Genomic DNA, 113,302 nt, shown 5'->3' with positions numbered 1-113,302 from the left:
TGTACGCGCCCGGCCGTACCGGCCACCACGTCGTCTACACCATCTGGCAGGCCAGCCACTCCGACCAGTCCTACTACTTCTGCAGTGACGTCAACTTCACCGGCGGCACGAACCCCACCCCGACTCCGACCCCGACCCCCACGCCGACTCCGACTCCCACACCGACTCCCACCTCGCCCCCGGCCGGTGGCTGCTCGGCCACCTACCGCACCGTCTCCCAGTGGTCCGGTGGCTTCCAGGCCGAGGTACGCGTGACCGCCGGCTCCGGCGCGATCACCGGCTGGACGGTGAACTGGACCTTCACCGGCGGTGAGCAGGTCAGCTCGGCGTGGAGTGCGACCGTGACCGCCAACGGGTCCGCGGTCAGCGCCCGCAACGCCGCCTACAACGGCTCACTGGGCGCCGGCACCGCCACCACCTTCGGGTTCATCGGCTCCGGCACCAGCGGCACACCCACCCTCACCTGCACCGCGACCTGATCCCCGCCTACTGAACACATGCGTGCCGGCCCGCCGCCTTCCGGGCTGCGGGCCGGTTCCGCCGTCCTACGCCGGGATGAGCAGGGTGGTCAGCAGGTCGTCCAGGCTGACCAGCCCGGCCAGGGAGCCGTTCGCGGTCCGGACGAGCGCCAGCTGGCTGCGCGCGGCACGAAGTTCGGCGACCGCCTGGGAGATCGAGGTCTCCTCGACGAGCTCGGGCAGCCGGTAGGCGATGTCCCGGGCGCGGATCCGGATGCCGCGCCTGCGGGCCAGGTAGGCGTCCCGAACGTGGACCACCCCTGCTGGGCGATCACCGTCCCACACCACCAGGCGGGTACGGCGCGTCCGAGCCGAGGCACCGACGATCTCTTGAGCCGAGGCGTCGAGCGGCACTCCGGCGATGTCGCTCACCGGGACGGTGAGCGAGGCGATCGACGCGTTCGGGGCGTGCAGGGCCTGGGTGAGCACCGCGTGGTCGTCGGTCTCGATGAGCCCCAGGCGGCGCGACTCCTCCACCAGGTGCTGCAACTGCTCGGGGGTGCGAGGGTTGGCCGTCTCACCGCGGGGTTGCACCCGGAACATGCGCAGCAGCAGGTTACTGACGCCGTTGAGCGCGGTCAGGATCGGCCGGACGGCCACGGTGAAGCCGCGAAAGGGCAGCGCCAGGGCCGTCGCCGAACGCTCGGGGTGGGCGATGGCCCATGACTTGGGGGCCATCTCGCCGATCACCATGTGCAGGAACGTCACGATGGCCAGCGCGATCACGAAGGCGACCGCGTGCGCGGCGGCCTCGGGCAGGCCAAGGGTGTCGAAGAGCGGTGTCAGGCTGCCGGCGATCAGCGGTTCGGACACCACGCCCAGGCCCAGAGAGCACAGGGTGATGCCGAGCTGGGCACCGGCGAGCATCAGCGACAGCTCCCGGATGCCCTTCACGGCCGCTGCGGCGGCGCGGCTGCCGTGCGCGGCCTCCTTCTCCAGGCGGTGCCGTTTGGCCGCGACGAGGGCGAACTCGGAGGCGACGAAGAAGCCGTTGCCGATCAGAAGGAGTACGGTCAGCAGAATGCCGGTGGGCAGGTTCACTTCTCCTCCTCGCCTTCCTGGATCGCCTCGGTGTTCCGGAAGGGGCGCAGCCGGACCCGCTCGGGTACGTGCCGGTCGAGGGTCAGCACCTCGATCTCCGCGTGCGTGGGCGCCTGATCCGCCATGGAGGGGACCAGGTCGACGGTGACCACGTCACCGACCGCGGCGAAGCGTGCCAGACGCTGCAGGATGAGCCCGCCGACGGTGTCGTAGTCGTCCTCGTCGGGCAGCTCCAGTCCGGTGGCCAGGGAGACCTCGTCGATGCGCAGGCTCGCGTCGATTTCCCAGCCGTCGCCGGTGGCGACCACGGTGGGGATGTCGAGGTCGTTCTCATCGGCGATCTCCCCGACGAGTTCCTCGGCGACGTCCTCCCAGGTGACCAGCCCGGCCAGGCCGCCGTGCTCGTCCAGGACGCAGGCGACCTCCTCGTCGCGTGCGTGCATCTGGGCGACCAGGTCGGGCAGCGAGATGGAGAAGGGCACCATCAGGACCTCGCGGGCGACGTCGGCCACCGGTGTGTCCGCGGCCTTGTCGGCCGGGACCGCCACCAGCTCGCGCAGGCCCACGATGCCGATCACGTCGTCCAGGCGGTCGCCGAGCACCGGATAGTGGGTGTGCCCGTAGCGGGAGATCAGCTCGTCCAGCTCGGGGATCAAAGCCGAACCGGCGATGCCGACGACGTCGGCGTGCGGGACCATGACCTCCTCGGCGGTGTGCTCGGAGAAGGCCAGCGCCCGCTCCAACAGGTCGGCCTGGTCGCCGGGCAGGTGCCCGTAGGCCTCGGACTCGCCGATGATGTGCCCGAGCTCCTCCAGCGTCGCGCCGTGGTGCAGCTCCTCGACCGGCTCGATGCCGACCGCGCGCAGCAGCCTGTTGGCCGCGGAGTCGAACAGCCGGATGATCGGCCCGGCGATCGTCAGGTAGGCCAGGGTGGAGGAGGCCAGCGCGCGGGCCAGCGGTTCGGGCCTGGCCAGCGCGAGGTTCTTGGGGGCGAGCTCGCCCAGCACCATCTGGATCACGGTGGCGACGATGAAGCCGAGCACCAGGGCGATACCGCCGGTCGCGCCCTCGGGTACGCCGAGTGCGGCCAGCCCGGGGGCGATCAGCTCGGCCAGCGCGGGTTTGGCGATGAAGCCGACGACCAGGGCGGTGACGGTGATGCCGAGCTGGGCGCCCGACAACATGAACGACAGCCGCTCCATGACCTTGATCGCGCGGGCGGCCTTCTTGTCGCCTTCGGCGGCCTGCTGGGACAGAGCCAGGCGATCGGCGGTGACATAGGCGAACTCCTGGGCGACGAAGTAGCCGGTGGCCAGGGTCAGCAGCAGAACGGCCAGCAGGCCGAGGGCGATGCTCACCTCGGTCGCCTGTCCCGTGATCGGCGGTCTCTGACGTGGCCTCTGTTATGGCCGGAGTCCGACGACACGGACACCACCACCTTGCCCTTTCATCCGGCCCTCGTGGCCGGCTCATGTCCTCCCGGATCGTCGACGCGGGAGGATCTCCGTGTCCGCAACGCTAGCCGATCTTCTGGGGCCGGCCCGCTCCGGGGTCTTTCACCGAGGTCAACGCTCCGCAAACCGGCGGGGTTCCTTTTATGGCATATGTCATACATTCAGCGGTTTTCAGGGGCGACCTGGGTGGGCTTACGATGATCGGCATTTGCCCCCTTCCCCTCCGGGAGCTGACCTCTTGCCAGGGCGAGAACGCATTCGTTCCTTCCTTGAAACCCGGCTCTTCCAGCGGGTTGTCATAGCCGTCATCGTGATCAACGCGATCACGATCGGCTGTGAGACCTCCTCCTATCTGACGGACCGGATCGGCGGGTTCCTGCACGCCGTCGACCGGATCGCCCTGGCGATCTTCACCGTCGAACTCGCCGCCCGCCTCTACGCCTACCGGGGCACGTTCTTCAAGGACCCGTGGAACTGGTTCGACGCGACCATCGTGACCATCGCGCTGATCCCGGCGTCCGGCCCGACCTCCGTGCTGCGGGCCCTGCGAATCATGCGGGCGCTGCGCCTGGTCTCGGTGGTCCCCAGCATGAGCAAGGTCGTCGGTGCGCTGTTCGCGGCCATGCCCGGGATGGCGGCGATCGTCGGGCTGCTCCTCCTGGTCATGTACGTCTCGGCGGTCCTCGCGACCCAACTGTTCGGCGGAATCGCCCCCGAGCACTTCGACGAACTGCCGACGTCGCTGTTCACCCTGTTCCAGGTCATGACCGGCGAGGCCTGGCCGGACATCGCCCAGACGGTCATGGCGGAGAAGCCATGGGCCTGGGTCTTCTTCGTCGGCTACATCCTGATGTCCTCCTACGTGGTGCTCAACCTGTTCATCGCCGTCGTGGTCAACGCCATGGACGACCAGAACACCTCCGCCGAGGAACAGCGGACCGAGGACCAGCTCACCACCATCCTGAACGAGCTCGCCCGCCTGCACGCCAGGATCGACGCGATACAGGGTGCCCCCCGAGTGGCTCAGCCCGTCAAGGCGCCGCGCAGGAACGCCGCCCGCCGCTCCCGATGACCGGCCCGTAGAAGATCGGCCCATCCGGGATCTCCCGGGGGCCTTTGGGGACCACCCCCTCCAAATGCTCACCGAACGTCGACGTCTCGTATCAGAATGACATGACGCCAGGTGGTGGCCGACTTCTGCGAGGGTGGTATGGACAACGTCATGCGGCTGGTCGACGCTGCGGCACTCGATCCGAGGATCACCCCCGAGCAGTTGAGCGCCCGCTATGGCCAGGACGACCACGTCTTCAGTCTGCTGGCCGTCGCGGAGGCGATCCTCAACCGGGTTCCCGCCGGCGTCACCCAGTGGCTGTCGGCTCCGGGCACGCGCACGATGTGGGAGGAAGTGCTCACCGTCCAGGAGGGCAACCACCAGCTTTCGTGGTGGAGCAAAATGATCACTTTCGGGATCGAGCACCCCGACACCCTGCGCGCGGACCGGCGGCTGGCCAGGATCCGCCAGCGTCGCCGAGAGGCGCAGTTCGTCGTGACCACATCGGTGGACCGGCTGGTGGACGGCCATGTGCGGGACACCGCGCTGCGGCGGCTCAAGGACGCCCATCCCCAGGAGGCCGATTCGATGCTCGGCGAGCTGCGCCGCCTGAGTGGCATCGCCGGTGACGAATGCCCCACCCCCGGGGCCGAACGGCTTCTGTGTCTGAGCGATGAGCGGTTTCGCAACCTGGTCGCCCAGGATGTCCAAGGGCGCGCGGGCGTCGACGAGCTAAGGCATCCCGCTGTACTGGCCCGCTGGTATGACGCCCTGGTCGAGCTGGGCTCGCAGACCTTCGAGCAGATCGGCCTCGAAACCGGGGAGCGCCACGTCCGGGCCTGGTTCGCCGTTCCCGACCGGTACCTGCTCGATACCCGGCACCACGCGTCCGTCGAGGACTGGGCACCCAAGCTCACCTTCCTCACCCACCTGCGCGCTCGCCTGATGGAACGCGGCAGGCTCCGCCGCGCACACGACGTACGGCTGTTCCAGCAGGTGCACAGTCCCCTGGAGCAGAGGCTGAGGGCGGCCTACCCCGACGAGTACGCCCGCTACCGGCAAGAAGAACCCCCACCTGCCGCCGCGCCGCAGGCGGGCGAACCTCGTCCGCCCCATCCCGCCGCGTTCTCCGGGTACGCGGAGGTGCTGCACAGGCACGCGTGGGAGGTGAAATGGATCTACGACGGGCACCGGGTGTGGCTGGACGCCTGGCGCGGAGACGACTGGCGTAGGGACGGCCGCATCGTCGTCACCGCCGCACGGAGCAGAAACGCCGGTAAGTCGTCATGGAGCAAGCCCAACTTCGTGTTCCACAACCGTCGTTCCCGCCGCTACACCCTCCTGTCGAGTGCGGAGGCCCTGGTGACGCTCGCCGCGGAGAACCCCGCCGTCACCCCGACCCGATACCTCAAGGCCGTGGTGCCGCAGGTACGTGAGCATCTTGAGGCGCTCATACCCCCGGACGGCTTCCGCTGGCGGCACCCGTACCCGCCCCCATGCGGCTCGGCTCCGGACAGGCCGCAGGAGTTTCACGAACCGCCTCAGCCGTGCGGGCTTGCAGGCGGGGATCTATCCGGGTTCGCGCAGCGCCGAGGCTAGGCCCGCGGCCGTGGGGTGTTCCCACAGCAGGCGGGCCGCCACCGGCCTGCGCAGGCCGTCACGGAGGCGGTCCAGCAGTGTCACCGCGAGCCGCGAGTCACCGCCAGCCTCGAAGAAGGCGTCGTGCGGGCCGATCCGGCGGTCGCCCAGCACCCGTCGGAAGGCTTCCAGCACCTGCAGTTCCAGCCGGTCACGTGGCTCGTCCGTGCGTTTCCCGGCGCGGGCGGCCGAGGAGGCCAGCCGGCGACGGTCGATCTTGCCCGCGCTCGTCAGCGGCAGCTCGTCCAGCACGTGCACGGTCCCCGGCACCATGTAGCCGGGCAGCCGCCCGGCCGCCCATGCCCTGGCCTCCTTCGCCGTCACCGGCCCGGAGGCGGCGGCGCGGGCGGAGGCGGGCACGGGGACGGACACGTAGGCCACCAGCTGGTCGTCCTCCAGCGTCACCGCCGCGTCGTCCACACCGGGACAGGCGCGTAGCGTCTGCTCGATCTCGCCGAGCTCGATCCGGTAGCCACGGTGCTTGACCTGGTGGTCCACCCGGCCGATGAAGTCGAGGCGGCCGTCGGGGCGCTGCCGCACCAGGTCGCCGGTCCGGTAGAGCCGCCCGCCGGGCGCCGGAGGCCGGCCCGGTGCGGGGGGAGGCGGCGCGGCGAGGGGCACGAAGCGTTCGGCGGTCAGCGCGGGTCGCCGGTGGTAGCCGCGGGCCACGCCCACGCCGCCGACGTGCAGCTCGCCGGGCACGCCCCGGGGCGCCACCCGGCCCGCGGCGTCCAGCACCAGCGCGTACGTTCCCGCCATGGGCAGCCCGATCGGGGGTGCGCCCTCGCCGGGCGAGCAGTCGGCCAGGGTCGCGATGACGGTCGCCTCGGTCGGCCCATAGGCGTTGACCATGCGCCGGCCGGTGCCCCAGCGCTCGACCAGTTCGGGGGGGCACGCCTCGCCACCGGTCACCAGCACCCGAAGGTCGGGCAGCAGGTCGTCACCGGGCAGCGTCGCGATCACCGAGGGGGGCAGCAGCACTGCGTTCACCGCGCGCCCGGACAGGCACCTGCTCAGTGCCCGGCCCACGAGGATGTTCCCGGCCTCCGGTACGCACAGGGTGCCGCCGGAGGTCAGCGTGGTGAACACCTCCCAGACCCAGGCGTCGAAGGTCGGCGGCGCGAACTGCAGCAGCCGCGTGCCAGGACCGATGCCCAGCTCGGAGGCGAGGGCGGTGACCAGGTTGCACGCGCCAAAGTGCTCAAGCAGCACCCCCTTGGGCAGGCCGGTCGAGCCCGAGGTGTAGATCATGTACGCGAGGTCGCGCGGCCCGGCGGGCCTGACCGGGGCGGTCAGGCCCGCCGGGCCGCTCCGATCGAGGTCGAGGTCGAGGTCGAGGTCGAGGTGGCGCCCCCCGCTCCGCGGCAGTTCGCGGAGGATCTTCCCGGTGCTCACCAGGACGGCCGCCGCCGCGTCGGACAGCAGGTACTCCAGCCTGGCGGCAGGCTGGGCCGGGTCGAGCGCCAGGAACGCGCCGCCCGCGTACAGCACCCCGGCCACGACCGTGACCAGGCGGGCCGAGCGGGGCAGGCAGATCGCGGTCACCGTGCCCGGGCCCACCCCCTCGGCGGCCAGCCGACCGGCCAGCTCCCGGGCGCGCTCGTCCAGCTCGCGGTAGGTGAGCCGCCCGTCGTCGCCGTCCACCGCCGTCGCGTCGGGGGTGCGCCCGGCCTGTGCGGCGATCAGTACGGCCAGGGTGGCGTCCGGGGCAGCGGCCACCGGTGGGCCGGGAAGAGGACCGGAGCACTCCTCCAGCGGCAGGTCGAGCACCGGCCGGGTGGGGAAGCGGGACATCTCACCGAGCAACCGGACCAGGCGGGCGGCCATCAGCTGGATCGTGGTGTGGTCGAAGACGTCGACGGCGTAGGTGAGGGTCGCCCGCAGCCGCTCGTCGCCGCTCCCGGGGAGGGGAGTGCGCGGCCGGTCGCCGCCGTCCCCGCCCTCGCGGCCCCTGCCCGATACCTCCGCAGTGAGGCGCAGGTCCAGGTCGTGGGCCGTCCACGGGGTGACGGCGTCCGGGGCGTCGAGCGGTTCCAGGCGCAGGCCCGCAGCCTGGTGCGTGACGGGATGGGGCACGACGCCGTACGTCACGTCGAACAGCGCGCCCCGGCTGGGGGTGCGGGGCGGGGCGACGGCGGCGGCCACGTCCTGCAGTGGCAGCCGATGCCGCCAGGCGTCGCCGACGGCTCGTTCCAGGCGGGCGGAGAGGGCGGTGGGGCCGGGGTCGCCGGACAGGTCCACGCGCACCGGGAGGAGGTCGTCCAGCGGCCCCACCGTCCCGGAGAACTCGTTCGGCTCCCCGCCGAGCGGCCCCGAGACGCGGCCGGGGGAGTGCACGCCGATCGGGAAGCGCTCCTGGCCCGAGCAGCGCGACAGCAGCGCGGTGAACGCGGTGAGCACCGCCAGCGGAGGGTCGCCCAGCCCGGCCGGTACGGCCACCTCGAAGTGGTGTGCCCCGCCCGCGCCGGAACGGCGCCCGGGGCGGGGACGGTCGGTGGCCACCTCCAGCGGTGGCATCTCCCGAAGTTCCGCACGCCAGAACCTTCCACTGTCGGCGTCCGCGTCCCCCTCGGCAGGGACGAAGGGCGGCTCGGGCAGGCGCGGGGAGTCATCCTCGACCCTTGCCCGGTACAGCTCGGCCAGGTCGGCGGCCAGTACGGCGGCCGAGCCCTCGTCGGCGACGCACGGGTGCGCGCGCAGCACCAGCACGTGCTCCGCCGGGCCGAGCGCCAGCAGCGAGACGCGGGCCAGTGGCCCGGTCACCAGGTCGAACGGCCGGGAGTCCAGCTCGGCCAGCGTCGTGCCGAGCTTCTCGCGCTCGACCGGAACCGCCCGCGGGGCGGGCAGGACCCCGGCCGAGACCACCGGGCGCGGCCCATCGCCCCGGGTGGGCAGGGACCAGCGCAGCACCTCGTGCCGCGCGGCCAGGTCGCCGAGCGCCGCGCCCAGTGCCGCCTCGTCGAGGGGACCGGTCAGCCGCAGCCGCAGGGAGATCCCGCCGGGCATGGCATCGCCGAGCAGATGTTCCAGCCAGGCCCGCTCCTGGACGGGCGAGAAGAGCCTCACCGCTGGCTCCCGGGCAGGTTCAGCCGGAGCCAGTCCAGCTCCTGTTCGATCATGTTCTGGAAGTTCGCGGGCGAGACCATCGAGTACGGCATGTGTGCCTCGCCCCAGTAACTGACCAGCCGCACCTTCTTGGCCTGCCTGGCCAGCGCCGTGTACATCTCCTCGGAGCCGGTGTGGGTCAGGTAGTCACGCTCGCCGTGCAGCATGAGCACCGGAGTCTTGATCTTGCCCGCGTGCAGCAGCGGGCTGTTGCGCACGTATCGCTGCGGGTCCTCCCACGGGGGCTTGCCCAGCCCGAACTCGAAGGCCGGGTCCTCGATGTAGGCCGGCGCGAACCATTCCTGCGCGCGCGGCGTGTAGCGGAAGCGGGAGTCGAACACGCCGTAGCTGCTGATCACGTCGGAGAAGCCGGAGATCGCGATCGCCGCCTCGAACCGGTCGGTCCGGGTGACGAGGCTGTGCACGTTGTAGGAGCCGAAGGAGTGCCCCATCACCGCCAGCCGCTTGGCGTCGGCCACCCCCGCGTCGATCGCGGCGTCCACCGCGTTCATGATCGGCTTGGTCGGCCAGGTCATCGGTTCGGCCGCCGCCTTGCCCTCGGGGCGGGGGATCGACGGGACGAGCACGGCGTAACCGCCTGCGGCCAGGAACTGCAGGGTCAGGTAGCTCGGGTTGTTGACCTGGAACTCCGGCACGTCCTCCAGGGTCGAGACGATCCGGGTGCCGTACACGTTGACCACGAGCGGGTGACGCTGACCGTCGCGGTGGCCCGGTGGCAGCAGCAGCGCGCCGGTCAGCTTCTCCCCGTCCGCGCCCTTGTAGGTGATGAGCCTGCGCTGAGGGGGGAGCACCTGGGCGAGGTGGCCGTTCAGCGAGATCCGCTGGGTGTGGCGGCCGGCGTGTGTGGTCCACAGCGCGGTGCCCTGGTCGCCGCCCGCGCCGAAGACCGCGGTGCGGCTGGCGGGGGAGTACCCGGCGACGCCCGCTTCGGGGTGCGGCGCCGGAAGCGGGGTCAGCACCGGTGCGGCGCCGGGCGCCAGCTCGTACAGGCCGCCCTTGGTGTCACGCGCCAGCACCAGGGGGAAGTCGCGGTCGAGCCGGGGGTTGGCCGGTTCGGCACCGCCCCGGTCGGTGGGACGTACGCCGTTGCGCCTGACACCGTCGTCCAGCGGCCAGGCCAGCTCCGCCAGCGGGGCGGCGCCGGTGGCCTTCAGGTCGCGGGCCTGCCCGGTACGCGGGTCGATCAGCCAGGCGCGCCCGTCGGTCACGCCCAGCACGCCGCCGGCCACCGGCACCAGCTCCAGCGGGGGGACCTTGAACCGCGAGGTCAGGTCGCGCGGCTTGGCGGTGGGATCGGCCGGGTCGAACGCCCACCAGTCCTGGCGGGCCGCCGGATCGGCGGCATCGGCGACCCGCGTACCGCGTACCAGCGGGGTGCCCGCGCCCCAGAGCAGGCCGGTGGCCACCAGCCGGTCGGCGGCCAGCGGCGTGGCCTTCCCGCCGGCGGCGGGCACCAGGTAGGCGGTGAACGGGTCGGGCGTCTTCGGTGTGGCCTTGCCGACGACCAGCAGGTTGGCGCCGTCGGCGGCCCAGCGGGGCTGCACGGTGACCGAGGGACTCGGCACCTCGGTCACCACGCGTGGCTGCTCGCCGGAGGCTGAGGCGATCGCCAGCCGGGTACGCCGTTCCAGCACACGCTTGAGCTGCCCGGCGCGTGCGGGGGTGGGGCCGAGGTCGTCCACCCGGGCGATGCGCCGCCCGGTCGGGTCGGCGACCAGGTTGCCCGCCGTGTAGGTACGGGCCGGCCCCGCTGAGGTGATCTTGCCGGTGACGGCGTCGATGACGGCGATCTCCTCGTCCAGCGCGTCCGCATCGCCGGCGGTGGAGCTGTCGAGCACGGAGGCGGTGTCCTCCTTGCCGCGCTCGACCTTGGCCCACTCCTTCGGGGCGGCACGCTGGGCCTCCAGCCACTGCCCGTACTCCAGCGACCAGCGGCCGGGGTTCACCATCGGCGCGATCACCCGCCGGGAGTCCAGCCACTGGATCAGGTAGCCGGAGGCGTTCGTCATCGTCTGCACCCCGCGCGGGGTCAGTTTGCGAATCTCGCCGCTCTCGCGGTCCCACACGTGCAGGAACACGTCGTCGCCGCCCCGGGTGGAGGCGAAGGCCAGCATGCGCCCGTCGGGCGACCAGACCGGGTTGTAGTGACCGGTGCCGTCCTTCGCCCCGTGCGTCACGTCACGGGCCGGTCCCGCGCCGTCCGCTATCCAGATGTCGGCGCGCTCGTTTCCATCGACAAATGATGCGCCATATCTGCTCGACTCGCTCGGGCCGCGTTTTACGACCGCCGCCACTGATTTACCGTCGGGGGACGGGACGACCTGACCGAGTTTCTTCGTGGTCAGGAAGTCCCGCATCGTGAACGGCCCGGGGGCCCGCACCGCGACAGGCTGCTCCACCGGTGGGGAAGCGCCTCCGACCAGGGCGGTTGCTGTGAGCAATGACAGGACGAGCTTGACACGTAGCACCATGGGAGGACGATAACCACGTCATCGGAAACGCGGAAAAACGCCCGAGCGGTCCTCCTGCGGGAGGCTTATAATCCCGCCTTCGCCTTAATCCGACCAGCCCGCCGGCTAAATCAGTGCCATCCCGCCGGCGAGATGACAGCTGCCGGAAATTTCTCCGAGGAATGGAAGGTTCGTAAATGACCGATGTCGATCTGTCCGACGCCGATCTGCACGTCGGAGACAGACCCCACGAGGTCTTCCGCCACCTGCGCGACCATGACCCGCTGTACTGGAACCCAGAGGGCAGGGAACCGGGCTTCTGGTCGGTCACCCGCTACGAGGACTGCGTGAAGGTGCAGAAGGACCCTCGGACCTTCAGTTCCAACCAGACCAACACCCTTGGCCCGCACCGCAACACCGGTGACCAGGGATCCGGAAAGATGATCAACACGACCGATCCGCCCCGCCACACCGAGCTGCGCAAGCTGGTCAACAAGTGCTTCACGCCCCGGGCCATCGCCGCCCTGGAGCCGTACCTGCGATCGGTCGTCAGGGACGTGTTCGCCGACGCGCTGGAGCGGGGTGAGTGCGACTTCGCCGAGGTCGTGGCGGCACTGCCGGTCGCGGGCATCTCCGCGCTGCTGGACGTGCCGCGCCAGGACTGGGACCTGATGCTCAACCTCACCTCCACCGCGTTCGGCTCGCACGACAGCGAGTACCAGCTGACCTCCGACGTGCGTGCCAACGCCGCCCAGGCGCACGGCCGGCTCCTGCTCTACTGCCAGGGCCTGGTGGAGCGGCGGCGCGCCTCGCCCGGCGACGACATCGTCAGCCTGCTGGCCCACTCCCAGGACGCGGGAGTGCTCAGCGAGGAGGAGTGCCTGCTCTTCTTCGACGTGCTGATGCTCGGCGGCAACGAGACCACCCGGCACGCCGCCGTCGGAGGGCTGCTGGCCCTCGTGGAGCACCCCGACCAGTGGGAGCGGCTGCGCAAGGAGCCCGAGCTGGTGCCAGGCGCGGTCGGCGAGCTGCTGCGCTGGACCTCGCCCAGCCGCCACGTGCTGCGCCGCGCCGCCCGCGAGACCGAGCTGCACGGCAAGACCATCCATCCGGGCCAGGACGTCGTCATCTGGCACACCTCCGCCAACCGCGACGAGCGGGTGTTCGACGCGCCGGAGGTGTTCGACGTCGGACGACCCCGCAGCTCACGCAACGGGCACGTGGCGTTCGGCTCCGGGCCGCACTTCTGCCTGGGCGCCGCCCTCGCCGAACTGGAGCTCACCGTCTTCCTGGACGAGCTCGCGGCCTCGGTGTCGGCGGCCGAACTGCTCGGACCACCCGACTATCTGCGCTCCCCGGTCATCAACGGCGTCAAGCACGTCCAGGTTCGGCTCCATCCGACGGGGTAGAGGCATCCACCATGAATTCGCTCACCTGGGATCAGGTCCACGCGCGGCGGCTGGCCCGCCACCATCTCGCGAAACCCGTCTCCGGCGACCTGCGGAAACCCGTGCGTGACGTGTGCGGGGTGCAGGCACAGGTCGCCGCCGCGGCCGAGCTGGCCATCGGGTCACGGGTGAGGGACGCCACCCGAGAGCAGGTCCGCGCGGAACTGTACGACGACAAGCGCCTCGTCAAGACGTACAGCCTGCGCGGCACCCTGCACGTGCACGCCGCCGACGAGCTGGCCCTGTGGCTGGCGGCCATGCGCTGGAAGCCCTACTGGCGTGCCAAGGGCAGCTGGCACGCCCACCACGGGCTGACAGCGAAACAGGGCGAGTCGTTCGTCGACGCGGTCCGCGAGGCACTGGACGGCGAGTGCCTGACCCGCGAGGAACTGGCCGGGGAGGTGTCGGGCCGGGTCGGCGCCTGGGCCAAGGACAAGCTCACCTCCAACTGGGGCGAGCTGCTGCGTCCGGTGGCCTACCTCGGCGTGCTCTGCTTCGGGCCGGTACGGGGGGCCAAGGTCACCTACGTCAGGCCCGACCGGTGGGCGGGACTGAAGGTCGAGCTCGGCGAACAGCCCGACCCCGAGGAGTCGGCGATGGAGATCATCCGCCGCTACCTGCGCGCCTACGGTCCCGCCACCCACCAGGACCTGGCCCGCTGGTTCGCGCTCAGGCCGCCTGAGGCGCGCGAGGCGCTGGAGTCGCTCGGCGACGAGATCGTCCAGGTCGAGGTCGAGGGCCGCAGGGCGTACGTCCTCGCCGACGACGAGAGCCGCTGGCCGTCACCGGCGAGCTGCCTGCGACTGCTGCCGCAGTACGAGGCGTACGTCCTGGGCAGCGGTCCCAAGGAGGTCGTCGTGCCCAAGGACACCGCCGGACGCGTCTTCGAGCACGGCCGGGGCAGATACGAGGGCGCGGTCGCCCACCAGATCATGCTCGTCGACGGGGTCGTGTCCGGCATGTGGGAGCGCAAAGAGAAGGGCGGCAAGGTCGAGATCAAGGTCGAGTCGTTCGTCGAACTCGATTCCGGCCGGAGCGAGGAGCTGGAGCGGGAGGCCGAGCGGGTCGGCCGCTTCTACGGCGCCGAGGCCACCCTGTCCATGGGCAGGCTCACCGGCAGGAAACGCTGAGTCCGCCACACGGGCCCCGCGGCCGGTTCGGTTCGTGACCTTCGCTCACCGGCAGGCGCCGAGGTCCTCCCGGATCACACCCAGCACCGACCGGCGCTGGGTGTGGATGAAGAAGTGCCCGCCAGGCAGCAACCGGAGCCGGAACGCCGACCCCGTCTGCGCGCTCCACGCGCCCAGCCCGGCGGCCGTCGTCGTCGGGTCCCCGATCCCGCCGAACACCGAGATCGGGCAGGCCAGCGGCGGCTCGTCCTGGTGGACGTAGGACTCCGCCACGTCCAGGTCGGCACGGAGCACCGGCATGACGAGGCTCATCAGCTCCGCGTTGCCGATCACCTCCGGGGGGATGCCGTCCAGCCGGTGCAGCACCCGCATCAGGTCCTCGTCGCAGAGCCGCCCGAGCCGTGGCATGCCGTCGCGGATCTGGGGGGCGTTCCAGCCGGAGACGAACAGCCGCCTGGGGCCCGGCAGCCCGCGCGAGCGCAGCCGCCGCGCCGTGGTGAACGACACCAGCGCGCCCATGCTGTGCCCGAACAGCGCGAACGGCAGCGGGGCCAGGCGCGACAGTTCGTCGATCACCGGATCGACGATCATCGACAGCCGGTGCGGCGGCTTCTCCCCGATGCGGGTCTCCCGGCCGGGAGAGCGCACCGCCCACAGTTCCACGTCGTCGGCCGACAGGTCGGCCCAGCCGCGAAACGTGGTGGCGCCGCCTCCCGCGTTGGGCACGCAGACCAGCCGGACGCGCGGCCGTTCCGGCCGCCGCAGCGGTACCAGCCAGCTCGCGGTGGTCAGGCGAGCGGTCACCACGAGACCTCCAGGGTTCGTGCGGAGTCCCGGACCCGCTCGCAGGTGGCGACCAGGTCCGCCAGGGATTCGGGGGGGAGCATGTGAGCCGCGTCGCCGGGGCGATACAGCCGCTCGGGCTTCGTACACGACTCGATGAGCAGCCCGTCCGCGCCGTACGCCGAGGCCGCCAGCGCGGCCGGGGCCACCAGCGCGGCCGAGCGGGTGCTGTGGCTGGGGTCGAAGATCACGGGCAGCTCGGTACGGGCGCGCAGCGCGGTGATCGCCCCGAAGCCGGGCTGCTGCGGTGTCCCGGTGGCGCCCGCGCAGAGCACCACGGCACTGTTACCCCGGGTGAAGACGAACTCCGCGGCCCGCAGCCAGTCGTCCAGGCTCGCCCGTGGCCCCCGCATCAGCAGCACAGGGCGCCGCTGGGCACCCAGCTCGGCCAGGAGCGGCCGGTTGTCCAGCTGCCGACCGTCCACCTGCAGGCAGTCGGCCACCTCGGCGACGGCCGCCACCTCGCGCGGGTCACAGACCTCGGTGATCACCGGGATGGCCGCCGTCCGCCGGATCTCCGCCAACGCCTCCAGGCCTCGCAGGCCTCTGCCGGGAAAGTGGTAGGGACTGCTGCGCGTCTTGGACAGCCCGGCCCGCAGCGCGTGCGCCCCCTGCGCTCTGACCGCCAGGGCCGTCTCGACCGCGTCCTCGGTCGACTCCAGCGCGCACGGTCCCGCCGCCCACCACAGCCTCGGCCCCCCGACCACTCCGACCTCCCGGGGAGCCCCCGGCGGGCCGGACGGCGGTGGGCCGCCGATCGTCACCTCGCGCGGGGCCACGCCGCTGTCGCGCCGTACCAGCCAGTGGCCGTCGGGGGTGGGGCGGCGGGCCAGCACGGCGGGCGAGGCGGGTACGTGGGCCAGGGATTCGTCGCCGCTCACCACGACGAACACCCTTCCGGCCAGGCGCACCGGCCAGGCGGTGACGTTCTCGTGCGCCCCGGCCCGCGCCGCCACCTGCTCGGCGACCTCGGCGGAGGTGCCGGGCCGCAGTTCGATCAGCATGCCGGGACCCCCGCGCCGATCTCCTTCCGCCAGGTCGCGATGCTCGCCTCCAGCGCGGCGACGTCAGGGCCGTGCCGCAGCACCCCGGTGGTGACCGGCAGCACGGCCCGCCCCGGCGCGCGGGCGGCGACGGCGACGAGGTCGCGGGTGTCGCGTCCGGCCCGGCCCAGGCCAGGCAGTTCCACGACCGCGGACGGCATGCGGGCCACCAGGTCGCGGGCTTCCTCGGGAGCGGCTCCGACCACGGCCGCCGCCGCCACGCCGTGCTCGTCGTTCCACTCCCGCACCTCGTCGGCGGTGCGCTGGGCGACGGTGCGCGAGCCGGTCATGGCGCACTGCACCCCGCCGGCCGCGTGGTTGGAGGTGCGTACGAGCACCATGACCAGGGTTCCACTGTCCCGGGCCCGGCGCAGCAGCGGGCCGAGGGAGCCGAAGCCCATGAACGGGTTCGCCGTCACCGCGTCCCCGCGCAGCACGCTGCCGGGCCCCAGGTAGAGGTCGGCATAGGAGTCCATCGTGTCGTCAGCATCGCACACCTTCGCGTCCAGCACCGCCAGCGAGCCCCGCTCGTGCACGCCGTCGACGACGTCACGCAGCAGGGCGGTGCCCGCGGTGCCGAATCGGGTGAAGAACGGCACCTGGATCCGGTAGACGGCCACCTGCTCGCCCGCGGCCTCCAGCGCCGTCGCGCACATTCGCCGGGCCCCGCCCACGTCGTCGGGCATCCGCCACGCCTCCAGCCACTTGGGGGAGGGGGCGAGTCCCAGGCAGAGCGCGGATCGGGTCTGCAGCAGGTCGGTCCATATCGGTACAGCAGCCATGGGGCCATTGCACACAACCGGGCCCGTGTCCGCACGGCGTCCACTCGCCGCCGGGGTTCCGGCGAGTAGAATCCCCGCTCCTCACCGTGCCCGCGGTGAGGAGCGGGGATTTCACCGCTTCTTGATCTACACTGTAAAGGGGTCGGCTCGGTGAGAACCCGCACGCGCGGCGCACGGACCCGCGATCACCGACCGGGCTCGGACGCGCCGCTGTCTGCCGCTCAGCGGTTGGTCCACAGGTGCCAGAACCAGTCGCCCTCGGAGCAGGTGTAGTGCTCCCAGTGGCCTCGGTCGATTCCCCCCTGGCCGGCCGCCACGCAGTTGGAGTGGCTTGAGAACCAGTCTCGGTACACATCGTCACCGGCGGGTACCCGGCTGACCGTGCCGGCCTGTGTGCCGGCCTGCGCGGCGACCGTGCGTGCCCCGGTCCCGTAGGCGGCGGCCGAAGCCGCGAAGGCGGGGGTGCCCGTCGCCAGCAGGGCCATGCCGACGATCGCGCCGACCGCCGGCAGCGCGCGGACGCGGAACGCCCTTGCGGGGCCGCCGTGCTCGCCCAGGGGGGCGGAGATGTCGTTCATCTTCACTCCTCGTGTTCGTGGCGTGAGATGCCGATCACCGCACGCCTGCTGTCCGCGGAGACCGTGACGTGGGGTCCGCGGTCCGGGGTCGGCCCGGGCCGCCGCTCTTCCGGAGGATTCCGCCGAGGTCGCCTTGCTCAACTCCGCCGTCACCGGCATGATCGTTCGGGTCCCCGTGTCGACCGTCTCCTGACTTCCGTGATGGCCGACATACGGGACGCCACCGTTTCGGTCACCATGTGACTACGTAGTGTAATGGTGTCCGATTGGCAAAGGACGGGTTTTCAACACGAGGAGGAGCGAGCATGCGGGCGAGGCCGCCGGAGGAGCCCTCGTGATCTCGCACGGGCTCGTTGACGGGCCACATGGGCCGATCATGTCGCGCGTTCCCGGCGACACCGGGTCGCTGGCCGAGCTGGTACGCGATCACTACACCGGTGAGCGGCGGCTTCGGGAGGTCCGCGACCTGGCCGCGCTGCTGGCCGAGTCCCGGCGGGTCCACCACCTGCTGCCGCTGTTCGGGTGTGCGCCCGCCGAACCGGACACCTGGGCGGAGCTGATCGCCTGCCTGGCGCAGGAGCTGGTGGTGCGCCGGGTCAACCTGACCCGGGTGCCGGCGGCGGTGCGGTGCGCCGCCGCCCTGCGCGAGCTGGGGCATCCTCTCGCGGGGCTGCCACTGAGGCTCGGCAGGGGGGAGCGCTGGATCCGCGCGCCCTACTTCCAGTCGGGCTGGCTTCCCCGGCGTGAGCACCACGTCCCCGAGCATCCGGAGGTCGCACGGATCCTCGGGGACGGTCGCACGCTCGCACGGGTTCCCGGTGGGGAGCCCACGATCGTGAGCACCCGGCAGGAGGAGCGGCTCATCACCGCGGCGGTGGAGCACTGGAGTTCACCGGGATGGGCCAAGATCTTCGAACTTCCCGGGGCTGTCGGTTTTGAGGAGCTGGTGCCGCTGGGGGTGAACGCGTTCCTGCCGGACGCCTTCGTGGCGGAGACCGGGTTGAACGGGCAGCGAGGCAGCCTGGGGGCGGTGGTGGGCGAGCTGTTCACCTCCGCCTACTGCGACGCCGCTCACTCCTTTGGGCTTCGCGGCGGGTACGGCAGGCTGGCGACGTGGCGGTCGGTCGCCGGTCTGGTGCGCGCCCCCGCCGACGCGTCCGTCCACCGGGTCAACGAGCTGGCGGCCCGGTGGCGGTGGCTGGCGTTCGGGATCACCAGGCGCACGCCGTACTGGACGGACCAGGAGCTCGCGGTCGGTGCGCTCGGCCCGCGGGGGAAGGTGCTGAGCCTGCTGGTCTCCCACGACACCGACTGACCGGCCCTTGGCCGGTCAACGCCCGGCGGCCTGGGGCGTTCCCGGGGCGGGAGAGGAGTCAGGCCGGAGGCTGAGAGCTCCGACCGGGCAGATCCGCACCGCGTGGCGGAGGCCGTCGGCGTCGGCCTCGGTGACCTCGCCGATCACGACGACGAGTCCCTCGTCGTCGGAGTCGAAGATCTCCGGCAGGACGAGCGAGCACTGCCCGGCGCCGACACAGCGCAGGCGGTCAGCGATGATTCTCATGGTCACCAGGCCACCGGGAGCGCGTGCAGGCCGAAGATCACGCCGTCGTACTTGAACGGCAGTTCGTCGTCGTCGCCCACGACGCGCAGACCGGGAATCCGCTCGAAGAGCGTGCGGTAGGCGATCTCCAGTTCGGCACGGGCGAGGTTCTGCCCGAGGCACTGGTGCACGCCGTACCCGAACGCCACGTGGTTACGGGCGCCACGCCGCAGGTCGAGCTCGTCGGGACGTTCGAAGGCCCGGGGGTCCCGGTTGGCCGAGGCTCCGAGCACGAAGATGCCCTCTCCCCGGCGCACGTTCTGGCCGCCGATCTCCATGTCCTCGGTCGCGACCCGGTCGAAGGCCACCCAGTCGACGATGGAGTGGTAACGCAGCAGCTCCTCCACGGCCGGTGCCCAGCCGTCGGGAGCGGCACGTAGCTCGGCGAGCCGGGCGGGATGGCGCAGCAGCGTGAGGACGCCCAGCGAGATCATGTTGGCTGTGGTCTCGTGCCCGGCCAGGAGCAGCAGGAACGTCATGCCGACCAGTGCGTCGTGGGAGAGTTCTCCGGTCGCTTGCCGGGTGGTCACGAGCCGTCCGATGAGGTCGTCGCCGGGGTTGCGCCCGGCCTCGGTGACGAGGCCGTCGAGGTAGTCCCAGATCTCCATGGCCGCGGCCATGGCATCCCGCTGGGATCTGCCGGCGGCGCCGACCATCCGGCGGGTCCTGGACTGGAAGAAGTCGTGTTCGGAGTACGGTACGCCGAGAAGCCGGCAGATCACCATTGAGGGGACGGCGAGCCCGAACGCCTCGACCAGGTCGGCGGAGGAGCCCTGTTCGAGCATGTCGTCGATGAGCCGGTCGGTGACGTGCTGGATGTCAGGGCGCATCTCCCTGACGCGCCGGACGCTGAACTCGGGGATCAGCATCCGCCGGTGAACGTCGTGTTCGGGGGGATCCATGTCGATGAACTGTCCCGCGCGAAACCGTGCGCCCGCCTCTCGTTCCTCGGCCGAGGGTGGCTTCGCCGACAGGGCGGACATCGGGTGGCCGGGTGTGGCGGGGTCGGTGCTGATCCTGGGGTCGGAGAGCACCTGCTGGGCCTCGGCGTGCCGGGTGACCAGCCAGACCCGCCCGCCGGGAAGCTCCGCCCCGACCAGTGGTGCCTCCTCGCGGAGGCGTTCGTACTCGGGCGGGGGCGCGAACGGGCAGTTACGAGGTAAGGGGAAACCCTGAGCCATAATCTTCTCCTCACAGGCCAGGTCCGAGTTTGCTTACTTACATGAAAGTAAGTAAATCCGGAGCGGCCGTCAAGGCATGGCGCGAAGAGGAGTGGCGGACCGGCGATGAATGCCCGACGCAGCGACACCAAGGAACGGATCCAGCAGGTCGCGCTGGAGCTGTTCGCCGAGCAGGGATACGACAAGACCTCGCTGCGGGAGGTGGCGGAGCGGCTGGAGATCACAAGACCCGCGCTCTATTACCACTTCAAGGCCAAGGAGGACATCCTCACCAGCGTCATCGACGACCTGAACGGCTCGATCGACGAACTCGTGGAGTGGGCTCGCGCCCAGCCGCACACCGAGGAGGCCAGAGGGGAGATCCTGCGCAGGATCGCGGCTCTCCTCAACGATCACTGGCGGCCGCTCATCCGGTTCGCCCAGGTCAATCAGGCCGTCATGTCCGAGCTGCCGGCCGGTGAGCAGATGCAGCGGCGCATGATGACGATGATCTCGGTGTTGAGCGCGCCGGAGGACGGGCTGGTCCGGCAGTTCGAGGCCCGACTGGCGGTGATCGCACTCATCATGGGCAGCGTTCCCTTCCTGCTCGACATGGAGGTGCCCGAGGAGGAACGGAGCGCGGTCGCGCTGACCGTCGCCGCGAAACTCGTCGCCGGAGACTAGATGATCGATTCCAAGGGGTTCAGTGGTCGTAGGCGGTCAGGGCGCGCAGGACTGGCTGGTCGGTGTGGTCGTTGTTCCAGATTGCGGCAGTGAGGGTGAGGATGCGTTGCAGGACGCGGACGGCCACTCCGCCAGGAGCGCGGCCGCGGTGCCGTTCGAGGTCGAGTTGGCCCTTGAAGGTTTCGTTGATCGATTCGATGACCTGTCGCAGCGGCTTGAACAGCTGCGACCCGGACCGCTCGGCCTCGCCTTTGCGTGCCGGCCGCAGCAGCCGGACACCCAGCTCGGCCAGCCGTTGTTCGAACTCGTGGCCGAAGTAGTTCTTATCGCCGATCAGCGTCTGGCCAGGGCGCTCTGTGGTGAGCTGGGACTCGGCGTCGAGCAGGTCCAGCAGGGTCTCGCGTTCGTTGGCCTTGGCTCCGGTCAGTGCGAAGGCGACGGGCAGGCCGTGCAGTGTGCAGACCAGGTGCAGCCGTAGTCCCCAGAAGTAACGTGTGTGACTGGCGCAGTACCCGTACTGGGCCCATCCGGCCAGGTCGGAGCGCTTGACGGTCTCACGGGAATGGCCGCACTCAACCGGCGTGGAGTCCGCGACCCATACGTCGTCGCTCCACAGCGTGGTGTCCCGGGCCAGTATGCGGATCACGTGGCGTACGAGGTCTGCGGACTTGCGCAGGCGCTTGTTGTAGCCGGGCTGCTTGGGTAGGTAGGGGAACAGGTACCGCAGGTGGGCATGAGCGTGCCGCAGCCACCGCGCCTCGGAGGTGAAGCCGAGCATGGCCTGCATCATCGCCAGGGTCACCAGCTCGGCATCGCTGAGCTGCGGCGCAATGCCCACGGCCGGCCGCCATGGCCCGAACTGCGGCGAACCCTTCAGCAGATCATCGGTCTTTACGTAGAGCGCGGTCGTGAGGGAGTCCAACTCTGTCTTCACGCACCGACATTGGACTCCCTCGCCTCGACTGCGCAGGGGATCGTGGCAATCCCGGCGTGGATACCTTCGACTACGGTGTCAGCACGATCCTGCCGAAGACCTCGCCCGCGTCCATCTTCTGGTGCGCCAGCACGGCTTTGTCCAGTGGCAGCAGGTCGTGCACCACTGTTTCGATCTCGCCGCGACTGGCTGCGGCGAACTGCTCGCTGCGCACGGCACGCAGGTCGGCTTGGGTGACGGTGGCTGCGCTGAAAGTGGCGAAGGACATCGACTTCTGGAACGCCGCCATGATCTTCGTGCCGAAGTCCGCAGGCGGCTGACCTGCGACAGCACCCACGGCCACCATGCGACCGTTCGGGTTGAGCCTGTCGAAGAACGACGGCATGTCCTTGCCGGCCACAATGTCGATGATGACGTCATAGCCCGCTGGAGCCTCTTCCCCTCCGTCGCCGGAGCGGTCCAGCACGTGGGTCGCGCCGAGACGGCGCAGCCGCTCGCCGCGCTCGGCCGACGATGTCGTGACCGCCACCGCGGCACCGCCACCGCGAGCCGCGAGCTGCACTGCCATGATCCCGATGCTGCCGGCCGCGCCACGCACCAGGACCGTCTCCCCGGGAGCGAAATGGGCGTGGCGAAGCCCGAAGTGGGCCACCGCACCGGAACTGCCGAGCGTCACCGCGTCGACGGCGGACAGGCTACTGGGCAGGGGAAGGATCTGCTCGACCGGCGCGACGGCCTGTTCGACATAGCCTCCGCCGGTGCCGGTGAAGGCCCACACCCGCCGGCCGATCCACGACGCGTCGACGCCGTCACCGACCGTGGTCACGGTGCCCGCCACCTCGCTGCCCGGGATGAAGCCCTCCTTGAATCCGTAGGCGGCCAAAGCCCCGCTTCGGATCACGGTGTCGACACCACCGACGCCCACCGCCTCGGTGGCGATCAGCACCTGCCTGGCAGCAGGTGTGGGTACCGGCAGGTCGACAACAGCCAGACCTTCAGGACCTCCGTACGTCTGAATCGCGATTGCCTTCAATGTCGTCTCCACCTTCTTGGACCGCTCAAGCACGATCCTGCTCCATACCCGCCACCGATCGCCGCCCGGCGGTAAGGGGCTTCACACCGCGGCCGAGGATCGGTCCCGGTGCTGCGCGCCCCGATGATCTCGGCGAGCTTCTACGTCTCGAACGGTAACGGACGCCCCCGTCCGCTTAGGTAAAGTGAGAGTGGTGACCGACCATTTGCCTCATACGCTGCGTTCCGACGCGCTGGACAACCGCGAACGCATCCTCGACGCGGCCCGAGCGCTGTTCTCCGCCGACGGCCTGGATGTGCCGATGCGGGAGATCGCGAGGCGCGCCGGGGTGGGACCTGCCACCTTGTACCGTCACTTCCCGACCAAGCAGATGCTGGTCGCCGAAGCCTTCGCGGACCAGTTGCACGCATGTCGCGCCATTGTCGACGAGGGGTGCGCGGATCCTGATCCGTGGCGTGGCCTGTGCCTGGTGATCGAGAAGATCTGTGAGCTGCACGCACGCGATCGGGGCTTCACCGAAGCCTTCCTGTCAACGCTCCCGGGGGCGCCGGATGTCGCGGGACGCGAGTACACGGTGAAAACAGTCGCCGGACTGGCCCAGCGAGCCAAGGACGCAGGGCACCTGAGGCCCGACTTCGTCCTGGACGACCTCATTCTCGTACTCATGGCCAACAAGGGGATCCACGCCACATCTACCGCCACCCAGGTCATGGCCTCCCGACGCTTCGCAGGGCTGGCGATCCAGGCGTTCGAAGCCTGCCCTCACCACGCACCGCTACCACCAGCAGCACGACTGGCATCCGCAGCACCGGCCAGCGCCTGACCGTGGGTGAGCGGTATCCACGCTCGACACGCGAACCACTGAACCCCTTGGAATAGATCGTCTAGCGCCGCGGTCCTTCAGGTGGATACGCAGATTGGCGGCCGAACGACGGACTCATGCGTCGTACCGATGGTCGCCGGGGTTCGGCCGTCGGGTTTCGCGCCAGTATTCGGGAACGCTCAGCGGCCAGATGAGCGAGACGCGACCCGACTCGCTCTGGTACCAGTTGTTCACCCAGCTCACCCCCCAGGCCATCTGGCGGTTCTTCTCGTCGATGATGCGGTTGAAGGCGTCGAACGCCTCTTGAGTCGGTTCGATGGTGCGACGACCAGTGGTGAGGAGTTGTCGCAACGCCTCAAGAACGTAACGGATTCCGGCCTCCGCGAAGACCGAGATGCTCCCATTGGTGACCCCACCCGTGTTGGGACCCATGATCATGAAGAAATTGGGGAAATCGGGGACGGAGATGCCGTAGTAGCCGCAGGGCTCCCCGGCCCAGTAGTCGTGTAGTTCTCTGCCCTCTCGCCCGTGGACTTCCCAGCCGGGAAGGGTCTGGTTGGTGTCGAATCCGGTCGCGAAGACGATGACGTCGACGGAATGCTCGACGCCGTCGTTGTCGACGACGGCGTCGGCGGTGATCGAGTCGATCCCGCTGGTGACGAGGTTCACATTGTCGCGCTGGAGCGCATACGGCCCCCGACGACTCGACCGCCGAGTCGATCCGGGGCAGGGCGCCGGAGATCCGACCCGTCGTGGCATGAGGCGGTCCCCTCACGGGGAAACGGTCCGTATGTCGCAGCCCGGACGGCGCCGCGAATGATCTTATGTCGCCACCGCCGGCGGGTCAGGGGCCCTGGGGGCCTCGGTAGGGCAGGGTCTGGCTGTAGACGAGGTTGGTGGTGGTGCTGCCGAACTGGGCCAGTTCGTCGACGAGCTGTTCGAGGTGGGCCATGGAGGTCGCGGCCATCTTCAGCACGTAGCAGTCGTCGCCGGTGGTCCGCAGGCACTCCAGGATCTCGGGGCGCTCGTCGAGCAGCCGGTGCAGGGGCTGGTGCCGACTGCCCGGATACTTCAGGCGTACCACGGCGAGCACGGCGAAGCCGACCTTCGCCAGGTCGACGTGGGCGTGGTAGCCGGTGATGACGCCCGCCGCCTCCAGGCGCCTGATCCGCTCGGTCGTGGCGGAGGCGCTGAGGTTCACCCGCCGCCCCAGCTCGGTCAGCGGGATGCGGCCGTCGCGCTGGACCTCGGCCAGGATCGACCAGTCGGTGGCATCGAGGCTCTCGGTCATCTGGTAAAGGTAGCGGCATATTCACGGCATATCGCCTGTTACGCCGGGGAAACTCTCTTCCGCCGGAAAACAACAGCTGGATAGCCTGAACTGGTGCAAATAGGCGTTAATGTCCCGAATTTTGGTCCAGGCACCGACCCCGGCGTGCTGCGCGACTGGGCGCAGACGGTGGAGGGCCTGGGTTTCGACCTGCTCATGGTCTCCGACCACATCGCGATAACACCCGACGTCGCCGAACAGTACCCGGCGCCGTTCTACGAACCCTTCACCACCCTCGCCTGGCTGGCCGGCGTCACCGGCAGGGTCAGGCTCGGGACCACGGTGCTCATCGTGCCGTACCGGCACCCGCTGCTCGTCGCCCGCATGGCCGCCAACCTCAACCAGCTCAGCGGGGGACGGCTCGTCCTCGGCGTGGGCGTCGGCTGGGCGCGGCAGGAGTTCGACGCGCTCGGAGTCCCGTTCCAGCGGCGCGGGGCGCTGACCGACGATCACCTCCGGGCGATCCGCGCCGCCTGGGACGATGACAAGGACTACCGTGCCGGGCGGATACCGATCTGGGTCGGCGGCAACAGCGACGCCGGCCTGCGCCGGGCGGTACACCTCGGCGAGGCGTGGCATCCACTGCGGGTCACCCTGCCCTGGCTGCGCGAGGCGCTGGGGCGGTTGAAGACCATCGCCGAGGAGTCCGGACGGCCGGTGCCTGCCCTGACCCCCCGGATCGCCCTGCGGCTCACCGAGGCACCGATCACCGACCCCGGGCGGCTCGCCGGGGAGGGCACGATCGACCAGGTGCTCGACGACCTTGAACAGCTGCGCCTGCTGGGCTCCGACACCGTCGTGCTCGATCCGTTCAACGGCGACCCGGACGAGACGCTCCATCCGCGGGTGGCGTGGCAGGCGCTCGCCACCGTGGCCGCCCGCTGGTCTCCGGGTACGCATCACTCAGGAACGAGGTGACCATGACGCACGACGACGAACACCTGCTGCGCAGGGCCATCGAGCTCGCCGCCGAGGCGCGGGCGGCCGGTGACCCGCCGTTCGGGTCACTGCTGGTGGGCCCGGACGGCACCGTGCTCGCCGAGGACCGCAACACGGTTCTCAGCGACGCCGACGTCACCGCCCACCCCGAGCTCAAGCTGGCCAGGTGGGCGGCCCGCGAGCTCGACCCCGCCGCCGCGGCCGCCACGACCATGTACACGAGCTGCCAGCCCTGCCCCATGTGCACGGGCGCGATCGAACGGTCCGGCCTTGGCCGAGTGGTGTTCGCGCTCTCCGCCGAACAGCTCGCGAGCCTCAAGCCGGAGGTGGCCGGCACCGGCGCCCGCCAGGAGGGTCCCGCCCTGTTCGAGGAGGCGCGCGTCCCGGTCGAGGGTTACTATCACTGATTTGGTTCGATGGTTTCCACGGTCGTCTCAAGGATCTCGGCGGCGCCGGAGCGGGATCACATCATCTCGCCGCGGGCCGTCAGGCCGTCTTCGGCATGCCCTGCTAGGGTGCGATGTCTAATCAATCGTTCGATTGAGAGACGTCGTGTCAAACCTCGATCAGATCCAGCGGGCCGCGGTGGGGCTCTTCGCGGAACGGGGCTTCGCGGCCACGGGCATCCGCGAGATCGGCCGCGCGGCCGGGCTGAACTCGGCCACGCTGTACCACTACGCGGGCGGCAAGGAAGAGCTGCTGGCCGGGATCATGCGCGCGGGCCTGGGCGAGCTGCTGCGCGCCGGGCGCGAGGCCCTGGAGCCCAGCGCGGACCCGGCCGTCCAGCTCGCCAGGCTGGTGCTCGCCCAGGTCGCGACGGAGGCGGTCAACCCGCTCACCTGCCAGGTCACCGACCGCGAGGTGCGGGCACTGACCGGGAACAACCACGCGGAGATCGTCGCCATGCGTGACGACTACGAGTCCATGTTCCAGCGCGTGCTGGAACGGGGGGTACGCACAGGGGAGTTCCAGATCACCGACCTGCGGGTGGCCAGGCTGGCGCTGCTAGAGATGTGCAACGGGGTCGCCTTCTGGTACCGCCCCGACGGCCGACTGTCGGTCGCCCAGCTGCAGGACCGCTTCGTCGAGCTGGCCTGCAGGCTGGTCGGCTCCCGGCTGGTCGGCCGTCAGGAGTACGGGCCCGAGATCGTCACCGTGTCGCTCAGCTCCGAGCCCCGTGACGGGAACGTCGGCGTCGAGGCGTCGGCGTGAGCGCCTGAGCCGCGGCTCTCGGTATCCCGAAGACGGCATCGATTCATCATCGAAAGGCGGGAAGCCGGCATCCTCCCCTTCCCGAGGGAGGAGACTCCCCATCTCCCTTCCCGCCCGAAGGCGGGGTTTCCAAATTGGAGGATCTGATGAAGGCGGTCGTTTACCGGCGCTACGGGGGGCCGGAGGTCCTGGAGATGGGGGAGGTCCCCGAGCCGAAACTCGGCCCGGAGTCCGTTCTCGTCGACGTCAGGACGGTGTCGGTCAACCCGGTCGACTGGCAGATAGCCGCCGGGCATCTGGACAGCCGTTTCGACGTGCATTTTCCCGTTGTCCCTGGCTGGGACGTCGCAGGGGTGATCGCGAAGGTCGGCCCGACGGTCACCGGCTTCGCGGTGGGGGACGAGGTGATCGGGTACGTGCGCGAGGATTCCATCGGGAGGGGAACCTACGCCGAGCGGGTGGCCGCGCCGGTACGCACCATCGCCCGCAAGCCGGTCAATCTGAGCTGGGAGCAGGCGGCGGCCGTCCCCATCGCCGGCCTCACCGCCTACCAGTCGCTCGTCCACGCGCTGCGGGTGGGGGCCGGTGACACCGTGCTGGTGCAGGCCGCGGCGGGCGGTGTCGGGTCGTTCGCCGTACAGATCGCCGCCGCCCTGGGAGCGCGTGTCATCGGCACCGCCTCGGCCCGCAACCACGACTACCTGCGGGGCCTCGGAGCCGAGCCCGTCACCTACGGCCCCGGGCTCGGCGAGCGGGTCCGGGCGCTCGCGCCGGCCGGAGTCAGCGCGATCGTGGACATGTACGGCGGCGAGGCACTGGTCTCCTCCCTCGACCTGCTGCGCGAGGACGCGCGGGGGCGGGTCGTCTCGCTGACCAACGACGGCGTGCTGGAGCACGGCGGCGTCTTCGTGTTCGCCAGGCCGAGCACGGCGGACCTCGACGAGCTGCGACAGATGATCGAGAACGGTCTGGTCGTCCCGGAGATCGCGACGGTGCTGGATCTGTCGGAGGCCGCCGAGGCCTTCCGGCTGAGCCGGAGCGGGCACGTGCGAGGCAAGATTGTCCTTCGGGTCTCGGCGGGCTGAGGCGGGGCGGGTCGGGGCATCCGCGCGGGTCGTCCGGCCTTTTTTCGTCTCGTGCGGAGAGCGTGAGGTTCTGGACTGACCGGACGGCGCGGCGGTGTGGCACGCGCCGCGGCCGTCGACGCGGACAGGGCGCCCGAGGTGTCGAACACCACCTGCAGGCGTGGCCAAGCCGGTGAGGGGAATGCCTGGTGCAGGCAGCCGCAGAGGTCGGCGACGGCCGGCGGGGCCGGCTCGGTGTCGCCGGGGCACGCGAGCGGGAGCCGGGGATACGGGCCCTGTGCCCGACTGTCAAAGGAGGTTCTGGCGATGGCCGGACGCGTGGTGGTGGTCACGGGGGCCAGTGGGGGAATCGGCCGTGCGACCGCGCGGGCCTTCGGTGCCCAGGGGGCGAAAGTGGCCCTGCTGGCACGGGGGGAGGCCGGGTTGCGGGGGGCGGCGGAGGATGTGACGGCGGCCGGCGGCCAGGCGCTCGTGCTCCCGACGGACGTGGCCGACTACGGCGCGGTCCGGGAGGCGGGGCGGCGCGCGGAAAGGGAGCTCGGCCCGGTCGACGTGTGGGTGAACGTGGCGTTCAGCTCGGTGTTCGCCGAGTTCGTCGACATCGAGCCGGAGGAGTTCAAACGGGTCACGGAGGTGACCTATCTGGGGGTCGTCCACGGTACGAGGGTGGCGCTGGACCTGATGCTGCCGCGTGACCGCGGCGTGATCGTGCAGACCGGATCGGCACTGGCCAAACGCGGCATTCCCCTACAGTCCGCCTACTGTGGGGCGAAACATGCCATCCAGGGGTTTCATGAGTCGCTGCGCACGGAACTGTTGCACCACGGCAGCGGGGTGCGGGTCACGATCGTGCACATGCCCGCGGTGAACACGCCGCAGTTCGGCTGGGTCCTGTCACGCCTGCCGAGGCAGGCGCAGCCGGTCCCGCCCATCTACCAGCCGGAGGTCGCGGCCCGGGCGCTGCTGTACGCCGCCGATCACCCGGAGCGCCGGGAGTACTGGGTCGGTGGTAGCACCGTCGCCACCCTGCTGGCCAACAAGGTCGTTCCCGGGCTGCTGGACCACTACCTGGCGAGGACGGGTTTTGAGTCCCAGCAGACGGATCAGTACCGTGACCCTGACCAGCCCGCCAACCTGTGGCGGCCCGCCGACGGCGAGGACGGCAGGGACTACGGTGCGCACGGAATCTTCGACAGCCGCTCCCACCGGCGCAGCTACCAGCTGTGGGGGGCGGAGCATCGCGCGGTGCTGGCGGTGGGGGGAGCCGCACTGGGACTGGCCGGGCTGCGCCTGCTGCGCCGGATGCGCCGCTGAGCGTCAGCGGGCCAGCCGGGTCGCGCTCTCCAGCAGCATGGCGTGGGCGAACGCCTGCGGCAGGTTGGCGCGGAGCCGGCGCTGGACCACGTCGTACTCCTCGGTGAACAGGCCGGTGGTGCCGCAGCTGGACCGGATCCGTTCGAAGCAGCCGAGTGCCCGGGCGGTGTTCCCCTGCTGGTGTTCGGCCAGGGCGAGCAGGAAACCGCAGAGGGTGAACGCCCCCTCGGCCTGGCCGAGGGGGCGTTCGTCGATCCGGTAGCGGTAGACGAACCCCTCCTGGACGAGCGTGTCGCGGACCGCCGCCAACGTCGCGACGGTGCGCGGGTCATCGCCGGACAGCGCGCCGCGCAGCGGTGGCAGGAGGAGGGACGCGTCGATGCGGTCGTCGTCGGGGGCGCGCCGCCAGCGGCCCGTGACGTGCAGACTGGATTTGGTGGTGGCGGCCAGGATCGTCTCGGCGAGCGAGAGCCATCCGGCCGTCTCGGCGGTGTCCCGGACGAGGGCCGAGAAGGCCCGCAGCCCGGCCACACAGGTCAGCCGGGAGTGCGTCCACCGCCGGTCGTCGATCTCCCAGATGCCGGCCTCCGGCTCCTGCCAGCGCTTGGCGATCGCCGCCACGGCGGTGCGTGCCGCGCGGACGGCCTCGGGAGGCAGTCGATCCGCCCGCTGAGCCGCGGCGAACAGCAACAGCGCCTCGCCGAAGACGTCCAGCTGGAACTGGCCGGTGACGCGGTTACCGACGATCATGTTCCCCCCGGGATAACCGGGCAGCGGCGCCGGTGCCTCCGATGGCACCGGGTGGCCGGTCACCGTGTAGGCGGGTCTCAGCCGCTCGCGGGCGGTGAGGATCCGTTCGGCGACGAAGGCCACCGAGGTGTCGAGCAGTTCGAGCCGGCCGCCGTGGGCCGCCACCGCCTGGCCGGCGTAGCACTGATCACGAATCCAGGCATACCGGTAGTCATAGTTGCGCTGCCCGCCGCTCCGCTCCGGCAGCGACGTCGTCACCGCCGCGACCATCCCGCCGGTACGGCTGGTCAAGCCGGTCAGCACCGCGTACGCGAGCTGGGCGTCCCGCGGCGCGATCGTGTCGTCGCAGGCCGGCACGCTTGCCCGCCAGTCGTTCTCGGTCGCCGCCCACAGGGCGTCCGCGGCCAGCGGGTCGGTATGATCTCCGGCTGACAGTTCGAGAACGAGATCGTGTGCCTGGCCCGGTCCGAGGTCCAGGCACATGGCCAGGCCCCCGTCCACCGGTTCCGCGTGGGCGGCGCCCGCCCAGCGGATGCGGACCTCGCCACTGCGTCCGGTCCACAGCTGCCCCGAGCGGCGCAGCGAGGTCATCGTGTGACGGCTGAAATCAGCTCTCATGTTCAGTTCGACGCGGATCCGTGCGGGACCGCGGATCGCCTCGACCCGGCGGAGCAGGATCGCCCGGTCGCTGTCTGCCGGACGGCCCAGCGCCTCCCGGCACTCCACCACTCCGTCGCCGGTCACCCAGCGGCTCCGCCAGATCAGGCTGCGCTCCTCGTAGTAGCCGCCCCACACCCGCCACTCGTCCTCGGGCCGTACCCAGTAGCCTCCCGCGCCGCCGACCAGCGTGCTGAAGACGGCCGGTGAGTCCCACGAGGGGAAGCACATCCACGCGCAGCCCCCGTCCGGGTCGATGAGCGCGGCGCGTTCGCCGTCGGCGATCACCGCGTACTCGCGCAGCGAGTGGATGCCGCCTTTGAACACTGTCATCCCCTCTATTTGCCCCCGGTTCGTCAAACGCAACGGTAGAGCGACGGGTCGGCGGGTAGGCGAGGTCAAGGGGGACGTCCTGGGGGAGGGCTGTCGCCTGATCCTTGGGGGGAATGACCGATGGCGTCGACGACCGTTGCCGACCATGTGCTGGAACGCCTGCGAGAATGGGGGGTCGAGAGGGTCTTCGGCTATCCGGGCGACGGCATCAACGGCCTGCTCGCCGCCTGGGGACGGGCCGGTGACCGGCCGAGGTTCGTCCAGGCCCGGCACGAGGAGATGAGCGCGTTCGAGGCGGTCGGCTACGCCAAGTTCGCCGGACGCCTCGGTGTCTGCGTGGCGACCTCGGGACCGGGCGCGATCCACCTGCTCAACGGGCTCTACGACGCCAAGCTCGACCACGTCCCGGTGGTCGCGATCGTCGGCCAGACCGACCGCAGCGCGATGGGCGGCTCCTATCAGCAGGAGGTCGACCTGCTGTCGCTGTACAAGGACGTGGCGGGCGACTATCTGCAGATGGTCACCGTGCCGGAACAGTTGCCGAATGTGCTGGACCGGGCGATTCGGGTGGCACTGGCCGAGCGGGCGCCGACCGCGGTCATCCTGCCCGCCGACGTGCAGGAGCTGGAGTACTCCGCGCCGGGCCACGCGTTCAAGATGGTGCCCTCCAGCCTGGGCGTCGACTGGCCGGAGATCTCTCCCGACGGCACCGCGCTCCGCCACGCCGCGGACCTGCTGAACGCCGGTGAGAGGGTCGCGATCCTGGCCGGTGCGGGTGCCCGCGGGGCCCGTGAGGAGCTCCAGCGGGTCGCCGAGCTGCTGGGGGCGGGCGTGGCCAAGGCGCTGCTGGGCAAGGACGTGCTGTCGGACGAACTGCCGTATGTGACCGGCTCGATCGGGCTGCTGGGCACCCGGCCGAGCTACGAGATGATGAACGGCTGCGACACGTTGCTCACCGTCGGCTCCAGCTTCCCCTACACCCAGTTCATGCCGGGGTTCGACCAGGCGCGGGCCGTGCAGATCGACATCGATCCCAAGCGGATCGGCATGCGCTACCCCTACGAGGTGAACCTGGTCGGAGACGCCGCGATCACCCTGCGGGCGCTCATCCCGCTGCTGGAACCCAAACAGGACCGCTCCTGGCGCAAGCGCATCGAGTCCGATGTCGAGCGGTGGTGGGAGACCGTGCGGATGGAGGCGATGGTCGAGGCCAAGCCGATCAACCCGATGCGCCTGTTCCACGAGCTGTCCGTACGGCTGCCCGACAACGCGATCGTCACCGCCGACTCCGGTTCGGCCGCCAACTGGTACGCCCGTAACCTGCGCTTCCGCGGCGACGTACGCGGCTCGCTGTCGGGCACGCTGGCCACCATGGGGCCGGGCGTGCCGTACGGGATCGGCGCCAAGTTCGGCTGTCCGGACCGTCCGGTGATCGTGTTCGCCGGTGACGGCGCGATGCAGATGAACGGCCTGGCCGAGCTCATCACCGTCAAGCGCTACTGGCGGGACTGGTCCGATCCACGGCTGGTCGTCGCGGTGCTGCACAACAACGACCTCAACCAGGTGACCTGGGAGATGCGCGCCATGCAGGGCGCGCCCAAGTTCCCGCAGTCGCAGACCCTGCCCGACGTGGACTACGCCGGCTTCGCCGCCTCTCTCGGCCTGGGCGCCGTCACCGTCGACCGGCCCGATCAGATCGGGCCGGCCTGGGAGCAGGCGCTGAGTGCCGACCGGCCCGTGCTCCTGGACGTGCACGTCGATCCGGACGTGCCGCCGATCCCGCCGCATGTCAGCTTCGAGCAGATGAAGGACACCGCCGAGGCGCTCCTGCGGGGCGACGAGGACCGCTGGGGGGTCATCATGGAAGGCATCAAGACCAAGGTCCAGGAGTTCCTGCCGCACTGTGACAACGGCGACGGCAGGTGATCGACCCGCCGATCGAGTCGGTCGAGGCGAGCGTCTACACCGTCCCGACCGACTCACCCGAGGCCGACGGGACGCTGGCGTGGGATTCGACCACGATCGTGCTGGCGCGGGTGCGGGCGGCCGGGGGCACCGGCCTCGGCTGGACGTACGGGCCCGCCGCCTGTGCTGCCGTCATCGGCGATCGGCTCGCCCCGGTGCTGCTCGGCCGCGCCGCGCTGGACATCTCCGGAGCCTGGCGGGCGATGGTCCGCGCCGTCCGTAACGACGGGAGGCCGGGGACGGTCGGATACGCGATCTCCGCCGTGGACGTGGCGCTGTGGGATCTGAAGGCCCGCCTGCTCGAACTGCCGTTGCACCGGCTGATCGGCGCGGTGCACGAGGAGGTCCCGGTCTACGGCAGCGGCGGTTTCACCACCTACGACGACCGGCGGCTGACCCGGCAGCTCGTCCACTGGACCCAGGAGCGGCGGATTCCCAGGGTGAAGATCAAGATCGGTGAGTCGTGGGGCGCCGCTCCCGGCCGGGATCTGGACCGGATGCGCCTGACCAGGGAGGTCGTCGGCGACGAGGTCGGGCTGTTCGTCGATGCCAACGGTGCCTACACCGTCAAGCAGGCCGTTCGGGTGATGGACGAGGCGGCCGACCTGGACGTGCGCTGGTTGGAGGAGCCGGTCTCCTCCGACGACCTGCACGGGTTGCGTGAGGTCCGTGACGCGGTCCTGCCCGAGGTCACGGCCGGAGAGTACGGGTACGACCTCACGTATTTCCGGCGGATGTGCCAGGCGGGGGCGGTGGACTGTCTGCAGGCCGACGTGTCCCGCTGCGGGGGCATCAGTGAATGGCTCCGTGTCGCCGCCGTCGCGGCCTCGTACGGTCTGCAGATCTCCGGCCACTGCGCGCCGCACCTGCACGCGCACGCCGCCGCGGCCACCCTCAACCTGCGCCACCTGGAATGGTTCCACGACCACGTGCGCATCGAGTCGATGTTCTTCGACGGCGTCCTCGACCCGACCGGCGGCAGCGTCCGGCCACGCCCCGACGCCCCCGGCCACGGCCTCACCCTGCGCCGTGCCGACGCGGAGCCGTACCTGGTCGGCTGATCGCGTCCGGCTCCCGGCAAGGTCTGATTCATGCCGGAGCGTTGCCATTTCCTTGGCGATATGCCGGGTATGTGGATAAACATGTCGCTTTATCGCGATCTTAGTGCGCGGGTGGACGGAGAGGTGCGGTGCGACGAGGGGTCGCTGGCCGCCTACGCCCACGACTCCTCGAACTACCGGCAGACGCCGTCCGTGGTCGTGCTGCCCCGTACCGTTGACGCCGCGGTCCAGGCGATAGGCGTCTGCCACGAGTACGGGGTGCCGGTGCACTCCCGTGGCGGCGGCACCAGCCTGGCCGGGCAGTGCTGCAACGAGGGCGTGGTGATCGACTGGTCGAAGTACTGCACGCGGTTGCTGTCGGTGGATGGGGAGCGGGCGCTGGTCGAGCCGGGCGTCTGCCTGGACGACCTCAACGCCGAGCTCGCGGACCGCCGGCTGATGGTCGGCCCGAAGCCGGCCACTCACGACACCTGCACGATTGGCGGGATGATCGGCAACAACTCGTGCGGGGCCTCGGCGCAGGCGTACGGGAAGATGGTCGACTCGGTGATCCGCCTGGAGGTGCTCACCTACGACGGTCTGCGCATGTGGGTCGGCGAGACCTCCGACGAGGAGTACGGGCGGATCCTCGGGCAGGGCGGCCGGAGGGCGGAGATCTACCGGGCGATGCGGGAGCTGCGCGACGAGAATCTCGCGCTGATCCGCACCCGCTATCCGGACATTCCTCGTCGGGTCTCGGGCTACAACCTGGACTCGCTGCTGCCCGAGAAGGGTTTCAACGTGGCCCAGGTGCTGGTGGGCAGCGAGTCGACGCTGGTCACGGTACTGCGGGCGGAGATCAGGCTGTTCGAGGTGCCGCCGTTCCAGTCGCTGGTGGTGCTGGGTTACCCGGACCTCGCCACGGCCGGCGACATGGTGCCGGAGATCGTGACGCACCGGCCGCTGGCCCTGGAAGGGCTCGACCATGAGTTGATGGACCTGGCCAGGATGGAGCGGGTCGCCGGCGAGGACGTGCTGAACAAGCTGCCCGAGGGGTCGGGCTGGCTGATGGTGCGGTTCGGCGGCGCCACCCGGCAGGAGGCCGACGACCGTGCCCGGAGGCTGGCCGAGAGCGCCGGGCGCGCGCACACCTCCTACTTCGACGATCCGGCCGATGAGGAGCGGATGTGGAAGATCCGTGAGGCCGGGCTGGGCGTGACCGCCTACCCGCCGGACAACCCGGACACCCATGAAGGGTGGGAGGACGCGGCGGTCCCGCCGGACCGGCTCGGCGACTATCTGCGTGACTTCCAGGAACTCCTGCGCAGGTTCGGCTACCACAGAAGTTCTCTTTACGGGCATTTCGGGCAAGGGTGCGTGCACACCCGCACGCCGTTCGATCTGGACGATCCCGAGGGGGTGGCGAAGTACCGCCGCTTCGTGGAGGAGGCCGCGCACCTCGTCGCCTCCTACGGAGGTTCGCTGTCCGGTGAACACGGCGACGGGCAGTCCCGCGGCGAGCTGCTGCCGATCATGTTCGGCCATGAGATCGTCCGGTTGTTCGGCGACCTCAAGCGGATCTGGGATCCCACCTGGCGGATGAATCCCGGCAAGATCGTCAAACCGTACCGGCTGGACGAGAACCTCGATCACCTCGACTACCACCCGAAGGAGCCGAGGACGCACTTCGACTACCCGGCGGATCACCACCGGTTCACCCACGCCGCCGCCCGCTGCGTCGGCATCGGCAAATGCCGTTCCAGCTCCGGCGGGGTGATGTGCCCCAGCTACCGGGTCACCCGGGAGGAGAAGCACAGCACCCGCGGCCGGGCCCGCATCCTGATGGAGATGATGCGCGGCGAGACCATCACCGGCGGCTGGCGTTCCGAGGAGGTACACGAGGCGCTCGACCTGTGCCTGGCCTGCAAGGGATGCAGGGGCGAATGCCCGGTCCACGTGGACATGGCCACCTACAAGGCCGAGTTCCTCTCCCACCACTACCGCAGGCGGCCGCGGCCGGCCGCGCACTACTCGATGGGCTGGCTGCCGCTGTGGGCGAGGCTCGCCTCGGCCGCGCCCGGGGTGGTCAACGCGCTCACCCACGCACCCGGCCTGGGCCGGATCGTCAAGCTCGCCGGTGGCGTGGATCGGCGCCGCGAGCTGCCGAGGTTCGCCGCCCAGCGCTTCACCGACTGGTCCAGGGGCCGGCCCATGGCCGAGGGGGACCAGATCGTGCTGTGGCCGGACACCTTCACCGACAACTTCAATCCCGGCGCGGCCAAGGCGGCGGTGCGCCTGCTGGAAGCATACGGATACCGGGTCGAGGTGCCGCCGACGCCGTTGTGCTGCGGGCTCACCTGGATCTCCACCGGCCAGCTCGCCATGGCCGAGCGCGTCCTGCGCCGGACGGTGGCGGCGCTGGCCCCCCGGCTGCGGCGGGGGGTGCCGATCGTCACGCTGGAGCCCAGCTGCGCCGCCGTCCTGCGCTCCGACGCGCCCGAACTGCTCTCCGGCGATCCCGACGTGAAGCTGCTGGGCGAACAGACCAGGTCGCTGGCGGAGATGCTGCTGGACCGGGTGCCGACCGCTCCGCCACCGGGCACGGGGATCCACGCGATCGCCCAGCCGCACTGTCACCAGCGCGCCGTCTGGGGCTTCGACGCCGACACCAGGCTGCTGGAACGCGTCGGGGTCGAGGTCGAGGTACTGGACGTCGGCTGCTGCGGCCTCGCCGGCAACTTCGGCTTCGAACGCGGCCACCACGAGATATCGACCCGGATAGCCGAGCTGGGCCTGTGGCCCGCCGTACGCGAGGCCGGCCGGGACACCAGGATCCTCGCCGACGGCTTCTCCTGCCGTACCCAGATCGAGTCCGGCACCCGCGCGCGGCCGGCCCACCTCGCCGAACTCCTCGCCGAGGTGTTGTTGCGGCACCGCGGGTCCACGCCCCGGCAGAGCGCCGGTCAGGGCTGTCCGTGACCCCGGCGAGGCCGGTACCCGGACGACACGGGTACCGGCCTCGTCCGGGTCAGCGGCGCGGGGACCGGGAGGCGGGCCTGGTTCCGATGACGACTGTGGCGTCCAACTCGTCGGAACCGGCCACTCTCGGGATCAGCCCGTTGCGGGTGAAGGCCTCGACGGTTCGCGGCGCCTGGCGCTCGCTCGTCTCGACCAGCAGGTGGCCGTCCGGCGCCAGCCACAGCGGCGCCGCGGCGGCCAGGCGCCGTACGACGTCAAGACCGTCCTCGCCACCGTCGAGTGCCACCCGGGGTTCGTGGATGCGGGCCTCCGGAGGCAGCAGCCCGATCGCCTCGGTGGGTACGTAGGGCGCGCTGGCGACCAGGAGGTCGACACGCCCCCGCAGCGTGCCGGGCAGCGGCGCGTAGAGGTCACCTTCGTACACCTGACCGCCGGCGCCGGCGACGTTGCGGCGGGCGCACCGCACCGCGGCGGGGTCGATGTCGACGGCGTGCAACTCGACCCGTTCCAGCGCGGCGACCAGCGCGGCACCCACCGCGCCCGAGCCGCAGCACAGGTCGACGACGACCTGCGTCCGGACGGGGGCCTGCCGGTCCTGGACGGCGACGGCCTGGCGGATGAGGAACTCGGTGCGCCGCCGGGGTACGAAGACTCCGGGGGCCACGGATATCCGCAGGCCGTAGAACTCCGCCCAGCCGAGGACGTGTTCGAGAGGCAGGCCGGCGACCCGGCGGTCCACCATGGCGGTGAGGTCTGAGGGGGTCCGTGCCGTGGAGATGAGCAGGTCCGCCTCGTCTTCGGCGAACACGCAACCGGCGGCCCGGAGCCTGGTGACGATGACGGACTGGAGGCAGGGGGACAGAGGAGAAGACACGAGAGCCTTTCGGGATGCCGAAGGGTGCTCTCCCGGTCACCTATGCCCGGTGAACCGCACGGCCGTGAGATGAGAGCACCCGACCTGACACAGCGGTAATGGGTCTCACCTCCTCGATAGGTCCATTGCTGGAGACGGCAACACTATCCGAGCCGGAGAGCGGTGCAAACACATTATGTTGAGCCGGAACAGCAGGTGAGCGGACCCCGCCCACGTGTCGCCCCGATGGCCGATTCCTGCAAGACGCCGGCCCGGCGGCCGGAGCAGGATGAATGCCTGATTCGCCACTCATGGCGGGAACCGGGGGCCGACCCGCACAGGCCCGTTCTCCCGTTTCACCGCCATTCGCACACCGGGAGAAGTCGGATGAACGTCGATCTTGCCGCGGCGGGCGCTTTCATGGCCACGCACGCGCGTGTCTTGGACCGCCGCCGTTTTGAGGTGCTGATGGGCCAGGCGGGCCCCGCCGCCGCACTGGCCGCCCTGGACGGCTATCGCAACCCCGACGGCGGCTACGGCTGGGGTCTGGAGCCCGACCTGCGCTCCAGCGAGAGCCAGACCGGGGCCGCGGCGCACGCCTTCGAGGTGTTCGAGGACATCACCCCTGCCGCCGCGCCGCAGGCCGTGGCGCTGTGCGACTGGCTGGAGTCGGTGTCCCTGCCCGACGGAGGCCTGCCGTTCGTGTTGCCGCTGACCGGCACCGCCGGTTGCGCCCCCTGGTGGCGGCATGCCGACTCCTCGGTGTCGTCGTTGCAGATCACCGCGGTGTCCGCAGCCGTCGCGCACCGCGTCGCCGTCCATGACTCCGCCGTGGCCGCCCATTCCTGGCTGGAGCGGGCCACCGGATACTGCCTGACCGAGATCGAGGCGATCGAGGCGGCGCCCTCCGCGTACGTACTGGCCTTCGCGGTGCGGTTCCTGGACGTCGTGCACGGTCGCCTGCCCGAGGCGGCCGACCTCCTGCGTCGCCTCGGCAAGTACCTTCCCGCCGACGGCCGGCTGCGCGTCGAGGGCGGTACCGAGGAGGAGACGCTGCATCCGCTCGACTTCGCCCCCTACCCCGGCGGGCCGGCGCGGGAGTTGTTCGCCCCCGAAGTGATCTCCGCCGACCTCGACCGCCTGGCCGGTCTGCAACAGGACGACGGCGGCTGGACCGTCGACTACGCCAGGATCTCGCCCGCGGGCTCCCTCGACTGGCGGGGCCACATCACGGTCCGGGCCATCGACATCCTGCGTCGGAACGCCAGGATCTGATCTGGCGATCTTCTGGCCCTGGGAGACAGCGGCGCCCGCGCTCACCGAGCGCGAGTTCAGGTGCGCGTAGTAGGTGGACCAGCCACTGCCGTGGTCGATCTTGACCCGGTTTCCGAAGCCGTTGGTCGATCCCCGGTGGGCGGAGACGGAGACCGTGCCCGCCGCGGCGACCACGGTGTCGCCCAGGTCGGCGTCGGCGCTACTGCCCCGGTTGAAGTCGATCTCCCATGACTGGTGCGCGCTGCCGGCGCTGGAGTTGCCCGTCCAGGCGTGTCCGCAGGGGAAGGGCAGCTGGAAGTTGGTCGCCAGGATGCTCATCTCGTTACTCGGCGCGGGGTCCGCCGCGCTGTTGGCCGGCACCGGGTCCCCCGGTGCCGTCGCACCGGCGACCGGCGACCGGCGCCGTCACGGCACCGGTCGCCGGTGCCGTGACGGCGCCGCCGGCCAGACCGAGTAGCAGGGCGAACCCCGCCGTGAGTACCCCGTTGAGTCTCATGCGGATCCTTTCCAGCGCTCTTTGCTGATCTTCCAGCGGCTCGGAGACCGGAGCGGGGAGGCCGCCACGGTCCAGACACCGCCGCAGGTCGCAGTGCAGCTTCTGGAGCGTCTCGAAGTCCGACAGCCCGTGCAGGCTCTGCAGGACGACCGTCGCGGCGAGTATCTGCGGCGGCATACTCGGCCGCCCGTTCGTCGAGGAGTACATGTCGGCGAACATCTCTGCCGGAAACAACGCCTCGCGGTGCTCGGCCATGAACGCGAACATGCTCCCGGCCGGGAGCAGTTCTCGGCAGGTGACCCACACATCCGGCCCAACCAGCTCCCCAGCCCATTCACCCCGCGCCCTCAGACGTGAGGCCAGAACGCAAGATCTTCAGTGATCTTCCAGGTGGCCCGGTGCGGTGAGGGCCGCCCGGACGCGCGCCACGCTTGCTCACGCCTTGATCTAGGTGAGCGCGCTCCAGCCGTGTTCCAGGAGGTCGAAGGCCCGGGTGATGGCCTTGCGGGGGTTGTCGTGGGCGTAGGCCGCTCGGGGGGCTTCGAGGGCAAAGTGGGCCAGGGCGGCGCAGATGGGGTCGCCCGCGGCGAGGCCGCTCTCCTCGGCGATGGCCTGAGCGAGTGCGGCAGTGTGGCGCAGCCACATGTTCTGGGCGTAGTCGCGCAGCGCGGGGGTACTGGCCACCAGGTTGGTGAAGGCGGTGAAGCCGGCGTCGCTGTCGGCGGCGGCCAGCCGGGTGGTCAGGGCGTGTTCGCGCAGCGCGGCGGGGATGGACTGGCCCTTGGGCCGCTCCCGGACGGCGGCGAGCAGGCGGGTCTCCTGGCCGGAGTCCTCGTCGAAGACGAGGGCTTCCTTGACCGGGAAGTGCTTGAACAGCGTGGTGGTGGACACGTCGGCGGCGTCCGCGATCTCACGAATGCCGACCTCGTCGTAGCCGCGCTCCAGGAACAGGCGCAGCGCGGCGTCGGCGATGGCCTGGCGGGTGGCGGCCTTCTTGCGCTCGCGGCGCCCCACCGGCGCGGGAGAGGGGCCTGTCGCAGTGTCGGTCGTGGGGCTGGGCATACCGGCACCCTACCTCATTTATTGACCAACTTCAAAAATTAAGTTGTTGCACTTATTGAGTTGGTGTGTTTTCTTGGAGCGGCGGTTCCGAGGCACCGCCCGGCCGCCCTTTTTCTCGGCGAGGCCCCGCCATCCCCCTGACCCGGGCACCCCTTCAGCGCGGCAGTCACAGCACTGCCGCACGGAACGAACGGAGCACCATCATGAACACCACTCCGACACCCCGCATCGCCATCATCGGAGCCGGCCCCGGCGGCCTGATCTGCGCTCGCATCCTCCAGCAGCACGGCATCACCGCCGCCGTCTACGACCGCGACGCCGGCCCCGTCGCCCGCGACCAGGGCGGCACCCTCGACCTGCACGCCGACAACGGCCAGATCGCTCTACGCGAAGCCGGCCTCCTGGAGGAGTTCTTCCAACTGGCCCGGCCCGAGGGCCAGGAGATGCGCCAGATGGACCCGGCCGGCACGATCCTCTTCCACCACGTCCCCGAGCAGGGCGAGCGGTTCAAACCGGAAATCGACCGCGGCCAGCTGCGCGACCTGCTGCTCGACTCGCTTCAGCCCGGCACCGTGCGCTGGGGCCACGCCCTGCAGGCCGTCAGCGGCCCCGCCGAAGGCCCCCGACAGCTGCACTTCACGGGCGGCGCCACCATCGAAGCCGACCTCGTCGTCGGCGCCGACGGCGCCTGGTCCAAGGTCCGCCGCGCCGTCTCCCAGGCCACTCCCCGCTACAGCGGCGTGAGCTTCCTGGAAGCCTGGTTCCACGATGTCGCGACCCAGCACCCCGACATCGCCGAGCTCGTCGGCCAGGGCGGCGCCGCCGCAGCCGACGGCGACCGTGGCCTGTTCGCCCAGCGCAACAACGGCGACCACATCCGCGTCTACATCATCCAGCGCGTCCCGGCCGACTGGATCACCGCCAGCGGTCTCACCCCTCAGGCCACCGACGGCATCCGCGCCCTCCTCATGGAGCGCTACCGCGACTGGTCGCCCCGCCTGCGCCGGCTGATCACCGACAACGACGGCCCCTACGTCGACCGTCCGATCTTCGCCCTGCCCGTCCCACACGCCTGGGAGCACAGTCCCACGGTGACCCTGCTCGGCGACGCCGCCCACCTCATGCCCCCGCTCGGCGTCGGCGTCAACCTCGCCATGCTGGACGCATGCGAACTCGCCCTCGCCATCGCCCACCACGACACCATCGACGAAGCCGTCCACGCCTACGAGAAGACCATGCTTCCCCGCTCCACGGAGATGGCCCAGCTCCTCGACGGCGCCGCCGACGAGCTGCTGTCCACCGAGCTACCCGACTTCGCCACCGCCGACAACCACTAGTGTGCTGCGCCAGAAATTCGGCTTAGAAATTTGGAATGCCTGGGTGGCAAGGACCGGACGGTCCACGGCCTAGGTCAAGCTGACGGGGTGGGAGCGGGAGCCGCCGGTGCGCCGGGCGCGGCGGTCGAAGATCGCGCTTGCGTGCGCGGAGGGCCGGTCGAATGTCGAGGTGACCGCCGAGTTGCGGGTCCATGTCAGCGCGGTGGGCAAGTGGCGGCGCCGAAGAGATCCTCGATTCACTCGCCCGATATCTACAGCGGATTTCTGGCGCGGCACACTAGGAGGATGCCTCCGCGACGGTCTCCTCCGCGGCCGGGGAGGTGCCGCGGGCCGAGCTCGCCAGGATGCCCCAGAGGGCGCCGGCCAGCACCACCGCGCCCCCCGCGAACTGCTGCCAGGTCAGGGTCCCGCCCAGCAGCAGCCAGGTGGCGAGCACCGTCACGACGGGCTCCAGCATGCTGAGAATCGAGGCGCGTACCGGGCCGAGCGCCGTGGCCCCGACGAAGAACAGGGCGATCGCGAGCACCGTCGACACGAGCGCCACCGCCGTCACCCAGACCCAGCCCGCCGGCGCGAAGCCGAGATCCAGCCCGCCCGATACCAGCCCGAGCAGCGCGAACGAGCCGGTGGCGAACATCGACAGGTAGGCCGTGGTGACCGAGGGGGACAGCGAGGCGGAGACCCGGCTGCCCACGATGATGTACAGGGCGTAGGCCACGGCGGCCCCGGCCGCCGCGAGCAGGCCGGGAACGTCGAGGCCGCTGTCCAGGCGGCCCACCACCAGGGTCAGCCCGGCCAGTGACACCAGGATCGGCCCGGCGACGGTCCAGCTCATGCGAGTGCGCTCCACCACCGCCGACAGGACGGACACGAGCGCCGGATACAGGTACAGCAGCAGTACGGCGAGGGCCGGCGAGATGCGCTGGACCGCGGTGAAGTACAGCAGCGACTGGGCCGCGTACATGCCGCCGCCCAGCAGCGCGAGGGTCGCCCACTGCCGTCCGGTCAGCCGGCCGAGCCTGCCGCGCGCTCCCAGCCATCCCAGGAACAGCGCCGACGCGATCGCGAACCGCAGCATGAGGAGCGTCGTCACCGACATCCCCGCGTGGTACGCGAAGGAGGCGAAGACGGGCATGAGCCCGAACGCCGCCGCCGAGATCAGGATCGCCGCGACCCCGCGCCGCATCACCATCACCACCTCCGGCGATTATTGTGGCCTATGGGGCTTCAATCCTGTTATCGGATACCTTCGGCGGCCGGCGGTTCTGCCGCGCGGTGTTTTGAGCGGCGGTGACGGTGATCGGGACATGATCGCGCTAGGCTGGGCAGGGCCGATAGTCCGTGCCGGTGCGGCCCGCCCGTCCCCGAGGCGTGGCACCCCGCTGCCGCCAACGGTCCCTACTCGCGACAGGTCGTGTCCGCGGTCATGCCGGGCGTCCACCACGCGTAGGGAGAGGCATGCGCTCGAAACGGACGAGGGTCGAGACAGTGACCGAGCCCGCCGACCCCGGCGTCGCCCCCTCCGGGCCGCGTCGCTCGCACCACGGTGTCCTGGCGGTGATCGCCGCCGGTGGCGCGATCGGCACGGGCGGCCGTTACGGCGCCGCCCTGCTGTGGCCGACCGCGGCCGGCTCCTTCCCGTGGACCACGTTCTGCGTCAACGCGGCGGGCTGCCTGCTGATCGGGGCCCTGCTGGTGGCGCTGACCGAGGTGTGGACGGCACCGGCCTGGGTGCGGCCGTTCCTCGCCACCGGAGTGCTGGGCGGGTTCACCACCTTCTCCACCTACTGCCTGGACATCGAGCGCCTGGTCTCCGGCGGCAGGACCGGCCTGGCGCTCGGTTACCTGGCGGCGACGGTCCTGGCGGCCCTGGCCGCGGTGGTCACCGGCGCGTGGACCACCCGCCGGCTCCTGGTGCCGACAGCGAGGAGGGCGCGATGATCTCGCCTGGACGGGCGCTGCGGTTGACGATCTTCGTCGACGACACCGACACCTGGCACCACCGCCCTCTGTACAGCGAGATCGTGCACCGCGCCCATGCCGCCGGGCTGGCCGGGGCATCGGTCTTCCACGGGGTGGAGGGTTTCGGAGCCACCTCGGTCGTGCACACCACCCGGTTGCTGTCGATGACCGACGACCTGCCGGTGATCATCGTGATCATCGATACCGAGGAGCGGATCCGCGGTTTCCTGCCCCGGCTGGACGACCTGCTCACCGAGAGCCTGGCCGTTCTGGACGAGGTCGAGGTCGTTCGCCCCCGCGGCGGGCGGGCGAAGTGAACTGGCTGCCGGTGCTGATCGGTGGCGCGGTCGGCGCGCCGTTGCGCTATCTGACCGACCGGGCCGTGCAGGCACGCCACGACACGGTCTTCCCCTGGGGCACCTTCACGGTCAACGTGGTCGGCTCGCTGATCCTGGGTGTCCTGGCCGGGGCCGCGCTGTCCGGGGCGGTGGGCACCGGCATGTGGTCGCTGCTGGGCATCGGCTTCTGCGGGGCGCTGACCACGTACTCGACGTTCTCCTACGAGACGCTGAGGCTGGCCGAGACCGGTGCGGTGTTCTTCGCCGTCGCCAACGTCGTCGCCTCGATCGTCGCCGGCCTGGGAGCGGTGTTCGCCGGTCTCACCCTCGCACAGACGATCTTCGGGTGAGCCGGCCGCGCGAAGAGCCGGGGAACTCCGTACGGGTGGCCCCGTCGACGGCCGGGTCTTCGGGAGCGGTGCGCTTCACTTCCGGTCGAAGGGCTGGGCCATCTCGTCCAGGACGTCGTCCAGGACCTCGCACAGGGGCCGGGTCTCGTGCTCGTCGGTCCACATGTGCGTGCCGATGCGCAGCGCGACCAGGAAGGCGGCCGCCATCACCTGGGCTCGGGTACCGATCGTGGATTCGCCGCCGCGCTCCGCGATGACCTGGGCGAGCTCGCGTTCGAGGTTGGCGTGGTTGGCCAGCTGCCTGGCCAGGAGCGAGGGGTGCCTCTTGGCGAGTCTGGCGCGGACCACCCACTCCCTCTCCGGCCCGCTTCCTCCGCAGTAGCGATCGTGTACCGCTCCGCGCAGCGCCCGCCAGGCCGATTCCTCGGCGGGGCGGGTGCGGACCCGCTCAAGCAGCAGGCGGACGCGCTGCTCGTCGCCGTAGAGGAGGGCGTCCTCCTTGCCGGCGAAGTAGTTGGAGAAGGTTCGCCGCGAGATGTTGGCGGCATCGGCGATGGCCTCGACGGTGACGTGGTCCAGGCCGTGCTCCACGGCCAGCCGTAGCGCGGCCTCGTGAACCGCCTGCCGCGTCTCGGCCTTCTTGCGCTCGCGCAACCCCATTGTGATCTGCATAACACGGACAGCCTAACGCCTGACTCCATATATGCCCAGTGGGCAAACTTTCTCAATGGGCATGTATGGTGTCATGGCCCGTTCCAGTTACCCGTACATGGAGGTTGTGTGAGCACCCAAGCGGTCATGCCGCAAAGCACGGAGCCGATGACTCATCGGCAGATTCTCGAAGCGCTCAGCGGCCTGCTTCTGGTGCTGTTCGTCGCGATGATCAGCGGCACGATCGTGTCGGTGGCGCTGCCACAGATCATCGGCGCGCTCGACGGGACCCAGTCCCAGTACACCTGGGTGATCACCGCGTCACTGCTCGCCGCGACCGCCTCCACCCCGATCTGGGGCCGGCTGGCAGACCTGTTCAGCAAGAAACTGCTCCTCCAGATCTCCATCGTCATCTTCATGCTCAGCTCGCTGGCCTGCGGGTTCGCACAGAACGCCGGCCAGCTCATCGCCTTTCGCGCCATCCAGGGCCTGGGCATGGGGGCCCTGCAGGTCCTGGTCCAGGTCATCATCGCCGCGATGATCAGCCCCAAGGAGCGAGGACGCTACAACGGCTATCTGGGCGGGGTGATGGCCGTGGCCACCGTGGGCGGCCCGCTCCTCGGTGGCCTGATCGCCGACACCTCGTGGCTGGGCTGGCGCTGGTGCTTCTTCATCGCCGTGCCGTTCACCGCGATCGCCTTCGTCCTGCTGCACAAGACGCTCAAGGTGGTCTCGGTCCGCCGCCCGAATGTCAAGATCGACTACGTGGGCGCCACGCTGATCGCCGCGGGCGTCAGCGTCCTGCTCATCTGGATCACCTTCGTCGGCAACTCCTTCGACTGGATCTCCTGGCAGACCGCGGCCATGGCCGGCGGCGGGGTTCTGATCCTGGCCGTCGCCACCTGGGTGGAGTCACGGGTCGGTGAGCCGGTCGTGCCGATCCACATCGTCCGCAGGCGCACCCCCGCCCTGGCCATCGTGGCCAGCCTCGCAGTGGGTATGGCGATGTTCGGCGGAGCGGTCTTCCTGGGGCAGTACTTCCAGATCGGTCGTGGCTACAGCCCCACCCAGGCCGGGCTGCTGACCATCCCGATGATGTTCGGCGTGCTGCTCTCCTCCACGATCTCCGGGCGGCTCGTGTCCAAGAGCGGCAAGGTCAAGCCGTACATCGTGGCGGGTTCCGTGGTGCTCACCATCGGATTCCTCGGCCTGTCCCTCATCGACCACGAGACCTCGCTGCTGCTCATCTCGGCCGCGATGCTGCTGGTCGGCATCGGCGTCGGCATGTCCATGCAGAACCTGGTACTGGTCATCCAGAACGTCGTCCCGCTGCGGGAACTGGGTGCCGCCAGCGGCGCGATCACCTTCTTCCGCTCGCTGGGCGGCACCATCGGGGTCTCGGTGCTGGGCGCGGTGCTGGCCAGCCGGGTGGCCACCGGTATCGCCGAGGGCTTCGCGAAGGCGGGCATCCGGCCGTCCGGCTCCGGGGGCAGCACCCTCAACCTTGAGGCGATGCCCGAAGCCGCGAGGACCGTCGTGCGCGCGGCGTACGGCGACGCCACCGGGCACATCTTCCTGATCTCCGCCGCGATCGCCGCGGTGGGTGTCGTCGCCGTGCTCTTCCTCAAGCCGATCAGGCTGCGCGACACCGTGGACCTGGCGGACTGAGCGGATGACGACGGCCCGCCCCGCGAGGTCGCGGGGCGGGCCGTCACCGTCCTGCCCCGCCCGGGCTCACCGTGCCGGGCCCCGCCCGGTCACTCCTCCTCTTCCTCGTCTTCGAAGATCTCCTCGACCAACTCGGCGGCCACGTAGCCGCCGACCAGGCCGGCCGCGCCGGCGGCCACCACCGCTCCCATACCCGGACCGCCGTGCCCCCCATGGTGGCCGTCGTGGTGGCCGCCGCCGTGGGCGTACGGGTCGTGACCGCCGTAGTGGCCGCCACCGTGGGAGTACTGGGACAGCGTGGTCAGCCAGCTGTTGATCTCCGAGACCCAGTCGCGGTGCGGCGCCTCCTGGTGGCCGGTCTGCCAGCGGCCGAAGGCGTCCCCGCCGTGGCCGCCGGCACGCTTGTCGGCCTCCAGGACGATGTCCAGCCCGCCGGGGTTGGCGATGAAGGTCAGCTCGACCTCGTTGATCTGCCCGGAGTAGGCGGGCGGCGGATAGAACTCGATCTCCTGGTAGAACGGCAGCTGCTGGCTCACCCCGTAGATGTGGCCATGCTCCAGGTCGGCGCTCTTGAAGTGGAAGCCGAGCTGGGAGAACGCCCGCAGGAACGCCTCCTGGGAGGCCAGCGGCTCGATCTCGACCGGATCCAGGTCGCCCTTGTCGACCGCCGCGGCGATCGCCAGCTCGGTGCGCACCCCCATGCCCATGCCGTGCAGGTGCTGCCCGGCGATCTCGGTGATCGGTGCCTCCCAGGGGACGGGGAACTGGAAGGGGACGGTCCTGTCCTCTCCGCTGCGCAGCCGGAACGGTCCAGAGACCTGCGTACGGTGAAGTTCCATCAGGCCGATCTGCTCACCCTCGCCGTGCTCAGATTCCACCCGGGTGACCAGGCCAAGCGTGATGTACTCGATATCGGCGTCGAAGTCCCCGCCCTTGATCCTTACCTCTCCGCGCAGCAGCCCGCCGGGTTGCACGCGCGGGGTGGACAGGACGGTGTCCACCGACGGGGCCCCGACACCGAAGGCTCCCAGCATCCGTTTGAAGATCACAGCTTCCTCTCCTGCCTGTCCGTTGAACGTGACCGAAGAGCAAACGATCACCAGGCGGCCTGGGTTCCCGGGCCGCTGTCAGGCGGCGCCGGTGGAACGGAGGTACCGCCCGCCGACTCGGCGGCGGGCGAATGTCCTGCCGGCTGTCACGGAGTGTGCCGGATGCGCCGTCCGGTGATCTCGCTGGGGATGATCCTGAGGTAGAGCTCGCGGTCGCCGCCCGCCCAGGGCTCGACTCCCGAGGCGGCGGCCTCGGCCTGCTCGTCGGCGGAGACATGGTGGGCGCCACCTCGGATGAGCACGCTCCATCCTTCACGGGCGGCGTCGTCGATCCGGTCGATCTCGAATGAGATCTTGAACTCGACCCCCCGGACACCGGTGCGCAGGTTGCTGTCGAGGGGACCGCCGACCGCGGTGCGGACGATCACCGAGTTGTCGTGCAGTACGTAGTTGACCGGCAGGATCGTCAGTCCCGCGGGCTCCTCGAAGGCGACCCTGCCGACACCGCCGGGGGCGATCAGCCGCAGGCACTCGTCGGGCTGCAGCTTCTCCAGGTGGGCGTGGGGGGCGGGGCGGCCGTGCCCGGAAGGCAGGTTCATCGTCGCGCCGAGGAGCTCCTCGATGCCGGTGTCCAGGGCGTTGGCCAGTTTGCGCACGGTGTCGAGGGTGGGGGAGGCGGCGGTCTCCTCCAGGTAGCCGAGATATCCGGGGTCGATGCCGGCCCGGTCGGCCAGTTGCTCGCGGCTCAGCTGCACCTCCTCACGTCGCCTGGCCAGTCGGCGGCCCAGGTCGCCCGGGGTTGCCATATGTTCGGTCATCAAAATCTCCCACTAGAACAGAACGAGCAAAGATCTGGCATCGTCAAGCTGACCGTGCAAGGGCTTCGTGGGTTTTTCGGCCACCGCCCCTCTCCTCTTCCGAGAGGAAAACAGTACCCGGCAGGGCGGCGGGCCGCCTCGGGGCGAATCGCCCTCGCAGGGGATGTTCCCCTCGGCCGGTATTCCACCCCGGGCCGGGTAGGAAGATGGGGGCCGGAAGTCCCCGGCGAGCGGGTCTTTCGGCCACTGCGGAGAACACGGGGAGCCGGTCTGATGGAGGGGAGAGGGTGGAGGGGGAGAAGATGACAGCGCAGCTGGTGGCGGGCACGGAAGGCTCACCTTCCTCGTGGGCCGACGACGCCGCGCCGGGTCCGACGACACGCCATACCCGGGGTGAGGCGTGATGGACGTGCAGAGCCTCAGGGTGGCACGGGTGATGAGCCGGACGCTGGTCGTCGTCGAACCCGACGAGTCCCCGCTCATGGCCTGGGAGATCATGCGTCGCGCGAGTGTCCATCACCTGCCGGTCGTCGACCGGAACGGCTGCCTACGCGGTGTTCTCACCCAGGAGGATCTCGCCGCCCGCTGGTCAGGCGGCCCGGTCGAGCAGTCGCGCGCCCAGGTCCACTCGTTGCTGGCCGAGCACCGCTGCCCGCACACCACCCTCGACGCGCGCCTGGGCGACGCGGCGGTGGCCATGATCGGCGCCGGTGTCGACGCGATTCCTGTTCTGGGGGAGTCCAACAGGCTGGTGGGTATGGTGACCGTCACCGACGTGCTGCGGGCCGTGGCCGGCCTGATCACCGAGGAGGAGGAGCCGCCGGAGCTGATGACGGGGATGTTCCGCCTGGTCCCCGTCCTGCCCAGGTCCCACGGGGCTGACGATCCCTTTACCCGTGACGGAGGCTGAGTCATGATCGCGCGTACCACCGAGGAGATCACCTCGGCGATCCACACGGCGATACAGGCCGCCGTGTGGGCACCATCGGTGCACAACACTCAACCGTGGTCCTTCACCGTCGACGGTGAGGAGATCGCGCTGCGGGCCGACAGCGAGCGGAAACTACGGCTCGGCGATCCCGAGGGCCGGGAAATGCTGATCAGCTGCGGTGCCGCCCTGATGAACGTACGGCTCGCGCTGCGCGTGCTCGGCTGCGAACCGCAGGTGCGCGTGCTGCCCGACCCCGACCGTCCCGCCCTGCTGGCGACGGTACGGATGGGGGCGGCCGTCGCCCCGGACGAGCACACCCGGCTGCTGCACGCCGAGATCGAACGCCGCCGCACCCACCGCGCCGGATTCACCGAGGTGCCCGTGGCGGACCGTCTCATCGAGGCGTTCGCCTGCCAGGCGAACGCCGAGGGAGCACGGTTGACGCCGGTCAGGTCCGAGGCCGCCGTCCGAGTGCTCGCCGCGCTCACCTGCGCCGCCGAGGACGTGCAGTCCCAGGACCGGCTGTTCACCCTGGAGATGATCCGCTGGGCCCAGCCGCCGGGAAGCCCCCGCAAGGACGGCGTTCCGGCGCGGGCCTATCCGCGCGAACCCAGACGGACCCATCCGCACTTCGCCCAGCGCGACTATGCCCACGGTCACCCCTGGGGCGACGACGCCGACCAGTTCCGCTCCACCTCCACCGGAATCGTGGCGGTGCTGACCACGCCGGCGGACTCCCGCGAGGACTGGATCGCGGCGGGCCAGGCGTTGCAGCGGGTCCTGCTGCACGCCTCCGCCTACGACGTCAGCGCGGCCTTCCACACCCAGGCGCTGGAGATGTTCCACCTGCGGGAGTTCCTGCGGCAGGAACTGCTGTCGGGCGAGCACCCCCAGATGATCATACGCATGGGCTTCACCTCCGACGAGAGCGAGAGCGTGCGGCGGCCGGTCACCGACGTACTGGAAGAAAGCGGGCCGGGCTGATCCGAAGGCCGCGAAGGAGCGGTGGGACGGCCAGGTCCACCGATGCCCTCAGGGCTCGATCAGACCCGCGCGGATGGCGTACCTGGTGAGGTCGAGCCGGTCGCGCATGCCGAGTTTCTGCAGGATGTTGGCCCGATGCCGATCGACTGTCTTCGCGCTGATGAACAGGGTCTCGGCGATCTGCTTGGCCGAGTTGCCCTCGGCGATCAGCTTGACGATCTCCTCCTCGCGCGGGGTCAGGATGCTCTCCGGAATCGCCTCTCCCAGCCTGTCGCGCTGCAGGTAGTGCCGGATCAGGGCGGTGACGGCGCCCGGGTACAGGAACGGCTCGCCGCGCATCGCCGCCCTGCACGCCTCCAGCAGGTCGCGATCGGCCACCGACTTCAGCACGTACCCCGAGGCCCCCGCCTTGAGCGCCTCGAAGAAGTACTGCTCGTTGTCGTACATCGACAGGATCAGCAGCCGGATGCCGGGCGCGCGCCGCGAGATCTCGCGGGCCGCCTGCAGGCCGGTCATCCGCGGCATCGCGATGTCGAGGATCGCCAGGTCGATCGCCTCAGGTACGGCCGCCTCCACCGCCTCGGCGCCGTTGGCCGCCTCGGCCACCACGGTGAGGTCGGGCTCGGCGTCCAGAATCAGCCGCAGCCCGCGGCGGACCAGGGCATGGTCGTCGGCCAGCAGGATCCTGGTGGGGTTCATCGGCTTCCTTGCTTGTTCTCGGCCGGCACGGTGAGCCGGACGTCGGTGCCGCCGCCCTGAGGAGAGGTCATGGTCAGGCGGGCGCCGATGAGCATGGCGCGCTCGCGCATCCCGCGGATCCCCGCCCCGTCCTGACGCACGCCACCGCGGCCGTTGTCGGTGATGCGCAACTCCAGGCCGCCGGGCCCCGTGGTCAGGGACAGCTCGACCCGGGAGGCACAGGCGTGCCTGGCCGCGTTGGTCAGGCCCTCCTGGGCGATGCGGTAGATGACCAGTTCGACGTCCTCGCTCAGCGAGGGCAGCTCTGGATCGACCCTGCGGGTCACGGGAACGCCGCTGCTCTGGGAGAAGTCGCTGCTCAGCGCGTTGAGGGCGCTCTGCAGGCCGAGATCCTCCAGTACGCCGGGGCGCAGGCGGCGGGCGACCTGCCCCACCTCGTCCAGGCTCGCGCGGACGCTCTCCTGCACCCCGCGCAGCTCCTCGCGTAGATCGTCGGGTGCGCGGTCGGCGGCGTGTTTGAGGCTCAGCAGGACCACGGTGAGGCTCTGGCCGATCTCGTCGTGCAGCTCGCGGGCGATGCGCCGTCGCTCGCCCTCCTGCGCGGCCAGGGCATGGGCGCTGCTGGCGTTGTGCTCGGCCTCCAACCGGTCCAGCATCGCGTTGAACGTGTCGATCAGGTGGGTCAGATCGCCGTTGCCGTCGCTGGGCAGCCGGTCCAGCGGATGCAGCAGGTTCACCCGCTGCATCAGGGTCGTGAGCGCCTCGAGCGGGGCCAGGCTGGTGCGCAGCAGCAGCGCGTTGGCGGCCAGTATCAGCGCCAGGCCGACCGTCAGCACCGGGATCTCGGTCAGCAGCACCGGCGAGGACACGGTGGCGGGGGAGAGGGCGAGCACCAGCGTACCGACCGTGAAGACCAGTCCGTTGATCACGAACAGGCGTTTGAACAGGATGCGCGCCGGGCTGCGCGCTCCTGCCACCTTTTGGGGGCGCTCGCTCATCTCACCAGCCTCCCGGCCGTCGAACGGCTTGTCCATGGGGGGCGTCCCCCATCTTCTCGTGCCGCTTCTACACGTTCCACCCCTGATCAGATGGGTGCTGGCCCCGATGGTGACAGAGCCGGGACACCGATGGGATGGAGGGGCGGCGGATACCAACAGGCAGGAGAGGCGATGAGTACCAACGATGTCGGCGTCCTCTGGTTGGAAGCCGCCACCCGTGACGGTGTCACGATAACCGTCAACGCGGTCGCCCAGGCTCTGCTCACCGATCCCGCGGCGTGCGCCTCCTATCCGGGTTCGCCGGGCGCCGCCATGCTGGCCGCAGCCGAAGCCGAGATCCGCCGGTACGTCGGGGAGCGTGATCTGTCGCGGCTGTCCCGGTGTGTCGATCTGGCCGGCGACGCCTATGACGGGGCCTGCCACTGGGGCGTCGAGGTGACGCTCGTGGCACTCACCCGTGTCGAGGTGCGACTCCAGGAGGACCTGATCCGCTGGGCGGAACGACTTGCCTCGTGACCGCGGCTTCGAGTGGAAGGGAGTGACCACCGATATGAACATCGCACGTACGACCGTGCCCGGTGAAGGGGTCCTGTTCCACTTCGCCACCCGAGACGGCCAGAACCTGGCGGTCATGGTGGGCAGGAACGGATCCCGGCGGATCTTGGTATACGGCGGGGGTGATGAGCCCTCGCAGGCCATCCACCTGGCGCAGGACGAGGCCGACCAGATCGCCCAGGTCCTGCACAGCCGGTCAGTGGACGACAGGCTGGCCATTCTCGAACAGCGGATGGCCGAGATCGCAGGAGGCACACCGTGAGCACGCCGCCCGCGGTGCGCCATCTCACCCGACAGGAAGGTGCCATGCAAGCGCGCGACATCGCGGTGAGCCTTCCGACGGTCACCACGAGTGACTCCGTCGCAAAGGCCGTACGGGTCATGGTGATCGGCCGCCTGCCCGGGCTCATCATCGTGGACGACCGCTCGCGGCCCAAGCTGGTACTTCCGGGCACCCAGGTGCTGAGGCTGGCCGTGCCCGGCTCCTACCAGGAGGATCCCGCGCTGGCCAGGACCATCGACGAGGCCTACGCGGACCAGTTCTGGCAGGATCTGGGCAATCGCACGGTCGGTGACTGCCTGCCACGCGAGCACGCCAGGCCGGTGACCGTCCCGGTGGACGCGAACCTGCTTGAGGTGGCCGCGCTGATGGCCAGGATACGCAGCCCGATTGTGGCAGTGGTGGAACGTGACGGCTCGCTGGCCGGGGCGATCACCCTGGAGCGGCTCCTCACCAGCCTGGCCGTCTTCGGCCTCGGTGAGTCTTGAGCGCGCTGCTCGCCCTTGGGATCTTCCTCGTCGCGTTCTTCTTCATCGCCACCGAAAAGGCGAACAAGGTCAAGGTGGTCCTTGTCGCCGCGGGCGCGATGGCGGTTCTGGGGCTGATACCGGGCTCCGAGGTGTTCTTTTCCGAGCACGAGGGCATCGACTGGAACGTCATCTTCCTGCTACTCGGGATGATGATCATCGTAGGGATCATCAAGCAGACAGGGATCTTCGACTACCTGGCCATCTGGGCGGCGAAACGTTCCAAAGGCGATCCCTACCGGCTCATGGTCATGCTGATGGTGATCACCGCCATCGCCTCGCCCTTCCTCGACAACGTCACCACGATCATGCTGGTGGCGCCGGTCACGGTGGTCGTGTGCGACCGGCTGCGGATTCCGGCCCAGCCGTACCTGATCGCGGAGGTGCTGGCCTCCAACATCGGTGGTGCGGCGACCCTCATCGGAGACCCGCCCAACATCATCATCGGCAGCAGGGCGGGGCTGACGTTCAACGACTTCCTGGTGCACATGGCGCCCGTCGTGGTCGTCATCTTCGTCGCCTTCGTGCTGCTGACCAAGGTGCTGTTCAGAGGGTCCTTCCAGTACAACCCCGAGCACGTCGCAGCGGTGATGGCACTGCAGGAGCGGCGGGCGATCACCGATCCCAAGCTGCTCGTACGCTGCCTGGCGGTGCTCGCCGCGGTGGCGGTGGGGTTCGGGCTGCACGCGGTGCTGCACATCGAGCCGTCCATCGTGGCGCTCGTGGGAGCGGGGGTGATGCTCCTGCTGTCGCGGGTCTCGGTCTCCGAGGTGCTGTCGGAAGTCGAGTGGCCGACGCTGGTGTTCTTCGTGGGACTGTTCGTGATGGTCGCGGGTCTGGTCGAGACCGGTGTGATCGCGACGGTGGGCACGTGGGCGATCGAGGCGGTCGGTGACGACTACTTCCTCGCGGCGACGTCGTTGCTGTTCGGTTCCAGCGTGCTGGGAGCGTTCTTCGACAACATCCCGTACGTCGCGACGATGGCACCGATCGTCGAGGGGATCGTGGCGCAGGCTCCCGACGCGGCGACCGGACAGGCGCTGTGGTGGGCGTTCGCGCTGGGGGCCGACTTCGGCGGCAACGGTACGGCGGTGGCGGCCAGCGCGAACGTGGTCGCGATCGGGATCGCGGCGCGGACGGGCCACCCGATCAGTTTCTGGCAGTTCACCAAGTACGGAATCGTGGTGACGGTGCTGAGCACGCTCATGGCCTGGGCGTACGTCTGGCTCCGCTACTTCATGTGACCGAGACGGTCCGCCGTGGCTTCCCACACCCGCGGCGGGCCGGGGGTTTCGCGGATGATCGCGGATGAGACTCCGGCGGCTCGGGGGCGTCGCTTCGCACGGTGAACTTGTGCAAATCGTGCACGCCCGGGTCCTACCGCGGGTTCGGTCGTGCCGTGGCCGGCGGCGGGGTCAGCAGGGAGCTGATCTCCTGAGAGGTGAGAGTGCCGCCGCGTTCGAACCCGGCGGTGAAGCGGTCCTCGCCCAGCGCCTCACGCACCCGCGTGGTGATCCGGTCGAGGTCGCCGCGTTCCGTGGGAGGCGGCGGGGAGTTCGAGGCGCGGGCCGCGGACCCCGCACCCAGGAGCAGGGCGGCGCCGTCGTGGTCTCCGGCGAGGGTCAGTGCCCCGGCCAGGCCCTCCAGGGCACCGGGTATCTTCCGGGAGCTCTCGAATCTGGCTGCGAGGTCGATGGACCTCAGATGCGAGGTGAGGGCCACGGCGGCGTCGCCACGCTGCTCGGCGACGAATCCCAGCTCGCTCATGATCATTGGAAGGTACGGGGGCGGAGTCTCCTCCGCGCTCTGCTCGGGGGCGCCGTCCAGCAGGTCGCGCAGGTGGGTCTCGGCGAGATCGAGAAGATCCTCTCTGCGGGCCGCGAAGGCGAGCCCCATTGTGGCGAAGATCTGCGCGGTCCGGTGGCCCTGTTCGGCCGCCAGCCGTAGCGCCCGCTCGCAGGTCTCCCTGGCCTGGGCGTAGTCGCCGCGTTGCAGGGCGGTCCAGCCGAGCCAGGCCAGCCGCCCGGCGACCTCGGGCCAGAGTCCGAGTTCTTCCGCCATGCGCAGGCCGTCCCGGTGCAACCGGTCGGCTCGCTGAAGATCACCGCTCATCTCGGCCAGAGCGCCGAGCCAGCCGGTGGCCTCCAGCCCGCCCCAGCGGTCGCCGAGCTCGCCGAACAGTTTCGCGCTCCGTTCGCCATCGCGCCCGAGCGCGGCCAGGTCACCTCGTACGTGCGCGAGCTTGGCCCGGGTGGCGAGGGCCGCGGCCGTCCCCCACCGGTCACCGGCCGCCCGGAAGGCCGGCAGCGCTCGGTCCAGCAGGTCCTCCGCGACCGACAGGTCGCCCAGGTCGATGCCGGTGTGGGCCAGAAACCACTCGGCCCTGGCGCGCCCGGCGGGATCGTCCGCGTTCTCGTACATCGACAGGACCGCGCGGCGGCGCTCCTCCCGGTCCGCGGTGTCACCGTGGAGGAAACCGATCCCGGTCTCCCAGGCCAGCGCACCGGCGCGGAGCGCGGAGATCTCGGGGGTGGCCGCCTCGTCGGCGAGGGCCAGTGCGGAGGCCAGGGATCGCCGGGCTTCGGTCAGCCGTCCACGCAGCAACCAGTACCAGGCCATCGCGTTGACCAGGCGTAGCGCGCCGGCCGCGTCCTTCTCGGCGAGGGCGGTGTCGAGCGCGGTGCGGATGTTGGCGGTCTCCGTGTCCAGGCGGTGCAGCCAGCGTCGCTGTCGGTGTCCGTACAGGTGCGGCGCGGCCTGTGCGGCGAGGTCGGTGTAGTGGTGCCGGTGGCGTTGTCGCAGGTGTTCGAGCTCACCCGTCCGGCGGAGATGTTCGGCGCAGTAGGCGGCGACCGATTCCAGGAGACGGTAGCGGGGGCCGTCGGCGGTGTGCACGACGGTGACCAGGGAGCGGTCCACCAGGCGTGCCAGGAGGTCGGGGACGTCGGCGGAGGCGAGGTCCTCGGCGGCGCAGACGTTCTCGGCGGCGTGCAGGGCGCAGTCGCCGGTGTGGACGGCCAGGCGCTGGAGGGTGAGGCGTTCCGGATGGGTAAGGAGATCCCAGCTCCAGTCGATCATGGCGTGCAGGGTCTGCTGGCGGGGTGGGGCGCCGCGGTGCCCGCCCGCCAGGAGGCGGAAACGGTCGTCGAGGCGGTCGACGAGGTTGTGGACTCCCAGGGCGCGGACCCTGGTGGCGGCCAGTTCCAGGGCCAGCGGGATGCCGTCCAGGCGGCGGCAGAGCGTCGCGACCGCCGGGGCGGTGTCGGCGTCAAGGGTGAAATCCCGGTCGGCGGCGGACGCCCGGGCGACGAACAGCTGCACGGAACCGGTTTCTCGCAGTGCGGCCAGGTCGGTCTCGGTGAGGCGGGGCGTGTCCAGGGGCGGGACGCTCCAGATCACCTCGCCGGTCAGTGCGAGCGGTTCCTGGCTGGTGGCGAGGATGCGCAGCGCGGGGATGGCCTCAAGCAGGTGCCGGACGAGTTCGGCGACCGGTTCGACGAGGTGCTCGCAGTTGTCGAGCACGAGGAGCAGCCGCCGGGAGTGCAGGGCGCCGGTGAGCCGGTCCCGAGATGACGTCGGCTCCGACGGGGCGAGGGGGGCCCGGATGTCCAGCACTGTCATGATCGTTTCAGCGATCCGGGACATCGCGTCCGAGGCCCCGGACCGGTCGAGCGAGGCGAACTCGACCAGCCACACACCGTCGGGAAAGGGGCCGGTCAGATGTCCGGCGACTTTGATGGCGAGGCGGGTCTTGCCCACTCCGCCGGGACCGGTGAGGGTGACCAGGCGGTTGGTGCCCAGCAGGGCGCGGAGCTCGGTGGCCGCGTGGTCTCTGCCGATCAGGGGGGTGAGAGGGGTGGGCAGATTGGTGGCGGGTCCGGCGGCGGTGGTGGGTGGCGCCGGCGGGTCGAGGGCGGGGTCCTGGGTGAGGATGGCCCGATGCAGGGCGCCGAGGTCGGCGCCGGGGGTGAGGCCGAGCTCGTCGGCGAGGTGGTCGCGAAGTTCCTCGTAGCTGCGGAGCGCCTCCGTCTGCCGTCCGGAGCGGTAGAGGGCACGCATGTGGGCGGCGCGCAGCCGTTCTCGCAGGGGATGCCGGGTGAGCAGATCGCCCAGTTCGGCGGCGAGCCGGGCATGCTCACCGAGGGTGAGGCGGGTCTCCGCGTGGTCTTCGCGGGCGGTGAGCAACTCCTCGTGCAGTCGCGCGACGGTGGGGCCGGTGAAGGGTTCGTCGGCGAAGTCGGCCAGCGCGGGGCCGCGCCACAGGGCGAGCGCGTCGGTGAGCAGCGCCGCTCTGGTCCGCGGGTCGCCGGTTCTTCCCGCCTCGGCGACCAGTGACCGGAAGCCGTCGGCGTCGGTGTCGGCCTTCAGCAGATATCCAGCCGGTTGGTGCGCGATCAGCTCCCGGCCACCGGGTTCGGCGTCCTCCAACGCGCGCCGTAGCTGCGAGACCCTGACCTGCAGGGTGGCTGCGGGATTGGCCGGCGGGTCCTCGCCCCACAGGTCGTCGATCAGCCGGTCGGCGGGCACCGGACGTCCCTCGTGCAGGAGCAGGTCGGTCAGCAGGGCGCGGACCTTGACCCCGGGGACCGTGACGGCCCGGCCGTCCGTCGTCCACACGGCCAGCGGCCCCAGTATCCCAAAACGCATGATCGACACGATAACCCGACATGGAGGAACGGCTCGCCGGGTTCGCGTCGATCACGACAGCCGATGGTAAGCCCGCGAGAAGAAGACCGTAAGCCCCTCCCGGCAGGGTGGAGCACATCGAGCCGGACACGGAGGCGAAGGAGGCCGGAGATGGCGGAGACGCACGAGGGCGACCGGTTGAGGGTGGCGGTCATCGTCGGCAGCACCCGTCGCGGCCGGTTCGGACCCACGGTGGCGGCCTGGTTCGTGGCGCGGGCGCGCAGGCGGGCCGATCTGGAGGTCGATCTGATCGATCTGGCCGAGGTCGCCCTGCCCGGCACGCTCACGGACGAGGACGAGGCGCCGCCCGCCCCGGTGGCGGCGCTGGCGCCGCGCCTGGCCGATGCCGACGCGTTCGTGGTGGTGACTCCCGAGTACAACCGGAGCTTCCCCGCTCCGCTCAAGAGTGCCATCGACTGGTTCTACCCGGAGTGGCGGGCCAAGCCCGTCGCGTTCGTCTCCTACGGCAACGACTCCGGCGGTCTGCTGGCCGCCGCGCAGTTGCGTGAGGTGTTCACCGAGCTGCACGCGGTGGCCATCCGCGACGGTGTCGCGCTGCCCCGCTACTGGGAGCAGTTCGCCGCAGACGGCAGCTGGCCCAGAGCCGGCGCGCCGTGCGACACCGCGGTCAAGGCCACTTTGGACCAGCTGACCTGGTGGGCCCACGCACTACGCGAGGCCCGCGCCAGACGTCCCTACACCGTCTGAACCACGCAGCACCCGACCGTAGGAAATCCCTCGCGCCGCGGAGAACAGCGGGGCGTTTCACACAACAGTGCGTTCGCCGAACGCCGGAATCACGGAGATGCCAATGGGTAAGATCATCGCTTCGACCTACGCGACGCTCGACGGTTTCATCGACAACCCCCATCTGTGGTCCATGCAGTACGCGAACGCGGGAAGCGGCGAGTACGCCCTCGGCCTGCTCTTCGGCGCCGAGGCCCTCCTGCTGGGGCGGGCCACCTACGACGGCATGGCGCAGGCCTGGCCGTCGATGAGCGGCAACCCCTACGCCGACCGGGTGAACGGCATTTCCAAGTACGTGGTCTCCTCGACCCTGGAGAAGGCCGAGTGGAACAACTCGACGATCATCCACGGAGACGACCTCGTCACCGAGGTGGCCAAGCTGCGGGAGCAGCTCGGCGGGAACATCCTGATCTGGGGCTGTGGCCGGCTCACCGACACGCTCATGGAGCACGGGCTCCTCGACGAGTACCGGATCTGGCTCTACCCGGTCGTCCGCGGCCAGGGGGAGCGTCTGTTCCGTGAGGGCACCGAGGCGACCCTGGAGCTCACGGACACCGTGACGTTCGGCTCGGGAGTCGTCGTCCTCACCTACCGGACGGCGAGCGCAGGCTGAACGTCACCCGGCCAGGGGAGGCGGCCCTGCCCCCCTGGCCGGGTGACGTTCCAGGTGGTCGGCTCGGGCGGAGCGGCCATATTTGGCGATCTACATTGTAAAGGCACCGGCCGGGGTTCGATGACCAGGACGACCGGTAGGACGGAACGAGAGCTCAGACCCGGCGCGCGTGCTGGATGACGGCCACGGGCGCGTGGGCGTGAGGGAGCAGGGCGTGCACCGTCGATCCGAGGGTCCACGCGGAGCCGGGAGCGCCCACGACGACCAGTTCGGCGGAGGCCGAGGCGTCGATGAGTGCTCTGGCCGGGTGTTCGTGTACCACCTGCTCGGCGACGGGCACGTCGGGGAACCTCTCCCGCCAGCCGCCGATGGACTCGGCCAGCAGGCGCGCCTCCTCCTGACCGACCCCTTCGAGGTCGAAGACGAGCGGTTGCATGTCGCCGGGTACCCGGACGGCCGGATGGGTCCAGGCGTGCACCATCCGCAGGGAGAGGCCGCGCAGCGTGGCCTCGTGGAAGGCGAACTCCAGGGTGCCCTCCTGGCCGGGGCGTCCGGTGACGCCGACGGCGATCTCGGTGCGGGGCCCGGTGTGGGGCTCGCCCACGACCACCACCGGGCAGGGGGATCGACCGGCGAGGGCGTGGCTGACCGAGCCCAGCAGCAGCCCGGCGAATCCGCCGCGGCCCCGGCTGCCGACAACGATCATTTGCGCGGTCTCGGCCGCGGCGATGATCGCCTCTGCGGTGGCGCCGTCGGCGATCTCGGTGCTGACCGTCACGGTGGGGGCGGCGGTGAGGGCCCGTTCGGAGGCGTGGCGCAGTAGCCGCCGGGAGGCGGACTCCGCGGCCGGTCCCCAGTGGGCGGGCTGCGGGACGAGGGGGACGTCGTAGGCCCAGCGAAGGGTGACGTGTACGAGGCGCAGGGGCGCGTTCCTCAGGGTGGCCTCTCGTGCGGCCCAGGTCACGGCCTGGAGTGAGGAGTCCGAGCCGTCGACGCCGACGATGACGGGTTCTGACATGAGCACCACCTTGGGACGGAAGCCGGGTCGCGCCCGTATGAGGCTATGTACCCACCTTGGAACCGCGTCTCCGCTGGTCCGGCGCTTTTTGATCTTGAAGTGAGTGCACGCCCCGTGCCGGGGTGCGAGACTTCGCAGTATGGGGGAGTTCGAACCCGGCGCCTTGGTACCGCACATGCGGCTGGACGAACTGCTGTCGGAGCTGAGGCTGCGTCTGGAGGCGGTGCTCGCCACCCGTGACCGGGTGCACGCACTGCTGGACGCGGTCGTCTCGGTGGGCGGTGAGCTTGATCTGGAGACCGTGCTGCGCCGGATCGTGGAGACCGCGATCTCTCTTGTCGACGCCACCTACGGCGCTCTGGGTCTGATCGGTGAGGAGAACACGCTCGTCCAGTTCGTCCCGGTGGGGTTGAGCGAGGAGGAGATCGCGGGTATCGAGCACTGGCCGCACGGCCTGGGCCTGATCGGCCTGTTGATCAGGCAACCGCAGTCGCTGAGGCTGGCTCGCATCTGTGATCATCCGGAGTCGTATGGCTTTCCGCCCGGCCATCCGCCGATGGGGTCGTTTCTGGGGGTGCCGATCCGGGTGCGTGAGGAGGTTTTTGGAAATCTTTACCTCACGGAGAAGCGTGGCGGAGGGGAGTTCGACGACGAGGACGAGGCGATCGTGACCGCGCTGGCCACCGCCGCCGGTGTCGCGATCGAGAACGCCCGGCTGTATGAGGAGAGCCGGTGCCGGGAGATGTGGCTGCAGGCCTCGGCGGAGGTCACCACCAGTCTGTTGTCGGGGGCGGAGCCGGGAGAGGTGCTCAGGTTGATCGCGCGGCGAGCGCGGCAGATGGCCGGTGCCGATCTCGTCGAGGTCCTGTTGCCCGAGGAGGGCGGGCAGGTCCTGCGAGCGGTTGTCGCCGATGGGCCGGGTGGTGAGCAGGAAGTTCATGCGGAGATCTCTGTCGCCGACTCTCTTGCCGGTCTGGCCTTCACCAGTGGTGAGCCGCTCATGGTCACCGATTCGGCCGAGGCGGAGATTCTGACCGTGATCGCCGACCAGGTCTCGCCGGGTACGGTGGCCGCGGTGCCGATCGGCGCGGCCGGCGGGGTGCGGGGTGTGCTGCTGCTGGGGAGGCATCCGGGGTGCGTCCCGTTCAGCCAGGCGGAGTTGCGCACCCTGCACTCCTTCGCCGGGCAGGCCGCGGTCGCCCTGGAGTTGGCGGAGAGACGGGTGGACGCCGAGCGGCTGAGCCTGCTGGAGGATCGTGACCGGATCGCCAAGGATCTGCATGATGTGGTGATTCAACGGTTGTTCGCCGTTGCCATGACGCTGATGGGCACCGTGCGGTTCGTGGAGCGGTCTGAGGCCTCTGAGCGGTTGCGCAACGCGATCGACGAGTTGGACGGGACCATCCGGCAGATCCGCTCGACGATCTTCGCCCTGCAGGCTCCCCTTCAGGAAGGCGGTCACGGCCTGCGTGCGCGGATCGTGGAACTGGTCGAGGACGCGCGGGCCCATCTGGGGTTCATGCCGGGCCTGGTGATGGAGGGGCCGCTGGACGGTGGCGTGCCGGAGCGGGTCGCGGAGCACCTGCTGGCCGCTCTGCGGGAGGCGCTGTCCAACATCGTGCGGCATGCCAGGGCCTCCAGGGCCGAGGTGACCGTTGAGGTCGAAGGCGATCGGCTTGTTCTCACCGTGGTGGACGACGGGGCCGGGGTGCCCGGGGGGTGCAGGCGCAGTGGGTTGCGTAATCTCAAGGAACGGGCCGAACGGCTTGGCGGGTCCTTCTCGGTCGAGTCCTCTTCGGAGGCGGGGACCCGCCTGATCTGGAGCGCGTCCCTCACCTAGCCGAAGGTCCGCTCATTCGGGGTGGTTGGTCTTCAGTCGTGTCACCAGGGCGGCGGCCTGGGTGCGGCGTTGCATGTTCAGTTTGGACAGCAGGTTGGAGACGTAGTTCTTGACCGTTTTCTCGGCGAGGTACATTCGCTCGCCGATCTGCCGGTTGGTCAGGCCTTCGCCGATCAGTTCAAGGATGTGGCGTTCCTGGTCCGACAGGGCGGCCAGCGGGTCTTTCCTGACGGCCTGTTCGCGCAGTCGCGCCAGCATGGCGGAGGTCGTCTGCGGGTCCAGCATCGATTCGCCGCCCGCCACCGTGCGCACGGCGCCGACCAGGTCTGAGCCGTGGATCTGTTTGAGCACGTAGCCGGAGGCACCCGCCATCACGGCGTTGAACAGGGCTTCGTCGTCGGCGAAGGAGGTCAGCATCAGGCAGGCCAGTCCCGGCATTTTGGAGCGGACCTCACGGCACACGTCCACCCCGTTGCCGTCGGGCAGGCGCACGTCCAGAACCGCGACGTCCGGTTGCAGGGCTGGAATGCGGGCCACCGCCGATTCGGCGGTTCCGGCTTCGCCGATCACCTCGATGTCGCCTTCGGATTCCAGCAGTGCGGCCACGCCGCGCCGTACCACTTCGTGATCGTCGACCAGGAACACACGAATCATGCTCTGAGGTTATCCCTCTCGGAGTACCAGTGATAAGGGCGAGGATTCCCTGCCATCGTGATGTCTTCGGCGCTGAGCCGGCGGTGAGGGACGACGATCAGGTTTTCGCCTCGAACAGGCCGGCCACCCCGGCCATCGCTCCCAGGTGGATTCCCTCGGAGGTGGTTCCCGCCTGGAGGTCTCGCACGTCATTGTTCAGCGCCTCCACCAGGAAGGGGTGTGAGGCGCCGGGGCGCAGGCGGGCCAGCACTCCGGCATGGACGACGGCGCTCAGCGTCGAGCCGTGGCAGGTGCGGGCCAGGTAGTAGTCCACGGTGTTCTTGGCCATTGTGGCGTTCCACTCGTAGCCAAGGCCGGTCAGGATCTCGTCGAGCCCTTCCGCGCCGAGCAGGTGGAAGAGCATGAGCACGTCGGCCTGTTTGGAGGCCTTGTACCGGTTCGGCGTGTCGCCTTCGGCTTCGAGGATGCGGTCCAGTCGCCGGATGTCTCCGTACTTCTTCCGGTAGGCGGCCCAGTCCAGCTCCTCCAGGCCCGCGTAACCCTCGAACTGGCTGATCACCCCGTCGTGGAAGTCCACCCGCATCCGCCGGGTCATGGCGGTGAACAGTTCGATCTCCTGTTCGCCGACCCCTTCGGTGCCGACCAGGCCGATCATGTCCAGGACCCGGCGCATCAGCCAGGCGGTCATGACGTTGGTGTAGGCGTTGTTGTCCAGTCCGGGGTCGGCGCAGTCGGGGTAGCCGTCGTGATACTCGTCCGGGCCCATCACACCGCGGATCGAGTAGCGCCCCTTCTCGCAGGTCGCGAGTGAGGCGAAGAAGCGGGCCACCTCCAGTAGCAGCTCGCCGCCGAAACCGGCCAGGAAGGCGGTGTCCTTCGTCGCCTGGTAGTGCTGCCACACGTTGAAGGCGACTGCCAGGCCGACGTGGCGCTGCAGGTGTGAGCGGTCGGGGAGCCAGCGGCCGGAGCGGGGGTTGAAGTGCAGGCGCGGTGTCTCCTCCCGGCCGTCGCTTCCGCTCTGCCAGGGAAACATCGCTCCGGCGTATCCGGCGGCGCGGGCGGCCCAGCGTGCCTCGGGCAGGCGGCGCCATCGGTACCTGAGCAGTGCCCGGGTGATTTCAGGCAGGCGTGGGGCGAGGAAGGGGATGACGAACAGGTCGTCCCAGAACACGTGGCCCCGGTAGGCCTCGCCGTGCAGGCCTCGGGCGGGTAGGCCGGTGTCGAGTTCCGCGATGTGCGGGGAGGCCGTCTGCAGCAGGTGGAAGACGTACAGGTTGAGGATCTGCTGCACCTCGGTGTCCTGGGCGGTGACGTGCGCCCGCTGCCACAGCCGGTCCCAGGCCCGGGTGTGCCGCTTGAGGAGGGTGGAGAAGCAGCCCGCACGTACGACGGCGCTTCTCGCGGCGGCCTCGCTCTCGGAGATCGCCCTGTCGCGGGAGGTGTAGAGGGCCACGATCTTCTCCACGGCGACCTCGTCGCCGGCTTTCACCTCGACGGTGCGGTCGTCGCCGACCCAGCCCTCCTCGACGCCGGTGCGGCAGCGCCCGTCGGCCAGTGTGGTGCGGGCGGCGAGTGCGATCTCCACGCGGGAGGTGGCGGTGCGGGTCAGTAGTTCGATCACGCCGTGGGCGGCGTGCCCGCAGATCGGAACGAGATGCCGGCCGTCCAGCTCGCGGTAGCGGGCGACTCCGGTGTTGGTGACGCGTCCGTCCAGTGCCGAGCGGATCTCCAGCACTCCGTTCCAGTTCTCCGGAACGATCGTCATCGTGAGGGCGGCCAGATGTGGGTCGTCCATCGAGACCAGGCGGCGCTGTTCCACTCGGGTGATCCGGCCTTGGGGGTCGCGTGTCCGCAGGAATCGGGTGAGAGTTCCCTGGCGCATGTCGAGCGTGTGGCGGTGGGTCAGGATCTCGGCGTTGCCGGGAGCGAACCAGTCGCCGCCTTCTGCGCGAAAGGTCAGGGACAGCCAGTTCGGCACGTTGACGAGATCCTCGTTCTCCACCGGGTGTCCCGCTACCTGGGAGACGAGCCGGTCGTAGCAGCCGGCGACGTAGGTTCCGGGATAGTGCACCCCGTCGGCCTGTGACTCCGGCGCGGCGCCCCGGGTGGCGAAGTAGCCGTTGCCGAGCGTCGTCAGCGCCTCTCGCAGCCCCTCCCGGTCGGGGTCGAAGCCGTCATAGGTGAGGAGCCAGGGGTTCACGTCTTCTCCCGTGAAGTTGTGGTTGTGCCAGCTCGGTGACGAGGCCGACGCCGGTGATGGGAGCGGAGGCGAAGCGGCCCGCCCCGACTGCCGGGAGAGTCATGGGTACCCCCTTCCGTCTGCACGGTACGGCACTGTTCACGGCGGGTTTAGGGCTGATCGGCCCTATGGCGCAGGGACCTTCGTCGGAAGGTCGGGCATTGTACGTGAGAGGGGACAAAGGTCCCCTTGTGCGGGGACGATCGCCCCTGGGGGAACCGCCGGTGCCGCGATCCGATGGGCAGCGGGGGAATGATGACCGAATCGATCGCTGTCGGAACGGATGGCTCGGCCGCCGCCACCGCGGCCCTGGAGTGGGCGGTCGACGACGCCGTCCGCCGGGGGGTGTCCCTGCGGATCGTTCACGCCATGGACCGCTGGCCGCACGATCTTGTTGAGTTTCCCACGCCGGGCCGGTCCGGCCAGCTGGAGTGCTTCGGCGAGCAGGTGCTCACCGAAGCGGCCAAGGCGGCGATGGAGCGGAGGCCGGATGTCCGGGTGACCACCGAGCTGATCGAGGGAACGCCGTCCGACGTTCTGGGCGGGCAGGCGGAAACGGCGGTCGAACTGGTGGTCGGCAACCGCGGCCTGGGCGGTTTCGCCGGATCGTTGCTCGGCTCGGTTCCCGTCCGGCTGGCGGGCCACGTAAGCGGTGCGGTGGTGGTCGTCAGGCAGGGGCGTGCCGAGGTGTACGGCGAGGTGGTCGTGGGGGTCGACGGTTCCGCCGAGTGCGACCCCGCTCTCGGGTTCGCCTTCGAGCAGGCCGCTTTACGCGGATGCGGGTTGCGTGTGGTCTACGCCTGGCAGATGCCGCTCCACGCGTTCTCGCCGGAGGCGGGCGGAGACATCGAAGAGATCCGGCGCGCACAGCGCCTGGTGGCCGAGGAGCGGCTCGCCGGCTGGCAGGAGCGGTTTCCCACGGTCGAGGTCGTCTCGGAGGTGACGCGTGCGCGCCCGGTACCGACACTGCTGGCCGCCTCGGCGCGGGCGGACCTGCTCGTGGTGGGTTCTCGCGGCCTCGGTGCCGTCGGCTCGGTCCTTCTGGGATCGGTCAGCCGTGAGGTTCTCCACCATGCTCGTGGCCCCGTCGCGGTCGTCAGATCAACCAGGTCCACCGGCCGGGGGCCGCGCGCCTCATCCGGGTGACCGGAGGCCACGGGGGTAGGAGACCTGCACCGGCTTTCTGCCGCGGGGGCGGCCGGGGGTTCGAAGGGGGAACAACATGATCCTGGTGGGAGTCGACGGTTCACAGGCCGCGCTTGAAGCCGTGAGTTGGGCCGTGCGGGAGGCCGGGCTACGCGACACCGGGTTGCGCGTCGTGCACGTCATGGTGGCCTGGCCGTTGGAGATGACCGAGGACGCTCCGTACGCCGACGTGGGCCGGTGGATGCGCGACGGGGCCACGTCCATGGTGACGGACGCGCTGAACCGGGCCCGCGAGGAGGACAGCCGGGTCAAGGTGGAGTCGTCGCTGCTGCCGGGCGATCCCAGGGGCGTCCTGATCAAGGCCGCGCAGGACGCCGACCTCCTGGTGGTCGGCAGTCACGGCCGGGATGGTTTCTCCGGCATGCTGCTGGGGTCGGTCGCGCTGGGCGTGGCCGGACATGCCGTCTGCCCGGTCGCCGTCATACGGAGGATGCCCGCGCGGTCAGGCGGTGAGGTGGTCGTCGGAGTCGACGGCTCCGTGGCAGGCGTGTCCGCCATCGAGTTCGCCTTCGCCGAGGCGTCCCTGCGCGGTGCCGACCTGCGGGCGGTGCACGCCTGGAACCAGCCCGTCGTCGGTGGGGGGACGTTCGCTCCGGCACCCGCTGAGGAGACGGCCGAGGGTGAGCGGCGGCTGCTGGCCGAGGCGCTGGCCGGCTGGAGTGAGCGCTACCCGGATGTCAGGGTCACCGAGCAGGTGGAGCAGGGGCATCCGGTGGATGTGCTGAAGAACGCCTCGGCGCAGGCCGATCTGCTGGTCGTGGGGTCACGTGGCCGCGGGGACCTCGCGGGGCTGCTGCTGGGCTCGGTCAGTCACTCGCTGCTGCAGCACGCGGTCTGCCCGCTGGTCGTGACACCCTCCGTCGCGGCCCCCCGGCACACCTGATCGGACGGCCGGAGAGGGGCACATCCGCCTGACGGCGGCGAGAGACGAAGGGGTGGATCATGAAAGCGCTGGTCTATCGGGGACCCGGCAGGAGATCGTGGCAGGAGGTCCCGGAGCCGAGGATCCAGGCGCCTACCGACGCGGTGGTCCGCGTCGACGCGGTGACGATCTGCGGCACCGACCTGCACATCCTCAAAGGGGACGTGCCGGCCGTCGAGCCGGGCCGGATCCTGGGCCACGAGGCGGTCGGCACGGTCACCGAGGTCGGCGCCGGGGTCGCGCTGAAGCCAGGCGACCGCGTCCTGGTCTCGTGCGTCTCGGCGTGCGGGCGGTGCCGCTACTGCCGTACGGGCTCCTACGGGCAGTGTCTGGGCGGCGGCGGCTGGATCCTGGGCCACCATATCGACGGGACGCAGGCCGAGTTCGTACGCGTTCCCTTCGCCGACACCTCGACCCATCTCGTGCCCGAGGGGATCGGCGACGAGGCCGTGCTCATGTTGGCCGACATCCTGCCCACCTCCTACGAGGTCGGTGTGCTGAACGGCAGGGTCGCCCCCGGCGACACCGTGGTCGTCGTGGGCGCGGGCCCGATCGGCCTGGCCGCGATCACCACCGCCCGTCTCTACAGCCCCAGCCGCATCATCGCCGTTGACCTGGCCGAGGCCAGGCTGGAGGCGGCCACCCGCTTCGGGGCGGACGTGGTGATCGGCGCGGGCGGCGATCCCGCCGGGGAGGTGGCCGAGCTGACCGGCGGCCTGGGCGCCGACGTCGCCATCGAGGCCGTCGGCGTGCCGGAGACCTTCGAGCTCTGCGCCCGCCTGGTCAGGCCGGGGGGCCACGTCGCCAACGTCGGCGTGCACGGCAGGCCCGTCACCTTGCACCTTGAGGAGTTGTGGGCACGCAACCTCACCTTCACCACCGGCCTGGTCGACACCTACTCCACGCCGACGCTGTTGAGCATGCTCGGGGCGGGCCTGCTGGACGGCGGCCGGTTCGTCACCCACCACTTCGCGCTGCACGACATGGAGAAGGCCTACGAGGTGTTCTCCCACCCCCAGGAGACCGGGGCGCTCAAGGTGCTGCTCACCCGCGGCTGACCTGGCCGGCGGACGCCACCGGCGCCGGGTGTCCTCGACGCCACGGCGTCGTCCGGTTTCGCCGCGGGTGACGAAAGGCCCTGCCGTCACGCGGGCTGGAAGGGACTTCCGCCCCTGGAACGGCAGGTTTGACAACGATCAGATGGGAACAAGGAGGATCCATGTCTAATCTGATCATTGTTGGAGCCGACGGCTCCAGTAACGCGACCGCCGCCATCGAGTGGGCGGCTGACGACGCCGTTCGGATGGGCCTGCCGCTGCGCATCGTCACCGCCGTGCAGCGCTGGCCGAACGACATCCCCAAGTTCCCCGCCCCCGAGTGGGAGGACGCGGTGACCGAGTCCTCCCAGAAGGTGCTGGCCGCCGCGGAGGAGATGGCCCGCTCCCGGCAACCCGGCATCGAGGTGACCACCACGCTGATCGAGGGACCGCCGGCGCTGGTCCTGCGCGAGCAGGGAAAGGACGCCACGGAGATCGTCGTCGGGACCAGGGGGCTCGGCGGGTTCGCCGGAGCCGTGATCGGCTCGGTCAGTGTCCACGTCGCCGGCCACGTGCACTGCCCGGTCGTCGTCGTCCGTCCGGGCCGGACCGGGACACACAGCGAGATCACGGTCGGTCTCGACGACTCCGACGCCTGCGAGCCCGCCCTCGCCTACGCCTTCGAGCAGGCCAGGCTGCGTGGCAGCACCCTGCGCGCCCTCTACGCCTGGCAGGTGCCGGTGCACATCTACGCCCCGGAGATCGTCTATGACATGGACGAGTTCCAGGCCGCCCATGACAAGGTCGTGACGGACCGGCTCGCCGGATGGCGGGAGAGGTACCCCGAGGTGAAGGTGATCGAGGACGTGCGCCGCGCCCACGCGGTCGAGGCTCTCAGTGACGCCTCCGATACCTGTGACCTGCTCGTCGTCGGCTCCCACGGCCGCGGTGCCCTCGGCTCGCTGTTCCTGGGCTCGGTCAGCCGCGGCGTCCTGCACCACGCCCGCTGCTCCGTCGCCGTCGTCAGGTCCTAGCAGGGGTTCGGCGGGGTCCTGCCGGGGTTTTGAGGAGGTGAAAGGCCGAAGGTCCCATGAACACGATGACCTTCGCAGTCCGGGCGTGAGCCGTACGGCACTGCGTGGCGACCCTGGAAAACGATGTGATGAAGACACAACAGAGACCACGAAAAACTACCGAAAGGGGCCGTCATGGCCACCACGCACGGTCGGGACGTTCCCTCCAAACAGTCCACCACGAACGTCGCCCCTTCGGCGGCGCGTCCGGTTGACTACGTCTGGGCGATCGCGCGCATCTTGATCGGATGGATCTTCCTGTGGGCGTTCCTCGACAAGACCTTCGGCTGGGGATTCGCCACCCCCGCCGACCGTGCCTGGATCGCCGGCGGCAGCCCCACGACCGGGTTCCTCAAGGGCGCCGGTGAGAACGCCCTCGGCGGCCTCTTCTCCGGCCTGGCCGGTCAGGCCTGGGTCGACTGGCTGTTCATGCTCGGCCTGCTCGGGGTCGGCGTCGCCCTCATCCTGGGGGCCGGCATGCGGATCGCCGCCGTCGCCGGGGGCCTGATGCTGATCCTGATGTGGGCCGCCGAGCTGCCCCTGGCCACCAACCCGTTCGTGGACGACCACATCGTCTACATCGTCGTACTCGCCGGGCTGGCGATGGCGGGCGCCGGTGACACCCTCGGCATCGGCAGGTGGTGGAGCGGCACCTCCCTGGTGCGGAACTACCCCTTCCTGCGCTAACCGGGCCACCGAGACGCCTACCCCATGATCGGGGTGGGCGTTTTGCCGTCTTGGTGCGAGACTCCCGAACATGGCAGACACCGACTCCCACCCCCTGCTTCCGAACATGCGGCTGGATGAACTGCTGTCGGAGCTGCAACTCCGGCTCGAAGCGGTACTCGCCACCCGCGACCGCGTACACGCCCTGCTCGAGGCGGTCGTGGCGGTCGGCAGCGACCTCGACCTGGAGACGGTGCTACGCCGCATCGTCGAGACCGCGACCAGACTGGTGGACGCCAGTTTCGGCGCGATGGGCGTGGTCGGCCAGGAGAACACGCTGGTGCAGTTCATCCCGGTCGGGCTCAGCGAGGAGGAGATCGCCAGGATCGAGCACTGGCCGCACGGCCTCGGCCTGCTCGGTTTGCTGATCAAGGAGCCGCGACCGCTGCGTCTGACGCGCATCTCCGACCATCCCGAGTCCTACGGCTTCCCTCCGGGCCATCCCCCCATGGGTTCCTTCCTCGGGGTGCCGGTCCGGGTGCGCGACGAGGTGTTCGGCAACCTTTACCTCACCGAGAAGCGCGGCGGCGGTGAGTTCGACGAGGAGGACCAGGCGATCGTCGTCGCGCTGGCCACCGCGGCCGGCGTGGCGATCGAGAACGCCCGCCTGTTCGAGGAGACCCGCCGCAGGGAGACGTGGCTGGCCGCATCCTCGGAGATCACCACCAGCCTGCTGTCCGGCGCGGACCCCCAGGAGGTCCTCACCCTGATGGCCAGGCGCGCCCGTCAGATGACCGGCGCGGACGTCGTGGCGATCCTGCTGCCGGAGGCGGGCGGGCAGCTGCTGCGGGTGGCGATCGCCGACGGCGAGAACGCCGGGCAACTGGAGCAGGTGGAGATCCAGGTCGCCGGCTCCCTGTCCGGACGGGCCTTCGCCGACGGCGAGCCCCTCATGGTCAACGACCCGGACGAGGCCGGACTGCGGAGCGTGTTCTCCGATCATCTGCCGATGGGGCCGGTGGGGGCCGTTCCGCTGGGTGCGGCGGGTGTCGCGCGCGGCGTGCTGTCACTCGGCAAGCGCTCGGGCCGCACCCCGTTCATCCAGTCGGAGCTGCGTACCCTGCACGCCTTCGCCGCCCAGGCGGCGGTGGCGCTGGAGCTGGCCGAGAGCCGTAAGGACGCCGAACGGCTGGGCCTGCTCGAAGACCGCGACCGCATCGCCAAGGACCTGCACGACGTGGTCATCCAGCGGCTGTTCGCCGTCGCCATGACGCTGATGAGCACGGTCCGGCTGGTCGACAGACCGGAGGCCTCCGGCCGCATGAAGGGCGCCATCGACGAGCTCGACGAGACCATCCGCCAGATCCGCTCCACCATCTTCGCCCTTCAGGCGCCCAGCGAGGACGGCGCCCTCAGCCTGCGCGCCAGCATCGTCGAGATGGTGGAAGGCGCCCGTGGTCACCTGGGCTTCATGCCCGGCCTGCGGATGGACGGGCAGCTCGACAACCGCGTGCCGCCCGAGGTCGCCGACCACCTGCTGGCGGTGCTGCGCGAGGCCCTGTCCAACGCGGTACGACACGCCAGGGCCGGGAGGATCGATGTCTCCGTCGAGGCGCTGGACAACCGGCTCACCCTCATCGTGCGAGACGACGGCGTCGGGCTGGCCGGCGACGGCAGGCGCAGCGGCCTGCGCAACCTGCAGGAGCGGGCGACCCGGCTCGGCGGCTTCTTCGAGATCGTCTCGCCGGAGACGGGGGGCACCAGCCTGACCTGGAGCGTGCCGCTCTAGTTCCTAGTCCACGGATCTGGGCGAAATTCGGCGGCCGGTGAGATGGCCCGTCTGCACCAGGATGTAGTGGTCCCGGCTTGCCGGTGCCCAGGCGGTCAGGGGCAGCCGGGCCAGGCGTTCGATCTCCCGCGACTCGTACACGGCTCGCGCGGGCCCCACCGCGGTGACCGACCAGCCGGTGCGCGCCGACGGATCGAAGTCGTCGGCCTCGAAGGCGACGATCGCGTCGCGGGCCGCCGCGGCGAGCTTGGAACCGATGGTGGTGCGGATCACCACCGTCTCGCCGTCGAGGGCGAAGTTGACCGGCTGCACGGCCGGAAGGGCACGGTCGGTGAACACGATCCGTCCGATCGAGACCGAGCCCAGGAGTTCGAGGCACTCCGGCCGGGAAAGCACTTCAAGGCCTGCCGAGTCGAGCTTCATGCCTCCCAGGCTGCCCGTCGGCGTACCGGGCACGTTAGGGGCTAAAGTCCCGTCATTGGCGATGTTCGGCCCTCGGGGAGGCCTGTGGTACGCGTTCAACGCCGGTGTCGCCTTTCGGGCTGCCGGATCTCACCGGCGTCCCGGTTTCATCTGTGATGATCGTGACCATGGCCGACATCGAGTACGTCGAGTACGCCGGGGTTCTGGACGGTGACGACCACCCGACCATGGCGCGTGTTCTGGAGGTCTGGGCGGGTGGCCCGGTCCGCGTCGCGCTCCACTTTTTCGGCTGGGAGATCGACTACGACAGCGAGATCATCTCGCTCTACGCCCAGCCCGTGAACCGCCGCGACCAGGAACCCCATTACCTGCTGTCCGGCACCCTCAAGGCGACGGTCGCCGAGGCCCGGGCCCGCCTGAGGGCTCTGATCGCCGCCTGTGGCGAGGCGGGCATCGGCTGCGAGCTCGAATACCTGATCGTGGACGAGAACGGCCGCGTGCTCGAAGAGCGCGAGGGGGGCATCGTGTCCTGAGCCTTCACCCCGGTGGATCCCCCCGGGGGAGCGGCGCTCAGGAAGCGGGCCCGTACTCGTGAAATGGGGCCGCCTGGCCGGTTGTTCTCCTAGATGAGGTTGCGAACCGGGACCTTCCGCCCTCACGAACCGGGGCCTTCAGCCCTACCGCTGGGATGCCCCGGCGGCTGATATTGGCTGTTGGGGATGAAGTCTCGCCGTCGGCTGTGGGAGAGCCACGCCGATCGATGAGCGGCCGGTCGCCCGGCGAAGCCGGACGCGGACACCCACACTGTCTCCGGCCGCGACGTGATCTCGATTCTCCGCGGGTGAGCGGAGGCGTGCGGGGCCTCGGAAGGGGGGACGCGGTGTTCGCCGATCGTCAGGATGCGGGCCTGCGGCTGGCCGAACGGTTACGCGGGTCTGTCGGCGCTGATGAAGAAGTGGTCGTTCTGGGGCTGCCCAGGGGCGGCGTGCCGGTGGCGTTCGAAGTGGCCCGGGTCCTTGACGCGCCACTGGACGTGATCGTGGTCCGTAAGCTCGGGGTGCCGTTCCAGCCGGAACTCGGGTTCGGCGCCGTGGGGGAGGGCGGGGTCCGCGTCATCAATCACGACATCGTGCTGCTCACGGAGCTCACCTACGCGGAGACGGCCGAGGTGGAGGAGTACGAGCGGGCCGAGGTCCTGCGCCGCGCGCGCCAACTGCGCGGCGACCGCGCTCCGGTGGACCTGACGGGCCGTACGGCGATCGTGGTGGACGACGGGGTCGCCACCGGGGGGACGGCGCGTGTCGCCTGCCAGGTCGCCCGGGCACGGGGGGCCTCACGGGTGGTGCTGGCGGTGCCGGTGGGGTCACCGGAGACGATCGCGAGCCTGCGCGAGGTCGCCGACGAGGTGGTCTGCCTGCGGACACCGGAACGCCTGCTGGCGGTCGGCGTCTGGTACATCGATTTTTCCCAGACCACCGATGAGCAGGTGGCCGATCTGCTGCGAAGGGCCGCGCCCGCGGCAAGGGAGCACGACGGGAGCGACGGGAGCGCGACCTCCGATCCGCCCGGCCGCGACGAGGAGGTCCTGGTGGACGCCGGGCAGGTCAGGTTGCCCGGCCGGCTCGTCGTCCCGGACGGCGCCGGGGGAGTGGTGGTGTTCGTGCACGGCAGTGGCAGCAGCCGGCACAGCCCGCGTAACCGGTACGTGGCCGGTGTGCTCAACGGCGCCGGTCTGGGGACGCTCCTGTTCGACCTGCTCACCCTGGAGGAGGGGGCCGACAGAGGCAACGTGTTCGACATCGGGCTGCTGGCCGAAAGGCTCGTCCGGGTGACCGGCTGGCTGGGTGGTCAACCCTGGGCGGCGGGTCTCCCGGTCGGCTACTTCGGAGCGAGTACCGGAGCGGCGGCCGCGCTGTGGGCGGCGGCGGAGCCGGGCTGCGAGGTCGCCGCCGTCGTCTCCAGGGGTGGGCGACCCGATCTGGCCGGGTCCCGGCTGCCTGAGGTCCGGGCGGCGACCCTGCTGATCGTGGGGGGTGCCGACGGGGTGGTGCTCGACCTCAACCGGGCCGCGCAGGAACGACTGCGCTGCGAGAGCCTGCTCCAGGTCGTCCCCGGCGCCACCCACCTGTTCGAAGAGCCGGGGGCACTCGAAAGCGTCGCCGCCCTCGCCCGTGACTGGTTCACCGGTCACCTCGGACCGTCGGCGTGAGGTCTCTCACATCGCACCCATGTACCCCCGGGGGTATATTGGGGGCGGAGGTGAGGCGGGATGGAGATGGACGCGACGGTCCTGTCGGACGCGCTGACACGACTCAAGCGGGCCCAGGGGCAGCTGGGCGGAGTGATCGCGATGATCGAGAACGGGGACGACTGCGAGCGGGTGCTGACCCAGCTGGCGGCGGTCTCCAAGGCGCTGGACCGGGCCGGATTCAAGATCATATCGACGGGTATGCAGCAGTGCCAGATGGCGCGTGAGCGCGGCGAGCAGCCGCCGATCAGCCAGGAGCGGCTGGAGAAACTGTTCCTGGCCCTGTCGTGACACCGGCGTCGTGACACCGTCACACCCCGCCCGCCACGCGGTGGGCGAGGTGTGACGGAAGGCGTGGCGGACTTCTGTCCGAAGGATACCCCCCCGGGTATATTCGCACCGAAGCGGGGTGATCGCCTTCCGTGACGCGGTCCCGGGCGGGCCGCGGCGACGCCGGACCCATCCGGCGTGAAACCCGGGCCTGGTCGGTCCTCACCCGCCGGCGAAGACAACAACAACGAAGTGAGAGGCGATGATGACGACGATCGAGACAGTGGTGGTGGAGACCTCCTCACTGGGGGACCGCAGCTACCTGGCCCACGACGGGCAGGTGGCGCTGGTGGTCGACCCGCAACGGGACATCGACCGGATCCTGGCCCTGGCCGGCCGGCTGGGCGTGCGCGTCACCCACGTGGCCGAGACCCATCTGCACAACGACTACGTCTCCGGCGGGCTGGCCCTGGCCAGGCTGACCGGTGCGGCCTACCTGGTGGCGGCGGCCGACGAGGTCACCTTCGACCGGGTGCCCGTGAGCGACGGCGACGAGATGGCGCTGTCACCGTCGATGCGCCTTCGCGCGGTGGCCACCCCCGGGCACACCTTCCACCATCTGTCCTACGTGCTCGGCGGTCCGGGCGGGCCGGTGGGGGTGTTCACCGGCGGGTCGCTGCTGTTCGGCACCACCGGCCGCACGGACCTGCTCGGCGCCCGGCACGCCCACGCCCTGGCCCGGCACCAGCACGCCTCGGTGCGACGGCTGGCCGACCTGCTGCCCGACGGTACGCAGGTCTGGCCCACCCACGGGTTCGGCAGCTTCTGCTCGGCCACCCAGACCGACGCCTCATCCTCGACGATAGGACGCGAGCGCGGCGCCAACCCGGCGCTGCGGCTGGAGTCCGACGACTTCGTCATCCAGACCCTCGCCGGACTGGACGCCTACCCCGCCTACTACGCCCACATGGGCGCCAGGAACGCCGCCGGCGCGGACCTGATCGACCTGACCCCGGCGAGGCGGGCCGACGCCGCCGGGCTGCGCGCGCGTATCGACGCCGGTGAATGGGTGGTGGACCTGCGCTCACGCAAGGCGTTCACCCAGCGGCATCTGGCCGGAACGCTGAGCTTCGGCCTGGACGGCCCGATGTCGACCTGGCTGGGCTGGATGGCCCCCTGGGGAGCGCCCATCACGCTGCTGGGCGAATCGGCGGAGCAGGTGGCCGCCGCCCAGCGCGAGCTGGCGCGCATCGGCATCGACCGTCCGGCCGCCGCCGCGACCGGTACCCCCGAGCAGTGGGCCGGTGGCGACGACAGCAGGCTGGGTGAGCTGACCGTCGCCACGTTCGCCGAACTGGCCGCCGTGCGCGACGGCAGTAACGTGCGTGATCTGCCCGCCCCCGACGTCGTGCTGGACGTGCGGCTGCGCAACGAATGGCACGCCGGGCACATCGACGGCGCGACGCACCTCCCGCTGCCCGAACTACCGCACCGCCTGGCCGAGATCCCGGACGGGACCGTGTGGGTGCACTGCGGCTCCGGGTACCGGGCCGCCGCCGCGAGCAGCCTGCTGGCCCGCGCCGGACGCCAGGTCGTGCACATCGACGACGACTACTCCCAAGCGGCCGAAAGCGGCCTGAGCATCGAGGAGACCCCATGACCATTCGTCCCGACACGCCCGCCACGCTGGACGCGGCCGCCCTGCGCCGGCTGATGGACTCCGGGCAGGCGCCCTGGCTGATCGACGTGCGCACCCCCGGTGAGTTCGAGACCGCCCACATCCCCGGCTCGGTCAACGTGCCGCTGGATCTGCTGCGCGAGCACCGTGAACGGCTGCGCGCCCACCTCGACGGCCCCCGGCGGGAGCAGGTGGTGCTCGTCTGCCGCTCCGGGCAGCGCGCCGCGCAGGCCGCGGCGGCCCTGTCCGGAGCCGGCCAGGCGGCTCCGCGCCTGCTGGAGGGGGGAATCCTCGCCTGGCAGGGGACCGGTGCGCCGCTCCGTACCGGCCGGGCCCGCTGGGAGCTGGAACGCCAGGTGCGCCTGGTGGCCGGATCCCTCGTGCTGACCTCGATCCTGGCCGGCACGCTGTTCCCACCGGCCAGATGGCTCGCCGCCGCGATCGGTGGCGGACTGACCTTCGCCGCGCTCTCCAACACCTGCGCGATGGGCATGCTGCTGGCCAAACTCCCCTACAACCGAGGCCCCCGCCGGCCCAGCCTGGAGGCGGTGCTGGGCCGGTTGGCGCAACGGGAGGCGACCTCTTGACGGCGGCGCTCGGCCTGGGCGCGATGATCGGCATCCTGCTCGGGCTGCTGGGGGGCGGCGGGTCGATCCTGGCGATGCCCGCCCTGGTGTACGGGGCGGGACTGCCGCCGGCCTCGGCGGTGCCGGCCTCGCTGCTGGTGGTGGGCGTCTCCTCGGCCAGCGCCGTACTGCCGCGCATCCGGGCCGGACAGGTGCGCTGGCGCATCGCCGCGGTGTTCGGCGGTGCCGGGGCCCTGGCCGCGTTCGGGGGCGCCGCGATCAACCGGGCGCTGCCTCCGCAGGCGATCCTGATCGGGTTCGCCGTGCTCATGGCGGTGGCCGGCGGGCGGATGCTGGCCGGCGACGCCCCGGCCGGCGGGGCCTGTGCGCTGCCCGGCGGAGGGGTGAACTGGCGCAGCTGCCTGCCCAGGTCCGTCGCCGCCGGCGCGGCTGTGGGCGCGCTGACCGGCCTGTTCGGCGTCGGCGGAGGGTTCCTCATCATCCCGGCCCTGGTGCTGGCGCTGGGGTTGCCGATGACGGCCGCGGTCGGCACCTCGCTGCTCATCGTGGTGGTCAACTCGGCGGCCGGGTTCGTCGCCCACGCCGATGGCGCCGACCTGGACTACACGGTCATCGGGGCCTTCACGACGGCCGCGGTGATCGGGTCGCTGGCCGCCGCCCGCCTGGGCCGCTACCTGGACGCCGAGCGCCTGCGCCGCTGGTTCGCCTACCTCGTCCTCGTGGTGGCCGTCTTCGTCCTGGCCCAGGGAGTGCTCGACCTGGTGGCGCCGGTCGGCTGAGCGTGACCCTCTCGGCCGTCATGCCGTCGCCGGGGAATTCCCCGGTTCTCCGGCGCTACCGTGCCCGCTCCGGGCGGACAAGGTCGGCCACGGTCTCGGCGAGCTTCCCGACGGCGTGTTTCACCGCCGGGGTGACCGGGGCCCCGAGCCCGAAATCGGCGCCCTCAACGGTGTAGAGCGCGAGCTCGCGGGGCAGACGGCGGAGAATCCGGCCGAGTGCGACGGCGTCGGCGATGCCCAGGGCGTGGGAACTGCCGTGCCGGAGGGCGGGGGCCGTCTGGTGAGCACCCCGGGAGGAGGCGGCGGGGCCGAGGACGGTGCACCGGCGCACCGTACCCGGGGGTGCGCCGGAGAGCACCGTGTCGATCACGATCGCCAGGCCCGCACCGGTCCACGCCTCGATCAGCTCGGCCGGATCACCTCCGTTCTCGACCACGGGAACCTCGGGCGGCAGGACGCCGCGCAGCAGCCGGGCCACCTGCAGTCCGGCGGCGTCGTCGCCCCGCAACTCGTTGCCGATCCCGATGACGACCTGCTCGTGCATGAATCCCCCTGTCGGAAACCGGCCTCAGCGGTCCAGCCGCAGATCCAGGAAATGGGCCGAGCAGGAGATGCACGGGTCGTGGTTGCGTACCGTCCGCTCGCACAGCGCCGCCAGCTCCCCCCGCGGCAGGTCGAGGCGGGGCTCGACGAGGTGGCGCAGGTCCATCTCGATGCGGGCCTGGTTCTGCGAGGTCGGTGGCACGATGTCCGCCTCGGCGATCAGCCCCGTGTCGTCGATCCGGTAGCGGTGGTAGAGCGTGCCGCGCGGGGCCTCGGAGACGCCGTGGCCGACTCCGGGGCGGGGTTCGACCGGAACCGAGGGCGCGTCCGGCTCGGTGTAGTCCTCGATGATCCGCAACGCCTCGTCGCAGGCGTGCAGGATCTCCACGGCCCGGACCACGATGCTGCGGAACGGGTTGCGGCAGACGGGGCCGAGTCCGGCGTCCGAGGCCGCCGACCGGGCCAGCGGTGACAGCAGGTGCGCGTTCAGGGCGTAGCGCGCGAGAGCCCCCACCAGATAGCCGGTGGATCCGTCGAGCCGGGCGTGCAGGGCGGTGGAGCGCGGCACCTGCTCCTCGACGATGTGGGCGGGCCAGTCGGACGCCGCGAAGGCGGTGCCGTCGCTGACCGAGATCGAGCCGGACAGGATGGCGTACTCGGCGGGATGGCTCAGCGCGAGAAACCGGTAGTCGTGCTCCACGTCGGGAAAGTCGAACCCGGCCACCCACTCCACCGTCGCCAGCGCCTGGTCGCGGGCGTGGCGCAGCCGTTCGGCGACCGGTGCGAGCTCGGTGCGGGCGGGCACCCGGTAGAAGCCGCCCACCCGCACGTTGACCGGGTGGATCGCCCGCCCGCCGAGGGCCGCCACCAGCTCGTTGCCGGCCTTCTTCAGCGCCAGCCCCCGTTCCAGGACGGGCCGGTGGTCGGCCGCCATGGCCACGCCGCTGTCGTAGCCCAGGAAGTCGGGGGCGTGCAGCAGGTGGATGTGCAGGGCGTGCGACTCGATCCACTCGCCGTAGTACAGCAGCAGCCGCAGGTCCCGGAGCGGCCCGGTCACCTCCGCCCCGCAGGCGGACTCGATGGCCTGGCAGGCGCTCATCTGGTAGGCCACCGGGCAGATCCCGCAGATCCGGGCGGTGATGTCGGGCGGTTCGGTGTGGGCCCTGCCGCGCAGCAGCGCCTCGAAGAAGCGCGGCGGCTCGTAGATGTTCAGCTCCACGTCGGTGACGCGGCCGTCGCGGGCGCGCACCAGCAGGGACCCCTCGCCCTCCACGCGGGCCAGGGCACCGATCCTGATCGACTTATGCGTCATCTCCGGCCTCCTCGGACGCCTGGCGGAAGGGTTCCTCGGTGGCGTTGAACGTCCGGTAGACGCGCACCAGTTCGGGGGTGCTCATGCCGAGCTCGCGCAGTTGCGCGTTGAGCGCCCGGGTGTTGGGGCTCTCCATCGGTCCGAAGCAGCCGTAGCAGCCCCGGTTGAACGCCGGGCAGAGCGCCCCGCAGCCGGCCTGGGTGACCGGGCCCAGGCAGGGGGTGCCGTGGGCCACCATGACGCAGACGTTGCCCCGGGCCTTGCATTCCACGCAGACGCTGTGGGCCGGCACGCAGGGGCGCCGTCCGGCCAGGAAGGCCGAGATGACCTCCAGCAGCTGCCGGCCGTCGATGGGGCAGCCGCGCAGCTCGAAGTCCACCGGCACGTGGGCGGAGATCGGAGTGGAACGCTCCAGCGTGGCGATGTAGTCGGGCCGGGCGTAGATGATCGAGGCGAACTCGCGTACGTCGGCGAAGTCGCGCAGCGCCTGGATGCCGCCCGCGGTCGCGCAGGCGCCGATCGTCACCAGGCGTTTCGACACCCGGCGCACGTGCCGGATCCGCCGGAGGTCGGCCGGGGTGGTGATCGACCCCTCGACCAGTGACAGGTCGTAGGGGCCGCGCCCGGTCGCGCTGGAGGCCTCCAGGAAGTAGGCGATCTCCACTTCGGCGGCGATGGCCAGCAGTTCGTCCTCGCAGTCCAGCACGGTGAGCTGGCAGCCGTCACAGGAGGCGAACTTCCACACCGCCAGCCGTGGACGCCGGCGCGTGGCCGCGGGCCGGGCCGTCACAGTTCCGCCGCGGCCAGCAGCCCGGCCGCCCGCTCGTAGCTCAGCACCGGGCCGTCGAGGCAGGTCAGCAGCGGGCCGAGCTGGCAGTGGCCGCAGCGGCCGACGCCGCACTTCATGTTGCGCTCCACCGACAGGGCCACCCGCCGCGCCGGGACGCCTCGCCGTACCAGCCTGGCCGCGGTCGCCCGCATCATGGCCTCCGGGCCGCAGACGAAGGCGAAGGTGCGGCGAGGATCGAAGACGATCTGGTCGATCAGCCGGGTGACCAGCCCCACCGGCCCCTTCCAGGCGCGGTCGGGGTGATCCACGCTCACCTGGACGTCGATGCCACCGGCCTCGCGCCAGCGGGCCAGCTCGGCGGGGTAGAGCAGGGTCGCCGGAGTGTGGGTGCCGACGATCACGCTGATCCGGCCGTACCGGGAGCCGTGGGCGACCAGCTCGCGGATGACCGGCCGCAGCGCGGCCAGCCCGAGGCCGCCCGCGGCGACGACCACGTCCAGACCCGCCGCGGCCGGTAGGTCCCAGGCCGTGCCGTACGGCCCGCGAACGCCCACGACATCGCCGGGTCTGGTCCGGCACAGTGCCCCGCTGACCGCGCCCACCGCGCGGATCGTCTGCAGGTACCCGCCCGTGCGGGCCCGGCCGCTGATCGAGATCGGGATCTCCCCGACACCGGGGGCGTAGATCATCGTGAACTGGCCCGGCAGGAACGGCGGGCAGGGGCCCTCCAGCGGTCCGAGGGTCAAGGTCACCGTGTCGGCCCGGTCCGGGCGGCGCGAGCGCACCCGGTAGGGCGCCGGCGTCATAGGATGCATCCGAGCTCCTCGGTGACGTCGATGCCGGTCGGGCACCAGGTGATGCACCTGCCGCAGCCCACGCAGCCGGACACGCCGAACTGGTCGAACCAGGTGGAGAACTTGTGCGTCAGCCACTGCCGGTAGCGGGCGGATCCAGAACCGCGTACGGGAGAGCCGGCGACCTCGGAGAAGTCCAGCGTGAAGCAGGAGTCCCACACCTCCGTCCGCTCCGCCTGTCCGCCGCCGAAGTCGGTGGCGTCCTCGACCGTGGTGCAGAAGCAGGTGGGACAGACCATCGTGCAGTTGGTGCACGCCAGGCAGCGGGAGGCGACCTCGGTCCAGCGCGGCGAATCACGGGCCTCGGCCAGGCGCTCCTGGATGTTGTCGGTGTCCACCTGGCGGCCCATCCGGGTGGCGGCGACGCGGGAGACCTCCTCGGCGGCCGTGACGTCGTCACCGGTGGCGGGCCGGTGCGGGAGCGGCGCGACGACCTCCGCGCCCCGCTCGCTTCCCGTCTCGACCAGGAACCGGTGCGGGGCGCTCAGTTCGGTGAGCGCCAGGTCGAACCCGGCGGTGGCCTTCGGTCCTGTGCCCATGGAGACGCAGAAGCAGGTGCCCCCGGGCACCGCGCAGTTCACCGCGATGAGGAACAGCGCCTCGCGCCGCTCACGGTAGGCCGGATCGGGATGTCTGCCACCGAGGAACACCCGATCCTGTACGGCGATCGCGGCCAGGTCGCAGGCGCGCACGCCCAGCAGCGCGATGCGGGGCGCCTGGCTCCGGGTCTCCTCCACCTCCGCCCCGCGCATCCGGAACAGCGCCTGGCGGGGCGGCTGGGTGTAACGCTTGGCGGAGTCGGGACTGGCGGCGAAACCGAACATCAGTTCGTCACCACGCTCGGTCAGCCGGTAGTGCCCGGGCTGTTGATCGTCGCCCCGCCCCGCGGGCAGCTGCGCGGAGTGGGAGAGTTCGGCGAACCGGATGGCGCCGTCCCGGACCGTCGGCCCGACAACGGTGAAGCCGTCGGATCGCAGTCCGGCGACGAGTGGTTCCAGCGATTCCATCACAACGGTGTTCACGGGCCGTCCCCCTCTTGCCCCTGATTCCTTGGCAACACACTGACGGTATGGAAATCCATACCTTGGGGGGATCGTCATACGATGAGGACGCCGGTCCAGGAAGATCTTTCGATCTTTCCAGCCGGGCCGGGGAGACGGCACGGTCTGCTGTGACCAACAATACCCATTCCGCGGGCAACAGTCCGCGACAGGGGACGGAAGTCCCTGGCGAGGGGGCGTTGGCCCGCTGCGGGGAACGCCGCCACGCGGCCGGATGGAGGGAGAGTCCGAGGGGGCGACATGACGGCGCAGGTGGTGGTTGGCACGGACGGCTCGGCCCACGGGGAGGGCGCGGTCGCCTGGGCCGCCGATGACGCGGTACGGCGCGGGTGCGCGCTGCGGATCGTGTACGTGTGCGAACCGTGGACCTACGACATCCCGCTGCAGACCCCGCCCGGCTTCCGGGATTCCGTGACCGAGCACTGCCAGGAGGTGCTGGAGAGCGCGGTCGCCGTGGCGCGCGGGCGCGCACCCCACCTGGAGGTGGAGGGCGCGCTGCGAGAGGGCCGGGTGACGGAGATCCTCCGGCGCGAGGCCGAGGGCGCCGAGCAGATCGTGGTGGGCAGCCGAGGGCTGGGCGGGTTCACCGGGCTGCTGCTCGGGTCGGTCTCCCTGGCCCTGGCCGGGCACGTGGCCGCGCCGATCGTCATCGTCAGGGGGGCGTGGGAGCCGGCCCGTGGCCAGGTCGTCGTCGGTTTCGACGGCTCTGCCCACTCGACGGCGGCACTGGGGTACGCCTTCGCCGAGGCTGTCCGGCGCGGTGCCCGGCTACGGGCGATCCACACCTGGCAGGTGCCCGTGATGGGGCCGGGTGCCATCGCGTACGCGCCGCTGATCGAGGACATCCTCGCCGGTGCGCGGAGCGTCGCCGCCGACACACTCACGCCTTGGCGGGAGAGGTACCCGCAGGTCGAGGTGGAGCAGACGGTGGTGTGCCGGCACCCGGCCGCCGCCCTCTGCGAAGCCTCGGCCGCCGCGGACCTCGTCGTCGTCGGCTCGCGGGGAATGGGCAGGGTCGGCTCGGCCCTGCTGGGATCGATCAGCCACGGCGTGCTGCACCACGCGCACTGCCCGGTGGCGGTGGTCGGATCGTGATCGTCGCCTTGTCCGGCGGCCGAAGGTCCTGATCCCGGCACGGCTCGTCAGGAGGCTGGGAAAGTGGGACGTTTATCGACCATCGCCCTTCTTGTGGGCACCGTGGCCGGACTGCTGGCCGGTCTCGCGCTCCGCCTGGCCGGCGCGGAGACGGCCGCCGACATCGTGTGGGCGGTGGTCACCGGCGTGTCACTGGTGCCCGCGACGGGATGGGTGGTGTCGGCGCTGCGGAACGGCCGGATGGGCGTGGACGCCATCGCCGTCCTCGCCCTGGCCGGAGCGCTCGCCGTAGGGGAGTACCTCGCCGGTGCCCTGATCGGCGTGATGCTCGCCACCGGGCGGGCACTGGAGGAGCACGCTCTGCGCCGGGCCCGCCACGACCTGACCGCCCTGTACGAACGGGCGCCGCACTCGGCCCGGCGCTATGAGAACGGGGTGCCGGACCTCGTACCGGTCGAGCAGGTTCGCCCGGGAGACCTGCTGCTGGTCCCCAGCGGGGAGATGGTCCCCGTCGACGGCGCGGTGGCGGGCGATCTCGCACTGCTGGACGAGTCGGCGCTGACGGGGGAGTCGGTACCGGTGGAGTACGCCGCGGGGGAGGGGGTGCGCAGCGGTGTGGTGAACGCCGGTGCCGCCTTCGACCTGCGGGCCACCCGGACCGCGGCCGACAGCGCTTATGCGGGAGTGGTGCGGCTGGCGCGGCAGACGGAGACCGACAGCGCCCCCGTCGTACGGCTCGCCGACCGGTTCGCCTCCTGGTTCCTGCCGGTCACCCTGCTGCTGGCGGCGACCGCCTGGCTGCTGTCCGGTCAGCCGGTACGGGCCGTCGCGGTACTGGTCGTCGCCACCCCCTGCCCGCTGCTGCTCGCCGCACCCGCGGCCATCGCCTCCGGGCTGTCTCGTACGGCACGGCACGGCGTGGTGGTCAAGGGCGGTGGAGCACTGGAGCGGCTGGGCCAGGCGCGCACGCTCATCCTGGACAAGACCGGGACGCTGACCGCCGGCCGGCCCCGGGTGATCGACGTCGTGGCCGCGCCCGGCGTCCGTAGCGACGACGTGCTGGGGCTGGCCGCCGCGGTGGACCAGATGTCCTCGCACGTGCTCGCCGCCGCGATCGTCGACGCGGCCCGTGCGCGCGGCGCCGAGCTGCCGCAACCGGCCGAGATCCAGGAGAGGCCGGGCACCGGCACCACGGGGGTGGTGGAGGGGCACCTGGTCGAGGTCGGCAAGGCGACGACCTCCTCGCCTTCGGAGTGGGAGCGGATCCAGCGGGCGCGGGCCGCGCTGGACGGGGCCATGACCGTCTGGGTGACGCTGGACGGCCGGGCGGCCGGGGTGATCCTGCTCCGCGACGCCATCCGGGCCGACGCCGCGCGGACGCTGCGGCGACTGCGCACCGCGGGCATCGAGCGGGTGGTCATGCTCACCGGAGACCGGGCCGAGGTCGCCGAGAGCGTGGGCATAGTGCTCGGCATCGACCGGGTGCTCGCCGAGCAGACCCCCGCGGCCAAGGTCGAGGCGGTGCGGCGGGAGGCGGCCGGCGCGGTGACCGTGATGGTGGGCGACGGGATCAACGACGCCCCGGCCCTGGCGGCGGCCGACGTCGGAGTGGCGATGGGGGCCCGGGGGTCCGCCGCCTCCACCCAGGCCGCGGACGTGGTGCTCACCACCGACCGCCTGGACCGGCTCGCCGACGCGATGGACGTCGCCCGCCGCTCCCGGCGCATCGCGGTACAGAGCGCGGCCACCGGGATGGCGCTGTCGCTGCTGGCCATGGTGGCCGCCGCGGCCGGCGCCCTGCCACCCGCGGCCGGTGCCCTGCTGCAGGAGGGCATCGACATCGCGGTGATCCTCAACGCGCTACGGGCGCTGCGTCCCACCCGGGGAACCCGGCCGGTGATGGACCCCGCCACCGAATCCCTGCTGCGCCGCTTCGAGATGGAGCACTCCTCGCTGCGGCCGACCCTGGAACTGATCCGCGAGACGGCCGACGAGCTGGGCAGGGTCTCGCCCGAGGCGTCACTCGATCGGCTGCGAGAGGTCCAGGCATTCCTCACCGAGCGGCTGCTGCCTCACGAACGGGCCGAGGAGCAGCGGCTGTATCCGGCCATGGGGCAGGTGCTGGGCGGCCCGGAGGTCGTGATGACCATGAGCAGGGCGCATGCCGAGATCGAACGCCTGGTACGACGCCTGGGAAGTCACCTCGCCCTCATCGAGGCCGGCGGGCCGCGCCCGGAGCAGCTCGACGACCTGCGCGCCTGCCTCTACGGCCTGTACGCCGTCCTGATCCTCCACTTCGACCAGGAGGAGGAGGCCTACTTCTCCCTGGCCGCCGGTTCGTCGGTGTGACCCGGCCCGCGAAGGCGCGGGCGGTGCGCATTCCCTGTCACATCCGGCCGCCACCCTGGTCAGACGAGGCATGTCGATTTTCGCCGGCCCCGATCGACGCGTAGCTGGAAACCGGCGAGGATCGGTTCTCCGATCACCCGAAGGAGATATGACGATGCGATTCCTGATGACCACCAAGGGCGGCGACGCGGCACCCCCGAGCGAGGCGGTCCACGCGGAGATGGCCGCGTTCGTCGAGGAGATGACCCGGGCGGGGGTGCTGCTGGCGACCGGCGGCCTGGACCCGGCCGGCCTCCACGTCTCGGCCTCCGGTGGCGAGATGACCGTCACCGACGGGCCGTTCACCGAGACGAAGGAGGCCATCGTCAGCTTCGCGCTCATCGAGGCGCGCTCGCAACAGGAGGCCATCGAGCTCTCCCGGCGCTTCTGGAAGATCATCGGCGAGGGTGAGGGCACCATCCAGCAGGTCTTCGGCCCACAGGACTGATCGGGCGCTTGCGTACCCGGCCCGGCGGATGCTGTTATCGAGCCCGTGATGTCCCGGGACGCCCATCGCGTGGTCGACGAGGTCTGGAAGATGGAGTCGGCGAGGATCATCGCCGGGCTCGTCCGGATGCTGGGCGACGTGGGGCTGGCCGAGGAGCTCGCGCAGGACGCGCTCCTCGCCGCCCTCGAACGGTGGCCCGACTCGGGCGTTCCGGATAATCCGGGCGCCTGGCTCATGGCCGTTTCAAAACGTCGCGCCATCGACCACCTACGGCGCGGCGAGCGGCTTGAGCGCGGGCACGAGCAGCTCGCCCACGAACTCGCCACCCGGCCGGACGGCACCGAGGCCGAGACCGACGCGGCACTCGACGACGAGGTGGGCGACGACGTCCTGCGCCTGATGTTCGTCTCCTGCCACCCGGCGCTGTCCGCCGAGTCCCGGGTGGCGTTGACGTTGCGGCTGCTCGGGGGCCTGCGCACCGACGAGATCGCGAGGGCCTTTCTCGTCTCCGAGCCGACCGTCGCGCAGCGCGTCGTCCGGGCCAAACGCACCCTCGCCGAACTCGGGGTCCCCTTCGAGGTCCCCACGGGGCCGGACCGGGCCGCACGCCTGTCATCGGTTCTCGAGGTCGTCTACCTGGTGTTCAACGAGGGATACGCGGCGAGCGCGGGCGACGGCTGGATGCGCCAGGACCTCTGCCAGGAGGCGCTGCGCCTGGGCCGCCTGCTGGCCGGGCTCGCGCCCGGCGAGGCCGAGGTACACGGACTGGTCGCGCTGATGGAGCTCCAGGCGTCCCGGCTGGCCGCCAGGACGGGGTCGTCGGGGGAGCCCGTCGCGCTGCACGAGCAGAACCGCGGACGCTGGGACCAGCTCCTCATCCGCCGCGGTTTCACGGCACTGCTGCGTGCCAGGCAGTCCGGCGGACCTCTCGGCCCGTACGTGCTGCAGGCCGCCATCGCGGTCTGTCACGCGCGGGCCCGTACGGCGGAGGAGACCGACTGGGCGCAGATCGCCGCCCTCTACGAAACGCTCGTCCGGGTGCTGCCCACCCCGGTCGTGCAGCTCAACCGGTCGGTCGCACTGGCCATGGCGTACGGTCCCGAGGCGGGGCTGGCGCTCGTCGACACCCTGGTGGCCGAGCCGGCGCTCAAGGACTACCACCGGGTGCCCAGCGTGCGCGGCGACCTGCTGGTCAGGCTCGGTCGCCACGAGGAGGCCCGGCGGGAGTTCGAACGGGCCGCGGCGCTCACTCTCAACGTGCCCGAACGCACGATCCTGCTGGAACGCGCCGCGGCCTGCGCGGACGCCGCCACGCCGGAGAGCGAGGTCACCCTGGCCGAGGCCGCGAACGCCTTCCTGGCCCGTGACGACCTGGACGCCGCGACCGTCCGTTCCTACCGCCAGACCATGAGCCGGCTCCGTCGCGATCTCGGTGACGACATCCCGTTGCGGAGTGTGACCGCCGGACAGGTCGCCGAGGTCTTCGCCGCCGCCTGGGAGAGCGCCGCCGCCGCGACGTGGAACAGGCACCGAGGTGCCGTCCGCTCCTTCTCCGCCTGGGCCGCGGACCGGGGCCGGCCGAGTGAGGACCTGGCCGCCGGAATCGGTCGCCGGCCCGAGCCCCGGTCGCGCACCCGTCCCATGGAGCCGCCGCGGGTCGAGGCGCTGTGGGAGCGGCAGGACCTCGCCCCGCGCGAGCGCGCCCTGTGGCTGATGCTCCACGAGAGCGCGGCCGGGATCGGCTCGGTGCTCGCGCTCAACGTCGAGGACCTCGACCTGGCGGGGATGCGCGGCAGAGCACCGGGGTCCCGCTGGATTCACTGGCGGTCGGGCACCGCCGAGCTCATCCCCCGGCTCGTCGCGGGCCGTCGTCGCGGCCCGCTGTTCCTGTCCGAGCGCAGGCCCGGCCCCGGCCGCCGGCCCGCCCCCGGCGACCTGTGTCCCGAGACCGGCCGCCGCAGGCTCTCCTACGAACGGGCCGAATACCTGTTCAAGCGGGCCACCGGCCACACCCTGCACCAACTGCGGAGCAGATGAACCGTTTCGGCCCGCTTCGGCGCCATGCGCTCGATCAGGGCTCCGGTGAGGTGGTCGTGAAGGCGGCGGCCAGGAGAGCGATCAGGTAGAGAGCGCGCCGCCCGCCAGCAGGGCGGTGGTGTAGCCGCCGGTCAGGGAAACCGGGAGCGCGGGGTTCTCGGCGCCCGCGGCGGCGACGGCCGCCAGGACGGCGAGGCCGAGAGCTCCGCCGATCCGCCGGCTGGTGTTGACCAGCGCGGAGGCGATGCCGGTGTCGCGGGGGGCGACGCCCTGGACACCGATGATCGTCGCGGTGACCAAACACAGTCCCAGTCCGATGCCCGCGACGAACCGGGCGGGCAGCAGTACCGCGAAGTGGCCGGTGGTCGGGGTGAGGGCGGTGAACCAGACCATGCCCGCGGTGGCCAGGGCCAGGCCGGTGACGATGACCGTCCGTTCCGGCAGCCGGGCCAGGAGCCTGGGGCCGAGGCCGCCCGCCCCCAGCCCGATGCCGAGCGCGAAGGGCAGGTAGGCGAGTCCGGTCCGCATGGGACCGTACCCCTTCACCCCCTGCATGTGGAGGGTGAGAAAGAAGAGGGTGGCGAACATGCCCGCGCCGATGAGGAACATGACGAGGTTGGCGTCGGACCTGCACCGATCCCGCAGGATTCCGGGCGGGAGCATCGCGACCTGGTGACACCGCTGGATGAGCAGGACCGCCGCGGCGGCGAAGAAGCCGAGGGTGCCCGTGGTCGTCCAGCCGTGGGTCCCGGCCCGGTTGACGGCGTAGACCTTCGGCCAGGCCACCGCGTCGCTCATCGTCGGCCTCGTGATGACTTGACCGCGGCTGCGAAAAGCACGCTCCCGCTCGCGGGCCACAGCCATGCCGGCGTCTTTCGTTCTTGGCGACTCCCACACCCATGTCCCTGAAACGGTCCCGAGACCAAGATCATTAATCCGGTTGTCGTTCTGCGAAGTCGCGTGCACGGGTGTCCGGAGCGGTCTGCGCGCCGCGCCAGGTCGGCCTTGTGGTCGCGCAGGATGGCGTCGGGCCAACGGCTACACAGCGGGACGGGTCGACCGACGGCTGCCCGTCGATGTGGTCGGGTTCGGGGGACGGGTGCGCCACTGACCGGAGGCGCAGGGGTGCGCGACCGGCCAATGCCGACCGGGTTCGGCATGGGAGGTCAGCCGAAGTCGCGACGGCGCAGGGACAGCAGGCCGCCGGCAAGGAGGAGGGCGGTGACCGCGGTGAGCGCGAGGGTCGGGCGGGCGTCGTACGGCGCCCCGGTCATCGCGTTCGCGACGTAGTGGAACGGCTCCACGGGGAAACCGCCGAAGAATCCATAGAAGGGGGTGATGATCTGGCCCAGTGCGGAGGTCAGGACCCAGGCCAGCCAGGAGATCGCCACGCCGGCCCGCGGTGCCAGCCCGTACGCGAGCAGGCAAACCGCCCCCACGCTCCACGCCGCGGGCACGGTGGTCAGCGCCCCCGCGACGAAGCGGGGCAGATCGACGGCGAGGTCGCCGACGAGCAGCGAGAACACCGTGCCGAAGACCAGACCGGCGACGGCCATCAGCGCGGCTGTGCCGAGCCCGGTCACGAGCAGGTGCCCGCCCGCCCAGCGCAGACGGGTCAGCGGGGTGGCCAGCACCGCCTCCCCGCGGCCCGAGACCTCCTCCGTCCGGAGCCGGATGACCATGAGCACCGGGTAGAGCGCGACGGCGTACGCCATGATCATGATCAGGTACCAGACGTACGCGGCGAGTGACGGCGATCGCATGCCGATCATGGTGGTGATGGTGTCGAGCATGATGCTCGGCCGCGTGAGCAGATCGTTCGTCAACGAGGACAGCCCGCCCGCGGCCCCCGCGAAGATCCCGACCCCCACCGCCCACTTCAGGAACAGGCCGCGGTGCAGCCGCCAGGCCAGGCTGACCGGGCCGCGCAGCTCCGGGGCCGTGGCCGGGCCCGGCCGCTCGGTCAGCACGCCGGCGCCGAGGTCACGGCGGTCGAGCAGCCGGCACGCGAGCGCGTGCAGCGCCGCGCCGACCACGAACACGACACCGACCAGCCACCATCGCTCGTCTTGGTACGGCTGCACGAGGTGACTCCAGCCGATGGGGGACAGGTATTTCAGCCAGGGCTGTCCCATGGCGTCCCCGGAGAAGCGCATCACGTAGGCGAGGCCGAGCACGGACAGAGCGATCGTGGTGGCCGTGCGGGCGCTGGCGGCGAGCTGGGCAGCGACCGCGGCGATGCCGCCGAACAGCCAGCCCGCGAGCGCGATGGCGGCGCCGTACGCGATCGATCCGATCGGCGGGAGCCCGACCGTGATCAGCGCGGCCGCGGTCAGTGCCCCGGCGAGCAGGCTGATGCCCGCCGCCACCAGCACGGCGGCGGTCAGCGGGGCACGACGGCTCACGACGGCGGCGCGGACCAGTTCGGTCCTGCCCGCGTCCTCCTCCCTGCGGGTGTGCCGGATGACCGACATCAGGGCGGCGAACGCGCTGGCCACGTACAGGAAGCCGCCACTGCGCCAGGTCGCGAGCACCTCGAGCCGGGGTTCCACCTGGCCGCCGCCGATCGCGTGGAGGAAGGGTGTCCTGGTGATGATGCCGAGGTAGGTGAGCTTCAGCTCCTGGGTGACCATGTAGCGGTTGATGTAGGCCACCATCACCAGGCTCATGCCCACGATCAGCAGGATCCACCAGGGGGCGATGGCCCGTTCGCGGCGCAGCGCCAGGCGGACCAGGTGGCCGGTGCCAGTGAAAGGGTTCATGGTGTCGCTCCTGCGTGTCGCCCGTCGCTCCTGCCGGTGCGGTCGTAGTGCTGTAGGAACAGCTCCTCCAGGGTGGGGGGCCGGCTGATGAGGGCGCGTACGCCGGTGTCGGTGAGGTGCCGCAGCACGGCGTCCAGGTCGGTGGTGTCGACGTCGAACCACACCCGGCTGCCCTCGGTGCGCAGGTCGTGCACCCCGGGCAGGCCGGCCAGCTCCTCCGTCGGCGCTGCCAGGTCGGCCTGGATGGAGGTGCGGGTGAGATGGCGCAGGCCGGCCAGGGAACCGCTTTCGACCGTGCGGCCGTCCTTGATGATGGTCACCCGGTCGCACAGTGCTTCGACCTCGGCCAGGATGTGGCTGGACAGCAGCACGGTACGGTCCCCGCGGCGCTGCTCCTCCCGGATGGTCTCGCGGAAGACCTCCTCCATCAGGGGGTCCAGGCCGGAGGTGGGCTCGTCGAGAATGAGCAGCTCGACATCGGAGGCCAGCGCGGCGATCAGGGCGACCTTCTGCCGGTTGCCCTTGGAGTAGGCGCGGCACTTCTTGCGGGGGTCCAGGTCGAAGCGCTCCAGCAGCTCGGCGCGGCGCCGCTTGTCGAGCCCGCCGCGCAGCCGTCCGAGCAGGTCGATCACCTCGCCGCCGGACAACTGGGGCCACAGCGTGACATCGCCGGGTACATAGGCCAGCCTGCGGTGCAACTCCGTCGCGTCGGCCCACGGATCGCCGCCGAGCAGCCGGGCGGTGCCCGCGTTGGCGCGAAGCATGCCGAGCAGGATCCGGATCGTGGTGCTCTTGCCCGCGCCGTTCGGCCCCAGGAAGCCGTGCACCTCGCCGGCGCCCACGACGAGATCGAGGCCGTCCAGTGCGTGGGTGGAGCCGAACGTCTTGACTAAGCCTGTTACGGATATCGCGTCACTCATCGGGATGCTCCTCGGTCGAACGGAGTGTGGCTCCGGTGTCTGCCCGGGTCTTGTCCAGGGCGTCGCGGTAGGCGGCGGCCTCTTCCGGGCTGAGCCAGGGGTGGGAGTAGAGGTCGAGCAGGGTCAGGGCGAGCAGGTGGGCGCCCTCCTGGCTGGACACGTCGGCACCCAGCCCTCGGGACACGTGCTTGTGGAGGATTCCGACGGCCAGGGCCATCGCCGTGCCCACCGTCGCCCTGGCCTTGCGGTCGGCGAAGGGGGGATCGGAGCGGCGCTCGTCGAGTCCTGCGAACCACTGCTCGCTCATCTGGACCATCGCGTCGAACACCGGCTCGGCCCATCCCTCGGTCAGGGCGCGCGCCAGGTATCGCTGGTAGGGCCCGAGGGCCGCCAGGGAGGCCGCGACGTAGTTCACGCCGTTCACGCCGCCGGCGGTCGTGTCGGCGACGGCCTGCTCGTTGATCCTGCTGATCAGCTTGACCAGGTGCGCGTCGCACGCCTCGCGCAGCGCCTGCTTGGACCCGAAGTGATGGCGCAGCAGTCCCGGGGAGACGCCCGCGGTCTCGGCGATCGCCCGGGTTGTCGCCCTGTCGAAGCCATGCTCCCCGAAATGCCGCAAGGCCGCGTCTCTGATCCGCGCGCGAGCGGTCAGGTCCTCAGGGTCGGGTCTTGATGTCGTCACTGCCCATAGCTCCTATTCATTTGCATAGGAAATTGTCCTAATGAAAAGGATACTATGCATCCGTATAGGAAGCCTGCCGTGCGGATCGGCTCCCCGGCCACGGGCATGCGCATGTTCCGCGAGTACGACGCCGAAGCCGCCTCGGCATCCGCCACAGGATGACCAACCGGTCCCCAGGTCCACGTTTCTGCTGGTCAACCAAATCTGTTGGATGTTCGGCGGATGCTACGGCAATCCCCTCATCGGCGAGGACCGGGTCGTCTGGGAGCGGAGGAGGACGACGCGGGGCTGATCCAGCTGGACGTCACCGGCAGGTGCTACCGGACCATCCGGTTCGGCGTGGTTGCCTCGCGGGCCTCCAGCAGCTCGTCCCAGTGTTCCGCCGACCACTCGCAGGCCGCGTTCATCGGTTCGAGCATGCTGCGTCCGAGAGGGGTCAACTCGTACTCGACCCGCTGGACGGGGCCGGCGTGGGCGGTGCGGAGGATCAGCCCGTCACGTTCGAGTGACCTCAGCGACTGGGTGAGCACCTTCGCGGTGACCCGACGCAGCGGGACGCGTAGCTCGGAGAATCTGCGGGGCCCCCGCTCAAGGCAGCGAATGATCATCCCCGCCCATTTGTCGCCGAACCGGACGGGGGAGAGGTCTGACGGGCACAACTCGTCGAACATGTCCGCGCGCAGTGGTGGCTCTGTCACGGCGTCCAGGGTATCCGGTGACCGGCCGCCCATGAGGGGGCCCGACAGCGGCTCCAACGCCCTCGTGGCCCAGCGCTCCACAGCCTTCCCAAGGTCGACGACGGGCGGCCGATGACCACAGCCGCGTCGTAACCACCGGAGATCCCCCGGGGACGTTCGGTCTTCGAATCAGGGCGCCGGATGGCCTGTCGCGGATGTGGTTCCTTTGCGGGATTTCTGTCGGAGCGGTGGGATAGGTTCCCGGTTCATGATCGACTGTTTACCGGCCGGCACGGCCGTGTGGGAGCAGTGCGGCAGGGTACCGGTGGTGCCGCCGGTCCGGCCCCGCAAGCTGGCGAAGGTTCCCTTCGTCGAGCTGGCGGACGGCCGGCTGCAGGGCGTCGTGTCGAGCGGCTCGGATATCAGCCGCGTCTACGTCTCCTCCGTCACCGCGGCCACCCACACCTACAGCTGCAGTACCAACAACAACCGTCCGTGCGGCGGCCTGTCCGGTTCCTCCCCGTGCAAGCATCTGCGGGCCCTGACCGTCGAGGCCGTGCTGCAGTACGGCCTCGACCGGGTGGCCCGTTACCTGCGGGCCGAGGTCTCCGAGGGGGCCGACCTGATCGACTGCCTGCGCGGCGGCCTTGGTCCCGCCCCCGCGGCCATGGTGTTCAGCCGTTTCCTGCGCCACCTGGCCTACCTGGAGCTGCCCGACACCACCATGCCGATCCCCGAGCTTCACTGGTTCCCGGCCACGAGGATGGTGCGCTGATGCTCGCCGCACAGCTGACCCGGCTGCGGGACGGCGAGCCGGCCGGCGTTGAGGAGGCGCTGGAGCTGGTGACCGGCTTCGACGAGGCCCTGGTGCACGGGCTGGCCCGGCTCTCCGAGCAGCACGCCGCCGCGCTGACCGCCCTGGCCGGCGCCTTCGCGCTCACCCCGATCGGCGAGGGGGCGGCGGAGGCCGCGGTCAAGGTCGTCTCCGGCTCGATCGCCGAGGAGCATCTGACGATGCTGGCAGGCGGCCGGACCGCGCTGCTGGGCGCCGTACACGACGCTCTGCTGGCCGAGCTGGACGCGGCGCTGGGGCGCGAACGCGCCGCGTGGCAGGCGGCGCAGCCCGAGGCGGACGGCGCGGGCAACCTGCTCGGCGCCGCCCGGTCCTGGCTGTGCGAGCTGGCCATCACCGGCTGGCGCGGCGTCGACCACGACCTCGTCTCGGCCTCGGACCAGACCGTCGAGGCGCTGCTGGCCGTGCCGGAGCAGCGCAGGCCGGCGGTGCTGCTCGACGGCCTGGCGGCCGAGCTGCGCGCCTGCTGCCCGATCGGCACGATGGAGCGTCTGCCCGTACGGCGCTGGGCCGATCTGTGGACCCGGGCCCTGCTGCTGGCCAGGGCGGGCGGCCAGAGCGGCGAGCGCGTCGCGGCCGAGCGCCTGTCGGGGCGGCTGCTGATCCTCGGTGTCGACGTGCACGAGCACGCCACCGCCGTACAGCTGCAGGTGCACGGCGTGCTGGAGCCCGCCGGCGGCGGCCGGGCCCGGCTGGTGCGCACCAGCGTGGCCGCCGCCAAGGTGGACACCATCGTCGGCCCCGCCGTCTGGAAGCTGCCGCACCGCCATCCCCGGTTGCTGAGCGCGCTCGCCGGACGGCGCAGCCTGGAGATCACCGACATGCCCGTGCTGGCCAGTGGTGACCTGGTGTGGGACGACGATCGGGCGCGGGCCGGTGCGCCGGTCGACGCCTTCGCGGTGGCCAGGGTCTCCCTCGCCGGGGCGCTCGCGCCGGCCGCGCCGCCCCTGGACCGCCACCCGGTGCTCATCGCCGAGCCGGTGCTGGTGGCGGACTACAAGGTCACCCGTGACGGCTCGTTCGACCTGGGCGGCGTCGTGCTCGCCGTCGACACCGACGGGCTGCCCGCCTGCGGCCCGCTCACGCCGAAACTGGTGGCCGGATCCTCGGAGTGCATCGGGCTGATGCGCTGGGACGGCGGCGGCTGGTTGCTGCAGCCGCTCGCGGTGCGGGCCAAGGTCAAGAGCGAGACGATCGAGGCGCACACCGGTGACTGGGCGATGGGACCCACCGACCCCAAGGTGGTCAAGGCCGAGGCCAGGGCGGGGGACGCGGTCGCCGTGCTGCGCGAACGAGCCGGACGGTTGCTGAGACGATGAACCGGCACAGCGAGAACAGCACGGCGAGCGCCGAGCAGAACCGGCGCCAGGTGCTCTACTGGCGGCTGCTCGCCCGTCTCTTCGACAGCGACGAGCAGCCCGCGCTGGAGAGCGCCAGTGTGGCCATCGTCGACGATCTCGGGCTGCCCGCGGCGTTGCTCGACCCCTCGGTGTCCGTGGACACCCTGGTGCAGCGTTTTCCCGAGCTGGCCGCGGAGTTCCGGGACCTGCTCGCGCCGGGGGAGCAACCGGGTGAGCGGCCGGGTGAGCAGGAGGCCGGCCAGCAGGTGCGCAGGGCGGCTCTGGTGTCGAAGCTGCTGCTCAACGTCTTCGCCACCGGGGCGGGTGAGGTCACCGCGACCCGGCTCGCGGCCTGGCAGCAGGACGCCGGCTGGTTCAAGCAGGCCCTGGGCTGCGAGGACGGCCGCCAGGCCGGCGGTACGAGTGGTGGTGCGGCCGGCGCGGGCGGCGGTGGGGGCGGCGGCGCGGGTGACCGTGAGCTGGCCTCGGTGCTGGCGGGACTGGAGGCCGACCTGGTCAGCCGCATGCGGTTGCGTGAGGTTCTGGCCGACCCGGCGCTGGCCAGGCAGCTCACGCCGAGCATGTCGCTCATCGAGCAGTTGCTGCGTGACAAGGCCAACCTGTCGGGGGTGGCGCTGGCCAACGCCAAGGCGCTGATCCGCAGGTTCGTCGACGAGGTCGCCGAGGTGCTGCGCACGCAGGTCGAGAAGACCAGCGTGGGCGCCATCGACCGCTCGGTGCCGCCCAAGCGGGTCTTTCGCAACCTCGACGTCGAGCGCACGATCTGGAAGAACCTCGTCAACTGGAACCCCGAGGACCAGCGGCTCTACGTCGACCGGCTCTACTACCGGCGCACCGCCAGGCGCACCACGCCGGCTCGGATGATCGTGGTCGTCGACCAGTCGGGGTCGATGGTCGACGCGATGGTCAACTGCACCATCCTGGCGTCGATCTTCGCGGGGCTGCCCAAGGTGGACGTGCATCTGATCGCCTACGACACCCGCGCGCTCGACCTCACCTCGTGGGTGAACGATCCGTTCGAGGTGCTGCTCCGGACCCAGCTGGGTGGCGGCACCGACGGCACGGCCGCGCTGACCCTGGCACAGCCGAAGGTCTCCGACCCGCGCAACACCGTGGTCGTGTGGATCTCGGATTTCTACGAATGGCAGTGCGAGGCCGTCTTCGCCGGGCTGGAGGCGCTGCACCGCTCCGGCGTCCGGCTCATCCCGGTGGGTTCGGTGAGCAGCGGCGGCCAGCAGAGCGTCAATCCGTGGTTCCGCCAGCGGCTCAAGGACCTGGGCACGCCGGTGATCTCCGGCCACATCCGCAAGCTCGTGTTCGAGCTGAAGAACTTTCTCACCTAGGAGCTCTCCACCGATGACCAATGAGATGTTGCGCGCGCCCGCCGAGGTGAAGTACGCCGAGGAGCTGGACTGGCTGGAGTCGGTCGACGACGGCCCCAAGCCGTTCTCCTGGCGGCTCAGCCCCCGCATGGTCCGACTGTTCGTGCTCGGCTCCGAGCGCTCCGACGGGCTGGAGCGGGAGATCCCACAGAAGTGGTTCGGCGAGCGGAGTTTCGTCGAACGCAGCATCGTGACGCTGGCCTCCGACCGGGGACTGCTGCTCATCGGCGACCCCGGCACCGGCAAGAGCTGGCTGGCCGAGTTGCTCGCCGCCGCCATCTGCCGCAACTCCACCCTGGGCGTCCAGGGCACGGCGGGCACCACCGAGGATCACATCAAGTACTCCTGGAACGTCTCCATGGTGATCGCCAAGGGGCAGTCCCGCGCGTCGATGATCCCCTCGCCGATCATGACGGCGATGGAGCAGGGCGTGATCGGTCGTTTCGAGGAGCTGACCCGCTCGACCAGCGACGTGCAGGACGCCCTGATCTCGATCCTGTCGGAGAAGTACATCTCCATCCCCGAGCTCGACACCGACAACATCGTGTTCGCCAAGCCCGGGTTCTCCGTCATCGCCACGGCCAACAGCCGTGACCGGGGCGTGAACGACCTGTCCTCGGCGCTGAAGCGGCGGTTCAACTTCGTCAGGATCCCGGTCGTGACGAGCAAGGCCAGCGAGGCGGAGATCGTCCGCTTCCGCACCACCGAGCTGCTGCGCCGCCATCGCATCGAGCTGGACCTGCCGCCCACCCTGCTGGACATCCTGCTGCAGAGCTTCGCCGACCTGCGCGCCGCGGCGGCCTCGGCCACCAGCGAGGACGAGAAGCTGGAGTCGGCGCTGTCGACCGCCGAGCAGATCGGTGTGCTGGAGGACGCCATCCTGCACAGCAACTTCTTCGGTGATCGCACCCTGCGCGCCCAGACGCTGGGCGGTGCCCTGGTGGGTTCGCTGGCCAGGCGTACCCCAGAGGACCTGGCCATCCTGAACAAGTACTGGCACGGGGTCGTCGAGCCGCGCAGCAAGAAGGAGGGCGGGGAGTGGACGGACTTCCTCGAAGGCGGTCGCCAGGCGATCTCCACGCTGTCGTGACCTCCTCCCCGCGACCCTTGGCAGCACGCCGAGTTTCCCGCCCAGAGCCAGAGCTCGGGGTGTCCATGCCCGAGGAGATGTGATGAGCACCTTCGCCGCCCTGCGCGGGCAGCTTCTGGATGCCGCCACCGCCTTTGCCGGTGGTCCGGACGCGCTGTCTGAGATCCTGGCGGGCCTGGTCGACGACGTCGACCGGGCGCTGCGCGAGGAGCTGGAGATATTCCCGGTGTGTCACCACTCACCGGCCTCCGCGCTGGCCATGACGCGGCGGCTGCGCGACAGGCAGCCCAAGGTCATCTATCTGGAGTTGTGCGAGGATCTGCGGCCGCTGCTGGAGGAGCTGCGCAACTGCCGGCTGCCGGTGGCGTTGCAGGCGTTCGCCACCGAGTTGGAGGGCTTTCCACCCGGCTCCGGCCCGCTGAGCGTTGTGGCGCCGCTGACCGAGGCCTCGGCGGAGTACCAGGCCATCGCCTACGCGCTGGACACCCCGGGTGTCGAGCTGGTGCTGGTCGACCGCTCGGCCGACCACGTCTTCCAGTGGCTGCCCCAGGAGGAGGCCGAGCCGGTCGCAGCCGAGCACGACGGCGACCTGCACGGCGACGCCGTGGGTGTCGAGGTGGGCGACCTGAGGCCGCGCTTCGCCGAGCTGGAGGAGCACCTGCTGCGCCACGGCAAGGTCCGCCACTGGTCGGAGTGGTGGGACCAGTACGTCGAGCAGCCGCTGGCCGGTGCGGACTACGACACCTACCGGCAGGCCATGGCGCTGATCGGCAGCCTGTTCCGGCGGCTGGGGCCCGGCGGTGAGCGGCTGGCCGGTGACGAGGAACGCGAGCGCCACATGTGGACCCGGATCCGCGAGCACCTGGCCGTCTCCGGCGCCGACCCGGCGACCTGTCTGTACGTGTGCGGTGCCTTCCACGCCGTCAGCACGGTGCCCGAGTTCGGCCTGGCGGCCGACGCGCCGGCGTACACCATCACCCCTGCTACGGCCACGCGCTGGCTGTACGGGTTGATCCCCTCCAGCCACTCGGCGATCGAGGCCCAGTTCGGCCTGGCCCAGGGGTCGGTGTCGATCGCCGCGGCGACCTGGGCCAAGGCGACGACGCGCGGCGGCCTTACGCCGTACCGGCTGCGGGGGCAGCGGGGTACCCGCTCGCGGACCACCCCGGTACGGGCCGCGGTGCCGGCCCCCGCGGAGCAGGTCACCGACCGGCTGTCGGGGTTCCTGGTCACGCCGCCCGTGCTGGACGGCCTGGACGAGGCCGAGCTGCGCGGCTGGTGTGTCGACCTCGTGCGGCTGGCCCGCCGTAACGGCTACCTGGCCAGCACCGCCGACGCCATCGCGGTGTTCGAGACCTCGATCCTGCTCGCCGGGTTGCGTAACCGGGCCAGGCCGACGCCGTACGACTTCCAGGACGCGGCTGTCACGTGCATCGAGAAGGACGTGGTGCCGGGCCGCCGCGACATCCGTCGCCTGTGCGAGATCCTCCTGGGAGGCGACCGGATCGGCGAGGTCGGCTACGACGCGCTCCCGCCACTGGCGCGCGACGTGTACGACCGGCTGGAACCGCTCGGGCTGGACCCGGGCAGGCGCACCCAGCAGCGGGCGCTGCTGGACCTGCGGGCCGATCCCGAACTGGTGCCGTGCTCGGACCTGCTGTGGGTACTGCGCCAGCTGCTGCCCGAGGGCGCGGTCCGGCCCATCATGGGGGCGCGCCGCCTGGGAGAGCGGCCGATCCAGGAGAGCTGGGACCTGGCGATCGGCCGCCACCAACGGTCGATCGTCGAACTGGGCTACGAGGGCGTCACCGTCGAGCAGGTGCTGGAACAGCGCCTGCGCCGCAAGGTGCGAGAGCCCCAGGCCGGTGCGGGGGTCGCTCTGGCGGCGGTGGAGGACGCCATCCTCTACCTGGGCGGCCGCCGTTTCGCCGACGAGCTCGGCAACCGCGCGGTGGAGTTGCTGGCGGCCGAGCGCACCGTGGACGACGCCCCCGAGGTGCTGCGCCGGATCCGCAGGCTGCTGGCGCACTACCGGGCCACCCAGCCGGGCCTGCCGGCCTGGTGCGAGGCGTTCGTCACGGCCGGCTACGCGCACTACTGCACGCTGCTGCCGACCGCCTTCGTGGACGAGGACACCGGAGTCCGCCAGGTCGGTGCCATGCTCGGCTTCCTGTTCTCCATGGAGAGCCTCGCGCTGTCGCTGGGCTGTGACCGGGTCCAGCTGGAGCTGGCGGTGCGGCAGGCGCATCCGCAGGAGCCGGCCAAGATGGCGCTGCTGTGGGCGGCCCAGACCCAGCTGGGCCTGCTCTCGCAGGCCCGGCTGCGCGCCCGGTGTGACGAGCTGCTGGCCAACCCGCTCGTCATCCCCTCCTTCCCGCTCTACCTGAGCGGATTCGTCCAGGCGCTCGAACCCTTTCCCGCCCTCGCGCCGTTCGTGGTCGAGGTGCTGTCCAAGGCCTTCGCGCGACTGCCCGACGAGGTCCTGCTGCCGTGGCTGCCGACGCTGATCACGACGCTGCGCCGGCACGCGCTGGAGCTGGTCCCGGTGCTGGTGCGCGAGGCGGGCAGGACCTTCCCCGCCTCGCTGGCCGAGCTCGACGAGTGGGTCGCGCCGTGGGAGAGGCCGGCCCTGTCCGCGGTGCCGGCCCGGCCGACGGGCGGGCCGGTGGCCGGCCTGCTGGCCGGGCACCCGCAGGCGTGCGACGCCGTGGCGGCGCTGCTCGGCTGCGTGGGGGAGTGGCCGACGAGCGCCGTGAGCATCGCGGCGGCCCCGGCGGTGGGTGAGCTGCTCACCCGGCATCCGGCGGCGACCGGCGCGGTCGCGGCGCTGCTCACCGGTTGAGGACGGGCGAAGGTGCTCGTCAGCGTGCCACGAGGGCGGGTGCGCCTGCCCTCGCCAGGCCGTTTTCGCGCCTGTGTCGTGAGGGGCAGGTAGCGCTCGTGGAACTCCGCCGTCCCCGATCCGGGAGGGGGGTTCGGCAGGCCGGACGGGGGCGCCTGATCCGTGCCTTGGCGCCTTCGGTGCCCGGAGGGTCAAAAGTCCCATGGGAACGGGACCTCCGGGACCTCGGTGCGAGTCGTACGGCACTGCGTCCGGGCTCCGAAAAACGATGTGATGAGGGTGCGACAGAAACCGGGAGACACCACAGGAAAGGGGAGCCGTCATGGCCACCACTCACGGACGAGTTCACACCGGGCCGGTCATGAACACCGCCCCCGCCCCCGCCCCCGTCACCCCCGCCGCCGCGAGGCGCCCGGTCGACTACGTGTGGGCGATCGCCCGCATCGCCCTGGGCTGGGTGTTCCTGTGGGCGTTCTTGGACAAGACCTTCGGCTGGGGGTTCGCCACCCCTGCCGAGCGGGCGTGGATCGCCGGAGGCAGCCCCACCACCGGGTTCCTCAAGGGCACCGGGGAGAACGCGCTCGGCGGCCTGTTCGGCGGCCTGGCCGGGCAGGGCTGGGTGGACTGGCTGTTCATGCTCGGCCTGCTCGGCATCGGCGCGGCCCTCATCGCGGGGGCGGGTCTGCGGATCGCCGCCGCCACCGGCGGGCTGATGATGCTCCTGATGTGGGCGGCCGAACTGCCGCTGACCACCAACCCCTTCATGGACGAGCACCTCGTCTACGCCGTCGTGCTGGTCGGCCTGGCGATGGCTCAGGCCGGCGACACCCTCGGCCTCGGCCGGTGGTGGGGCGCCACCCCGCTGGTTCGGGACCACCCCGTCCTGCGATAACCGTCCATCACGGCGAACAGCCCACCCCCGGAAGATCCGGGGGTGGGCTTTCCCGCTTTACGGCCTGCTCGGTCCCGACGCCCGCCGGTTCCTCACCAGGGGGACGGGACCGGAGGCGCGACGACCGGCGGACGGTCGTCGCAGGTGATGGTGTTCGGCAGTTCCCATGGTGCGAGCCAGGGGCCGGTGGTGCCGCCCCCGTCGTTGCCGCCGAGGTCCGTCAGCGAGAACTCCGAGCCGGTGGACGGGAAGTTGAACGCCCCGCAGTTGTTGACGCCGACCGCGCCGACGTTGCGAGCGTCCACGTTCTCGAAGGACGCCGAGCCCTTCACCCGGGCGCTGACCACGGAGGTACCGGTGCCGTCGACCCTGATGTCCTTGAAGTGGACGTTGGTGATCGAGTACAGGTCCTTCACCGGCCAGTCGCTGACCAGCATGATCGCGTTGTAGGTGTTGTCGAGGAAGTGGTTGCCGACCACCTGGATGTCGGCGTCGATGTTCCTCTCCAGCGCGTAGAACCAGATGGCTCCCAGGCCGATGTTCCAGTTCAGCTCGTATGTACCGGCCCGGACCGTGGTGTTGTCCCTGACCCACAGGTGCCCGGCGAAGGCCTCGGCCCCGAAGCGGGAGCCGACCTGGATGGCGCTGCCCTCCCGGATCGGGTCGGCGACGAGGTTGTTCGAGACGGTGTTGTCGGTGCCGCCGTAGATGGCGATGCCGTTCGCGAGGACGGGCGTCTGCACGGTGTTGTGGTCGAAGGTGTTGCCGGCGTTGGAGGTCTTCTCCGACCACATCGCCAGGCCGTCGTCTCCGGAGTTGCGGATGAGGTTGTTCGACACGACCGAGTTCGTGACACCGGTGTGGAAGTTGAGACCGTCGGCGATCTGGTCGACGATGACGTTGTTGGTGATCTTCAGATTCGTCATCGGCCCGTCGAACCACAGGCCCACCTTGGTGTGGCGGATGTGCAGGCCGTTGACGGTCGAGTCGCTCATCGCCCCGCCGACACCGTTCACCTGGTCGGTGTCGATGCGTTCGCGGACGTCGCCTTCGATCGCGAAGCCGGACAGGTGGACGTTGTCGCTGCCACCGGCCGAGGCGTCCCTGCCGTAGAAGCCGACGCCGGTGTGCACCGAGCCGTCGGGGGCCGGCGCGGGCAGTGTGACCTCGCGGCCCTTGATGATCGTGTACCAGTTGCCCGCGCCCTCGATCGTCACGTCGTCGACGATGATGTGGCGGTTCACCTGGTAGGTGCCCGGCGGGATGTAGACCTTGAGACGCTTGCCCTTGGCGAAGGCGATCGCCCTGTCGAACGCGTCGGCGGAGTCGCGCCGCCCGAGCGGGTCGGCGCCGAAGGCCAGCACGTTCGCCGCGACGAGCCTGACGTGCGGAGCGCCGACGAGGTGCGAGTCGAGCAGGTCGATGACCGTCCAGGCGGCGTTGCTCCCAGCGGGAACCGTGAGCCGCACCCGGTCGCCGGCGCGGTAGGTCCTGCCGAGCAGGAGACGCTGCTCGTCGTAGAAGTGGCTCGGGCGGAACGGCTTGGTGATCGCCGGAGTGGGCGTGGTGGCGGTGGGCACGCAGGCGCACTCGGTGATCCACCAGTCGGGGTGGAGCAGGTCGGCGTTCGGGTCGTTGGAGAACGGATACTGGTTGTACAGCCACGCGTACTGCGAGGTGAGGGTCATGGACTTCCTGGCCCCGCCGTTCACCGTGACGTTGAGCGGCGCGGTGATGCCGCCGCCGTCGGGGGCGTCCGGGATGCTGTAGCGCACGGTGATCGCGTTGGCCGCGCTCGGCAGGGTGAACTCGACGTGCTGACCGGGCGTCAGCTTGACCGCTCTGCGGCCCGACGCCTCCGACGGCAGCGTGTACGCGGTGCGGTCCGGGCCGATGACCGTGCCGTTCGTCGCGGCGTTCTCCGCCTCCTGCTCGGCGAAGTCGACGCTCGCTCCCCGGCCCGCGACGAGTGACGGGTCGAGGCCGGCGCGGGTCACCGCGGGCGCCGAGGCTCCGTTCGCGTTCCTGTCGGCAAGGGCCGGGCCGCCGAGCACGACGCTGAGACCGACGGCGGCCGCGGTCATCACCGCGATCGTCACCGCGGCCCTCCGCGGTGGCCTGCCGGACCACCTCGCCGCGGTTCCTGTGCTGATCCGTGACATCGCATGCTCGTTTCTCTCGGGGGGTGAACGCCCAAGGACGCCCGAGGGAGCGACCGTCCTGAGGTGAGGCGACATTAGGACCCCCGAACCCCACCCGACAAGACTCGTGCGAAATAGTTTCGTAATCTTGCTCTTTAGCTGCGCCTGCCCATCAAATTCTTGCAGTAGCTGTCCTGGGTTGTTGTGAAGTCCCCGCAACGCGCGACCCGCCGCCTACGAGGCGGGTCAGGTATCCGGGGGGCGCCTGACCGGGCACCCCGGCCGGACCGCGGTGTCTCAGACGTTGCGCCGGTACTGGCCGCCGACCTCGAAGAGCGCGTCGGTGATCTGCTGCAGGCTGCAGACGCGGGCGGTGTCCATCAGTACGGCGAACATGTTCTCGCCGTCGTGGGCGGCCTCCTTGAGCGCGGCCAGTGCGGCATGCGCCTGCTCGCGGTGGCGTTCCTGGAAGGCGCCGACCCGCTCCAGCTGGGAGCGCTTCTCGTCCTCGGTGGCACGGGCGAGTTCCACCGGCCCGGCGTCGCGGGCGTCGGCGTCGGGATTGCGGAAGGTGTTGACGCCGATGATCGGCAGGCTGCCGTCGTGTTTACGCTGCTCGTAGCGCATCGACTCGTCCTGGATGCGGCCACGCTGGTAGCCGGTCTCCATCGCGCCGAGCACGCCGCCGCGCTCGCTGATCCGGTCGAACTCCTCCAGCACGGCCTCCTCGACCAGGTCGGTGAGCTGGTCGATGATGTACGAGCCCTGCAACGGGTTCTCGTTCATCGCCAGGCCCCACTCGCGGTTGATGATGAGCTGGATGGCCAGGGCGCGGCGTACCGACTCGGAGGTGGGGGTGGTGACGGCCTCGTCGTAGGCGTTGGTGTGCAGGCTGTTGCAGTTGTCGTAGATCGCGATGAGGGCCTGCAGCGTGGTACGGATGTCGTTGAAATCCATCTCCTGGGCGTGCAGCGACCGGCCGGAGGTCTGGATGTGGTACTTGAGCTTCTGTGACCGCTCGTTCGCGCCGTAGCGGTCCCGCATCGCGACCGCCCAGATCCGCCGCGCGACCCGGCCGAGCACGCTGTACTCGGGATCCATGCCGTTGGAGAAGAAGAACGACAGGTTGGGTGCGAAGTCGTCGATGTTCATGCCCCGGGCCAGATAGGACTCCACGTAGGTGAAGCCGTTGGTCAGGGTGAAGGCGAGCTGGCTGATGGGGTTGGCCCCGGCCTCGGCGATGTGGTAGCCGGAGATCGACACCGAGTAGAAGTTGCGCACCCCGTTGTGGATGAACCACTCCTGGATGTCGCCCATCATCCGGAGTGAGAACTCGGTGGAGAAGATGCAGGTGTTCTGGCCCTGGTCCTCCTTGAGGATGTCGGCCTGCACGGTGCCGCGCACGGTGGCCAGTGTCCGGGCGTGCAGTTCCGCGGCCTCCTCGGGCGAGGGCTCGCGCCCGTGCGCGTCGCGGTGGCGATCGATCGCCTGGTCGATGGCGGTGTTGAGGAAGAAGGCCAGGATCGTGGGGGCGGGACCGTTGATGGTCATGGACACCGACGTGGCCGGTGCGGACAGGTCGAACCCGTCGTAGAGCGCCTTCATGTCGTCCAGGGTCGCGATCGACACGCCGGAGGTGCCGACCTTGCCGTAGACGTCGGGGCTCTGGCCGGGGTCGCGGCCGTACAGGGTGACCGAGTCGAACGCGGTGGACAGCCGGGTGGCCTCGCTGTCGGCCGACAGCAGTTTGAAGCGCCGGTTGGTACGGAAGGCGTCTCCCTCACCGGCGAACATCCGGGCCGGGTCCTCGCCCTCGCGCTTGAACGGGAAGACCCCTGCCGTGAACGGGAAACGGCCCGGCAGGTTCTCGCTCCGCAGGAAGCGCAGCAGTTCCCCGTGGTCGGTGTAGCGCGGCAGCGCCACCCGTGGAATCGTGCTGCCCGAGAGCGACTCGCGGGTGAGCCGGGTGCGCGACTCCCGGTCGCGGACCCGCACCACCTGCTCCTGGCCCGAGTACGCCTCGACGACCGCCGGCCAGCCGTCGATGAGCTCCGCGTTCGCCGGTGCGAGGTCGGCTCTGGCCGCCTCGGCCAGCTCGGCGACGGCCGCGGCGGGCGGTCCGGTGAGCTCGGCCGCCACCTCGGTCAGCCGCTGCAGGCGCCGGGCGGCCTGGATCTGCCGGGCGGTGTCGGCGTGGTAACCGCGCACGGTCTCGGCGATCTCGGCGAGGTAGCGGATCCTGCCGGGTGGGACGATCTGGGCCGCGCCGGTGGACGCGCGGCCGCTCACCTCGGGCAGGACACCGGGCTGGAGCGGCAGGCCGCCTTGGGCCAGCAGGCCGCTCAGGTGCTGGTAGAGGGCGGTGACACCGTCGTCGTTGAAGGTGGCCGCGCTGGTACCGAACACCGGCATGTCCTCGGGCCGGGCGCCGAAAGCCTCCCGGTTGCGGATCAGCTGCCGTGACACGTCGCGCAGCGCGTCGGCCGCGCCACGCCGTTCGAACTTGTTGATCGCCACCACGTCGGCGAAGTCCAGCATGTCGATCTTCTCAAGCTGGGACGCCGCGCCGAACTCGGGCGTCATCACATACAGTGCGACGTCGACGAGAGGGACGATCGCGGCGTCGCCCTGGCCGATGCCCGGGGTCTCCAGGATCACCAGGTCGTATCCGGCGGCCTTGCACGCCTCGATCACCGCTCCGATGTTCTCGGGCAGCTCGCGGGCGCCCCGGGTGGCCAGGGACCGGAAGAAGACGCGGTCGCCGTCCAGGGTGTTCATCCGGATCCGGTCGCCCAGCAGCGCGCCGCCGCCACGGCGCCGGGTCGGATCCACCGCCAGCACGGCCACCCGGAGTTTGTCCTGCTGATCGGAGCGGAACCGGCGTACCAGCTCGTCGGTGAGGGAGGACTTGCCGGACCCACCGGTGCCGGTGATGCCGAGCACCGGCACCCGGCGACCGGCCGCCGCGTCCGCCAGTACCCGCCGGTCGGCCTCCGGAAGTGTCCCGCCCTGCAGGCAGGTGATCACGCGCGCCAGCGCCGTCCGCTCACCCGCCAGCACGCTTTCGACCGGCGCCGGCCGCGCGGCGAGATCGACGTCCGACTCACGGATGAGCCGATTGATCATTCCCGGTAGACCGAACCGCTGGCCATCCTCGGGGGAGAAGATCCGCACCCCCGACCCGGCCAGCCGGGCGATCTCCTCCGGCACGATGACGCCCCCGCCGCCGCCGAAGATCTGGACGTGTCCCAGCCCGGCCTGCCCGAGCGCCGAGGCGAGATACTCGAAGTACTCGATGTGCCCGCCCTGGTAGGAGCTGACTGCCACCCCCTGGGCGTCCTCCTCCATGACCGCGTCGACCACTTCCCGCACCGAGCGGTTGTGGCCCAGGTGGATCACTTCGGCTCCCTGCGCCTGCAGGATCCGCCGCATGATGTTGATCGCCGCGTCATGCCCGTCGAACAGCGCGGCGGCGGTGACGAAACGCACCGGGTGGGCGGGAACGTGCAGCGAGTCGTTGACGCGGGAGTGGTCGTCGGAGCGTGGCACCGGACTCTCCTGGAGAGTAATAAATGCTTGGACATCAAATATTTTGGCATTAAAGTACATAGGGGATCGGGATCCGGTCAAGTACCGTGAACCGGTGCCTAGTTCACCGTCTTTCGACTCCATCGCCGAAGCTCACCGGCAGTGGAACGCCCGCTGGCCGGAACATGCCGACCACATGGCCACCGTCACCTCCGTCATGCGGGTGCAGCAACTGCTGCTGAGCCGGATCGAGGAGACCCTCAAGCCGTACGGCCTGACCTTCGCCGCCTACGAGGCGCTGCAACTGCTGGCGTTCGCACGGGGGGCGCTGCCGATGGGAAAGATGGGGGAGCGGCTGATGGTGCACCCCGCCTCCGTGACCAACGTCGTCACCCGCCTGGAGCAGCGCGGGCTCGTGGAACGGCGTGTCTCCCCCGACGACCGGCGCGTGGTCCTGGCCAGGATCACCTCCGCCGGGCAGACCCTGGCGTGGCAGGCGACCGAGGCGCTCAACGAGAGCTCGTTCGGCCTGGCCGACCTCACCCGCGCCCAGGCCGTCGAGGCCACCGCCCACCTCCGTGACATCCGCGCCGCCCTGGGCGACGTCCACCGGCCAGGCCAGGCCGGAGCGAGCCCGCGCGACCTGCCCGTGCACCCGTAGCCAAGGGGCGTGCTCACCAGGGCCATCCTGGAGCGCGCGGATCGCCTCCCGGCCCACCGTCAGGCCGCCGAGAGGGGGCCATCACCGCGTCCTCCTCGTAGAGCGCGGCGACTCCGGCCGTGTCACCGGTGCTGGGCCGTTCGCCGAACAGGCGGGTGATGTCTTCGGGCCGCATGGCCTTCTCGTACTCCGGTATGGATTCCTTTCGATGTCTTGGACCTCGGCGCCCACCGGCGTGGCCGCTCACCGGCCAGAAGCCCAACAGATGAATCTGCTGTCAACTAGAAGTTACAGCTATGAAACCTTGCCTTGGCGGCACAATCGTTCAAGACCGTCGGCGGCGCCTTGGCCTAGAACGTTGCTCGCAGCGGAGATGGCCGGAGGTGCAGTGGATGGAGATTGGTTTCATCGGTCTTGGGCTCATGGGAGAGCCCATGGCCCTCAACCTGGTCCGCGCGGGGACGCCCCTCGTCGTCTGGAACCGCACCACCGGCAGAAGCGAGACGCTGCGGGCGGCCGGCGCGAAGGTGGTGACGAGTCCCGCCGAGGTGTTCCAGCGGGTGCGCGTCGTGTTCCTCATGCTGGCCGACGGCGCCGCGATCGACTCCGTGCTGGAGCGCGGAACAGCCCGGTTCGAGGCGAACGTCGCGCAGCGCGTCATCGTCCACATGGGGACGACCTCACCCGACTACTCCTCGGGACTGGAGGCCGACATCCTCGCCGCCGGGGGCGGTTACGTCGAGGCCCCGGTCTCGGGATCGCGTGACCCCGCCAAGGCCGGGCGGCTCGTGGCGATGCTGGCAGGCCGGCTCGCGGCCATCGAGGAGGTTCGCCCGCTGTTCCGGCCGATGTGCCACGAGACGGTGGTGTGCGGGCCGGTTCCCTCCGCGCTGCTGATGAAGCTGTCGGTCAACCTGTTCCTGATCACCATGGTGACCGGCCTGGCGGAGGCCGTGCATTTCGCCGACCGCCACGGCCTCGACCTGCGCCTGCTCCTGGACGTGCTCGGTTCCGGCCCGATGGCCAGCGGTGTCTCGCGGGTGAAGGCGCTCAAGCTGGTCGAGCGCGACTTCAGCGCTCAGGCGTCGGTCGCCGACGTGCTGATGAACAACCGGCTCATCGCCGAGGCGGCGCGGAAGTCCGGCCTGGCCTCGCCGCTGCTGGACGTCTGCCACGCCTTGTTCGGCGAGACGCTCGCGCTGGGGCATCACCACTCGGACATGGTGACCGTCGTCCGCGCGATCGAGGCCAGGACCGGATCGACCCGGGGAGCACAGGAATGACCACGTACCCGATCGTGACCGTCACCGGTGCCGCCCTCAACGTCACGGGTGGGCTGTGACACCGGCGAGCGCGGCGACCCACCTCGCCGGCGTGAGGCCGTAGGCCCGTTTGAACATCCGCGTCATGTGGCTCTGATCGGCGAAGCCAGCCCCCAGCGCGGCGTCGCACAACGGCACGCCGCCCGCCAGCATCCGGCGTGCCCGGTCCAGCTGCCGCATGGTGCGGAAACGGGTCGGGCTGGTGCCGAACGCGGCCCGGAACTGACGCGCGATCGTCCAGCGGTCCAGGCCCGAGACATCCTCGAACTCCTCAACCGTGTGCCTGACCGCCGGATCGTCGGCGATGAGGTCCCGTACGCGTGACAGCGGCTCCAGGGCGAGCGGTACCCGCTTCCTCACCGGCGCGGAAGAGTGCCTTTCCAGCATCCCCGCGGCCAGGAGCGCGACCTCGAGACGTTCGAGGTCGCCCAGCGGCTCGTCGATGTCCGCCAGTGACGCGAGAAGGGACGGATGCACGTCGCGATGCCTGACGACAGGATCGGCGACAAAGGGTAGCGGCCTTCCACCCAGCGCCTCCTGGATGAGGAAAGGGTCGATGTAGATGATCCGGTAGCCGAATCCCTCGTCGGTGCCCGCCGCGCCGTCATGGGTTTCGTCGGGGTGCAGGATGTGCCACTCTCCGGGCAGGCAGTGCCGCAGCTCACCGCGGTAGCGGAAGGTCTGCACACCCCGCAGTGTCATCCCGATCGCATACGTGTCGTGGCGGTGTGGTGAGAACGCCTCACCGACCAGCGACGCCTCGAGCCGCTCGATCCCCTCGGTGCCGGAGCCGAACCGCAGCCGATGCCCGGGCAGGTTCCCACCTGCCTGCAGGCGCCGGCACAGGGCTTCGAGATTCGGCTTTCGCTGCATCTCCACGAAGCTACACGCCCCATACGGCATGCCACGTCGCGCGGCCGTACGACGGGTCGTCCAGGGTGGGCGGGGCGAGCGGGTCGGCCGGGACCACCACGTCGGTGTTCCGGATGGAAGACAAGATTCCTCCGTCAGTGACGAACAGGGCGGTCAGGTTTTCGCGCCGACCCGCCGAGGAGATATGGAGGGCGAACCGTTACCGGACCTGCGGGGGAAGGGGGAGACCGGGACTGGCCGACCAATCTGCTATTGGATGATTGTTCTGTCAAGACGCACTTACCGGGTTCCCGCCGACGTGCGACGGAGATCGTCACCCGGTCCGGCGTCCAGCTGACCGCGGTCGGCGCCGGCTCCAACGCCACCGTCGCGACCGGCGGAAACACCTTCCGACAGGGAGTCGTTCCGCCGTTCGGCGATGCTTCGGCCGCCGGCCGAGGCGCGGGCGTGGTGGGCGTCGGGGCAGGCGACCCACGCGGTCGACAGGTGGGCGCCGCCTCGGCGAGCGTGAATTCGTCGCCACGGGGTGAGGCGGTCTTCCGCCTGTTGGAGGTGTACTCCCGGATAAGGGATCCGCGGGAGACCCTGGCCGTGAACGGCCTGGCCCGCACGACCGTGCGCGCGCTGCGGCACAACCCCGCCGAGCGTACGGCGGTGCTGACCGGAGTGGGCAGCGCGGTGCGCGAACTGGCCCAGAACCGGGGAGAGGCGAAGCGGCTGCTGGCCTGAGGGACATCGGCGCGCACGGGCTCGGCCGGTTCCCCACCGGAACCGGCCGAGCGCTCGCGACACGCTCTCTCCGATGCTCCGTCAGGTGATGCCCTCGGCACGCTCCAGCACCACGACAGGCAGGAGCCGGGGGGTCTGGACCTGGTAGTCGCCGTAGCCGGGTGCCGCCCGCACGACATGCCCGAACAGTTCCTCGCGTCGCGCCCCTTCGGCGGGAACCGCGAGTGCCTCGAAGGTCTCGGTGCCGACCTCCACCCGTACCACGGGATGGGCGAGCAGGTTGTGGTACCAGCCGGGGTGAGACGGGGCACCGAGGTTGGAGCCGACGATCAGCAGCGAATCGCCGTGGCGGACGTAGCCGAGAGGAGTGGTCCGCTCCGTCCCCGACTTCGCGCCGATGGTCGTCAGCAGCAGGAGATCCCCGCCTTCGAAGGGGCCACCGACCCTCCCTCCGTTGGCGCGGAACTCCTCGATGACCGATTGGTGGAAAGACATGGGCATACGGTTTTCTGTCTCCGGAAAAAGTGTGTGGATCCGCAGTGACTGCGGTGATGGTGGATGGCGGTGATACGCGCGGCACGGAGCGACCGCTACGCCTCTCGCCGTACGTGGACAGCGGGCCGCCGCTGACGGCCTGACGCGGTGCGGAAGCCCAGGGCAGGCATGGCGGGGCTCGGAACTCGAAGAGCGGGAGACGACGTGCGATCGCGCTACGTCAGGTACAGGGCGCTGAGTACGAACTCATGGCGGATCCTCCGCGTGAAGGGTGCTCGCCCGATCGCCGACCGGCCCACTGCTCTTTGGCCGGCGTCACGCGACACCGGGACCATTACACGCACCCGGCGGCCGCCTGTCAACACCGAAGATCGGGCACGTGCGCCGGGCCGAACCCGGCCGTTGTCACAGACGCCACTCTCACTGGCGACCGTTTGCGAGAGGCGTGTCCGGTCGTCCGCTGTCAAGGCGGTCGAGTGCGTCGCGGGCGGCGGTCGTCCAGAGCGTCGAGGCGGCCTTGTCAGCGATCGTCAGCGCCTGCCGGTAATGGTCCGCGGCCTCGTCGCGGTATCCGAGAGCGACGGCGAGATCGCCGAGGTGAAGCGCTACCGGGCCGAGGGTGAGCAGGCCGCTGCCCGCTCCGGCCAGTTCCCCCGAGGCGGGCCGTAGTCGGGCGTAGGCACGCTCCATCGCCGATCGGTCGCCGATCCCGACGGCGGTCCGGGCGGCGAGGCAGGTGCGGACCTCGTAGAGCAGGTCGAGGGGTGAGTCGGGGAGGGCCTTCGCGGCCACTTCGGCTTCGCCGCGGCGGCCCGCGGCGAGCAGGAGCAGGGGGCGGGCCCAAGGCGCGTACGGGCCCCAGTCCGCCTCCTCGTCCGCTGCCGGCCTCTCGCCCCGCTGGATGCGCAGGCACAGCAGGGCGAGCGGGAGAATGCCCTGTTCCATTCCCGGCATACCGCTGCCGGCGAGTGCGGTGCTCGCGGTGCGGTAGGCGGCCTCCGCCTCGGCCAGGTGGCCGGTGACGGCCAGCCGCAGCGCGGCGTACCACTGGGTGAACACACCCGCGAGGGGGATGTCGTGCTGTTCGGCGAGACGGTCCGCGGCAGCGGCGTGCGCGTCGGCCGTGACGAAGTCGGCGAGCGCGGAGTGGGCCTGGATGAGGATGAGGTGTCCGAGCACCTCGAAGGTCACCAGGTGGTGCCGGGTGGCCAGATCAACCAGTTCGTCGCCGATCCGGGCACGTCGCGGGGCCATTCCGGCCTGCTGGAAGGCCTGCATGAAGCGGCCGTTGAGGGCGAGGGCGAGCAGGGCCGGGT

101 protein-coding genes and 1 pseudogene (2 of these 102 running past the window's edge) are annotated in these 113,302 nt (G+C 70.6%); 56 read left to right on the top strand and 46 right to left on the bottom strand.

All coding sequences use genetic code 11. The annotated features are described in order from the left end of the window. A protein-coding gene (locus IG98_RS54630; RefSeq protein ID WP_211264041.1) for a lytic polysaccharide monooxygenase auxiliary activity family 9 protein crosses the window boundary here: on the top strand, positions 1–479 show its 3' portion. It extends 592 nt beyond the left edge of the window; the window shows 479 of its 1,071 coding nt (coding positions 593–1,071); its start codon lies beyond the left edge, outside the window; it ends in the stop codon at positions 477–479. A gap of 66 nt (positions 480–545) precedes the next feature. Here the strand turns inward: IG98_RS54630 and IG98_RS0120850 are convergent, their stop codons facing one another. Further along, the gene (locus IG98_RS0120850; RefSeq protein WP_030914435.1) at positions 546–1,559 is read right to left on the bottom strand and encodes a hemolysin family protein; all 1,014 of its coding nucleotides are present in this window, start codon (positions 1,557–1,559) and stop codon (positions 546–548) included. Beyond that, a complete protein-coding gene (locus IG98_RS0120845; protein WP_030914430.1) occupies positions 1,556–2,917 on the bottom strand; it encodes a hemolysin family protein in 1,362 nt (453 codons plus the stop codon). Before IG98_RS0120845 ends, IG98_RS0120850 begins: the two co-directional genes overlap by 4 nt. A 304-nt stretch (positions 2,918–3,221) precedes the next feature. Here IG98_RS0120845 and IG98_RS0120840 point away from each other — a divergent pair, with 304 nt between their 5' ends. Together IG98_RS0120840 and IG98_RS0120835 are read left to right on the top strand one after the other, a co-directional pair. After that, a complete protein-coding gene (locus tag IG98_RS0120840; protein WP_342666832.1) occupies positions 3,222–4,085 on the top strand; it encodes an ion transporter in 864 nt (287 codons plus the stop codon). 138 nt (positions 4,086–4,223) lie between these two features. Next, positions 4,224–5,663 (top strand): hypothetical protein, encoded by a 1,440-nt coding sequence (locus tag IG98_RS0120835; RefSeq protein WP_157594431.1) that lies wholly within the window; start codon positions 4,224–4,226, stop codon positions 5,661–5,663. On the opposite strand, the gene IG98_RS0120830 is transcribed toward IG98_RS0120835, so the two are convergent. Both IG98_RS0120830 and IG98_RS0120825 read right to left on the bottom strand, forming a co-directional pair. Continuing rightward, on the bottom strand, positions 5,634–8,768 hold the full coding sequence (locus tag IG98_RS0120830; RefSeq protein WP_030914422.1) for a non-ribosomal peptide synthetase: 3,135 nt from the start codon (positions 8,766–8,768) through the stop codon (positions 5,634–5,636). The two genes, IG98_RS0120835 and IG98_RS0120830, sit on opposite strands and share 30 nt — an antisense overlap. Further along, complete coding sequence (locus IG98_RS0120825) at positions 8,765–11,299, bottom strand: S9 family peptidase (RefSeq protein WP_084195531.1); 2,535 nt, start codon at positions 11,297–11,299, stop codon at positions 8,765–8,767. Before IG98_RS0120825 ends, IG98_RS0120830 begins: the two co-directional genes overlap by 4 nt. 176 nt (positions 11,300–11,475) lie before the next feature. Here IG98_RS0120825 and IG98_RS0120820 point away from each other — a divergent pair, with 176 nt between their 5' ends. Together IG98_RS0120820 and IG98_RS0120815 are read left to right on the top strand one after the other, a co-directional pair. Further along, positions 11,476–12,687: a cytochrome P450 gene (locus tag IG98_RS0120820; protein ID WP_030914416.1), complete on the top strand. Its 1,212-nt coding sequence runs from the start codon at positions 11,476–11,478 to the stop codon at positions 12,685–12,687. Positions 12,688–12,698: 11 nt separating this feature from the next. Further along, complete coding sequence (locus tag IG98_RS0120815) at positions 12,699–13,856, top strand: winged helix DNA-binding domain-containing protein (RefSeq protein WP_030914413.1); 1,158 nt, start codon at positions 12,699–12,701, stop codon at positions 13,854–13,856. Between the two features lie 45 nt (positions 13,857–13,901). On the opposite strand, the gene IG98_RS0120810 is transcribed toward IG98_RS0120815, so the two are convergent. From IG98_RS0120810 to IG98_RS0120790, 4 genes are all read right to left on the bottom strand, one after another. Then, positions 13,902–14,660 carry a thioesterase II family protein gene (locus IG98_RS0120810; protein ID WP_030914410.1) on the bottom strand — a complete coding sequence of 253 codons (759 nt, stop codon included), beginning with the start codon at positions 14,658–14,660 and terminating at the stop codon, positions 13,902–13,904. Then, on the bottom strand, positions 14,657–15,703 hold the full coding sequence (locus tag IG98_RS45090) for a hypothetical protein (RefSeq protein WP_051752540.1): 1,047 nt from the start codon (positions 15,701–15,703) through the stop codon (positions 14,657–14,659). Before IG98_RS45090 ends, IG98_RS0120810 begins: the two co-directional genes overlap by 4 nt. After that, positions 15,697–16,524, bottom strand: a complete 828-nt coding sequence (pyrF, locus tag IG98_RS0120795) for an orotidine-5'-phosphate decarboxylase (protein WP_051752537.1) — start codon at positions 16,522–16,524, stop codon at positions 15,697–15,699. Before pyrF ends, IG98_RS45090 begins: the two co-directional genes overlap by 7 nt. Before the next feature lie 221 nt (positions 16,525–16,745). Next, positions 16,746–17,102, bottom strand: a complete 357-nt coding sequence (locus IG98_RS0120790) for a hypothetical protein (RefSeq protein WP_051752536.1) — start codon at positions 17,100–17,102, stop codon at positions 16,746–16,748. Positions 17,103–17,436: 334 nt separating this feature from the next. Between IG98_RS0120790 and IG98_RS0120785 the strand changes: the two genes are divergently transcribed. Next, complete coding sequence (locus tag IG98_RS0120785) at positions 17,437–18,417, top strand: DUF6183 family protein (RefSeq protein ID WP_030914400.1); 981 nt, start codon at positions 17,437–17,439, stop codon at positions 18,415–18,417. A gap of 15 nt (positions 18,418–18,432) precedes the next feature. On the opposite strand, the gene IG98_RS45085 is transcribed toward IG98_RS0120785, so the two are convergent. Together IG98_RS45085 and IG98_RS0120775 are read right to left on the bottom strand one after the other, a co-directional pair. Beyond that, entirely contained in the window at positions 18,433–18,663 is a 231-nt protein-coding gene (locus IG98_RS45085; RefSeq protein WP_037970878.1) for a ferredoxin, read from the bottom strand. Between the two features lie 2 nt (positions 18,664–18,665). Beyond that, positions 18,666–19,883 carry a cytochrome P450 gene (locus IG98_RS0120775; protein ID WP_030914395.1) on the bottom strand — a complete coding sequence of 406 codons (1,218 nt, stop codon included), beginning with the start codon at positions 19,881–19,883 and terminating at the stop codon, positions 18,666–18,668. A 105-nt stretch (positions 19,884–19,988) separates the two neighbouring features. Between IG98_RS0120775 and IG98_RS0120770 the strand changes: the two genes are divergently transcribed. After that, positions 19,989–20,546: a TetR/AcrR family transcriptional regulator gene (locus IG98_RS0120770; protein WP_030914392.1), complete on the top strand. Its 558-nt coding sequence runs from the start codon at positions 19,989–19,991 to the stop codon at positions 20,544–20,546. Between the two features lie 19 nt (positions 20,547–20,565). On the opposite strand, the gene IG98_RS0120765 is transcribed toward IG98_RS0120770, so the two are convergent. Both IG98_RS0120765 and IG98_RS0120760 read right to left on the bottom strand, forming a co-directional pair. Then, on the bottom strand, positions 20,566–21,480 hold the full coding sequence (locus tag IG98_RS0120765) for an IS982 family transposase (protein WP_030914389.1): 915 nt from the start codon (positions 21,478–21,480) through the stop codon (positions 20,566–20,568). A gap of 70 nt (positions 21,481–21,550) precedes the next feature. Next, entirely contained in the window at positions 21,551–22,546 is a 996-nt protein-coding gene (locus tag IG98_RS0120760; protein ID WP_245651645.1) for a zinc-dependent alcohol dehydrogenase family protein, read from the bottom strand. Between the two features lie 160 nt (positions 22,547–22,706). Between IG98_RS0120760 and IG98_RS0120755 the strand changes: the two genes are divergently transcribed. Further along, positions 22,707–23,336 carry a TetR/AcrR family transcriptional regulator gene (locus IG98_RS0120755; protein ID WP_030914380.1) on the top strand — a complete coding sequence of 210 codons (630 nt, stop codon included), beginning with the start codon at positions 22,707–22,709 and terminating at the stop codon, positions 23,334–23,336. Positions 23,337–23,450: 114 nt separating this feature from the next. Here the strand turns inward: IG98_RS0120755 and IG98_RS0120750 are convergent, their stop codons facing one another. Together IG98_RS0120750 and IG98_RS0120745 are read right to left on the bottom strand one after the other, a co-directional pair. Next, positions 23,451–24,005: an NAD(P)/FAD-dependent oxidoreductase gene (locus IG98_RS0120750; protein ID WP_030914378.1), complete on the bottom strand. Its 555-nt coding sequence runs from the start codon at positions 24,003–24,005 to the stop codon at positions 23,451–23,453. A gap of 175 nt (positions 24,006–24,180) precedes the next feature. Then, positions 24,181–24,627, bottom strand: a complete 447-nt coding sequence (locus tag IG98_RS0120745) for an Lrp/AsnC family transcriptional regulator (protein ID WP_030914375.1) — start codon at positions 24,625–24,627, stop codon at positions 24,181–24,183. A gap of 93 nt (positions 24,628–24,720) precedes the next feature. Between IG98_RS0120745 and IG98_RS0120740 the strand changes: the two genes are divergently transcribed. The 5 genes from IG98_RS0120740 to IG98_RS0120720 all read left to right on the top strand — a co-directional run bounded on the left by IG98_RS0120740 (position 24,721) and on the right by IG98_RS0120720 (position 29,216). Continuing rightward, entirely contained in the window at positions 24,721–25,584 is an 864-nt protein-coding gene (locus tag IG98_RS0120740; protein WP_030914372.1) for an LLM class flavin-dependent oxidoreductase, read from the top strand. Positions 25,585–25,586: 2 nt separating this feature from the next. After that, on the top strand, positions 25,587–26,012 hold the full coding sequence (locus IG98_RS0120735; protein WP_030914369.1) for a nucleoside deaminase: 426 nt from the start codon (positions 25,587–25,589) through the stop codon (positions 26,010–26,012). 145 nt (positions 26,013–26,157) lie between these two features. Next, a complete protein-coding gene (locus IG98_RS0120730; protein WP_030914367.1) occupies positions 26,158–26,817 on the top strand; it encodes a TetR/AcrR family transcriptional regulator in 660 nt (219 codons plus the stop codon). A 146-nt stretch (positions 26,818–26,963) separates the two neighbouring features. Then, on the top strand, positions 26,964–27,902 hold the full coding sequence (locus IG98_RS0120725; protein ID WP_030914363.1) for an NADP-dependent oxidoreductase: 939 nt from the start codon (positions 26,964–26,966) through the stop codon (positions 27,900–27,902). Between the two features lie 306 nt (positions 27,903–28,208). Beyond that, positions 28,209–29,216 carry an SDR family oxidoreductase gene (locus IG98_RS0120720; RefSeq protein WP_030914360.1) on the top strand — a complete coding sequence of 336 codons (1,008 nt, stop codon included), beginning with the start codon at positions 28,209–28,211 and terminating at the stop codon, positions 29,214–29,216. Positions 29,217–29,219: 3 nt separating this feature from the next. On the opposite strand, the gene IG98_RS0120715 is transcribed toward IG98_RS0120720, so the two are convergent. After that, a complete protein-coding gene (locus IG98_RS0120715) occupies positions 29,220–30,956 on the bottom strand; it encodes a glycoside hydrolase family 15 protein (RefSeq protein ID WP_030914357.1) in 1,737 nt (578 codons plus the stop codon). Positions 30,957–31,076: 120 nt separating this feature from the next. Here IG98_RS0120715 and IG98_RS0120710 point away from each other — a divergent pair, with 120 nt between their 5' ends. From IG98_RS0120710 to IG98_RS0120700, 3 genes are all read left to right on the top strand, one after another. Further along, entirely contained in the window at positions 31,077–32,882 is a 1,806-nt protein-coding gene (locus IG98_RS0120710) for a thiamine pyrophosphate-requiring protein (protein ID WP_030914353.1), read from the top strand. Further along, complete coding sequence (locus IG98_RS0120705) at positions 32,879–33,982, top strand: enolase C-terminal domain-like protein (RefSeq protein WP_030914351.1); 1,104 nt, start codon at positions 32,879–32,881, stop codon at positions 33,980–33,982. Before IG98_RS0120710 ends, IG98_RS0120705 begins: the two co-directional genes overlap by 4 nt. A 111-nt stretch (positions 33,983–34,093) precedes the next feature. Further along, positions 34,094–36,940: an FAD-binding and (Fe-S)-binding domain-containing protein gene (locus IG98_RS0120700; protein WP_245651644.1), complete on the top strand. Its 2,847-nt coding sequence runs from the start codon at positions 34,094–34,096 to the stop codon at positions 36,938–36,940. 49 nt (positions 36,941–36,989) lie between these two features. Here the strand turns inward: IG98_RS0120700 and IG98_RS0120695 are convergent, their stop codons facing one another. Further along, the gene (locus tag IG98_RS0120695) at positions 36,990–37,814 is read right to left on the bottom strand and encodes a putative protein N(5)-glutamine methyltransferase (protein ID WP_037970841.1); all 825 of its coding nucleotides are present in this window, start codon (positions 37,812–37,814) and stop codon (positions 36,990–36,992) included. A gap of 366 nt (positions 37,815–38,180) precedes the next feature. Here IG98_RS0120695 and IG98_RS0120690 point away from each other — a divergent pair, with 366 nt between their 5' ends. Continuing rightward, positions 38,181–39,068, top strand: coding sequence for a hypothetical protein (locus IG98_RS0120690; RefSeq protein WP_030914342.1), 888 nt, complete (start codon positions 38,181–38,183; stop codon positions 39,066–39,068). A gap of 57 nt (positions 39,069–39,125) precedes the next feature. On the opposite strand, the pseudogene IG98_RS53415 reads toward IG98_RS0120690, so the two are convergent. The 3 genes and pseudogenes from IG98_RS53415 to IG98_RS0120680 form a co-directional block, all read right to left on the bottom strand. Beyond that, positions 39,126–39,386: pseudogene (locus IG98_RS53415) on the bottom strand (M23 family metallopeptidase); the annotation flags it as partial. A 4-nt stretch (positions 39,387–39,390) separates the two neighbouring features. After that, on the bottom strand, positions 39,391–39,870 hold the full coding sequence (locus tag IG98_RS53410; protein ID WP_030914339.1) for a transposase: 480 nt from the start codon (positions 39,868–39,870) through the stop codon (positions 39,391–39,393). Between the two features lie 141 nt (positions 39,871–40,011). Next, positions 40,012–40,626, bottom strand: coding sequence for a TetR/AcrR family transcriptional regulator (locus IG98_RS0120680; protein WP_030914336.1), 615 nt, complete (start codon positions 40,624–40,626; stop codon positions 40,012–40,014). Between the two features lie 203 nt (positions 40,627–40,829). Between IG98_RS0120680 and IG98_RS0120675 the strand changes: the two genes are divergently transcribed. Then, positions 40,830–41,963, top strand: a complete 1,134-nt coding sequence (locus IG98_RS0120675) for an FAD-dependent oxidoreductase (protein WP_030914333.1) — start codon at positions 40,830–40,832, stop codon at positions 41,961–41,963. 277 nt (positions 41,964–42,240) lie between these two features. On the opposite strand, the gene IG98_RS0120665 is transcribed toward IG98_RS0120675, so the two are convergent. Then, positions 42,241–43,155, bottom strand: a complete 915-nt coding sequence (locus IG98_RS0120665) for a DMT family transporter (RefSeq protein ID WP_157594430.1) — start codon at positions 43,153–43,155, stop codon at positions 42,241–42,243. A gap of 266 nt (positions 43,156–43,421) precedes the next feature. Here IG98_RS0120665 and IG98_RS0120660 point away from each other — a divergent pair, with 266 nt between their 5' ends. Genes IG98_RS0120660 through crcB form a run of 3 tightly spaced genes read left to right on the top strand, consistent with a single transcriptional unit; the run spans position 43,422 to position 44,613 of the window. After that, positions 43,422–43,904, top strand: coding sequence for a FluC/FEX family fluoride channel (locus tag IG98_RS0120660; protein WP_030914325.1), 483 nt, complete (start codon positions 43,422–43,424; stop codon positions 43,902–43,904). Continuing rightward, complete coding sequence (locus tag IG98_RS0120655) at positions 43,901–44,242, top strand: DUF190 domain-containing protein (RefSeq protein WP_030914323.1); 342 nt, start codon at positions 43,901–43,903, stop codon at positions 44,240–44,242. The genes IG98_RS0120660 and IG98_RS0120655 overlap by 4 nt, the downstream gene beginning before the upstream one ends. Next, positions 44,239–44,613 carry a fluoride efflux transporter CrcB gene (crcB, locus tag IG98_RS0120650; protein WP_030914318.1) on the top strand — a complete coding sequence of 125 codons (375 nt, stop codon included), beginning with the start codon at positions 44,239–44,241 and terminating at the stop codon, positions 44,611–44,613. Before IG98_RS0120655 ends, crcB begins: the two co-directional genes overlap by 4 nt. A 75-nt stretch (positions 44,614–44,688) precedes the next feature. Here the strand turns inward: crcB and IG98_RS0120645 are convergent, their stop codons facing one another. Then, entirely contained in the window at positions 44,689–45,285 is a 597-nt protein-coding gene (locus IG98_RS0120645) for a TetR/AcrR family transcriptional regulator (RefSeq protein ID WP_030914317.1), read from the bottom strand. Between the two features lie 147 nt (positions 45,286–45,432). On the opposite strand from IG98_RS0120645, the gene IG98_RS0120640 reads away from it, so the two are divergent. After that, positions 45,433–46,932, top strand: coding sequence for an MDR family MFS transporter (locus IG98_RS0120640; protein WP_051752530.1), 1,500 nt, complete (start codon positions 45,433–45,435; stop codon positions 46,930–46,932). A gap of 89 nt (positions 46,933–47,021) precedes the next feature. On the opposite strand, the gene IG98_RS0120635 is transcribed toward IG98_RS0120640, so the two are convergent. Together IG98_RS0120635 and IG98_RS0120630 are read right to left on the bottom strand one after the other, a co-directional pair. Continuing rightward, positions 47,022–47,981 carry a sporulation protein gene (locus IG98_RS0120635; protein WP_030914312.1) on the bottom strand — a complete coding sequence of 320 codons (960 nt, stop codon included), beginning with the start codon at positions 47,979–47,981 and terminating at the stop codon, positions 47,022–47,024. 146 nt (positions 47,982–48,127) lie between these two features. After that, positions 48,128–48,799: a pyridoxamine 5'-phosphate oxidase family protein gene (locus IG98_RS0120630; RefSeq protein WP_030914310.1), complete on the bottom strand. Its 672-nt coding sequence runs from the start codon at positions 48,797–48,799 to the stop codon at positions 48,128–48,130. A gap of 403 nt (positions 48,800–49,202) precedes the next feature. On the opposite strand from IG98_RS0120630, the gene IG98_RS0120625 reads away from it, so the two are divergent. Together IG98_RS0120625 and IG98_RS0120620 are read left to right on the top strand one after the other, a co-directional pair. Next, entirely contained in the window at positions 49,203–49,709 is a 507-nt protein-coding gene (locus tag IG98_RS0120625) for a CBS domain-containing protein (protein WP_051752529.1), read from the top strand. 3 nt (positions 49,710–49,712) lie between these two features. Then, the gene (locus tag IG98_RS0120620) at positions 49,713–50,714 is read left to right on the top strand and encodes an Acg family FMN-binding oxidoreductase (RefSeq protein ID WP_030914303.1); all 1,002 of its coding nucleotides are present in this window, start codon (positions 49,713–49,715) and stop codon (positions 50,712–50,714) included. A gap of 48 nt (positions 50,715–50,762) precedes the next feature. Here the strand turns inward: IG98_RS0120620 and IG98_RS0120615 are convergent, their stop codons facing one another. Together IG98_RS0120615 and IG98_RS0120610 are read right to left on the bottom strand one after the other, a co-directional pair. Then, positions 50,763–51,413, bottom strand: coding sequence for a response regulator (locus tag IG98_RS0120615; protein ID WP_030914300.1), 651 nt, complete (start codon positions 51,411–51,413; stop codon positions 50,763–50,765). Next, positions 51,410–52,447, bottom strand: a complete 1,038-nt coding sequence (locus IG98_RS0120610; protein WP_342666831.1) for a HAMP domain-containing sensor histidine kinase — start codon at positions 52,445–52,447, stop codon at positions 51,410–51,412. The genes IG98_RS0120615 and IG98_RS0120610 overlap by 4 nt, the downstream gene beginning before the upstream one ends. A gap of 135 nt (positions 52,448–52,582) precedes the next feature. Between IG98_RS0120610 and IG98_RS0120605 the strand changes: the two genes are divergently transcribed. The 4 genes from IG98_RS0120605 to IG98_RS0120590 are packed head-to-tail and all read left to right on the top strand — an operon-like array spanning position 52,583 to position 55,017. Next, positions 52,583–52,927, top strand: coding sequence for an SPFH domain-containing protein (locus IG98_RS0120605; protein ID WP_030914295.1), 345 nt, complete (start codon positions 52,583–52,585; stop codon positions 52,925–52,927). Positions 52,928–52,961: 34 nt separating this feature from the next. Next, a complete protein-coding gene (locus IG98_RS0120600) occupies positions 52,962–53,228 on the top strand; it encodes a cation:proton antiporter regulatory subunit (RefSeq protein ID WP_030914293.1) in 267 nt (88 codons plus the stop codon). A gap of 44 nt (positions 53,229–53,272) precedes the next feature. Further along, a complete protein-coding gene (locus IG98_RS0120595) occupies positions 53,273–53,734 on the top strand; it encodes a CBS domain-containing protein (protein WP_030914291.1) in 462 nt (153 codons plus the stop codon). Next, on the top strand, positions 53,731–55,017 hold the full coding sequence (locus tag IG98_RS0120590) for an ArsB/NhaD family transporter (RefSeq protein ID WP_030914288.1): 1,287 nt from the start codon (positions 53,731–53,733) through the stop codon (positions 55,015–55,017). The genes IG98_RS0120595 and IG98_RS0120590 overlap by 4 nt, the downstream gene beginning before the upstream one ends. A 133-nt stretch (positions 55,018–55,150) precedes the next feature. On the opposite strand, the gene IG98_RS0120585 is transcribed toward IG98_RS0120590, so the two are convergent. Then, positions 55,151–58,420 carry an AfsR/SARP family transcriptional regulator gene (locus IG98_RS0120585; protein WP_051752557.1) on the bottom strand — a complete coding sequence of 1,090 codons (3,270 nt, stop codon included), beginning with the start codon at positions 58,418–58,420 and terminating at the stop codon, positions 55,151–55,153. A gap of 150 nt (positions 58,421–58,570) precedes the next feature. On the opposite strand from IG98_RS0120585, the gene IG98_RS0120580 reads away from it, so the two are divergent. After that, positions 58,571–59,167, top strand: coding sequence for an NADPH-dependent FMN reductase (locus IG98_RS0120580; RefSeq protein WP_030914282.1), 597 nt, complete (start codon positions 58,571–58,573; stop codon positions 59,165–59,167). Between the two features lie 103 nt (positions 59,168–59,270). Beyond that, complete coding sequence (locus tag IG98_RS0120575) at positions 59,271–59,819, top strand: dihydrofolate reductase family protein (protein ID WP_030914280.1); 549 nt, start codon at positions 59,271–59,273, stop codon at positions 59,817–59,819. Positions 59,820–59,973: 154 nt separating this feature from the next. Here the strand turns inward: IG98_RS0120575 and IG98_RS50660 are convergent, their stop codons facing one another. Further along, on the bottom strand, positions 59,974–60,837 hold the full coding sequence (locus IG98_RS50660) for a universal stress protein (protein WP_030914277.1): 864 nt from the start codon (positions 60,835–60,837) through the stop codon (positions 59,974–59,976). 139 nt (positions 60,838–60,976) lie between these two features. On the opposite strand from IG98_RS50660, the gene IG98_RS0120565 reads away from it, so the two are divergent. Next, the gene (locus IG98_RS0120565) at positions 60,977–62,677 is read left to right on the top strand and encodes a sensor histidine kinase (protein ID WP_030914275.1); all 1,701 of its coding nucleotides are present in this window, start codon (positions 60,977–60,979) and stop codon (positions 62,675–62,677) included. A gap of 12 nt (positions 62,678–62,689) precedes the next feature. Here IG98_RS0120565 and IG98_RS0120560 read toward each other — a convergent pair whose 3' ends face one another. Both IG98_RS0120560 and IG98_RS0120555 read right to left on the bottom strand, forming a co-directional pair. Beyond that, complete coding sequence (locus IG98_RS0120560; protein WP_030914272.1) at positions 62,690–63,331, bottom strand: response regulator; 642 nt, start codon at positions 63,329–63,331, stop codon at positions 62,690–62,692. A 97-nt stretch (positions 63,332–63,428) separates the two neighbouring features. Then, entirely contained in the window at positions 63,429–65,531 is a 2,103-nt protein-coding gene (locus tag IG98_RS0120555; protein WP_030914268.1) for a glycoside hydrolase family 65 protein, read from the bottom strand. A 291-nt stretch (positions 65,532–65,822) separates the two neighbouring features. Here IG98_RS0120555 and IG98_RS0120550 point away from each other — a divergent pair, with 291 nt between their 5' ends. From IG98_RS0120550 to IG98_RS0120525, 6 genes are all read left to right on the top strand, one after another. Further along, complete coding sequence (locus tag IG98_RS0120550; RefSeq protein WP_342666830.1) at positions 65,823–66,716, top strand: universal stress protein; 894 nt, start codon at positions 65,823–65,825, stop codon at positions 66,714–66,716. A gap of 76 nt (positions 66,717–66,792) precedes the next feature. After that, a complete protein-coding gene (locus tag IG98_RS0120545; protein ID WP_030914262.1) occupies positions 66,793–67,659 on the top strand; it encodes a universal stress protein in 867 nt (288 codons plus the stop codon). A gap of 59 nt (positions 67,660–67,718) precedes the next feature. Next, complete coding sequence (locus IG98_RS0120540) at positions 67,719–68,756, top strand: zinc-dependent alcohol dehydrogenase family protein (RefSeq protein ID WP_030914257.1); 1,038 nt, start codon at positions 67,719–67,721, stop codon at positions 68,754–68,756. 161 nt (positions 68,757–68,917) lie between these two features. Then, positions 68,918–69,769, top strand: coding sequence for a universal stress protein (locus tag IG98_RS0120535; protein ID WP_030914256.1), 852 nt, complete (start codon positions 68,918–68,920; stop codon positions 69,767–69,769). A gap of 174 nt (positions 69,770–69,943) precedes the next feature. Next, positions 69,944–70,495: a membrane protein gene (locus IG98_RS0120530; protein WP_030914253.1), complete on the top strand. Its 552-nt coding sequence runs from the start codon at positions 69,944–69,946 to the stop codon at positions 70,493–70,495. Between the two features lie 70 nt (positions 70,496–70,565). Beyond that, positions 70,566–72,263, top strand: a complete 1,698-nt coding sequence (locus tag IG98_RS0120525; protein WP_030914249.1) for a sensor histidine kinase — start codon at positions 70,566–70,568, stop codon at positions 72,261–72,263. A gap of 3 nt (positions 72,264–72,266) precedes the next feature. Here IG98_RS0120525 and IG98_RS0120520 read toward each other — a convergent pair whose 3' ends face one another. Continuing rightward, positions 72,267–72,686 (bottom strand): pyridoxamine 5'-phosphate oxidase family protein, encoded by a 420-nt coding sequence (locus IG98_RS0120520; RefSeq protein ID WP_030914246.1) that lies wholly within the window; start codon positions 72,684–72,686, stop codon positions 72,267–72,269. Between the two features lie 167 nt (positions 72,687–72,853). Between IG98_RS0120520 and IG98_RS0120515 the strand changes: the two genes are divergently transcribed. The 6 genes from IG98_RS0120515 (at position 72,854) to IG98_RS0120490 (ending at position 78,248) form a co-directional block, all read left to right on the top strand. Continuing rightward, on the top strand, positions 72,854–73,219 hold the full coding sequence (locus IG98_RS0120515; protein WP_157594428.1) for a hypothetical protein: 366 nt from the start codon (positions 72,854–72,856) through the stop codon (positions 73,217–73,219). A gap of 347 nt (positions 73,220–73,566) precedes the next feature. After that, complete coding sequence (locus IG98_RS0120510) at positions 73,567–74,895, top strand: phosphoribosyltransferase family protein (RefSeq protein WP_030914239.1); 1,329 nt, start codon at positions 73,567–73,569, stop codon at positions 74,893–74,895. A gap of 60 nt (positions 74,896–74,955) precedes the next feature. Then, a complete protein-coding gene (locus IG98_RS0120505) occupies positions 74,956–75,225 on the top strand; it encodes a metal-sensitive transcriptional regulator (RefSeq protein ID WP_030914234.1) in 270 nt (89 codons plus the stop codon). Between the two features lie 241 nt (positions 75,226–75,466). After that, a complete protein-coding gene (locus IG98_RS0120500; protein WP_030914231.1) occupies positions 75,467–76,864 on the top strand; it encodes an MBL fold metallo-hydrolase in 1,398 nt (465 codons plus the stop codon). After that, positions 76,861–77,469 carry a rhodanese-like domain-containing protein gene (locus IG98_RS0120495; protein WP_030914220.1) on the top strand — a complete coding sequence of 203 codons (609 nt, stop codon included), beginning with the start codon at positions 76,861–76,863 and terminating at the stop codon, positions 77,467–77,469. Before IG98_RS0120500 ends, IG98_RS0120495 begins: the two co-directional genes overlap by 4 nt. Next, positions 77,466–78,248: a sulfite exporter TauE/SafE family protein gene (locus tag IG98_RS0120490; RefSeq protein ID WP_037970837.1), complete on the top strand. Its 783-nt coding sequence runs from the start codon at positions 77,466–77,468 to the stop codon at positions 78,246–78,248. Before IG98_RS0120495 ends, IG98_RS0120490 begins: the two co-directional genes overlap by 4 nt. A gap of 55 nt (positions 78,249–78,303) precedes the next feature. Here the strand turns inward: IG98_RS0120490 and IG98_RS0120485 are convergent, their stop codons facing one another. From IG98_RS0120485 to IG98_RS0120465, 5 genes are read right to left on the bottom strand one after another with little or no spacing between them, the layout of a single operon-like run. Continuing rightward, entirely contained in the window at positions 78,304–78,792 is a 489-nt protein-coding gene (locus IG98_RS0120485; protein WP_030914213.1) for a hydrogenase maturation protease, read from the bottom strand. 24 nt (positions 78,793–78,816) lie between these two features. Further along, the gene (locus IG98_RS0120480) at positions 78,817–80,103 is read right to left on the bottom strand and encodes a Ni/Fe hydrogenase subunit alpha (RefSeq protein WP_030914209.1); all 1,287 of its coding nucleotides are present in this window, start codon (positions 80,101–80,103) and stop codon (positions 78,817–78,819) included. Then, positions 80,093–80,893, bottom strand: a complete 801-nt coding sequence (locus IG98_RS0120475) for an NADH-quinone oxidoreductase subunit B family protein (protein ID WP_030914206.1) — start codon at positions 80,891–80,893, stop codon at positions 80,093–80,095. Before IG98_RS0120475 ends, IG98_RS0120480 begins: the two co-directional genes overlap by 11 nt. Next, complete coding sequence (locus IG98_RS0120470) at positions 80,890–81,708, bottom strand: FAD/NAD(P)-binding protein (RefSeq protein WP_211264040.1); 819 nt, start codon at positions 81,706–81,708, stop codon at positions 80,890–80,892. The genes IG98_RS0120475 and IG98_RS0120470 overlap by 4 nt, the downstream gene beginning before the upstream one ends. Then, positions 81,696–82,769, bottom strand: coding sequence for a 4Fe-4S dicluster domain-containing protein (locus IG98_RS0120465; RefSeq protein WP_030914200.1), 1,074 nt, complete (start codon positions 82,767–82,769; stop codon positions 81,696–81,698). The genes IG98_RS0120470 and IG98_RS0120465 overlap by 13 nt, the downstream gene beginning before the upstream one ends. Before the next feature lie 279 nt (positions 82,770–83,048). On the opposite strand from IG98_RS0120465, the gene IG98_RS0120460 reads away from it, so the two are divergent. The 4 genes from IG98_RS0120460 to IG98_RS0120445 all read left to right on the top strand — a co-directional run bounded on the left by IG98_RS0120460 (position 83,049) and on the right by IG98_RS0120445 (position 88,776). Further along, positions 83,049–83,903: a universal stress protein gene (locus tag IG98_RS0120460; protein WP_030914198.1), complete on the top strand. Its 855-nt coding sequence runs from the start codon at positions 83,049–83,051 to the stop codon at positions 83,901–83,903. Between the two features lie 63 nt (positions 83,904–83,966). Continuing rightward, positions 83,967–86,252, top strand: a complete 2,286-nt coding sequence (locus IG98_RS0120455; RefSeq protein WP_030914194.1) for a heavy metal translocating P-type ATPase — start codon at positions 83,967–83,969, stop codon at positions 86,250–86,252. 148 nt (positions 86,253–86,400) lie between these two features. Then, a complete protein-coding gene (locus IG98_RS0120450; RefSeq protein WP_245651642.1) occupies positions 86,401–86,739 on the top strand; it encodes a YciI family protein in 339 nt (112 codons plus the stop codon). 48 nt (positions 86,740–86,787) lie between these two features. Next, the gene (locus tag IG98_RS0120445) at positions 86,788–88,776 is read left to right on the top strand and encodes an RNA polymerase sigma factor (RefSeq protein WP_030914190.1); all 1,989 of its coding nucleotides are present in this window, start codon (positions 86,788–86,790) and stop codon (positions 88,774–88,776) included. An 81-nt stretch (positions 88,777–88,857) separates the two neighbouring features. On the opposite strand, the gene IG98_RS0120440 is transcribed toward IG98_RS0120445, so the two are convergent. The 5 genes from IG98_RS0120440 to IG98_RS0120420 form a co-directional block, all read right to left on the bottom strand. Further along, a complete protein-coding gene (locus IG98_RS0120440; protein ID WP_051752527.1) occupies positions 88,858–89,574 on the bottom strand; it encodes an MFS transporter in 717 nt (238 codons plus the stop codon). A 368-nt stretch (positions 89,575–89,942) separates the two neighbouring features. After that, positions 89,943–91,538 carry an ABC transporter permease gene (locus IG98_RS0120435; RefSeq protein WP_030914185.1) on the bottom strand — a complete coding sequence of 532 codons (1,596 nt, stop codon included), beginning with the start codon at positions 91,536–91,538 and terminating at the stop codon, positions 89,943–89,945. Continuing rightward, positions 91,535–92,458 carry an ABC transporter ATP-binding protein gene (locus IG98_RS0120430; RefSeq protein ID WP_030914182.1) on the bottom strand — a complete coding sequence of 308 codons (924 nt, stop codon included), beginning with the start codon at positions 92,456–92,458 and terminating at the stop codon, positions 91,535–91,537. The genes IG98_RS0120435 and IG98_RS0120430 overlap by 4 nt, the downstream gene beginning before the upstream one ends. After that, positions 92,451–93,140: a TetR/AcrR family transcriptional regulator gene (locus IG98_RS0120425; RefSeq protein ID WP_030914179.1), complete on the bottom strand. Its 690-nt coding sequence runs from the start codon at positions 93,138–93,140 to the stop codon at positions 92,451–92,453. The genes IG98_RS0120430 and IG98_RS0120425 overlap by 8 nt, the downstream gene beginning before the upstream one ends. 317 nt (positions 93,141–93,457) lie before the next feature. After that, a complete protein-coding gene (locus tag IG98_RS0120420; protein WP_245651641.1) occupies positions 93,458–93,838 on the bottom strand; it encodes a winged helix-turn-helix transcriptional regulator in 381 nt (126 codons plus the stop codon). 247 nt (positions 93,839–94,085) lie between these two features. Between IG98_RS0120420 and IG98_RS0120415 the strand changes: the two genes are divergently transcribed. From IG98_RS0120415 to IG98_RS0120390, 6 genes are all read left to right on the top strand, one after another. Then, entirely contained in the window at positions 94,086–94,592 is a 507-nt protein-coding gene (locus IG98_RS0120415; protein ID WP_051752525.1) for a hypothetical protein, read from the top strand. After that, on the top strand, positions 94,592–95,989 hold the full coding sequence (locus IG98_RS0120410) for a hypothetical protein (protein ID WP_030914170.1): 1,398 nt from the start codon (positions 94,592–94,594) through the stop codon (positions 95,987–95,989). The genes IG98_RS0120415 and IG98_RS0120410 overlap by 1 nt, the downstream gene beginning before the upstream one ends. Further along, on the top strand, positions 95,986–97,374 hold the full coding sequence (locus tag IG98_RS0120405) for a vWA domain-containing protein (RefSeq protein ID WP_030914168.1): 1,389 nt from the start codon (positions 95,986–95,988) through the stop codon (positions 97,372–97,374). The genes IG98_RS0120410 and IG98_RS0120405 overlap by 4 nt, the downstream gene beginning before the upstream one ends. Before the next feature lie 13 nt (positions 97,375–97,387). Next, positions 97,388–98,503 carry an ATP-binding protein gene (locus tag IG98_RS0120400; protein WP_030914166.1) on the top strand — a complete coding sequence of 372 codons (1,116 nt, stop codon included), beginning with the start codon at positions 97,388–97,390 and terminating at the stop codon, positions 98,501–98,503. 82 nt (positions 98,504–98,585) lie between these two features. Then, positions 98,586–101,345, top strand: coding sequence for a DUF5682 family protein (locus tag IG98_RS0120395; protein WP_030914162.1), 2,760 nt, complete (start codon positions 98,586–98,588; stop codon positions 101,343–101,345). A gap of 322 nt (positions 101,346–101,667) precedes the next feature. Further along, positions 101,668–102,237, top strand: coding sequence for a hypothetical protein (locus IG98_RS0120390; RefSeq protein ID WP_030914159.1), 570 nt, complete (start codon positions 101,668–101,670; stop codon positions 102,235–102,237). Positions 102,238–102,329: 92 nt separating this feature from the next. Here the strand turns inward: IG98_RS0120390 and IG98_RS0120385 are convergent, their stop codons facing one another. Further along, positions 102,330–104,336 carry a glycosyl hydrolase family 28-related protein gene (locus tag IG98_RS0120385; protein WP_211264039.1) on the bottom strand — a complete coding sequence of 669 codons (2,007 nt, stop codon included), beginning with the start codon at positions 104,334–104,336 and terminating at the stop codon, positions 102,330–102,332. Between the two features lie 339 nt (positions 104,337–104,675). Beyond that, a complete protein-coding gene (gene icmF, locus IG98_RS0120380; RefSeq protein ID WP_037970835.1) occupies positions 104,676–107,927 on the bottom strand; it encodes a fused isobutyryl-CoA mutase/GTPase IcmF in 3,252 nt (1,083 codons plus the stop codon). 94 nt (positions 107,928–108,021) lie between these two features. Between icmF and IG98_RS47095 the strand changes: the two genes are divergently transcribed. Further along, positions 108,022–108,567 carry a MarR family transcriptional regulator gene (locus IG98_RS47095; protein WP_030914150.1) on the top strand — a complete coding sequence of 182 codons (546 nt, stop codon included), beginning with the start codon at positions 108,022–108,024 and terminating at the stop codon, positions 108,565–108,567. A gap of 13 nt (positions 108,568–108,580) precedes the next feature. Here IG98_RS47095 and IG98_RS45070 read toward each other — a convergent pair whose 3' ends face one another. Then, a complete protein-coding gene (locus tag IG98_RS45070) occupies positions 108,581–108,742 on the bottom strand; it encodes a hypothetical protein (protein WP_245651640.1) in 162 nt (53 codons plus the stop codon). Between the two features lie 217 nt (positions 108,743–108,959). Between IG98_RS45070 and IG98_RS0120365 the strand changes: the two genes are divergently transcribed. Then, on the top strand, positions 108,960–109,850 hold the full coding sequence (locus tag IG98_RS0120365) for an NAD(P)-dependent oxidoreductase (protein ID WP_037970833.1): 891 nt from the start codon (positions 108,960–108,962) through the stop codon (positions 109,848–109,850). Positions 109,851–109,892: 42 nt separating this feature from the next. Here the strand turns inward: IG98_RS0120365 and IG98_RS0120360 are convergent, their stop codons facing one another. Next, positions 109,893–110,762 (bottom strand): AraC family transcriptional regulator, encoded by an 870-nt coding sequence (locus IG98_RS0120360; RefSeq protein WP_084195523.1) that lies wholly within the window; start codon positions 110,760–110,762, stop codon positions 109,893–109,895. 507 nt (positions 110,763–111,269) lie between these two features. Between IG98_RS0120360 and IG98_RS50655 the strand changes: the two genes are divergently transcribed. After that, positions 111,270–111,491 (top strand): hypothetical protein, encoded by a 222-nt coding sequence (locus IG98_RS50655; RefSeq protein ID WP_157594427.1) that lies wholly within the window; start codon positions 111,270–111,272, stop codon positions 111,489–111,491. A gap of 81 nt (positions 111,492–111,572) precedes the next feature. Here the strand turns inward: IG98_RS50655 and IG98_RS0120350 are convergent, their stop codons facing one another. Next, positions 111,573–111,986, bottom strand: coding sequence for a nitroreductase family deazaflavin-dependent oxidoreductase (locus tag IG98_RS0120350; RefSeq protein ID WP_245651639.1), 414 nt, complete (start codon positions 111,984–111,986; stop codon positions 111,573–111,575). A 420-nt stretch (positions 111,987–112,406) separates the two neighbouring features. After that, positions 112,407–113,302 carry the end of an ATP-binding protein gene (locus tag IG98_RS0120345; protein ID WP_051752523.1) on the bottom strand. 2,476 nt of this gene lie beyond the right edge of the window, so the window shows 896 of its 3,372 coding nt (coding positions 2,477–3,372); its start codon lies beyond the right edge, outside the window — the gene reads right to left on this strand; its stop codon occupies positions 112,407–112,409.

The organism is Streptosporangium amethystogenes, from assembly GCF_000721075.1.
Taxonomy (GTDB): Bacteria; Actinomycetota; Actinomycetes; order Streptosporangiales; family Streptosporangiaceae; genus Streptosporangium; species Streptosporangium amethystogenes.
This window is presented reverse-complemented; position numbering and strand designations above follow the sequence as displayed.

What these genes read in the sequence shown, in the direction of transcription:
- IG98_RS0120835 (WP_157594431.1), top strand. Translation starts at nt 4,224, where the DNA reads ATGGACAACGTCATGCGGCTGGTCGACGCTGCGGCACTCGATCCGAGG.
- IG98_RS0120825 (WP_084195531.1), bottom strand. Translation starts at nt 11,299, where the DNA reads ATGGTGCTACGTGTCAAGCTCGTCCTGTCATTGCTCACAGCAACCGCC.
- IG98_RS0120820 (WP_030914416.1), top strand. Translation starts at nt 11,476, where the DNA reads ATGACCGATGTCGATCTGTCCGACGCCGATCTGCACGTCGGAGACAGA.
- IG98_RS0120815 (WP_030914413.1), top strand. Translation starts at nt 12,699, where the DNA reads ATGAATTCGCTCACCTGGGATCAGGTCCACGCGCGGCGGCTGGCCCGC.
- IG98_RS45090 (WP_051752540.1), bottom strand. Translation starts at nt 15,703, where the DNA reads ATGCTGATCGAACTGCGGCCCGGCACCTCCGCCGAGGTCGCCGAGCAG.
- pyrF (WP_051752537.1), bottom strand. Translation starts at nt 16,524, where the DNA reads ATGGCTGCTGTACCGATATGGACCGACCTGCTGCAGACCCGATCCGCG.
- IG98_RS0120790 (WP_051752536.1), bottom strand. Translation starts at nt 17,102, where the DNA reads ATGAACGACATCTCCGCCCCCCTGGGCGAGCACGGCGGCCCCGCAAGG.
- IG98_RS45085 (WP_037970878.1), bottom strand. Translation starts at nt 18,663, where the DNA reads ATGAGAATCATCGCTGACCGCCTGCGCTGTGTCGGCGCCGGGCAGTGC.
- IG98_RS0120775 (WP_030914395.1), bottom strand. Translation starts at nt 19,883, where the DNA reads ATGGCTCAGGGTTTCCCCTTACCTCGTAACTGCCCGTTCGCGCCCCCG.
- IG98_RS0120770 (WP_030914392.1), top strand. Translation starts at nt 19,989, where the DNA reads ATGAATGCCCGACGCAGCGACACCAAGGAACGGATCCAGCAGGTCGCG.
- IG98_RS0120745 (WP_030914375.1), bottom strand. Translation starts at nt 24,627, where the DNA reads ATGACCGAGAGCCTCGATGCCACCGACTGGTCGATCCTGGCCGAGGTC.
- IG98_RS0120735 (WP_030914369.1), top strand. Translation starts at nt 25,587, where the DNA reads ATGACGCACGACGACGAACACCTGCTGCGCAGGGCCATCGAGCTCGCC.
- IG98_RS0120725 (WP_030914363.1), top strand. Translation starts at nt 26,964, where the DNA reads ATGAAGGCGGTCGTTTACCGGCGCTACGGGGGGCCGGAGGTCCTGGAG.
- IG98_RS0120720 (WP_030914360.1), top strand. Translation starts at nt 28,209, where the DNA reads ATGGCCGGACGCGTGGTGGTGGTCACGGGGGCCAGTGGGGGAATCGGC.
- IG98_RS0120715 (WP_030914357.1), bottom strand. Translation starts at nt 30,956, where the DNA reads ATGACAGTGTTCAAAGGCGGCATCCACTCGCTGCGCGAGTACGCGGTG.
- IG98_RS0120710 (WP_030914353.1), top strand. Translation starts at nt 31,077, where the DNA reads ATGGCGTCGACGACCGTTGCCGACCATGTGCTGGAACGCCTGCGAGAA.
- IG98_RS0120690 (WP_030914342.1), top strand. Translation starts at nt 38,181, where the DNA reads ATGAACGTCGATCTTGCCGCGGCGGGCGCTTTCATGGCCACGCACGCG.
- IG98_RS0120680 (WP_030914336.1), bottom strand. Translation starts at nt 40,626, where the DNA reads ATGCCCAGCCCCACGACCGACACTGCGACAGGCCCCTCTCCCGCGCCG.
- IG98_RS0120675 (WP_030914333.1), top strand. Translation starts at nt 40,830, where the DNA reads ATGAACACCACTCCGACACCCCGCATCGCCATCATCGGAGCCGGCCCC.
- IG98_RS0120665 (WP_157594430.1), bottom strand. Translation starts at nt 43,155, where the DNA reads ATGGTGATGCGGCGCGGGGTCGCGGCGATCCTGATCTCGGCGGCGGCG.
- IG98_RS0120660 (WP_030914325.1), top strand. Translation starts at nt 43,422, where the DNA reads ATGCGCTCGAAACGGACGAGGGTCGAGACAGTGACCGAGCCCGCCGAC.
- IG98_RS0120655 (WP_030914323.1), top strand. Translation starts at nt 43,901, where the DNA reads ATGATCTCGCCTGGACGGGCGCTGCGGTTGACGATCTTCGTCGACGAC.
- IG98_RS0120645 (WP_030914317.1), bottom strand. Translation starts at nt 45,285, where the DNA reads ATGCAGATCACAATGGGGTTGCGCGAGCGCAAGAAGGCCGAGACGCGG.
- IG98_RS0120640 (WP_051752530.1), top strand. Translation starts at nt 45,433, where the DNA reads ATGACTCATCGGCAGATTCTCGAAGCGCTCAGCGGCCTGCTTCTGGTG.
- IG98_RS0120630 (WP_030914310.1), bottom strand. Translation starts at nt 48,799, where the DNA reads ATGACCGAACATATGGCAACCCCGGGCGACCTGGGCCGCCGACTGGCC.
- IG98_RS0120625 (WP_051752529.1), top strand. Translation starts at nt 49,203, where the DNA reads ATGGACGTGCAGAGCCTCAGGGTGGCACGGGTGATGAGCCGGACGCTG.
- IG98_RS0120620 (WP_030914303.1), top strand. Translation starts at nt 49,713, where the DNA reads ATGATCGCGCGTACCACCGAGGAGATCACCTCGGCGATCCACACGGCG.
- IG98_RS0120615 (WP_030914300.1), bottom strand. Translation starts at nt 51,413, where the DNA reads ATGAACCCCACCAGGATCCTGCTGGCCGACGACCATGCCCTGGTCCGC.
- IG98_RS0120610 (WP_342666831.1), bottom strand. Translation starts at nt 52,447, where the DNA reads ATGGACAAGCCGTTCGACGGCCGGGAGGCTGGTGAGATGAGCGAGCGC.
- IG98_RS0120605 (WP_030914295.1), top strand. Translation starts at nt 52,583, where the DNA reads ATGAGTACCAACGATGTCGGCGTCCTCTGGTTGGAAGCCGCCACCCGT.
- IG98_RS0120600 (WP_030914293.1), top strand. Translation starts at nt 52,962, where the DNA reads ATGAACATCGCACGTACGACCGTGCCCGGTGAAGGGGTCCTGTTCCAC.
- IG98_RS0120595 (WP_030914291.1), top strand. Translation starts at nt 53,273, where the DNA reads ATGCAAGCGCGCGACATCGCGGTGAGCCTTCCGACGGTCACCACGAGT.
- IG98_RS0120585 (WP_051752557.1), bottom strand. Translation starts at nt 58,420, where the DNA reads ATGCGTTTTGGGATACTGGGGCCGCTGGCCGTGTGGACGACGGACGGC.
- IG98_RS0120580 (WP_030914282.1), top strand. Translation starts at nt 58,571, where the DNA reads ATGGCGGAGACGCACGAGGGCGACCGGTTGAGGGTGGCGGTCATCGTC.
- IG98_RS0120575 (WP_030914280.1), top strand. Translation starts at nt 59,271, where the DNA reads ATGGGTAAGATCATCGCTTCGACCTACGCGACGCTCGACGGTTTCATC.
- IG98_RS50660 (WP_030914277.1), bottom strand. Translation starts at nt 60,837, where the DNA reads ATGTCAGAACCCGTCATCGTCGGCGTCGACGGCTCGGACTCCTCACTC.
- IG98_RS0120565 (WP_030914275.1), top strand. Translation starts at nt 60,977, where the DNA reads ATGGGGGAGTTCGAACCCGGCGCCTTGGTACCGCACATGCGGCTGGAC.
- IG98_RS0120560 (WP_030914272.1), bottom strand. Translation starts at nt 63,331, where the DNA reads ATGATTCGTGTGTTCCTGGTCGACGATCACGAAGTGGTACGGCGCGGC.
- IG98_RS0120550 (WP_342666830.1), top strand. Translation starts at nt 65,823, where the DNA reads ATGATGACCGAATCGATCGCTGTCGGAACGGATGGCTCGGCCGCCGCC.
- IG98_RS0120545 (WP_030914262.1), top strand. Translation starts at nt 66,793, where the DNA reads ATGATCCTGGTGGGAGTCGACGGTTCACAGGCCGCGCTTGAAGCCGTG.
- IG98_RS0120540 (WP_030914257.1), top strand. Translation starts at nt 67,719, where the DNA reads ATGAAAGCGCTGGTCTATCGGGGACCCGGCAGGAGATCGTGGCAGGAG.
- IG98_RS0120535 (WP_030914256.1), top strand. Translation starts at nt 68,918, where the DNA reads ATGTCTAATCTGATCATTGTTGGAGCCGACGGCTCCAGTAACGCGACC.
- IG98_RS0120530 (WP_030914253.1), top strand. Translation starts at nt 69,944, where the DNA reads ATGGCCACCACGCACGGTCGGGACGTTCCCTCCAAACAGTCCACCACG.
- IG98_RS0120525 (WP_030914249.1), top strand. Translation starts at nt 70,566, where the DNA reads ATGGCAGACACCGACTCCCACCCCCTGCTTCCGAACATGCGGCTGGAT.
- IG98_RS0120520 (WP_030914246.1), bottom strand. Translation starts at nt 72,686, where the DNA reads ATGAAGCTCGACTCGGCAGGCCTTGAAGTGCTTTCCCGGCCGGAGTGC.
- IG98_RS0120515 (WP_157594428.1), top strand. Translation starts at nt 72,854, where the DNA reads ATGGCCGACATCGAGTACGTCGAGTACGCCGGGGTTCTGGACGGTGAC.
- IG98_RS0120505 (WP_030914234.1), top strand. Translation starts at nt 74,956, where the DNA reads ATGGAGATGGACGCGACGGTCCTGTCGGACGCGCTGACACGACTCAAG.
- IG98_RS0120500 (WP_030914231.1), top strand. Translation starts at nt 75,467, where the DNA reads ATGATGACGACGATCGAGACAGTGGTGGTGGAGACCTCCTCACTGGGG.
- IG98_RS0120495 (WP_030914220.1), top strand. Translation starts at nt 76,861, where the DNA reads ATGACCATTCGTCCCGACACGCCCGCCACGCTGGACGCGGCCGCCCTG.
- IG98_RS0120485 (WP_030914213.1), bottom strand. Translation starts at nt 78,792, where the DNA reads ATGCACGAGCAGGTCGTCATCGGGATCGGCAACGAGTTGCGGGGCGAC.
- IG98_RS0120480 (WP_030914209.1), bottom strand. Translation starts at nt 80,103, where the DNA reads ATGACGCATAAGTCGATCAGGATCGGTGCCCTGGCCCGCGTGGAGGGC.
- IG98_RS0120470 (WP_211264040.1), bottom strand. Translation starts at nt 81,708, where the DNA reads ATGCATCCTATGACGCCGGCGCCCTACCGGGTGCGCTCGCGCCGCCCG.
- IG98_RS0120460 (WP_030914198.1), top strand. Translation starts at nt 83,049, where the DNA reads ATGACGGCGCAGGTGGTGGTTGGCACGGACGGCTCGGCCCACGGGGAG.
- IG98_RS0120450 (WP_245651642.1), top strand. Translation starts at nt 86,401, where the DNA reads ATGACGATGCGATTCCTGATGACCACCAAGGGCGGCGACGCGGCACCC.
- IG98_RS0120445 (WP_030914190.1), top strand. Translation starts at nt 86,788, where the DNA reads ATGTCCCGGGACGCCCATCGCGTGGTCGACGAGGTCTGGAAGATGGAG.
- IG98_RS0120440 (WP_051752527.1), bottom strand. Translation starts at nt 89,574, where the DNA reads ATGAGCGACGCGGTGGCCTGGCCGAAGGTCTACGCCGTCAACCGGGCC.
- IG98_RS0120435 (WP_030914185.1), bottom strand. Translation starts at nt 91,538, where the DNA reads ATGAACCCTTTCACTGGCACCGGCCACCTGGTCCGCCTGGCGCTGCGC.
- IG98_RS0120430 (WP_030914182.1), bottom strand. Translation starts at nt 92,458, where the DNA reads ATGAGTGACGCGATATCCGTAACAGGCTTAGTCAAGACGTTCGGCTCC.
- IG98_RS0120415 (WP_051752525.1), top strand. Translation starts at nt 94,086, where the DNA reads ATGATCGACTGTTTACCGGCCGGCACGGCCGTGTGGGAGCAGTGCGGC.
- IG98_RS0120410 (WP_030914170.1), top strand. Translation starts at nt 94,592, where the DNA reads ATGCTCGCCGCACAGCTGACCCGGCTGCGGGACGGCGAGCCGGCCGGC.
- IG98_RS0120405 (WP_030914168.1), top strand. Translation starts at nt 95,986, where the DNA reads ATGAACCGGCACAGCGAGAACAGCACGGCGAGCGCCGAGCAGAACCGG.
- IG98_RS0120400 (WP_030914166.1), top strand. Translation starts at nt 97,388, where the DNA reads ATGACCAATGAGATGTTGCGCGCGCCCGCCGAGGTGAAGTACGCCGAG.
- IG98_RS0120395 (WP_030914162.1), top strand. Translation starts at nt 98,586, where the DNA reads ATGAGCACCTTCGCCGCCCTGCGCGGGCAGCTTCTGGATGCCGCCACC.
- IG98_RS0120390 (WP_030914159.1), top strand. Translation starts at nt 101,668, where the DNA reads ATGGCCACCACTCACGGACGAGTTCACACCGGGCCGGTCATGAACACC.
- IG98_RS45070 (WP_245651640.1), bottom strand. Translation starts at nt 108,742, where the DNA reads ATGCGGCCCGAAGACATCACCCGCCTGTTCGGCGAACGGCCCAGCACC.
- IG98_RS0120365 (WP_037970833.1), top strand. Translation starts at nt 108,960, where the DNA reads ATGGAGATTGGTTTCATCGGTCTTGGGCTCATGGGAGAGCCCATGGCC.
- IG98_RS0120360 (WP_084195523.1), bottom strand. Translation starts at nt 110,762, where the DNA reads ATGCAGCGAAAGCCGAATCTCGAAGCCCTGTGCCGGCGCCTGCAGGCA.
- IG98_RS0120350 (WP_245651639.1), bottom strand. Translation starts at nt 111,986, where the DNA reads ATGTCTTTCCACCAATCGGTCATCGAGGAGTTCCGCGCCAACGGAGGG.